Annotated in this window: 106 protein-coding genes, 3 tRNA genes and 6 pseudogenes; 48 read left to right on the top strand and 67 right to left on the bottom strand. The window is 40.7% G+C overall.

What is annotated here, in order from left to right:
- The first annotated feature begins 731 nt into the window (after positions 1 to 731).
- The 5 genes from rsmA (at position 732) to HWQ40_RS02030 (ending at position 4403) form a co-directional block, all read left to right on the top strand.
- On the top strand, positions 732 to 1589 hold the full coding sequence (rsmA, locus tag HWQ40_RS02050) for a 16S rRNA (adenine(1518)-N(6)/adenine(1519)-N(6))-dimethyltransferase RsmA (RefSeq protein ID WP_292774671.1): 858 nt from the start codon (positions 732 to 734) through the stop codon (positions 1587 to 1589).
- Positions 1590 to 1680: 91 nt separating this feature from the next.
- Positions 1681 to 2634, top strand: coding sequence for a 4-(cytidine 5'-diphospho)-2-C-methyl-D-erythritol kinase (gene ispE, locus HWQ40_RS02045; protein ID WP_292774686.1), 954 nt, complete (start codon positions 1681 to 1683; stop codon positions 2632 to 2634).
- Positions 2635 to 2805: 171 nt separating this feature from the next.
- A complete protein-coding gene (locus tag HWQ40_RS02040; protein ID WP_094353499.1) occupies positions 2806 to 3135 on the top strand; it encodes a DUF3082 domain-containing protein in 330 nt (109 codons plus the stop codon).
- Positions 3136 to 3554: 419 nt separating this feature from the next.
- The gene (locus HWQ40_RS02035; RefSeq protein ID WP_292774670.1) at positions 3555 to 4160 is read left to right on the top strand and encodes a GerMN domain-containing protein; all 606 of its coding nucleotides are present in this window, start codon (positions 3555 to 3557) and stop codon (positions 4158 to 4160) included.
- Between the two features lie 171 nt (positions 4161 to 4331).
- Positions 4332 to 4403 (top strand) — tRNA-Gly (locus HWQ40_RS02030).
- Positions 4404 to 4667: 264 nt separating this feature from the next.
- On the opposite strand, the gene HWQ40_RS02025 is transcribed toward HWQ40_RS02030, so the two are convergent.
- A complete protein-coding gene (locus tag HWQ40_RS02025) occupies positions 4668 to 6422 on the bottom strand; it encodes a hypothetical protein (RefSeq protein ID WP_292774669.1) in 1755 nt (584 codons plus the stop codon).
- Between the two features lie 649 nt (positions 6423 to 7071).
- On the opposite strand from HWQ40_RS02025, the gene HWQ40_RS02020 reads away from it, so the two are divergent.
- Complete coding sequence (locus tag HWQ40_RS02020) at positions 7072 to 8298, top strand: succinate--CoA ligase subunit beta (protein WP_292774668.1); 1227 nt, start codon at positions 7072 to 7074, stop codon at positions 8296 to 8298.
- 297 nt (positions 8299 to 8595) lie between these two features.
- On the top strand, positions 8596 to 9477 hold the full coding sequence (locus HWQ40_RS02015; protein ID WP_292774667.1) for a CoA-binding protein: 882 nt from the start codon (positions 8596 to 8598) through the stop codon (positions 9475 to 9477).
- A 291-nt stretch (positions 9478 to 9768) separates the two neighbouring features.
- Here HWQ40_RS02015 and HWQ40_RS02010 read toward each other — a convergent pair whose 3' ends face one another.
- The 4 genes from HWQ40_RS02010 to cysK all read right to left on the bottom strand — a co-directional run bounded on the left by HWQ40_RS02010 (position 9769) and on the right by cysK (position 13903).
- Positions 9769 to 10857 (bottom strand): HAMP domain-containing sensor histidine kinase, encoded by a 1089-nt coding sequence (locus tag HWQ40_RS02010; protein WP_292774666.1) that lies wholly within the window; start codon positions 10855 to 10857, stop codon positions 9769 to 9771.
- A 5-nt stretch (positions 10858 to 10862) separates the two neighbouring features.
- Positions 10863 to 11573: a response regulator transcription factor gene (locus tag HWQ40_RS02005; RefSeq protein WP_292774684.1), complete on the bottom strand. Its 711-nt coding sequence runs from the start codon at positions 11571 to 11573 to the stop codon at positions 10863 to 10865.
- A gap of 109 nt (positions 11574 to 11682) precedes the next feature.
- Positions 11683 to 12378, bottom strand: a complete 696-nt coding sequence (locus HWQ40_RS02000) for an NYN domain-containing protein (protein ID WP_292774665.1) — start codon at positions 12376 to 12378, stop codon at positions 11683 to 11685.
- A gap of 565 nt (positions 12379 to 12943) precedes the next feature.
- The gene (gene cysK / locus HWQ40_RS01995; RefSeq protein WP_292774664.1) at positions 12944 to 13903 is read right to left on the bottom strand and encodes a cysteine synthase A; all 960 of its coding nucleotides are present in this window, start codon (positions 13901 to 13903) and stop codon (positions 12944 to 12946) included.
- Positions 13904 to 15026: 1123 nt separating this feature from the next.
- On the opposite strand from cysK, the gene HWQ40_RS01990 reads away from it, so the two are divergent.
- The 6 genes from HWQ40_RS01990 to HWQ40_RS01965 all read left to right on the top strand — a co-directional run bounded on the left by HWQ40_RS01990 (position 15027) and on the right by HWQ40_RS01965 (position 18153).
- Complete coding sequence (locus HWQ40_RS01990) at positions 15027 to 15449, top strand: hypothetical protein (RefSeq protein ID WP_292774663.1); 423 nt, start codon at positions 15027 to 15029, stop codon at positions 15447 to 15449.
- 35 nt (positions 15450 to 15484) lie between these two features.
- Positions 15485 to 15766 (top strand): hypothetical protein, encoded by a 282-nt coding sequence (locus HWQ40_RS01985; protein ID WP_292774662.1) that lies wholly within the window; start codon positions 15485 to 15487, stop codon positions 15764 to 15766.
- Between the two features lie 2 nt (positions 15767 to 15768).
- Positions 15769 to 16080: a hypothetical protein gene (locus tag HWQ40_RS01980; protein ID WP_292774661.1), complete on the top strand. Its 312-nt coding sequence runs from the start codon at positions 15769 to 15771 to the stop codon at positions 16078 to 16080.
- Positions 16081 to 16270: 190 nt separating this feature from the next.
- Positions 16271 to 16633, top strand: coding sequence for a hypothetical protein (locus tag HWQ40_RS01975; protein ID WP_292774660.1), 363 nt, complete (start codon positions 16271 to 16273; stop codon positions 16631 to 16633).
- Positions 16634 to 16781: 148 nt separating this feature from the next.
- Entirely contained in the window at positions 16782 to 17789 is a 1008-nt protein-coding gene (locus tag HWQ40_RS01970; protein ID WP_292774659.1) for an LLM class flavin-dependent oxidoreductase, read from the top strand.
- Positions 17779 to 18153 carry a hypothetical protein gene (locus tag HWQ40_RS01965; RefSeq protein ID WP_292774658.1) on the top strand — a complete coding sequence of 125 codons (375 nt, stop codon included), beginning with the start codon at positions 17779 to 17781 and terminating at the stop codon, positions 18151 to 18153. The genes HWQ40_RS01970 and HWQ40_RS01965 overlap by 11 nt, the downstream gene beginning before the upstream one ends.
- Before the next feature lie 312 nt (positions 18154 to 18465).
- On the opposite strand, the gene hypB is transcribed toward HWQ40_RS01965, so the two are convergent.
- The 11 genes from hypB to HWQ40_RS01910 all read right to left on the bottom strand — a co-directional run bounded on the left by hypB (position 18466) and on the right by HWQ40_RS01910 (position 29278).
- Positions 18466 to 19296 carry a hydrogenase nickel incorporation protein HypB gene (gene hypB, locus HWQ40_RS01960; RefSeq protein ID WP_292774657.1) on the bottom strand — a complete coding sequence of 277 codons (831 nt, stop codon included), beginning with the start codon at positions 19294 to 19296 and terminating at the stop codon, positions 18466 to 18468.
- Entirely contained in the window at positions 19287 to 19628 is a 342-nt protein-coding gene (locus HWQ40_RS01955) for a hydrogenase maturation nickel metallochaperone HypA (protein WP_292774656.1), read from the bottom strand. The genes hypB and HWQ40_RS01955 overlap by 10 nt, the downstream gene beginning before the upstream one ends.
- A gap of 20 nt (positions 19629 to 19648) precedes the next feature.
- The gene (gene hypE, locus HWQ40_RS01950; protein WP_292774655.1) at positions 19649 to 20752 is read right to left on the bottom strand and encodes a hydrogenase expression/formation protein HypE; all 1104 of its coding nucleotides are present in this window, start codon (positions 20750 to 20752) and stop codon (positions 19649 to 19651) included.
- A gap of 157 nt (positions 20753 to 20909) precedes the next feature.
- Positions 20910 to 22088 carry a hydrogenase formation protein HypD gene (hypD, locus tag HWQ40_RS01945; protein WP_292774654.1) on the bottom strand — a complete coding sequence of 393 codons (1179 nt, stop codon included), beginning with the start codon at positions 22086 to 22088 and terminating at the stop codon, positions 20910 to 20912.
- A 168-nt stretch (positions 22089 to 22256) separates the two neighbouring features.
- Complete coding sequence (locus HWQ40_RS01940) at positions 22257 to 22517, bottom strand: HypC/HybG/HupF family hydrogenase formation chaperone (protein ID WP_292774653.1); 261 nt, start codon at positions 22515 to 22517, stop codon at positions 22257 to 22259.
- 80 nt (positions 22518 to 22597) lie between these two features.
- Positions 22598 to 25003, bottom strand: a complete 2406-nt coding sequence (hypF, locus tag HWQ40_RS01935) for a carbamoyltransferase HypF (protein WP_292774652.1) — start codon at positions 25001 to 25003, stop codon at positions 22598 to 22600.
- Positions 24993 to 26210: a hypothetical protein gene (locus tag HWQ40_RS01930; RefSeq protein ID WP_292774651.1), complete on the bottom strand. Its 1218-nt coding sequence runs from the start codon at positions 26208 to 26210 to the stop codon at positions 24993 to 24995. Before HWQ40_RS01930 ends, hypF begins: the two co-directional genes overlap by 11 nt.
- Before the next feature lie 507 nt (positions 26211 to 26717).
- The gene (locus tag HWQ40_RS01925; RefSeq protein ID WP_292774649.1) at positions 26718 to 27563 is read right to left on the bottom strand and encodes a NifU family protein; all 846 of its coding nucleotides are present in this window, start codon (positions 27561 to 27563) and stop codon (positions 26718 to 26720) included.
- Positions 27564 to 27724: 161 nt separating this feature from the next.
- Entirely contained in the window at positions 27725 to 27949 is a 225-nt protein-coding gene (locus HWQ40_RS01920; protein WP_292774648.1) for a hypothetical protein, read from the bottom strand.
- Between the two features lie 8 nt (positions 27950 to 27957).
- Positions 27958 to 28224: a hypothetical protein gene (locus tag HWQ40_RS01915; protein WP_292774646.1), complete on the bottom strand. Its 267-nt coding sequence runs from the start codon at positions 28222 to 28224 to the stop codon at positions 27958 to 27960.
- A 79-nt stretch (positions 28225 to 28303) separates the two neighbouring features.
- A complete protein-coding gene (locus HWQ40_RS01910) occupies positions 28304 to 29278 on the bottom strand; it encodes a hypothetical protein (protein WP_292774683.1) in 975 nt (324 codons plus the stop codon).
- Between the two features lie 466 nt (positions 29279 to 29744).
- On the opposite strand from HWQ40_RS01910, the gene HWQ40_RS01905 reads away from it, so the two are divergent.
- The 4 genes from HWQ40_RS01905 (at position 29745) to HWQ40_RS01890 (ending at position 34267) form a co-directional block, all read left to right on the top strand.
- A complete protein-coding gene (locus HWQ40_RS01905; RefSeq protein ID WP_292774644.1) occupies positions 29745 to 30560 on the top strand; it encodes an Rpn family recombination-promoting nuclease/putative transposase in 816 nt (271 codons plus the stop codon).
- A 215-nt stretch (positions 30561 to 30775) separates the two neighbouring features.
- Positions 30776 to 31081, top strand: a complete 306-nt coding sequence (locus tag HWQ40_RS01900; protein WP_334983988.1) for an Rpn family recombination-promoting nuclease/putative transposase — start codon at positions 30776 to 30778, stop codon at positions 31079 to 31081.
- A 440-nt stretch (positions 31082 to 31521) separates the two neighbouring features.
- The gene (locus HWQ40_RS01895) at positions 31522 to 32484 is read left to right on the top strand and encodes a hydrogenase small subunit (protein WP_292774642.1); all 963 of its coding nucleotides are present in this window, start codon (positions 31522 to 31524) and stop codon (positions 32482 to 32484) included.
- A gap of 187 nt (positions 32485 to 32671) precedes the next feature.
- The gene (locus HWQ40_RS01890) at positions 32672 to 34267 is read left to right on the top strand and encodes a nickel-dependent hydrogenase large subunit (RefSeq protein ID WP_292774641.1); all 1596 of its coding nucleotides are present in this window, start codon (positions 32672 to 32674) and stop codon (positions 34265 to 34267) included.
- Positions 34268 to 34394: 127 nt separating this feature from the next.
- Here the strand turns inward: HWQ40_RS01890 and HWQ40_RS01885 are convergent, their stop codons facing one another.
- Complete coding sequence (locus tag HWQ40_RS01885) at positions 34395 to 36920, bottom strand: TIR domain-containing protein (protein WP_292774639.1); 2526 nt, start codon at positions 36918 to 36920, stop codon at positions 34395 to 34397.
- A 522-nt stretch (positions 36921 to 37442) separates the two neighbouring features.
- Here HWQ40_RS01885 and HWQ40_RS01880 point away from each other — a divergent pair.
- Positions 37443 to 37592 (top strand): hypothetical protein, encoded by a 150-nt coding sequence (locus HWQ40_RS01880; RefSeq protein WP_292774638.1) that lies wholly within the window; start codon positions 37443 to 37445, stop codon positions 37590 to 37592.
- 24 nt (positions 37593 to 37616) lie between these two features.
- On the opposite strand, the pseudogene HWQ40_RS01875 reads toward HWQ40_RS01880, so the two are convergent.
- The 3 genes and pseudogenes from HWQ40_RS01875 to HWQ40_RS01865 form a co-directional block, all read right to left on the bottom strand.
- Positions 37617 to 37788: pseudogene (locus tag HWQ40_RS01875) on the bottom strand (type II toxin-antitoxin system HicB family antitoxin).
- A gap of 157 nt (positions 37789 to 37945) precedes the next feature.
- Positions 37946 to 38302, bottom strand: coding sequence for a hypothetical protein (locus HWQ40_RS01870; protein WP_334983982.1), 357 nt, complete (start codon positions 38300 to 38302; stop codon positions 37946 to 37948).
- Positions 38303 to 38357: 55 nt separating this feature from the next.
- On the bottom strand, positions 38358 to 38567 hold the full coding sequence (locus HWQ40_RS01865) for a hypothetical protein (RefSeq protein WP_292774636.1): 210 nt from the start codon (positions 38565 to 38567) through the stop codon (positions 38358 to 38360).
- 375 nt (positions 38568 to 38942) lie between these two features.
- Here HWQ40_RS01865 and HWQ40_RS01860 point away from each other — a divergent pair, with 375 nt between their 5' ends.
- A complete protein-coding gene (locus HWQ40_RS01860; RefSeq protein ID WP_292774634.1) occupies positions 38943 to 39365 on the top strand; it encodes a hypothetical protein in 423 nt (140 codons plus the stop codon).
- 69 nt (positions 39366 to 39434) lie between these two features.
- Here the strand turns inward: HWQ40_RS01860 and HWQ40_RS01855 are convergent, their stop codons facing one another.
- Both HWQ40_RS01855 and HWQ40_RS01850 read right to left on the bottom strand, forming a co-directional pair.
- Positions 39435 to 39848: a PIN domain-containing protein gene (locus tag HWQ40_RS01855; protein ID WP_292774633.1), complete on the bottom strand. Its 414-nt coding sequence runs from the start codon at positions 39846 to 39848 to the stop codon at positions 39435 to 39437.
- The gene (locus tag HWQ40_RS01850; RefSeq protein ID WP_292774632.1) at positions 39845 to 40120 is read right to left on the bottom strand and encodes a DUF2281 domain-containing protein; all 276 of its coding nucleotides are present in this window, start codon (positions 40118 to 40120) and stop codon (positions 39845 to 39847) included. Before HWQ40_RS01850 ends, HWQ40_RS01855 begins: the two co-directional genes overlap by 4 nt.
- Positions 40121 to 40281: 161 nt before the next feature.
- On the opposite strand from HWQ40_RS01850, the gene HWQ40_RS01845 reads away from it, so the two are divergent.
- Positions 40282 to 40752, top strand: a complete 471-nt coding sequence (locus HWQ40_RS01845; RefSeq protein WP_292774631.1) for a hydrogenase maturation protease — start codon at positions 40282 to 40284, stop codon at positions 40750 to 40752.
- 25 nt (positions 40753 to 40777) lie between these two features.
- On the opposite strand, the gene HWQ40_RS01840 is transcribed toward HWQ40_RS01845, so the two are convergent.
- The 4 genes from HWQ40_RS01840 to HWQ40_RS01825 form a co-directional block, all read right to left on the bottom strand.
- On the bottom strand, positions 40778 to 41152 hold the full coding sequence (locus HWQ40_RS01840) for a hypothetical protein (protein ID WP_292774630.1): 375 nt from the start codon (positions 41150 to 41152) through the stop codon (positions 40778 to 40780).
- A 17-nt stretch (positions 41153 to 41169) separates the two neighbouring features.
- Complete coding sequence (locus HWQ40_RS01835) at positions 41170 to 42456, bottom strand: nitroreductase family protein (protein ID WP_292774629.1); 1287 nt, start codon at positions 42454 to 42456, stop codon at positions 41170 to 41172.
- On the bottom strand, positions 42419 to 42907 hold the full coding sequence (locus tag HWQ40_RS01830) for an ankyrin repeat domain-containing protein (protein ID WP_292774628.1): 489 nt from the start codon (positions 42905 to 42907) through the stop codon (positions 42419 to 42421). The genes HWQ40_RS01835 and HWQ40_RS01830 overlap by 38 nt, the downstream gene beginning before the upstream one ends.
- A gap of 542 nt (positions 42908 to 43449) precedes the next feature.
- Positions 43450 to 44307: an AAA family ATPase gene (locus HWQ40_RS01825; RefSeq protein WP_292774627.1), complete on the bottom strand. Its 858-nt coding sequence runs from the start codon at positions 44305 to 44307 to the stop codon at positions 43450 to 43452.
- Between the two features lie 303 nt (positions 44308 to 44610).
- Here HWQ40_RS01825 and HWQ40_RS01820 point away from each other — a divergent pair, with 303 nt between their 5' ends.
- Positions 44611 to 44820: a molybdopterin-binding protein gene (locus tag HWQ40_RS01820; RefSeq protein WP_292774626.1), complete on the top strand. Its 210-nt coding sequence runs from the start codon at positions 44611 to 44613 to the stop codon at positions 44818 to 44820.
- Positions 44821 to 45032: 212 nt separating this feature from the next.
- Here the strand turns inward: HWQ40_RS01820 and HWQ40_RS01815 are convergent, their stop codons facing one another.
- The 13 genes from HWQ40_RS01815 to HWQ40_RS01755 all read right to left on the bottom strand — a co-directional run bounded on the left by HWQ40_RS01815 (position 45033) and on the right by HWQ40_RS01755 (position 54237).
- Complete coding sequence (locus HWQ40_RS01815) at positions 45033 to 45293, bottom strand: FeoA family protein (RefSeq protein WP_292774624.1); 261 nt, start codon at positions 45291 to 45293, stop codon at positions 45033 to 45035.
- A gap of 104 nt (positions 45294 to 45397) precedes the next feature.
- On the bottom strand, positions 45398 to 45697 hold the full coding sequence (locus tag HWQ40_RS01810) for a 2Fe-2S iron-sulfur cluster-binding protein (protein ID WP_069069799.1): 300 nt from the start codon (positions 45695 to 45697) through the stop codon (positions 45398 to 45400).
- A gap of 234 nt (positions 45698 to 45931) precedes the next feature.
- Positions 45932 to 46303 carry an iron-sulfur cluster assembly accessory protein gene (locus HWQ40_RS01805; RefSeq protein ID WP_094327427.1) on the bottom strand — a complete coding sequence of 124 codons (372 nt, stop codon included), beginning with the start codon at positions 46301 to 46303 and terminating at the stop codon, positions 45932 to 45934.
- Between the two features lie 100 nt (positions 46304 to 46403).
- The gene (locus HWQ40_RS01800) at positions 46404 to 47210 is read right to left on the bottom strand and encodes a HesA/MoeB/ThiF family protein (protein ID WP_292774623.1); all 807 of its coding nucleotides are present in this window, start codon (positions 47208 to 47210) and stop codon (positions 46404 to 46406) included.
- Between the two features lie 10 nt (positions 47211 to 47220).
- Positions 47221 to 47538, bottom strand: coding sequence for a nitrogenase-stabilizing/protective protein NifW (gene nifW / locus HWQ40_RS01795; RefSeq protein ID WP_292774621.1), 318 nt, complete (start codon positions 47536 to 47538; stop codon positions 47221 to 47223).
- Positions 47535 to 47750, bottom strand: coding sequence for a CCE_0567 family metalloprotein (locus HWQ40_RS01790; protein ID WP_292774619.1), 216 nt, complete (start codon positions 47748 to 47750; stop codon positions 47535 to 47537). Before HWQ40_RS01790 ends, nifW begins: the two co-directional genes overlap by 4 nt.
- A gap of 135 nt (positions 47751 to 47885) precedes the next feature.
- Positions 47886 to 48362, bottom strand: coding sequence for a NifX-associated nitrogen fixation protein (locus HWQ40_RS01785; RefSeq protein ID WP_292774618.1), 477 nt, complete (start codon positions 48360 to 48362; stop codon positions 47886 to 47888).
- Positions 48359 to 48772, bottom strand: a complete 414-nt coding sequence (gene nifX, locus HWQ40_RS01780; protein ID WP_292774616.1) for a nitrogen fixation protein NifX — start codon at positions 48770 to 48772, stop codon at positions 48359 to 48361. The genes HWQ40_RS01785 and nifX overlap by 4 nt, the downstream gene beginning before the upstream one ends.
- A gap of 51 nt (positions 48773 to 48823) precedes the next feature.
- A complete protein-coding gene (gene nifN / locus HWQ40_RS01775) occupies positions 48824 to 50152 on the bottom strand; it encodes a nitrogenase iron-molybdenum cofactor biosynthesis protein NifN (RefSeq protein WP_292774615.1) in 1329 nt (442 codons plus the stop codon).
- A gap of 151 nt (positions 50153 to 50303) precedes the next feature.
- Positions 50304 to 51683, bottom strand: coding sequence for a nitrogenase iron-molybdenum cofactor biosynthesis protein NifE (gene nifE / locus HWQ40_RS01770; RefSeq protein WP_292774614.1), 1380 nt, complete (start codon positions 51681 to 51683; stop codon positions 50304 to 50306).
- Between the two features lie 124 nt (positions 51684 to 51807).
- Positions 51808 to 52155: a Mo-dependent nitrogenase C-terminal domain-containing protein gene (locus tag HWQ40_RS01765; protein ID WP_292774613.1), complete on the bottom strand. Its 348-nt coding sequence runs from the start codon at positions 52153 to 52155 to the stop codon at positions 51808 to 51810.
- A 158-nt stretch (positions 52156 to 52313) separates the two neighbouring features.
- The gene (nifK, locus tag HWQ40_RS01760) at positions 52314 to 53849 is read right to left on the bottom strand and encodes a nitrogenase molybdenum-iron protein subunit beta (RefSeq protein WP_292774612.1); all 1536 of its coding nucleotides are present in this window, start codon (positions 53847 to 53849) and stop codon (positions 52314 to 52316) included.
- A gap of 205 nt (positions 53850 to 54054) precedes the next feature.
- Positions 54055 to 54237, bottom strand: coding sequence for a nitrogenase molybdenum-iron protein subunit alpha (locus tag HWQ40_RS01755; RefSeq protein WP_292774611.1), 183 nt, complete (start codon positions 54235 to 54237; stop codon positions 54055 to 54057).
- 94 nt (positions 54238 to 54331) lie between these two features.
- Between HWQ40_RS01755 and HWQ40_RS01745 the strand changes: the two are divergent.
- The 3 genes and pseudogenes from HWQ40_RS01745 (at position 54332) to HWQ40_RS01735 (ending at position 56414) form a co-directional block, all read left to right on the top strand.
- Positions 54332 to 55754: pseudogene (locus tag HWQ40_RS01745) on the top strand (site-specific integrase).
- 85 nt (positions 55755 to 55839) lie between these two features.
- Positions 55840 to 56124, top strand: a complete 285-nt coding sequence (locus HWQ40_RS01740; protein ID WP_292774608.1) for a DUF433 domain-containing protein — start codon at positions 55840 to 55842, stop codon at positions 56122 to 56124.
- Entirely contained in the window at positions 56121 to 56414 is a 294-nt protein-coding gene (locus tag HWQ40_RS01735) for a DUF5615 family PIN-like protein (protein WP_366933882.1), read from the top strand. The genes HWQ40_RS01740 and HWQ40_RS01735 overlap by 4 nt, the downstream gene beginning before the upstream one ends.
- Here the strand turns inward: HWQ40_RS01735 and HWQ40_RS01730 are convergent.
- From HWQ40_RS01730 to HWQ40_RS01720, 3 genes are all read right to left on the bottom strand, one after another.
- Positions 56359 to 56931 carry a Uma2 family endonuclease gene (locus tag HWQ40_RS01730; RefSeq protein ID WP_292774677.1) on the bottom strand — a complete coding sequence of 191 codons (573 nt, stop codon included), beginning with the start codon at positions 56929 to 56931 and terminating at the stop codon, positions 56359 to 56361. The two genes, HWQ40_RS01735 and HWQ40_RS01730, sit on opposite strands and share 56 nt — an antisense overlap.
- Before the next feature lie 239 nt (positions 56932 to 57170).
- Entirely contained in the window at positions 57171 to 57773 is a 603-nt protein-coding gene (locus tag HWQ40_RS01725; RefSeq protein WP_292774607.1) for a hypothetical protein, read from the bottom strand.
- A 253-nt stretch (positions 57774 to 58026) separates the two neighbouring features.
- Positions 58027 to 58566, bottom strand: coding sequence for a DUF2267 domain-containing protein (locus HWQ40_RS01720; RefSeq protein ID WP_292774606.1), 540 nt, complete (start codon positions 58564 to 58566; stop codon positions 58027 to 58029).
- A 391-nt stretch (positions 58567 to 58957) separates the two neighbouring features.
- On the opposite strand from HWQ40_RS01720, the gene HWQ40_RS01715 reads away from it, so the two are divergent.
- A complete protein-coding gene (locus tag HWQ40_RS01715; protein WP_292774605.1) occupies positions 58958 to 59755 on the top strand; it encodes a dienelactone hydrolase family protein in 798 nt (265 codons plus the stop codon).
- A 54-nt stretch (positions 59756 to 59809) separates the two neighbouring features.
- Here HWQ40_RS01715 and HWQ40_RS01710 read toward each other — a convergent pair whose 3' ends face one another.
- Positions 59810 to 60457: a methyltransferase domain-containing protein gene (locus HWQ40_RS01710; RefSeq protein ID WP_292774604.1), complete on the bottom strand. Its 648-nt coding sequence runs from the start codon at positions 60455 to 60457 to the stop codon at positions 59810 to 59812.
- A gap of 162 nt (positions 60458 to 60619) precedes the next feature.
- Between HWQ40_RS01710 and HWQ40_RS01705 the strand changes: the two genes are divergently transcribed.
- Positions 60620 to 60826, top strand: coding sequence for a hypothetical protein (locus HWQ40_RS01705; RefSeq protein WP_292774603.1), 207 nt, complete (start codon positions 60620 to 60622; stop codon positions 60824 to 60826).
- Positions 60827 to 60894: 68 nt separating this feature from the next.
- Here HWQ40_RS01705 and HWQ40_RS01700 read toward each other — a convergent pair whose 3' ends face one another.
- Entirely contained in the window at positions 60895 to 63081 is a 2187-nt protein-coding gene (locus HWQ40_RS01700; RefSeq protein ID WP_292774601.1) for an ATP-binding protein, read from the bottom strand.
- Between the two features lie 446 nt (positions 63082 to 63527).
- Here HWQ40_RS01700 and HWQ40_RS01695 point away from each other — a divergent pair, with 446 nt between their 5' ends.
- Positions 63528 to 64412 (top strand): glycoside hydrolase family 75 protein, encoded by an 885-nt coding sequence (locus tag HWQ40_RS01695; RefSeq protein ID WP_292774599.1) that lies wholly within the window; start codon positions 63528 to 63530, stop codon positions 64410 to 64412.
- A 139-nt stretch (positions 64413 to 64551) separates the two neighbouring features.
- Here the strand turns inward: HWQ40_RS01695 and HWQ40_RS01690 are convergent, their stop codons facing one another.
- Positions 64552 to 64977, bottom strand: coding sequence for a hypothetical protein (locus tag HWQ40_RS01690; RefSeq protein ID WP_292774598.1), 426 nt, complete (start codon positions 64975 to 64977; stop codon positions 64552 to 64554).
- Between the two features lie 547 nt (positions 64978 to 65524).
- On the opposite strand from HWQ40_RS01690, the gene HWQ40_RS01685 reads away from it, so the two are divergent.
- Positions 65525 to 65854, top strand: coding sequence for a CU044_2847 family protein (locus HWQ40_RS01685; RefSeq protein WP_292774597.1), 330 nt, complete (start codon positions 65525 to 65527; stop codon positions 65852 to 65854).
- A 5-nt stretch (positions 65855 to 65859) separates the two neighbouring features.
- The gene (locus HWQ40_RS01680) at positions 65860 to 67848 is read left to right on the top strand and encodes a trypsin-like peptidase domain-containing protein (protein WP_292774595.1); all 1989 of its coding nucleotides are present in this window, start codon (positions 65860 to 65862) and stop codon (positions 67846 to 67848) included.
- 178 nt (positions 67849 to 68026) lie between these two features.
- Here HWQ40_RS01680 and nifE (HWQ40_RS01675) read toward each other — a convergent pair whose 3' ends face one another.
- On the bottom strand, positions 68027 to 69418 hold the full coding sequence (nifE, locus tag HWQ40_RS01675; protein WP_292774594.1) for a nitrogenase iron-molybdenum cofactor biosynthesis protein NifE: 1392 nt from the start codon (positions 69416 to 69418) through the stop codon (positions 68027 to 68029).
- A gap of 877 nt (positions 69419 to 70295) precedes the next feature.
- Here nifE (HWQ40_RS01675) and HWQ40_RS01670 point away from each other — a divergent pair.
- Entirely contained in the window at positions 70296 to 71363 is a 1068-nt protein-coding gene (locus HWQ40_RS01670) for a DUF2891 domain-containing protein (RefSeq protein ID WP_292774593.1), read from the top strand.
- Here HWQ40_RS01670 and HWQ40_RS01665 read toward each other — a convergent pair.
- Positions 71338 to 71913, bottom strand: a complete 576-nt coding sequence (locus HWQ40_RS01665; protein ID WP_366933885.1) for a TraX family protein — start codon at positions 71911 to 71913, stop codon at positions 71338 to 71340. The genes HWQ40_RS01670 and HWQ40_RS01665 overlap by 26 nt on opposite strands.
- A 340-nt stretch (positions 71914 to 72253) precedes the next feature.
- On the opposite strand from HWQ40_RS01665, the gene HWQ40_RS01660 reads away from it, so the two are divergent.
- The 11 genes from HWQ40_RS01660 to HWQ40_RS01610 all read left to right on the top strand — a co-directional run bounded on the left by HWQ40_RS01660 (position 72254) and on the right by HWQ40_RS01610 (position 80542).
- Entirely contained in the window at positions 72254 to 72832 is a 579-nt protein-coding gene (locus HWQ40_RS01660) for a hypothetical protein (protein WP_292774590.1), read from the top strand.
- A 182-nt stretch (positions 72833 to 73014) separates the two neighbouring features.
- Positions 73015 to 73090, top strand: a tRNA-Met gene (locus HWQ40_RS01655).
- Positions 73090 to 73164 (top strand) — tRNA-Met (locus HWQ40_RS01650). Before HWQ40_RS01655 ends, HWQ40_RS01650 begins: the two co-directional genes overlap by 1 nt.
- A 396-nt stretch (positions 73165 to 73560) precedes the next feature.
- Positions 73561 to 73704, top strand: coding sequence for a hypothetical protein (locus tag HWQ40_RS01645; RefSeq protein ID WP_292774589.1), 144 nt, complete (start codon positions 73561 to 73563; stop codon positions 73702 to 73704).
- A gap of 337 nt (positions 73705 to 74041) precedes the next feature.
- Complete coding sequence (locus HWQ40_RS01640; RefSeq protein WP_292774676.1) at positions 74042 to 75568, top strand: slipin family protein; 1527 nt, start codon at positions 74042 to 74044, stop codon at positions 75566 to 75568.
- Between the two features lie 214 nt (positions 75569 to 75782).
- Positions 75783 to 76730 (top strand): DNA adenine methylase, encoded by a 948-nt coding sequence (locus HWQ40_RS01635; RefSeq protein WP_292774588.1) that lies wholly within the window; start codon positions 75783 to 75785, stop codon positions 76728 to 76730.
- Positions 76693 to 77436 (top strand): HNH endonuclease, encoded by a 744-nt coding sequence (locus tag HWQ40_RS01630; protein WP_292774587.1) that lies wholly within the window; start codon positions 76693 to 76695, stop codon positions 77434 to 77436. Before HWQ40_RS01635 ends, HWQ40_RS01630 begins: the two co-directional genes overlap by 38 nt.
- Before the next feature lie 138 nt (positions 77437 to 77574).
- The gene (ppk2, locus tag HWQ40_RS01625; RefSeq protein ID WP_292774586.1) at positions 77575 to 78492 is read left to right on the top strand and encodes a polyphosphate kinase 2; all 918 of its coding nucleotides are present in this window, start codon (positions 77575 to 77577) and stop codon (positions 78490 to 78492) included.
- 21 nt (positions 78493 to 78513) lie between these two features.
- Positions 78514 to 79113, top strand: coding sequence for a hypothetical protein (locus HWQ40_RS01620; RefSeq protein WP_292774585.1), 600 nt, complete (start codon positions 78514 to 78516; stop codon positions 79111 to 79113).
- Positions 79114 to 79598: 485 nt separating this feature from the next.
- Positions 79599 to 80141 (top strand): NYN domain-containing protein, encoded by a 543-nt coding sequence (locus HWQ40_RS01615; RefSeq protein WP_292774584.1) that lies wholly within the window; start codon positions 79599 to 79601, stop codon positions 80139 to 80141.
- A 182-nt stretch (positions 80142 to 80323) separates the two neighbouring features.
- Entirely contained in the window at positions 80324 to 80542 is a 219-nt protein-coding gene (locus HWQ40_RS01610) for a hypothetical protein (protein WP_292774583.1), read from the top strand.
- A gap of 253 nt (positions 80543 to 80795) precedes the next feature.
- Here the strand turns inward: HWQ40_RS01610 and nifD are convergent, their stop codons facing one another.
- From nifD to nifB, 7 genes are all read right to left on the bottom strand, one after another.
- The gene (nifD, locus tag HWQ40_RS01605; RefSeq protein ID WP_292774582.1) at positions 80796 to 82238 is read right to left on the bottom strand and encodes a nitrogenase molybdenum-iron protein alpha chain; all 1443 of its coding nucleotides are present in this window, start codon (positions 82236 to 82238) and stop codon (positions 80796 to 80798) included.
- A gap of 164 nt (positions 82239 to 82402) precedes the next feature.
- Complete coding sequence (gene nifH / locus HWQ40_RS01600) at positions 82403 to 83296, bottom strand: nitrogenase iron protein (RefSeq protein WP_292774581.1); 894 nt, start codon at positions 83294 to 83296, stop codon at positions 82403 to 82405.
- A 341-nt stretch (positions 83297 to 83637) separates the two neighbouring features.
- Entirely contained in the window at positions 83638 to 83994 is a 357-nt protein-coding gene (locus HWQ40_RS01595) for a group 1 truncated hemoglobin (protein ID WP_292774580.1), read from the bottom strand.
- Positions 83995 to 84310: 316 nt separating this feature from the next.
- Positions 84311 to 85210 carry a Fe-S cluster assembly protein NifU gene (gene nifU / locus HWQ40_RS01590; RefSeq protein WP_292774579.1) on the bottom strand — a complete coding sequence of 300 codons (900 nt, stop codon included), beginning with the start codon at positions 85208 to 85210 and terminating at the stop codon, positions 84311 to 84313.
- 112 nt (positions 85211 to 85322) lie between these two features.
- Entirely contained in the window at positions 85323 to 86531 is a 1209-nt protein-coding gene (nifS, locus tag HWQ40_RS01585; protein ID WP_292774578.1) for a cysteine desulfurase NifS, read from the bottom strand.
- A 30-nt stretch (positions 86532 to 86561) separates the two neighbouring features.
- On the bottom strand, positions 86562 to 86918 hold the full coding sequence (locus HWQ40_RS01580) for a 4Fe-4S binding protein (protein ID WP_292774577.1): 357 nt from the start codon (positions 86916 to 86918) through the stop codon (positions 86562 to 86564).
- A gap of 135 nt (positions 86919 to 87053) precedes the next feature.
- Positions 87054 to 88499 (bottom strand): nitrogenase cofactor biosynthesis protein NifB, encoded by a 1446-nt coding sequence (gene nifB / locus HWQ40_RS01575; RefSeq protein ID WP_292774576.1) that lies wholly within the window; start codon positions 88497 to 88499, stop codon positions 87054 to 87056.
- A 1140-nt stretch (positions 88500 to 89639) separates the two neighbouring features.
- On the opposite strand from nifB, the pseudogene HWQ40_RS01570 reads away from it, so the two are divergent.
- Positions 89640 to 90218 (top strand): annotated as a pseudogene (locus HWQ40_RS01570) (Uma2 family endonuclease).
- A gap of 61 nt (positions 90219 to 90279) precedes the next feature.
- Here HWQ40_RS01570 and HWQ40_RS01565 read toward each other — a convergent pair.
- Positions 90280 to 90621: a XisI protein gene (locus HWQ40_RS01565; protein ID WP_292774574.1), complete on the bottom strand. Its 342-nt coding sequence runs from the start codon at positions 90619 to 90621 to the stop codon at positions 90280 to 90282.
- A pseudogene (locus HWQ40_RS01560) lies at positions 90603 to 91025 on the bottom strand (element excision factor XisH family protein). The gene HWQ40_RS01565 and the pseudogene HWQ40_RS01560 overlap by 19 nt, the downstream one beginning before the upstream one ends.
- A 175-nt stretch (positions 91026 to 91200) precedes the next feature.
- Here HWQ40_RS01560 and HWQ40_RS01555 point away from each other — a divergent pair.
- On the top strand, positions 91201 to 92154 hold the full coding sequence (locus HWQ40_RS01555; RefSeq protein ID WP_292774573.1) for an NAD(P)-dependent alcohol dehydrogenase: 954 nt from the start codon (positions 91201 to 91203) through the stop codon (positions 92152 to 92154).
- Positions 92155 to 92244: 90 nt separating this feature from the next.
- Here the strand turns inward: HWQ40_RS01555 and HWQ40_RS01550 are convergent, their stop codons facing one another.
- The 3 genes from HWQ40_RS01550 to HWQ40_RS01540 form a co-directional block, all read right to left on the bottom strand.
- Positions 92245 to 93588, bottom strand: a complete 1344-nt coding sequence (locus HWQ40_RS01550) for a sorbosone dehydrogenase family protein (RefSeq protein ID WP_292774572.1) — start codon at positions 93586 to 93588, stop codon at positions 92245 to 92247.
- Positions 93589 to 94048: 460 nt separating this feature from the next.
- Complete coding sequence (locus HWQ40_RS01545; protein WP_292774675.1) at positions 94049 to 94240, bottom strand: PIN domain-containing protein; 192 nt, start codon at positions 94238 to 94240, stop codon at positions 94049 to 94051.
- Between the two features lie 216 nt (positions 94241 to 94456).
- A complete protein-coding gene (locus tag HWQ40_RS01540; protein WP_292774571.1) occupies positions 94457 to 94732 on the bottom strand; it encodes a prevent-host-death protein in 276 nt (91 codons plus the stop codon).
- 390 nt (positions 94733 to 95122) lie between these two features.
- Here HWQ40_RS01540 and HWQ40_RS01535 point away from each other — a divergent pair.
- Together HWQ40_RS01535 and HWQ40_RS01530 are read left to right on the top strand one after the other, a co-directional pair.
- Positions 95123 to 96487, top strand: a pseudogene (locus HWQ40_RS01535) (NACHT domain-containing protein); the annotation flags it as partial.
- A 119-nt stretch (positions 96488 to 96606) separates the two neighbouring features.
- Positions 96607 to 96831: a type II toxin-antitoxin system HicB family antitoxin gene (locus HWQ40_RS01530; protein WP_292774570.1), complete on the top strand. Its 225-nt coding sequence runs from the start codon at positions 96607 to 96609 to the stop codon at positions 96829 to 96831.
- A gap of 246 nt (positions 96832 to 97077) precedes the next feature.
- Here HWQ40_RS01530 and HWQ40_RS01525 read toward each other — a convergent pair whose 3' ends face one another.
- Together HWQ40_RS01525 and HWQ40_RS01520 are read right to left on the bottom strand one after the other, a co-directional pair.
- A complete protein-coding gene (locus HWQ40_RS01525) occupies positions 97078 to 97224 on the bottom strand; it encodes a type II toxin-antitoxin system RelE/ParE family toxin (protein WP_292774569.1) in 147 nt (48 codons plus the stop codon).
- Positions 97224 to 97331: an addiction module protein gene (locus HWQ40_RS01520; protein WP_292774674.1), complete on the bottom strand. Its 108-nt coding sequence runs from the start codon at positions 97329 to 97331 to the stop codon at positions 97224 to 97226. The genes HWQ40_RS01525 and HWQ40_RS01520 overlap by 1 nt, the downstream gene beginning before the upstream one ends.
- 190 nt (positions 97332 to 97521) lie before the next feature.
- On the opposite strand from HWQ40_RS01520, the gene HWQ40_RS01515 reads away from it, so the two are divergent.
- A complete protein-coding gene (locus HWQ40_RS01515; protein WP_292774673.1) occupies positions 97522 to 97740 on the top strand; it encodes a type II toxin-antitoxin system HicB family antitoxin in 219 nt (72 codons plus the stop codon).
- Here the strand turns inward: HWQ40_RS01515 and HWQ40_RS01510 are convergent.
- Positions 97641 to 98375, bottom strand: coding sequence for an Rpn family recombination-promoting nuclease/putative transposase (locus tag HWQ40_RS01510; protein ID WP_292774568.1), 735 nt, complete (start codon positions 98373 to 98375; stop codon positions 97641 to 97643). The genes HWQ40_RS01515 and HWQ40_RS01510 overlap by 100 nt on opposite strands.
- Positions 98376 to 98609: 234 nt before the next feature.
- Here HWQ40_RS01510 and HWQ40_RS01505 point away from each other — a divergent pair, with 234 nt between their 5' ends.
- Positions 98610 to 98852, top strand: coding sequence for a hypothetical protein (locus HWQ40_RS01505; protein ID WP_292774566.1), 243 nt, complete (start codon positions 98610 to 98612; stop codon positions 98850 to 98852).
- 29 nt (positions 98853 to 98881) lie between these two features.
- On the opposite strand, the gene HWQ40_RS01500 is transcribed toward HWQ40_RS01505, so the two are convergent.
- The 5 genes from HWQ40_RS01500 to HWQ40_RS01480 all read right to left on the bottom strand — a co-directional run bounded on the left by HWQ40_RS01500 (position 98882) and on the right by HWQ40_RS01480 (position 102729).
- Positions 98882 to 99172: a type II toxin-antitoxin system RelE/ParE family toxin gene (locus HWQ40_RS01500; protein ID WP_292774565.1), complete on the bottom strand. Its 291-nt coding sequence runs from the start codon at positions 99170 to 99172 to the stop codon at positions 98882 to 98884.
- A complete protein-coding gene (locus HWQ40_RS01495) occupies positions 99172 to 99402 on the bottom strand; it encodes an addiction module protein (RefSeq protein WP_292774564.1) in 231 nt (76 codons plus the stop codon). The genes HWQ40_RS01500 and HWQ40_RS01495 overlap by 1 nt, the downstream gene beginning before the upstream one ends.
- A 175-nt stretch (positions 99403 to 99577) precedes the next feature.
- Positions 99578 to 99907, bottom strand: coding sequence for an HNH endonuclease (locus tag HWQ40_RS01490; RefSeq protein ID WP_292774562.1), 330 nt, complete (start codon positions 99905 to 99907; stop codon positions 99578 to 99580).
- A gap of 306 nt (positions 99908 to 100213) precedes the next feature.
- The gene (locus HWQ40_RS01485) at positions 100214 to 100618 is read right to left on the bottom strand and encodes a hypothetical protein (RefSeq protein WP_292774560.1); all 405 of its coding nucleotides are present in this window, start codon (positions 100616 to 100618) and stop codon (positions 100214 to 100216) included.
- Between the two features lie 62 nt (positions 100619 to 100680).
- Entirely contained in the window at positions 100681 to 102729 is a 2049-nt protein-coding gene (locus HWQ40_RS01480; protein WP_292774559.1) for a protein kinase, read from the bottom strand.
- Positions 102730 to 102845: 116 nt separating this feature from the next.
- Between HWQ40_RS01480 and HWQ40_RS01475 the strand changes: the two are divergent.
- A pseudogene (locus HWQ40_RS01475) lies at positions 102846 to 103037 on the top strand (hypothetical protein); the annotation flags it as partial.
- Positions 103038 to 103426: the final 389 nt, after the last annotated feature.

Here is a 103426-nt window from a genome sequence, read left to right as displayed (position 1 = left end):
TGTTAAGCATACCGCCAGCGTTCATCCTGAGCCAGGATCAAACTCTCCGTTTTGTTGTGTTTCGAGTTTGTGGCTCCGAAAAAAAATATTTTCCGGAATCCTATTTACAATTTTGATTATTATCTTTTTGGGAAATCCCAAAAGTAAAATCTTTTGACGAGGATTGTTTTTTCTTAAGCTTTCAAAGTATTATATTTTTCAGGTTCAGCGGTGGTTGGCGTCTGTCGCCTTTCCACTTAACTAGAGTAACTAGTCATCCCCTAGTTTGTCAAGGGATAAATTTATTCTTTTTTCTGAAAAGGCAAATTGATTGACTGGCTTTACTTTCAGGTGAATGGGTTAAGCAACAGGCGGGAGGCAAGAACGAAGTGGCTAAACCTGAGTGTGTGAATAATGGACGTTGTTTGTCTTTAAATGGAATCTGATGCAGGTTGAGTGATTAATGATTATGGAAAAAGGCAGGAGGTAGTCTTGCTAGAGGGATTTATCCTCAATGCTTATGCCTGAACTAACTATATATAAGAGCATAGTTGTTGCGGAGTTTGCGGTTTAAGAATCCTATCCTACAGGTGACGCTTATATGGACATTTACGCGATCGCCACTGTTATAATCGCAGAGCGTTTGGAAGACAAGATAGGCGTTAGAGTGAGTTTAGCGCTGTAGAGGGACTTCAAAATTTATAATGAGTTTTTGAGAAAAAGCTAAAAACTAGACTAGGCAAAAAATACAGATGATCCGACCGCGTAAGGTCTTTGCTCAACATTGGCTCAAAAGTGAAAAAGCGCTCAACGCAATTATTCAAGCAGCAGAGTGTACAGAAAGCGATCGCTCCCCCAAAGGCGATCGCGTTCTGGAAATTGGGCCTGGAACTGGCATTCTGACTCGTCGTTTATTACCCTTAGTGCAATCTCTGGTTGCAGTTGAAATAGACCGCGACTTATGCCAACTGTTGTCAAAGCAGCTTGGTAAGACTGAAAATTTTTTACTGCTACAAGGGGATTTTCTCACTCTAGATTTACCATCTTATCTGGCAGCCTTTCCCAATTTCCAAAAGCCAAATAAGGTAGTAGCCAATATTCCCTACAACATTACAGGACCAATCATTGAGAAACTACTGGGTACGATCGCTAACCCTAACCCTGAACCATTTGACTCAATAGTTTTACTGGTACAAAAAGAAGTAGCAGAAAGGTTATATGCTAAACCAGAATCAAAAACTTTTGGGGCGTTGAGTGTACGGGTACAGTATTTGGCTGAGTGTGAGTTAATCTGCACAGTTCCAGCAGCCGCATTCCATCCACCGCCAAAAGTCGATTCAGCAGTGGTGCGATTGCGTCCCCGAAAAATAGAGATACCAGCACTTAATCCCCGACAGTTAGAAAATTTCTTAAAGTTGGGGTTTGGTGCCAAACGGAAAATGTTACGAAATAATTTGCAATCTGTTATGGAACGCGATCGCTTGAGCCACTTACTGGAACAATTAAAAATAAATCCCCAAGCCAGAGCTGAAGACCTCAGCGTTCAGCAATGGGTGATTCTAGCAAATGAATTGGGAGTGGGGAATTGGGAGTTGGGAGTTAGGAGTTAGAAGTTAGGAGTTAGGAGTTAGGAGAATTCCCATTCCCAATGCCCAATACCCAATGCCCAATGCCCAATGCCCAATTCCCCATTCCCAGAAAATGCGTTCTTACAGCCTAATTGCCCCTGCTAAAATCAACTTGTATCTGGAAATCATTGGCGCTCGCCTCGATGGCTATCACGAGTTAGCCATGATACTTCAAAGTATCGGGCTTGCAGACGAAATTGATGTGCGTTCCATTAGTACTGATACCATTAGGGTTTACTGCAACCACCCACAAGTACCGACAGATAAAAGTAATCTGGCATACCAAGCAGCAGAATTAATGGTGAGGCAATTTCCCGAAGCCTTTGCTAAATATGGAGGCGTAGAGATTACTATTAATAAGCAGATTCCTGTCGCTGCTGGGTTGGCTGGGGGTTCGACGAATGCAGCAGCTGTGTTGGTGGGGATAGATTTACTGTGGAAGTTGGGGTTAACTCAGTCAGAATTAGAGGAGTTGGGAGGCACACTCGGTTCAGATGTGCCCTTTTGTGTTGCGGGTGGAACTGCGATCGCAACAGGTAGAGGTGAGCAACTTTCTCCGCTGCCAAGTTTGGATAGTATCTATATAGTGTTAGCAAAATACCGCAGTTTGGAAGTTTCCACCGCTTGGGCATACAAAACCTATCGACAGCAGTTTGGTCATTCTTATATTAGAGATAGCGACAACTTGACAGCGCGTGCTAATGCAGTTCATTCAGGAGTAATAGTAAAAGCTGTTCTAGATAAAGATGCGCGAGAAATTGCCCGAAAACTGCACAATGATTTAGAACGAGTTGTATTGCCAGACTATCCCCAAGTCTTGCAACTGCGAGAAGTGTTTGCAAATCAAGAAGGTGTTTTAGGAACAATGATGTCTGGTTCTGGCCCAACAGTATTTGCTCTTTTTGAGTCTCAACAGCAAGCAGAACAAGTGAAGTTACAAGTTAGGAAAGCAATTCTTGATGAAGACTTAGAATTATTTGTGACTCGGACAATTACACATGGTATTCAGGTGGCATCTTCAATTTAAATTAATCTTTATCGTTAAATCGAGTATAAGAAATAAACTGATGAGTTTTTTAGTTGCATAGTTCAAATCGCTAAAAAAACGCAAAGACGCAGAGATGCAATTTGAATGGCGATTAGCTGAGGACAATAATTATTCCTAATGCTCCAATCTAACATCTAAAATCTAAATATTATGAATGACCAAAATCTAACACCGCAAACAGATGCTAAAGAACAGGTGACAGCTAGTCCGTTACGCTGTTTTACTGGGGCGGTGATTTCTGGAGGGATGGGATTTGCAGCGTATTCGCTGATGATTGCGATCGCGACAAATTTTGCTAGTAAACCGATCCATTCAATCAATCCATTGGTGGTGAAGATTTCTTCTGCTGTCCGGACTCTGGTTGTTGGTGTAGTTGCTTTAGGTAGTGGGATTTTTGCTATAGTGGCAATTGGCTTGTTGGCTTTGGGAGTGCAATTATTAGTACAGCAGTTGACGAAGCAAAAAAGTAGTGAAAACTAGTAATTTGCTTTTAATCAGTAACCTAAAAGCACAAGTTTTTCTAAAACAGCACGATTTCCCCCTACTCTGCAAGAAGTTGATTTTACTCTTGCCAAATTTATTTGACATGAGCAGCAAGTGCAGATGCAGTGCTACTGGTTGCAGCAATTCTCTGGTTTACTGCATTCCTACTTGTTTTAGTCAAGCTTTTTGGGATTAACGTAGACGCATTCGCAAAGCATCTCGTAGAGAAGCCGCTTGTCGTCAGACATCGCTCCTTGAATAGCAGATTTTGTAATTTTTACATGTAGTATAAAATTTGACTTTAATAGAGTTCGGTTTGACACTTTATAGACTGGCTCAATATTCACAAAATTATGCGGAATTGTTATCGGCGATACTGAAATCGATAACAGCAACATCATTTATAAGCAAAATTTATGAACACAATCAAGAGATATTTTTTACCCCTTATTTTTGTGACAATGGTTGTGAGTCTCGGTAGTTGTAGTTCTAACCCTACCGCGAGTAATATTGACAGCGCAACGTCATACCCTACTACAGCACCGACGAATAGCTTATCGTCTCAGACTCCCAGCCAAATTCCTAGCGTAGCTCAGTTGAGAGAAAAATCTCCTAATCAAGAATCTTCTAAGGAAAATACGCCTTCCTCATCAACTTCTAAAGTTGCCACTAGGAAAAATACTAGCGTAACACTATATACAAGTGATACCCAATGTCAAAAACTAATTCCAGAAAAGGTTTCAGTACCAGCCGATGAACCAGTGACAAATGTCGTGAGTAAAATCTTGGAAAAACGAGATACAAGCGACTTTAGCTTGTCTGGGTATCGTGTCAACATCAAAAATGGCATTGCTACAGTTGATTTACGAATATCTCCTGAGTCAAAGCGGCAAATAACTTCTCTTTCTAGTTGTGAACAGTTTGCTCTGTTTGGCAGTCTCCGCAAAACCCTAACGAGTAATGCTCAATGGAATATTAAAGAGGTTCGCTTCACTGAGCGAGGCGAGGACATTGTTCTTTAGTTAAATATTGTAGTAAGTGCCGTCATCAGCTAGCTAAAAAAATTTCCTAATCTGAACAGCCATAGGACTCATGCATCAGCAGTTGTCAAAATAGTGTATTTGCTAGCCAATTGAAAACAGCTGTAAATAGTGGTATGCTTAATTTTAGCCATAAGTTTATGGTAAGAATTCGCGGGTGTAATTCAGTGGTAGAATGTCACCTTCCCATGGTGAACGTCGTGGGTTCGAGTCCCATCTCCCGCTTTAAAATCTGTAATTTTTCACTATTAATTGGAATATCATCCAATTGTTGGGCAACTGCTTGGGTTGATTGTGAAGTCATTTTCTAAAATCTGTTATCTTCACCCACTGGTGCGATCGCTATTTTCTTTAAAGAGCAAAAACCCTGACATAATCCTTACTATGTCAGGGTTTTAGGTATTTGAAATGCTGTGACAATATTTTGTTAAATTGACAAATAATTAGTTAATGTACAATTCATCCTTTATACTTCACTGGGTATTCTACTTACCCGCCTAAAGTCCGCGTATAAATTACTTGACCTTGGGAATCATAAAGAAAAAGGGACAGATTGGCATTATCACCAATTACGGCTAGGGCTTCTCGCAAGATTTGCAAGTGATTGGTAACATCAACAGCAGTATCCGAATTCTTAGAATAAGGATTAGCCAAGTTATTTTGCCTTATTTGGTCATACTCAGGGGTTAGTCGGACAATAATTCCTGCATTGTCCATACTAAAGGTGCAAATCCGAATTCCATTAGTACAGGTCTTATCCAAGTCAGTGCGGGTTTGTTGCAAACTACTAACAACTTGTAGTTTTTCTTGTGCTTGTTTAAGCGCAGCTGAATAGGGTTCGATCAGAGACTGAGCTTGAGTGTAGTACAAGCTATCTTGGGGAACTTTTTTAGCAGTTTGCAAAGCCTGATCCCAATATATCGCCGCTGCTTGCCATTGGTTTTGTTGTTGATAAACTTTGGCTTGCTTGGCAGTGCTAAGTGCCTGTTGGTAGGTTTTAACAGCTAATTGTTCTTTAGTAGCGCGATCGCGTACTAATACTAACTTAGGTTTATAATCTACCAACAGCTTTTGGGCTTCTTGGTATCCTACGCTATTTCGGGGAATGGTATTCAAGGCATTAATTACCACCAGCCAAGTAGACTGCGCCTTTTGCCAGTCATTCAAAGATTTAGCAGTAGCTTCTTGCTTCTCGGCTGCAACGGCTACACCTTTTGCCACTGTTAGTTTTTTCAGCCATTTTTCCTCAATAAATATCTGTTGATTTACAGCGTGCAAACGGACACGATAATTCAGTAATTTACCCTGTACCAACCCATAGAGTTCACTACTGGAACTTATACTTTCTAGTGGTGCTATAGCCTGTCGCCATAAGTGTTGCCTAGTTTGTAATTCCTCTAAGCTAGATGCAGGAGTTTGAACTTTTTGTGTTGCCAAAGATGCCGTTTGCAAAGCTTTGACCACCTGATTGATTTTTTCTGCTCTCCCAGACAAATTTGCTTTTAGTTCCTGTGACAGCTGGTAACGAGGCGACCAACTAGGAATCACATTCAGGTCTGCACTGGCTGTTGCAAGTTGCTGTTGTACAGCTACTAATTCTTTTTCAGACTTGGCGCGGCGCATCAGTTGCGGAGATTTTGTTTTTAATTGCTTGGCATTTTGTATTTCTTTACACTCAGACATCACGCAAGGGCGAGTCAATAAGTAAGCACCACCGCCTAAAACTATAATTACCACCAACGCCGCAGCTAGTAGGATAGGTTTGACCTGGAATCCTGGCTTTGAAGCCGACAAATTCGGCACATCTGCAAACGGGTCAAACAGTTCTTCTTCTTCTTCTTCACTCTCATTGATTGATGGAGAATATGTCAGAGATGATGAGAGGGATATTACTTCCTCATCTCCTTGTGCTTCCTCATCCCCCCCTGCTACCCATCCCCCGGTCGGCTTCAACGCCAAGAAACATTTAGTATAAGGGAGTTGTTCGCCAAAAACTCTCAGGAAACATTGCACCCGCTGCTCTTTGTGGGGTGCTAGAGACTGAAGTACCTCCTCAATGACTGCAAAAACTAGTTGAGCGTCAACTATTACATCTGACGCGTGTTGCGTTAAAATCATTAGCTCGCCTTTATTGACGACGCACTTAACCTCGAAGACTTCAGCGGTTGAGACTTCTACAAGTAATTGTTCTTGCAAAGTTTTGGCTAAAAGCTGTAAATCTTCCTGCTGGACTGCTACTTTCATAGAGCTTTCCCGCTGAACTTCTATATTGTTTTGATTATCTTTAAGGGGATGAAATGAACTTTTTAGGTTTTTTGAATGCAAATGCACAGTTTAACCAACCACAGCCTGAGAATCTGAACGACCAACTTTCTAACACAAATTCTGACTTTTCACCAAAAATTAAAAAAGTAGTTATTGTTCGTGGTGATACATTTTTACAGCGCTAGATGCAAAATTAAATAATCTGTCTTCAGATATAAATTACAAATAAAAAATGGGAATAATAAAGGATTTGAGTATTTTCACTGCATTACTTTGCGATAATTAAATTCACAAAAGCTACTGCTTTGCGAAATTTTAGTTGCAGAGCAATTTTTACCAAATTATCTAAAGGTTAAGAAAACGATGCTATGTCAGAGGGTTTTGACAAAAATGCTAGTTATCTTCTATGCTGGGAAACTTGCTGAGGAGATTAATTATGTGTTGTGGCTCTGGCACAAACAAGTTGACTATCAAAATTAATATGCTTAATTTACTGAATTCGATAAAATTGATCCGTGAAAAATAAGTTTTTATAGCTGCAAAAAGGTTAATTCTGCAATAAAGGTGCTGCAAAATATCAAGACAGGACTAACCAAAATCTGGGAAAGTGTCAATACAAGGTGTATCAATGGATTTATTAGAGTACCAAGTTAAAGAATGGTTTGCGAAGATAGGCATTCCGGTATTGCCTTCCCAACGAATTGACCATCCTACAGATTTGAAACGGTTAAAAATTCGCTTTCCAATTGTACTGAAATCTCAAGTCCACGGAGCGGAACGGGCAAAAGCGGGTGGAGTCAGGTTTGCCCAAACGACTATCGATGCGATCGCAGCAGCTCAAAATATCTTTAGTTTACCAATATGGGGCGAATTGCCGGAAGTTGTACTGGCAGAATCTAAATACGACGCCAACCAAGAATTTTATCTAGCAGTAGTTTTGGATACTGCTGCCTGCCGACCGGTACTTTTAGGTTGCAAAGAAGCAGACATCGATTGGGAATCGGCTGGGGAAAGAATGCACTACGTTGTCGTGGAGCAGGAATTCTCGCCATTCTATGCTCGACGATTGGCTTTGAAAATGGGTTTGCAAGGGACGCTGATGCAGTCGGTAAGCAGCGTTGTGGAGAAGATGTACCACTTATTTGTCCAAAAAGACCTGGATTTAGTCGAAATTAATCCCTTGGCAGTCAGTACTACTAGTCAAGTTATGGCTCTTAATGGTAAAGTCAGGGTCAACGAACGGTCGATCAAGCGTCATCCCGATCTCGCCGAGATGGCAGCAAAAATTATCAGTCGTCATACCACTACTGAAATCAATGGTATTTTGGGCGACTGGGATGGTGTGCAAATGCATGGAAAAATCGGTATTTTAGGTAATGGTACTGGTTCAGTGATGGCAACTTTAGATTTAGTTGCGAATGCTGGTGGCAATCCAGGTGTTTGTTTGAATCTACGTCATGCTTTCCTTACAGATACTACACCAACTACCTTCCGCGATCGCCTAGAAACAGGTTTGAAAATGCTGGAGGCTGATAAAAGCATTCAAGTAATACTAATTAACTTTCTGGGTAGCATTCCGCAAACTGAGGAAGTGGCTGAAGTTATAGCTAGAGTTGTGCAGCAAGACGACAGCGAACTTCAATCACAGGTTGTACGTTCTAATGGTAGTAAAGTTCGGCGACAGCTTAATTTTCCATCCTTAGTTGTCCGCCTTGCTGGTTCTGAATTTAACACTGTGAGAAAATATTTGACAACACTAAAAACCCACACCGATGCCCTTGTCGTGGTAGAAAATTTAGATGAGGCGGTGGCAGCAGCAGTTCTCCTTGCTAAACCAACGGTTAATAAAAGATAGTGAATGTCATTGTGTTCCAATTCAAAAATCAAAAATTATTAATTTTTACCGTCGGGTATAAATTTTTGAATTTGATCCTCAAATCAAGTACAGCTTTGCTTTTTGGGACTAAATTATATAGTGCATTCAAACTGGATATTCTTAGCCAGAGGCGCGTTTTCTGACTTTTGGAATACTCAGCTTCCAGACTAATTTTTAGAATTTCAGTAAAAATTGAATTAATACGACACTGTAAATGTGTCGTTTCTATACCCAGTGGTTGAAGGCGCTGGGTTGTCAAACTTACGGTAATTTTTTATGAACCTAACGCCAGAAAGTAAAGTCTTAATTCAAGGCTTTTGTGAATTTATATCAAGCACTCATGTCGATCAAATGAAAGCTTATGGCACAAATTTAGTAGCTGGTGTCAATCCTGGATGCGGCGGACAGGAACTGCATGGACTGCCAGTATTGGATTTAGTAGAGGAGGTAACAGAACAATTTGGGGCAATTGACACAACAATTATTTGTGTAGATCCTTACGATGTGTTAGATGCAGCATTAGAAGCGATCGCATCTAATATTCGCCAGATCATTATTATTACTGCTGGTGTGCCGCCTTTGGATATGGTGCAATTACTCCGCAAAGCCGAAGCCTGTGAAACTTTGGTAATCGGGCCAAATAGTCCGGGGATCATTGTACCGGGAAAAATTCTCTTAGGAACTCAACCCAGCGAATTTTATACCCCTGGAACAGTGGGGATCGTTAGTCGTAGCAGTACCCTCACCTACGAAATTGCCTACGAATTAACAAAAGCAGGTTTAGGGCAGTCGATTAGTGTCAGTATTGGTAGTGATGCGATCGTCGGTTCCTCATTTTTGCAATGGCTGCAAATTCTCGATGAGGATGAAACCACACAAGCGATCGTTTTAGTAGGTCAACCTGGTGGTGGTAGTGAAGAAGCAGCAGCGCGGTACATTGCTGAGGCAATTGATAAACCAGTAATTGCCTACATTGCAGGTAGACTTGCACCACCAGGAAAAACTTGGCGCCAAACCGGGACTTTAGCAACAGTTATCGGACGCGATCCTAATTTTGGCACAGCCCAAAGTAAATTAGCTGCTTTAAAAGAAGCGGAAGTGACAGTAGCTGAACGCCCTTCTGAAATTCCAGAATTATTGAGAAAGGAAATTAACTAATTACTAATTCGTAATTCAATTTTTAACTACGAATTACGAATTATTTTAATTGGTCAGTCTTGGGAACGATTTTGAGGGAACAGGTAGGCGATCGCAGCATAACCCGAAGCACTGAGTAAACTAACCAAAAAAGTAGCCAAAATAAAAGTAGACATAATGTTACACTCTATGCATTTCTAAAATCCTGGCATTCATCAACAAACCAAGATTTTGGATACTTTCAAATTAGCAATTGGGTATGACACAGCCATGACTACCTTGTGTCAATCCCTCAGAACCCAAGGTTTTGTCTCAAGCCAAAGGCAGAAAAAAGCGAAACGTACTGCCAACTCCCAATTCGCTTTCTACCTGAATTTGACCGCCTTGTAGTTCAATCAAACGGCGGGAAATAGTTAAACCAATACCAGTACCTCCCGAATGGCGATCACGCGATTGGTCAGCTCGCCAAAAGCGCTCAAACACATGAGGCAAATTTTCTGGAGCGATACCAATACCTGTATCACTAACCGCAATCCAGAGTTGAGATGCTTCAGTCCCAGCACTAATGGTAATTGAACCTTCGTTAGTGTAACGTACTGCATTACCTAGCAAATTAACCAATACCTGTTCTGTGCGGTCAATATCTGCCAATACAGGAGGTAGCACAGACGGACATTGCAAGAGCAAAACTGGCCCATCTTCTAATAGTTGGTCGGTAAATTTCTCCACTAATGACTCTAACAACGGATACAAATTTACCCGTTGGATATTAATTGGTAGATAACCAGCTTCTGCCTTAGATAGTTCTTGTAAATCGTTCACTAACCGTTCTAAGCGTCGAGTTTCTTTGGCTAAACGCCGATAGATTTCAGGAGACGCTTCAATTTCCCCATCAGCCAGTTCTTCCAAGTAACCGCGCACTACAGTTAATGGTGTTCGGAGTTCATGGGTCATATCTCCAATCACTTCTCGCCGCCGCGCTTCTACCCCTTCTAAACTGGCTGCCATTCGGTTGAAACTAGTACTCAATCCACTAAGTTCTGGAATATCAGACACAGGTAATCTTGCATCCATCTGACCAGCAGCAAATTTTTGGGTGATTTGTTCCATCTCGGTCAATCGCTGCATAATCCGTCTGGATACCCAGTAACTCAATCCTCCGGCGGCGGTAGTGCCGACTAAGACTGACCAAAGAGTGCTACGCTGCCAAGCAAGTTCAAATCCTGTAACCAATTCAGTACGGACATCGATTAAGTCAAACCCCTGATTTTCTAATCGTTCCAAATGCAAGACAAACAAGCGGGGAGAAGAGATTTTGCTGATGCTTACCAGACTAGCTACCCCCACAATCATTACTACTAAGTGGGAGAAAAATAGCCGCCCTCTCAGCCCCATCTTCATAACATTTACGCTACCAGAGGATCTTCAAATTTATAGCCCACCCCAACAACAGTTTTAATAAAAGTGGGATTTGCCGGATCGGGTTCAATCTTTTTTCGCAACCGAGCTACATGAGTATCTACCACTCGTTCATCGCCAAAAAAATTATCTCCCCACAGTTTATCAATTAATTGAGTGCGGTTCCAAACTCGACCAGGATTGCTGACAAAGGTGGTTAGCAAGTTAAATTCTAGGGTAGTTAAGTCCAAAATTTCAACTTCTTGAGATTTCATCTGACGACTGGCAGTGCGCTGGTCTACATCAACAATAAAGTGTTGGGTACGATTGACTTGATGTTGTCCCCCTTGGCGGAGGCTACGCCGTAATAGTGCCCGCACCCTAGCTACCAACTCTCTGGGGCTAAAGGGTTTGACCATATAATCATCAGCACCAGTAGATAGACCAATGACGCGGTCAATTTCTTCACCCTTAGCGGTGAGCATTAGAATATAAGGATCTTTTGCACCTGGTTTCTGGCGAATTCGGGCACAAACTTCCAACCCATCCAAACCAGGAATCATTAAATCTAGAATGATTAAATCAGGTGGTTGCTCTTGAAACATCCGCAAAGCATTCATGCCATCGCGGCTAGTGCGACAAAAAAATCCTTCTTTTTCTAAAGAGAGTTCGATTAAACGAGCAATTTCTGGTTCATCTTCGACTATTAAAATATCCATCTGAAATATAGGGTCGAGCAAAATGGGCAGAGAGAAGACACGGAGACACAGAGACACAAAGATATCTTTAACCGTGTCCCCGTGTCTCCCACTCTCCGCTTCTTCTTAATTAGAGGTTTGAATTTGACACTGTGCGATAACTATAACCAAGATTAGAATCTTTTTGAATGTATGTTTTAATACTATCGAGGTCAATGAAGCAGTCGGCAACATCAATCAAACTTTCACTAGTCGTTGTTTGCAGACTGACTACTTCCACCCGAACCCCCATTCTGCTGACAGCGTTCACAGCATAAGCTAAATCTCCATCGCCACTGACTAAAACCGCTGTATCATAGTAAGGAGCTAAAGTTATCATATCTACAGCAATTTCTACGTTCAGATTTGATTTTTTGAAATTCTCGCTTGGTACAACGAGTTCCTTTGCCACTACGCGATAGCCATTACGACGCATCCACAATAGAAAACCCTGTTGCTTTTCATTACTGATATCAACCCCAGTATAGAAAAAAGCACGCAATAGTCTGGAACCGCTGGTTAAATGACAAAGCAATTTAACGTAGTCAATTTCTATGCCGAGTTGTAAGGCTGTATGGAACAGGCTTAAGCCATCAATAAAAATAGCAACTCGACCACGATTTAAGTTATTCAAAATCGAACTATCAGGTGCAGGATCTCGCATCTTGGTATCTTTACCTTTGACAGCAGTATCACTCAAATTTTGCCCTTGCCAATGTGGTTTCGCTTTGAGTACTTTAGATTCCTTAAATTCATTTGTTTGTTTGCTAAAATTAGTTATAATCATTGATACCTCTGATTTTAAAGCTGGAAAGAGTTTTGAGTAAATTGTCTATAGTATAGTCTGTACTGATTTATAACCTAGCAGGTAATGGTCTTAAGTCACTATATGCAGATAAGCTTAACTGGTGCTAAACAAGATTTAAGATAGACAGCCCAAGGTTTTCACTGGTGTTAGGTTGATTTAAGAAGATATTGGTTCTGCCCACAGATATGTTAATCTTTACCCACCCAGACAGCAAGAGTTTCGAGAAAATAAATCTTTTTGTAAGGGTAGGGACTGTTTTTTTAGGTCTGTATTGCACTCACTCAGAAGCGCTATATCTATAATTCGGTAGGTATGAACTATAAACCTGTAACAGAGGGCAATCCGACATAGGCAAGTTCCGCATAAGAATCCCACGGCTTTTAGGGGGGAATAAGCGTAGCAATATTTACGCAGCCGTGGGTGTGTCAAGGAGTTAGAAGCACTAATAATGTAATATTGTGATGCGATCGCACCTCAAAAGGTAAGTTGCCTTAATTAATGAGAAGGACAGGGAGATTTATTACTCTCTTGTCCCCCTGTCTTTTTAACGCACGCCAGCAGTTTCTAAAGACAAATCTTGAAACATGGGTGTGCTGAGATAACGTTCGCCAAAGGAAGGCTGAATCATGACAATTAAACGTCCGGCATTTTCTGGACGTTTACCGACTTGAATTGCGGCGCACAAAGCTGCACCAGAAGATATGCCAGATAATAAGCCTTCTTCTTTTGCCAAACGTCGCCCATAAGCGATCGCTTGTTCATCGCTGACTCTAATGACTTCATCAACTAATTCTAAGCGGAGAACATCTGGGATAAATCCGGCTCCAATACCTTGAATTTTATGTGGCCCGGCTTCACCACCTGAGAGTACTGGGCTGTTGCTGGGTTCAACTGCGATCGCCTTAAAAGTCGGCTTGCGCTGTTTGAGTACTTCGGCAATCCCAGTAATCGTTCCACCAGTACCTACCCCAGCAATGACAATATCTACTTCCCCGTCTGTATCTGCCCAAATTTCTTCGGCGGTGGTTTCTTGGTGAACTTTGGGATTAGCAGGGTTGCGGAACTGTTGCAGCATAAAGGCATTAGGAGTCTTAGCCACAATTTCTTCGGCTTTGCGAATTGCTCCCCGCATACCCTCAGCGCCTGGTGTCAACTCTAAAGCTGCACCATAAGCTCTAAGCATAGCGCGTCGTTCTTGGCTCATAGTCTCTGGCATCGTCAAAATCAAACGGTAGCCACGCGCTGCTGCTACCATTGCTAAAGCAATTCCTGTATTACCTGAAGTAGGCTCAACTAAAATGGTCTTTCCTGGGAAAATTGAGCCAGTGGCTTCCGCCGAGAGTACCATACTTAACCCAATGCGGTCTTTCACCGAAGCCGCTGGGTTCATGCCTTCTAATTTAACAACTATCCTTGCAACTACTCCCTCAGCTTGAGGAATCTTGTTCAGTTGAACTAAAGGAGTTCGTCCAATCAGTTCTGTTACATCTTGAGCAATCCGCATTATTTAACTCCTAAAATCCTAAATCTTAGTACAGAGTATTTACTTATAACAATAAGCGTTTGATGTATTTATGCCGTTTAATGTCAATGAGTGCATATAGTATGTATTCTAACTAAACCACACAATATGAAAGTTTAGAAAGAACTTTTATTAAATATTCCCATTGATTATCACTTTAGAAGAGGCTAGTACCGCAAGGCGGAATTCAAAATTCAAAATTCAAAATTCAAAATGAATACAGCGTAAGCGTTTCGTTAATTTGGAATGGGTGGTTTATTTACGCCGTGCTGTACTAGCTTACCATTCTTCTAGTTTACCATTTGAAATTGCTGACTATTGTCTCTTGGGTTGAGATTAAAGTTTTGTAATTCTGTATATATAAATAATTTTTCTATTATTTTCTATTTGTTATGAAAATATAATTTACTTTCAAAATATTTAATTGCTATTCCTAATTTATTAGTCTATCTTTATCAAGAGACATTGATATTTTTTTTTGAGTGCAGATTTTGTCAGTCCCAAATAGCATCTAAAACAGTCTTTAACCATTGCCTACATTGCTTTAGGATTGAGTGCAAAAACACCAGATCCCCACCTCGGAAATACTAGAACCCCGTCCGAAAAACACTAGCACCCATACCCCAATTAATTTTTAAAATACTTATTAGGTAAGGCTTATAGGCTTTGAGTACTATTCTAATGAATTTAATAATCTTAACAGGGCTGGGGTAAACTGTTTTGTGGAGAGCGGCTGATATAAATCGTATAGGATTTACGCAGAGATTCCCCTCTACCCCCCAACATTCCTGAGCGCAAGCTTAGTGAACTAGGGGGGACTTCTTAATCTCTCTTTTGAGAGTAAGATGAAACCAGATTACCGAATCTAAGTGCGTTACTTCTGACTTAATAATCCTACGTTTTGTGAAAAGGTTGGTAACTTTTTATTAGTCAGGGATCAGTGGTGATGAGAAAAATAACTGAAAACTAACGATTGTGAAAATTACCGATTACACATATTTTAATATCAAAACTGTTTGATAGGTAGAAATATACAACTACTTTAGATAAACAGCAAAAGATATTTTCTTACTGGGTGCATACTACCTAGCAAGGGAGAGCCAAGATGAAAGCCAAACTTTTAAACGTTCTTACAGTTTGCGTCGTTACTTTAGCAGTGCTTTCACCAGAACTAGTAGTATTTGGCATCGTTTGGGAGCGACATCTGGAGTTAGTAAAATCTCAGAATTTAGCTTGCCAAATTAACAACACGACTACAGATGCTCCCGCCTTGGCTCCCTACACAGAGGGTACACATTCCCCTCAGACTAACATTCAATCCTCCGATCGTAATGTGGTTCATCAAATGTTGACTGTTGCTGAACAATATAAATTTGCCACTATCCTACAATGGTTCTTCCTGTTAACCCCCATTTGTGTTGGGTTAGGAATTCTTTTTTACGACAGATATCTTGTTCATCGTGCTGCTGTCTTAAAAGAACAAGTTGAAATGTTGGAAAGACTGTGGCACCAAAGTATCGAGCAGTAACTTATTCACAATTTACTAAAATCAAGAAAATTACCATGACAGAACAACGTCAAAGCCTGTATTTTAATCTAATTGATGAGTTACTTAGATGTCCTAATGGTCAAGAACCAGAAATTTTGGAATCTAAGCCTGAATTGATTGATTCTGGTTTAGTAGAAACAATGTTACAAGTAGCAACTATGTTTGCCCATGAAGGCAATCAAGATGGTGCCCAATTTTTATTTTTTGTGGCGCGTGAACTAGCTAAAGAGTTAGGTTTATACCCGGAAGTTCCCAATACTGAAGTTGCAAATCCTGAAGTTGCAAATAAGGAGTAAAAATGTTGTTGACTTCAACGGATGCGGGACAAATAGCTTTAGAACTGCTCATGGCAGACTGGAATATTTCAGAAGAGAACAGAGAGTGGTTCACAATCTTTAACTCTCGTCTGATTGGCGAGAGTTGGTACACTGTGGAACTAGGTATAGAAGGATTTCCCGATAGGTGGTTTATTCAAGTATATGACAATGGAGTGTGCGATCCAAACTATACATTTATTTCACCAATCCGTGCTTCTGAAGGATTTACGGACTTTGTAAATGTCCCGGATATCATCGCAGAGGTTTTAGTTTGTGAACGCAATGCTCGGTAATACTAATTAAAAATTCAAAAGTTAGAATTACGAATTACGAATTTTTAATATAAAGATGCTTTACGCAAATCTGAGGTGATACCGAATGAGGTACACCTCTTTTTTTATGTCATATTTAAGATTTTATTCCAGCTTAGTACACTATTTTGTCATGTTTAACTGATAAAATTATGTTATATTAAATAGCGTGATGGACGCTACAGAAATATCAGTTCCAATGATTGCTGAAGATATCTTAGCCAAAGAATTCACAAGAGTCGTCAACCATTACTACCCGCAAGTTGGAGAATTGCTGGATGGGTGTTATGTCAAAGTCATCACCTGTTTTTGGGGACGACCTGCCAGACGTTTGCAATATATAGGAATTTATTGCTCTGACGAAATGATTTCCTGTGTGCAAGCTCAAAAAGAAATACTCAGGGAAGTAGCAAACAATATGGGTCTAATCCAGGTTGTTTGCATGAATGCCAAGCGATTGTTGCGCGATCCGATGTCGAAGGTCAAAGAGAACAACCCACGCCTATGGTTGGAGTTGCAGTGGGTTGCGACTTAGTGATTCATCGCATTAATTGAGAGGGGTAAATGCTTTTGTAGAGAGGACTTTATTCCTCAAATATTTAAGCACTTTAGTGCTTACTACAAACCTATCGACCACTAGAATAATCAGCACCTACGGTGAATATAAAGTATCAACGCAAGTAATGAAAACTGGAATTTTCTGCAATTACGATAATTTTCACCAAGATGCTCGTCGTGCCATCTTTGAGCAAGTTGCACTGGTAAAACAGGCAGAAAGCTTAGGTTTTGAGGAAGCGTGGGTGAGTGAACACCATTTTAGTGAATCTAATCTCAGCCCGTCTATGTTGGTGTTAATGGCACACTTGGCGGGATTGACTTCAACTATCCAATTAGGCACTGCGGCGGTGTTGCTGCCATTCCATAATCCGATTAGGGTGGCGGAAGATATTGCTACTTTGGATAACTTGTGCAATGGACGATTATTATTTGGAGTTGCCAAAGGCGGCCCCTTTCCTCAACAAAACAAGCATTTTGCGACACTACCAAGTGAATCCCGTCCTAAGATGTTAGAGGCGATCGCATTGATTCAAAAGCTTTTATATGAAACTGATGTATCATTTAATGGGCGATATTATCAATGCGATCGCTTGACAATTTACCCAAAACCATTGCAAAGTCAAATACCAGTGTATGTTGCTACTGGTGGTGATGACGGTATTGAGCTTGCTGCTAAACATTCCTTCAGCTTGATGGGTGGGCCGCCATTTTCCTTAGAGAGATTGAAGGATACTGTTACCAAATATCGAGCCTTAAATTCTAGTGGTGCGGAAAACTTCGTGCTGGCACGCTTCTTTTTTGTTGGCAAAACATTTGACGAGGCAGTGAGTGAAGCGTTACCTTTCGTTCGCAAATTTAGCCAGAAAATGAAAGCTAATTCGGCTGAAGTATTGCAAAATAGTGCGAATCCCAACCAAAAACCATTCGACCGCACAAATATTTGTTTCGATGAAGACTATTTGATTGAGAACTCAATTATCGGTGATGTGGAGACTTGTCGAGACAAAATTAAGAAATTTCAGGACGAATTAAATTTAGGTACGTTAGCACTCAAACCCTCGTCTGCGGATTTGCAAAAAAACCTGGACAGTTTGACGCGCTACAACCAAGAGGTGCGAAATTATGTCTTCTAAACTATACCTGCTTCCTCCTGATGATTTACCTCCCGCTGAGGTAACGAAACAGGATGGAATGCTGCAAATGGAGCTAGAACAGTCTGCTGGCAGATGCTTTTATCTCGCTTGCGATCGCATTACGCGAGTACTGTTATCTAATTGTCAGTGGTATCTCACAACAAATGCTAGCATCCTCACATTAATTATTGATTGCCCTGACTTAGTATCTTACTGGCATATTGTCAGCAATATTCCCCAGTTGGGTAACAGGTTAGAGCGGTTTGCTACCAATGGGAAAATCCGCGTTTATCCACCATTTGGCAAAGGAATGCCATTTGAAATCAGCGTAAATGAAATATCAGCTTACCGAGATTGGCTTTGAGGTAAATAGAAACTGGGAATCATCCTTATTGCTGTCTTCCACCCTGTACTTTTAAAGTGCAGGGTGTTGCAATTTTGATCAAAATTATCTCCTAGTTTACTGAATAAAATTCACTAAAAAGTACTTCTAGTTTTCATGAAACCATAGAAGAATTGATGATAGTTTTTATTTGAAACGCATAGGCGCTTCGCCTTCCCGCAGGGTAGGGGCGCAGAGTTTTTACTAGAATTTGGACTGTGTTTTTGTTAAATGGAAGTAAAGTGACGTAAGAGTATACTAGTTGATATTCTGTTTAATTAGGTTCTTGAGAAATCATTTTATCACCTTTTCAGTTAGCCATTTATACCAATTATCTAATCCTATATCAGTAGTTGCAGAAACCTGAAAAATCTGAATTTGAGGATTTACTTCTTTAGCATAAGCTATGCACTTTTGCAAATCAAATTGTACATAAGGTAGCAAATCAATTTTAGTGAGAATCATAATGTCACTAGCACGGAATATATGCGGGTATTTTAGTGGCTTATCTTCTCCCTCCGTAACCGAGAGAATCACGACTTTTGCATTTTCTCCCAAATCAAATAAGGCTGGACAAACCAAATTTCCGACATTTTCAATCATCACAACTGAATTAAGTGGCGGATTCAGTTGTTGTAAACCCCTGTCTATCATGGATGCATCTAGATGACAGCCTGTTCCGGTATTGATTTGGATGACTTTAGAACCTGTTTCTTTAATTTTTTTGGCATCGTTAGCAGTTTCTTGGTCACCTTCAATGACACTAATAGATAATTGATGCTTTAAATCATTGATTGTTCGCGTCAAAAGAGTTGTTTTACCAGCACCGGGAGAACTCATCAAATTTAAGGCGAGAATATTTCGACCCTTGAACCAGCCCCGATTTTGGGCTGCTATTAAATTATTCTTTGCCAAGATATCTTTTTCTAAGGATATCGTTGTATTGTGTATTTTGGCATGAATTTGAGACGCTTCTATATGAGTGTCATGACTGTGAGAATGAGTAATGATACTCCCATCTGGTAAAGTGTGAGTATGATGATGATGGTTATATTGGGCTTCATCTATTCCTAGATTGGTAATTTTAGTTTCACCATCATCAGAACAACCGCAGGTTACACACATAATTCCTCTATTTCTATTTCTTTAATTTTAAGTTCTTCACCAGTAATTAAATCTAATTGCACGCTACCGCAGTTACAGATACCAAATGGTTTATCTAAAGAGATTTCTGCACCGCATTGGCGACATCGCCCTAATCCAGGAATTTCCAAAATTTCTAATGTCGCGCCTTCTAAAACTGTGCATTGAGTGCAAATATCAAAACAAAATCGGATAGCATCGGGCATAATTGCTGAAAGTTTGCCGATTTCTAATAAAACTCGCTGCACTTTTGCGCCTTTGGCGTGTTCAGTCACAATTGCCACAATATTTTGGGTAATTCCAAATTCATGCATACTATAAAATCTATTAAAGATTAACAAATTCGTGGCAATTGGTCGCCTACTAACATATCAACAATCCTTTCAGCACCAAAAACTGTTTTTAAAAGTACAATACCTGGTGGTGAAGAAATAACTTCGCCAATAATACAAGCGTCTTTGCCTGCGGGGTGGGATTTCATGGTAGATACAACAGTTTCTGCATATTTAGCTGCCACTACTACAACTAACTTACCTTCATTAGCTAAATATAATGGATCTAAACCGAGAATTTCACAAACTCCGTTGACTTCTTCACGCACTGGGATAGATTCTTCAAAGAGACGAATTCCCACATCGGAACTGAGGGCAAATTCATTTAGCACTGTGGCTAAACCACCGCGTGTGGCATCTCGCATAGCATGAATTTGAGGACATACATGGAGAATAGTTTCTACTAAACTATGTAATGGTTGACAGTCACTTTCAATATTAGTTTCTAAAGCTAATTCGCCACGGGCAATTAAAATTGATGCTCCATGATTGCCTATTTCACCATTAATTATTATTGCATCTCCAGGTTTAATGTTATGAGCAGAAATGTTAACTCCTCGCGGGATGATACCAATACCAGCAGTATTAATAAAGAGTTTATCGGCAGCACCTCGATGTACAACTTTTGTATCACCAGTGACAATTTGAATACCTGCTTCTTTTGCGGCTGCTTTCATACTGGCTGCGACACGCCGTAATGTTTCTACTGGTAATCCTTCTTCTAAAATAACGCTACAAGTTAGATATAAAGGTTTAGCACCACTGACAGCTAAATCGTTAACTGTGCCGTTTATAGCTAATTCTCCTATATCACTACCGGGAAAAAATAAGGGGTCTACAACATAAGAATCTGTTGTAAATGCGAGTCTATCTCCTTGTTGGAGGAGAGGGGCTAAGTTGAAGCTGGCTTGGTCTTCTAGTTGTGAGAGAATTGGGTTGTCAAAATTGCTGACAAAGATATCATCTATTAAATCACGCATGGCTTTACCACCGCTGCCATGTGCGAGAGTTATATGAGTGTCTTGCACTTTAGTTTGGCGACGGCGAATTTTTTCTATTTTTTGGAATAGGGGATTTTGTATTGAGTTTGTGGGGGAAATATTCATATTAAACTTTTTTTAAACGCAAAGGAGAGGCAGCGCGGTCTTCTCCCTTGGCGTTAGCCTCTCCCTTTGGGAGAAGGGGAGACGCCAAGGGCGATGGGGGTCTCCCCCATGAGCGACTGCCGTCGCAGAGGGAAGCGCAGAGGTACGCGGAGTATTATTAGTCTGAGGAGAAGCCGCAGGCGGGGAGGGGTTCTTGAGTTATTTTTGGTTTTTGGGCGATTGTTCTTTTGGCAATTGTGGAGAGTCGCCCGTATTTGTAATAAGCTGCACAAGCACCTTCGGAAGATACCATACAAGTACCGATTGGCGTTTCTGGTGTGCAAGCTGTACCGAATACTTTGCACTCCCAAGGCTTTAAGACTCCTTTGAGAATTTCTCCACATTTACAAGCTTTATGGTCGGCTACTTTGAGGTTAGGAATGGTAAATTTTAGTTCGGCATCAAATTGGGCATATTCAGGTTTAATTTTTAATCCTGAATAGGGAATGTCACCTAAGCCACGCCAATCAAAACTATCTCGGATGGCAAAGACTTTGTTTATGGCTTGTAGGGCTACTGTGTTCCCGCTTTTTTGGACAATTCGGTTATATTGGTTTTCGACTTCACAACGATTTTCTACTAGCTGTTGCAATAGCATCCAAATCGATTGGAAAATATCTAAGGGTTCAAATCCTGAGACGACTATTGGCTTATTATATTGTTGGGAAATAAATTGATATGGGTCAGTGCCAATTACCATGCTGACATGTCCAGGCCCAACAAATCCATCTAGTTGTAAGTCGGGATTATCTAGTAGTGCTTTGAGGGCAGGAATCACAAGGACGTGATTGGAAAACATACTAAAGTTAGGAATTTCTTCGGCTGCTGCTTGCAGGATGGTGAAGGCGGTGCTGGGGGCTGTGGTTTCAAAGCCTAATGCGAAGAAGACTACTTCTTTGTCGGGGTTATCTTTGGCAATTTGTAGGCTGTCTATGGGAGAGTACACCATACGGATGTCTGCACCTTGTGCCCTGGCTTGCAGTAAACTGGTTTTGGAACCAGGAACTCGCATTGCGTCGCCAAAGGTGGCAAAAATGACGTTATGATTTTGAGAGATTGCGATCGCATCATCTAATCTCCCTTTTGGCATAACGCATACTGGACAACCAGGCCCGTGAATTAGTTCAATGGCTTGGGGTAATATTTCTTCGATACCGTATTTAAATATGGAATGGGTATGTCCGCCACATACTTCCATGATTTTGATGGGTTTTTCTAGCTGGTGGCATAATTTGGCGATTTCGCGGCGTATCGCTTCAGCTTTTTCCGGTTCGCGGAATTCATCAACATATTTCATGGGGAGTGAGGAGTAGTTTTTGGATATCAGTTAATTTTGCTTTCTTTACGGGGTATTTTTTAACGAACCGCAAAGGACGCAAAGGGCGCGAAGAAAGAAAGAAAGAAAGAAAGAAAGAAATTAGACTCTTTCTCTGCGCCTCTACGTGAGGAAATAAAAGTCTATTGTTTAAGTATTAATTCCTGCTTGTGCTGCTGCTAATTCTTGGAATAGTTCTAATGTTTCTGCCGCTTCTTGTTCGTTAATTCGATTCATCGCAAAGCCAACATGTACTAGCACCCAATCACCAATACAAGCTTCGGGGGGATGTTGTTCATCTACGATACAAGCAATATTTACTTGGCGCTTAACACCACCAATGTTAACTATAGCTAATTTATGGTTAACGTTAGTAATTTCTATAATTTGTCCGGGGATTCCTAAACACATTGTTTTATTTTTTAAGATAAACTAACCGTAGAGGCGCAGGGAACACAGAGAGTTATTTGTGAGAAAAAGATTGTTAAATATCAACATTGATGTATTAATTGTGCGGCTGCAATAACTGCTTGTCCTAAAGATAAACCGCCGTCGTTAGCTGGAACTAAGCTGTGAGTAAGTACTTTTATTCCTAATGTTTGTAATCGTTTGGTAACTTGCTCTAACAATATACAATTTTGAAATACTCCTCCTGTTAATGCTACCTGATAAATCAGATTTTCTTGAGAAAGATGTTTAACCATCTCCACAATCGCATTAGCTAAACCTTTGTGAAATTTGGCAGCCATAACTGGTTGTGGAATCTGCTGCTGTAAGTCATCGAGCAAGGCTTGCCACATTGGACGTGGGTCTATACAATAAATACTATCTAAAAAGCTAAAACTAAAAGGATATATTAGCGTTTCTTTATTATTATTTAAGCTGCTAACATCTACTATAGCTTCCATTGCGATCGCAGCTTGTCCTTCATAGCTACATTCATCTCTATAAATACCGATAGCCGCCGCCACTGCATCGAACAATCGCCCCACTGAAGAAGCTGGAGGAGAGTTAATCCCTTTATCTATAAGTTGATTGAGTAACTTAATCGGCTTGTTTTTCAAAAACTTAAATATTTCTAAATCAGCATATTTTGGTTCGCAATCATCCCAAAGATTAGCAGCTACTAATTGAGCATAAGTATTACGCCAAGGCTGATAAATTGCTTGTTCACCACCAATCATTGCTACTGGTTTAAATGTTGCTAGTCGTTTAAATTTTCGGTAATCTGCTAAAAGAAATTCTCCACCCCAAAGTGTGCCATCGTCGCCGTAACCTAAACCATCTAAAGCAATACCTAATATTGGAGGTGAATCTAAAGGAATACCATTTTCTGCCATGCAAGCGGCGATATGAGCGTGATGATGTTGAATTGGATAAATTTTGATTTGATTTGTGTCTGCAAGTTTTTTACCAAGTTTGCTTGAGAGATATTCAGGATGTTTATCAATGGCGATTACTTCTGGTTGATGCTCAAATAAATTTAAGTATAAATTTAAATTTTCTTGGTAAGCGTTGAAAGTGGCAGCATTTTCTAAATCTCCTAGATGTTGAGAGAGAATTGCTTCTCCTTCACGCAATAGGCAAAAGGTATTTTTTAACTCACTGCCCATTGCTAAAATTTGCGGTACTTTGTGAAATCCCAGTGGTAAACTAATTGATGCTGGTGCATATCCTCTAGCACGGCGAATTGTTTGAGCTTTATCACCCCTAACACGCACAACCGAATCATCTACCCGATTAATAATCTCTCGATTGTGCAAGAGAAAATAATCAGCGATTGTCCCTAATTTCTCCCTTGCTTCGTCATTATCAATACATTGTGGTTCATCAGCGAGATTACCACTTGTTAAAACAATTGGCCGATTCATCCGCCGCAGAATTAAATGATGCAAGGGCGTATAAGGTAGCATGAAACCAAGAGTATTTTGCCCTGACGCAACTGACGATGCAATATGAAAAGAATTAGGAGTTAAGAGTGAGGAGTTAGAAGTAAATAAACTCTCGCCATATTCGTCTCTCTCTTTCAGCTGTAATAAAACAATTGGTGCAGCAGAACTTGTTAATAATTCTTTTTCTTTGGCGTTGACAATACAATATTGTTCAATTATTTCAATATCCCGCGCCATTAAAGCAAAGGGTTTATGATGGCGCTTTTTTCGCTGGCGCAGTTTTTGTACAACAGTTTCCTGTGTTGCATCGCAAGCTAGATGAATACCACCTAACCCCTTAATTGCCACAATCTCACCTTTTTGCAACAAGGTACAAACAGCATCGACATCATCCAACATCGAAAACATCGAAGCAGTAACCGATTTCCCATCGGCGCGTTCTAACCAAGCTGCGGGGCCACAAACATGACAAGCTACAGGTTGGGCGTGAAAACGGCGGTTTTCGACATCGTGGTATTCCTTTCCACATTCTGAACACATCGCAAACGCAGACATACTGGTATTGCATCTGTCATAAGGAATGGCACGAATAATACTCAGGCGGGGGCCGCAATGAGTACAGTTAGTAAAGGGGTAGCGATAAAAGCGGCTAAAGGGGTCGAATATTTCTTGTTGACATTGCAAACAAGTGGCTGCATCAGGGGTAATTTCTGTTTTAATGGCATTATTGACACTACTAGAAATCACAAAATTATCAAATTTCAATTCACCTTCATAAGGAGTTCTAGTTAGTTGATTAATTCTTGCCAACGGTGGACATTCTATTTGCAATCTGGCAACAAATTCTGTTATTGCTTTCTCAGCACCACATACCCTAATTAATACGCCTTGTCCATCATTACAAACATCTCCACGTAAGCCACAGGCTTTAGCAAGACGATATACAGTAGGACGAAATCCTACTCCTTGAACAGTACCATAAACTCTAATTTCTTCAGTCGGCATAGTTAAAGTGCCACAGCAAAATTCGGTTATTTCCAGAATCAGCTATCACTGCTGTATTACCGCAAATTTTTATCCCATAACACCAATTTAAGCTATCTCGTTTAGGTAGTCCGAAATTACGATTTTCACCTTTACTTTGAAAATTTATTTGTCCTCCTAACCCATCTGCCACTACACCTTGCAGTGATAAAATTGATTTAGGCTTTCTCCATCCTAACAACCGAGAATTAGCAGTATCTGCAACTACTAACCAATCTCCAACCACCCCGACACCATAAGGCATACTCAAACTACTAGCACTAGGATAATAAACTCCTTGATTCATTTCCACAAAATCAAAGCTTTTTTGTCCTAAAACCACTGCACAAGGGGCATTATTTTCTGTTGGTATTCCTTGCCAAATCATCACTCGGTGATTACCTGCATCACTGACAACCAAATTTTCTCCCCAAAGGGTGATATCGTGACACCAACGCATACTCGCTGCGGTTGGAGAAGCACCGCCGTTTTCATTGCGAGATATCATATCTGGTTGTCCCAAAACTAAATCAGCTGGTTGACCATTTTCTGTTGGTAATTGATGCCAAATTAATACCCTTCGATTACCTGTATCAGCAATAAATAGCCGTCCTTGATAATAGAAAATACCATAAGGCCAGTGCATTGTACTGGCAGATGCTTGTTGACTTCCCCGATTTGGTTCATTATCGATAAAATTAGCTTGTCCTAACACAAAATCTGCTGGAACATTGTTATCTTGTGGTAAGTTTTTCCAAATTAACACTCGATGATTCCAAGCATCTGCGATAGCTAACCCTTCACCACAAGCACAAATTCCAGTTGGTACACTTAAGGTTGCGCTTCCCGGTGTACTTTTAGCATTTTGTCCTTCATTATAAAAGTCAGGTTGTCCAATTACCCAATCAGCAGGTTGACTATCTATTGTGGGTAATTTTTTCCATCCTAATAATCGATGATGTCCTGTATCTGATACCCATAAAGGGCCGGTTTTTGATAACAAACAAGCACCACGAGGCCCAAACATTGTTGTGGGGCTGGGTGCTACAGGTATCACTAATTGTTGTGGTTCAATAATGTTACCTAAAATTACCTCTGCACCTTGAGGCGATAGAGGTAAATCTTGAGAAATTTCTCTTGCTTCTAGCGGTAATTGTGATCTGGGATTAATTTTGATTGGGATATCCATGAACCGCAGATAGACGCTGATAATTATTTAAAAACATTAATGTTAATCGGCGTGTAACAACAGTAACAATTTTCCATGATATTTTTATTTCAAATTAAGTTAAAACTTTTAAACAACTTTTGTCTTAATCAATTTTAAAAACCTATTACTAACCTAAAGTAGCTTTTTCTACATAGCGATATTTGTAATGAGTGCGCAATGTACTGAAATGAGAAAGCAATCAAGCATTTTGAGAAAGCATTTGGGTATTTTGCTTGCTGAATCTACCGAAATGCTTGCTAAATTTACTGAAATGAGAAAGCATTTAGGCATTTTGCTTTCTCAAAACACTAAAATGAATCACTAAATTGCATAAATGAGAAACGATTCAGGTATATTGAGAAAACATTCAGGCATTTTGCTTCCACAAAACACTAAAATGAATGCGCGAACTACTGAAATGAAAAACAAATTAGCCGTGATTTTCTAATCGTCAAGTATATTTGCTGAGATGTTACTTTAACACAATCATTTTTGCAGTTTCACAAAAACCTTATCATTTTTAATTTTTACTGGATACGACTGAAGTGAAACATCAGGTGCTGTTAAGCATTCACCCGTCTCTAAATTGTACTGAAATCCGTGAGAAGGACAAGTAATAATACCATTTTCAACTTTACCCTTATCTAGGGCAGATCCTAGATGAGTGCAAGCATTACGGTAACATTTTACTATAATACCTTGACGGTGTAAAATCAGGGAATTACCAGCAAGTTGTACTGCCAATACACTAAATTCAGGAACTTGCTCAATAGTCGCTACTTTGATCCAAGTAGAAGTTATTTTTGAAGAAAATGGACTAATTAAACCAAAACTTGCGTTGTTAACAACAGTGTTATTATTGACCGCAACCACTCTGGTAATTTCGGGACAATGGTTTTTGATTGCTTGTTCTACTCCTTGAGATAAAGTCAAAGTAGAAGCCAGACAACTGCTGCAAGTTCCTATTAATCTGACTTCTACTGTATCTGGAGGCTTAATTGCTACTAGTTCTACATCCCCATTATAGCTTTTTAAACCTGGGCGAACTTCTTCAAGGGCTGTTTGAATTCGCTGTGCTAATGGTGGTTTTGGTGGTTTTACTAGTTCGTGATAAAGCAGTACTGCGTACACTACTTCATCAGTCACAGCATGACGCAAACCTGACATTGATTCTTGTTTGAGGCTTTTAATTAAATTAGTCAATGCTGCTTTATGCAAAGCTTCAATTGCTCTTTTTAGACCAACTGCTACACACCGTTGGCTTTCATCCCATTCGGATATAATTGCCTCAAAGCGGTTAATTTCCCGAACTAATTCTTCAAGGTTTGTCATTAGTCATTAGTCATTGGGCAAAACAGTTCAGAGTTCCGTTAGGGGTAACAGGGCGTTTAGCCCGTTCCCAGTTCTGAGTAAACAAGTGAGATTTCCCACTCAGCACTCATTACTCAGCACTCTTTAGGGGCATTGGTTATTCATAAATGACCAATGACAAATTATTTCATTTTGAAGTCTTTGAGGAGAAATGGCATAATCAAACCTGTCACTAGGCTAGATAATGTTATTGGTAAGTAGAAGGGAATGTCGATTTGTGCAAATAACACTAGCAGTAACGAACCTACAGCAGTAGCAATAGCAGTTCGTTGAACAAAATACATTGGATCGCGCAGTAATTTTCCTTTGAAAAATAACTTGGCAGAAAACCAGCCAATTTCTAACATGTTTACTCCTAATAATTTGTCAATAAATTTAAGATTGCAAACCCTAAGAGAATAGCAGGAATTACACCAGCAGGGGCAAATAATGCACCAAGCATTGCTGAAAACTGATAGCCGATATCTTTTCCAGCTAACAGCATTCCACCAATAGCACCGCCGACCATAGACAAGGCTGTTGCTATGACTATCCACACTAATCCTGTTACTATGTTTAAGTCACCATCTGCTAAACTTGTGAGAAAATCTCTCACAGAAGGGTTTGTTAAAATATCTCTCATGCTGTTTTGTTTTCCTGATAGTGAGGGGAGTAGACAGTAAGGAGTGGGGGATGAAGGAGAAGAACGAATGCCCAATGCCCTATTCCCTATTAATTATTTCTGCTTCAATATCTTGTAGGGCTTGAGCTACTATCTCTGCTTGTCCTATTTGTTGGTTTTGGGTAAAGATTTCAAAAGCTTGTTGATAGTAAATACGTGCTTGTGAGAGATTTTTAGGATTGCCAGCTTCTGGTTTTTCTGAGTCGTCGGGTAAGTTGAATAAGGCGTTGGCTTTGTTTGAAATTGTGTTAGCGTACTCTAGAGGTGTATCTTGAAGATTACGCACTTTTAGCGCCTCATCATAAGCTGCGATCGCTCGCAAGTTATTTTCTACAGGATGAGAACTCACTAAATATTGTAAAGCGTTACCTAAGTTGTTTTGCAACATCGCATATTCTCTAGGATGATCGATCAGATTAATATGCTTTAGTGCTACCTCAAATGATTGCACAGCTAACCCTTGACGCAAGTATTCCCGTTCTGATGCTAGAGGCATAGAAAGGTAAGCGATCGCAATATTGTTATATAAAATCGCGTATTCCTGAGGGTAATCTTCCCAAATAAACACCCGCAAAGCCTCATGATAAGCCTGAATGCTGTCAGTTATCCGCGCCAAATTGAATGGCACAAGCGACTGCAACACCAGCCCAAAATTCATCTGCGTCTCTGCTACTTCCTGAGGCGTTGCTAATTGTTGTAAGATCGGTAACGCCTCTTCATAACCGACTTTCGCTTGCAGTAGCAGTTGGTACTCAACATCCGGTATTGCCTGTAACGTCCCTGCCATCCCCACTTGCGCCCTGGCTTTTAGTAGGGGATATTCCTCACCACACATTTCATAGGCCCGGTAATATAACCCAACTGCATTTCGCAAGTCTTGGGCAGTTTTGGGCTTTTTTTGAAAACCCTGTGCGATCTCAATCAGCATTTGGATTTTTTCCTCTGCTGAGGCTGACTCCGATGCAACAGCTGCTAACGCAGCCTTCACCGCTGAATCTGTAATGCTGGGGGTCATAACTCTGCCGTACTCTAGCCAATTGGGAATTGAGTCTGTTAACACCCATGAATTATCGAAACACGCGATCGCATCTCATCATGGGCCATACTGATTTACGCAGGCTTCGAGTCCTTTAGGCGGAATTCCCCTTTTTTGTCTGAGACTAAGGCTAAGGATTAAGGACTACGGAAAGAGTTGATCCCATGCCCAATATCCAATACCCCATGCCCAATCATTTTTTTTACTATAAAACACCCTATTTCTAAAATTCTAGGGGGAAATTGCTAATATTAATGTCAGCTTTAAACACCTAATTTTTTTAAAATACTTTTTGTATCATCACTTGACACAATTCAAATATTCTTTATTGAATTGTTGACATACCATATATGCACTATCTTACCAGCTAATTTGTATACTCCCAAGAGTCACCACGGGATCGTCCAAGTGTAAAATATATTAATCAACTGTAAAACAAGCTACCTTGAAAACAGACAGTATCTTCTATCGGATTTTTCAGAGTATCCCCACTACTTTCTTTGAGTTGATTAACCAACCGCCCCAACTAGCTAATGTTTATCAATTTTCTTCAGTAGAAGTCAAGCAACTGGCGTTTAGAATTGATGGCGTTTTCCTCCCAAATGCAGCAGAACTACCCATTTATTTTGCCGAAGTGCAATTTCAACCAGATAAAAAGTTGTACTCACGTTTATTTACCGAAATCTTTAACTATCTCGACAAAACCGAATTAACCAACAATTGGCGTGGTGTTGTCATCTACCCCAACCGCAGCGTTGATACTGGAGATACTGAAAGATATACAGAATTACTCAACTCACAACGAGTAACTCGCGTCTATCTTGACGAATTAAGCTCAATTGAAGCATCATCAATCGGCATAGAAACAGTTAAACTCATCATCGAACCCGAATCAACTGCGACAACAAGAGCTATCGAAATAGTCAACAGCGTCCGACAGCAAATTCCAGATGTCGCTACTATTAGGGAAATAATACAATTAATAGAGACGATATTAATTTACAAGTTGCCACGATTGAGCCAGGAGGAGATCGGAAAAATGTTTGGATCAAATGAGTTAAAGCAAACTAGATTTTACCAAGATGTTTTTGCAGAAGGTGAGCAAAAGGGGAAACAAGAAGGTAGGCAAGAAGGTAAGTTAGAAGCTAAGTTAGAAACCATACCCCAGTTATTAGTGCTGGGGTTAAGTATTGAGCAGATAGCTCAAGCGTTAGGTTTGGACGAACAAGTTGTTAGGCAAGCTGCACAACCGAAATCCTAAAACAGCAGAAGAGCGGAAAAATGTTTGGAGCAAATGAGTTAAAGCAAACTAGATTTTACCAAGATATTTTTGCAGAAGGCAAACAAGAAGGTAAGTTAGAAACGATACCCCAGTGATTAGTGCTCGGGTTGAGTATTGAGCAGATAGCTCAAGCGTTAGGTTTGGACGAACAACTTGTCAGGCAAGCTGCACAACCAAAATCCTAAAATAATAGGGTGCGCGAAGGCTTAACAGTGCGTTTAATAGAGACGATATTAATCTACGAGTTGCCGCGATTGAGCCAGGAGGAGATCGGAAAAATGTTTGAATTAAATGACTTCAGGCAAACTAGATTTTTCCAAGATGTTTTTGAAGAAGGTAAAAAAGAAGGTAAGCAAGAAGTTTTTGAAGAAGCTAAACAAGAAGTTAAGTTAGAAGTGATACCGCACTTATTAGCGTTGGGTTTCAGTATTGAGCAGATAGCTCAAGCGTTAGGTTTGGACGAACAACTTGTCAGGCAAGCTGCACAACCAAAATCTTAAAACAACTGATATATAGCTGACGGGGTGCAAAGTCTTGTACCCCAATATTTTGCTGAATTTTACTTGGTTATCACATTAAAATATGACTGCTTAAAATACTCATACTTTCGTAAAAATTAACAACTAGCAGTAATTATTACAGAGTTTTAACAGTAATAAATTCAGTAGACAAGATTATTTAACGTCAGTAACTAAAAAACAATAATTCTGTTTTTACTGTTTTTTATTTGTTAAATCTGTTACGAGTATAACAAACATAATAATTTAAAAGAATCTCGTAAAACCTTTAGCTATTGTTAATGATTAATTCTTTTTTAATGAAAGAGAATTCAATAAAAAAATATCTTAGTATTGAAAAATAAATATTGATAACCAGGTGAGACTTTACAAGCATTATCACCTACATCATGCATGGGAAACAATAGAAAAACACATAGCCGATGACTAACGTACTATGGCTACAAGGTGGTGCTTGTTCGGGTAACACCATGTCATTTCTCAACGCTGAAGAACCGACAGTCTGCGATTTAATTGCCGACTTTGGCATCAAGGTACTTTGGCATCCTTCCTTGGGATTGGAACTAGGGAACAACTTGCAAACACTGCTGCGAGATTGCATTTCTGGCACAATTCCCTTAGATATCTTGGTATTTGAAGGCAGTGTTGTTAACGCCCCCAATGGCACTGGCGAATGGAATCGGTTTGCCGATCGCGCCATGAAAGATTGGTTAGCAGACCTCGCCAAAGTTGCTAAATTTATTGTCGCCGTGGGAGACTGTGCCACATGGGGAGGAATTCCCGCCATGTCACCCAACCCTAGCGAATCAGAAGGTTTGCAATTTCTCAAGCGTCAAGAAGGCGGCTTTTTAGGGAAAGATTTTCTCTCTCAAGCCGGATTACCTGTAATTAATATACCTGGATGTCCTGCCCATCCCGATTGGATTACGCAGATATTAGTTGCGATCGCTACTGGACGCATAGCAGACATTGCTTTTGATGAACTAAATCGTCCCCAAACCTTCTTCAACACCTATACCCAAACAGGTTGTACCCGCAACGTCCACTTTGCCTACAAAGCTTCAACCGCCGAATTTGGTCAGCGCAAAGGCTGCCTATTTTATGACTTGGGTTGCCGCGGCCCCATGACCCATTCTTCCTGCAACCGCATCTTATGGAACCGTGTCTCTTCCAAAACTCGCGCCGGAATGCCTTGTTTAGGTTGCACCGAACCAGAATTTCCCTTCTTTGACCTTAAACCAGGAACCGTATTTAAAACCCAAACAGTCATGGGAGTTCCCAAAGAATTACCACCAGGGGTGAACAAAAAAGACTACGCCTTACTCACAATGGTCGCCAAAGACGCAGCACCACCTTGGGCAGAAGAAGACTTTTTTACAGTTTAGTCATTGCGGCATTGGGCATTGGGCATGGGGCATGGAGAAGAGGACAAGGGGACAAGGAGAATTGGAGACAAGGGGAAAAACTTGTTGCAAGTTCTCACCTCTTGTCCCCTTGTCTCCTCTGCCCCTGCCCCCCTGCCCCCCTGCTCCCCTGCTCCCCTACTCCCGTTAACAATTAAAGGATAAGAAAATGGGAATTCAATCATTAGACATTTCGCCCGTCGGTAGAGTTGAAGGCGATTTAGATGTCCGAGTCGATATTGAACATGGACGTGTAGTCAACGCTTGGACACACGCCGAACTATTTCGCGGATTTGAAGTTATCCTCCGCGGTAAAGATCCCCAAGCCGGATTAATCGTCACACCTCGCATTTGCGGCATTTGCGGCGGTTCTCACCTAACCTGTGCATCTTGGGCATTAGATACAGCTTGGGAAACAGAAGTTCCCCGCAATGCAATTTTGGCAAGAAATCTCGGTCAAATTGTCGAAACCATTCAAAGCATCCCCCGCTATTTTTATGGTTTGTTTGCCATTGATTTAACCAATAAAAAATATCGCCATAGTCGCTATTATGACGAAGCTGTGAGACGTTTTGCTGCTTTCACAGGCAAATCTTATGAACTAGGCATAACAATTTCTGCTAAACCTGTAGAAATTTATGCACTATTAGGCGGACAATGGCCTCATTCTAGCTACATGGTTCCTGGTGGTGTAATGTGCGCCCCCACCCTTACAGATATTACCCGTGCTTGGGCGCTTCTTGAATATTTCCGCACCAATTGGTTAGAACCAGTGTGGTTAGGTTGTTCTTTAGAACGCTATGAACAAATCCAAACTTATGATGACTTTAGGGAATGGTTAGATGAAGACCGCAATCATCGAGATTCCGATTTAGGTTTCTATTGGCGGATGGGTTTAGATATTGGTCTAGATAGATATGGCGCTGGTGTTGGGAAATATGTCACTTGGGGATATTTAGCCCATGAAGATAAATATCAAAAGCCGACTATTGAAGGACGAAATGCGGCGATGATTATGAAAAGTGGAGTGTACGACAGCTTCGCAGACACTCACGTTTTAATGGATCAGTCATTTACCCGCGAGAATACAACTCGCTCTTGGTACGATGAAGGGACAGCAGATATTCACCCTAGCGATCGCACCACTAAACCCACAGCAAATAATACCAAAGACTTCGATAACGCCTACTCTTGGGCGAGTGCAGTCCTTCACAAAGACTTCGGACGTTTGGAAGCTGGCCCTTTAGCCCGTCAATTAGTAGCTGGTGGCAAACATGGCGAATCTTGGCAACACTACGACGGCTTCATCCTCGATGTCTTCAAGGAGATGGGTGGTGCTAGTATTCATGTGCGTCAGTTAGCACGAGTTCACGAACTTGTCAAGTTATATCGACAAGCTGAACACTGTTTACGCGAATTCAAATTAAACGACCCTTGGTATATCAAACCTACAGAAAAAGATGGACGCGGCTGGGGTGCAACGGAAGCAGCACGCGGTTCTTTATCTCACTGGGTAGAAGTAGAGGGCGGTAAAATTAAGAACTATCAGGTAATTGCTCCAGGTACTTGGAATATCGGCCCTCGTGATGGTGAAGGAATCCGCGGCCCTATTGAAGAAGCTTTAATTGGCACACCCATTTACGATTCTAGCGACCCTGTGGAAGTTGGTCATGTGGCGCGATCGTTTGATTCGTGTTTGGTATGTACAGTTCACGCCCATGATGCTAAGACTGGTGAAGAGTTGGCGCGTTTTCGGACTGCTTAGAAAATACTAATAGCTAATTATTATCCAGTTAGCTATTAGTATTTTCCTCTACAAAATTCCGACTATTCTTTGATATCAAAATATCTCATAATCAAGCAGAGTAAGCATAACCATCTTACTAGCCCAATTACTTAATTGGAAATGATTCACTTGGCTGACAATCAGTTAAGCTATTGGTATTAGCTCCTACTCTCGATAAACAGATAACATTGCCACGTTCAACATAGCCTTCTTTTCCAAAATGAATTTCCCCTAAAGCTCCAGGTACACTGAAAGCTCCACTTATAAACACGGCATTAATTTTTTCGCGCATTGCTTTAAGCTCATCATCATTCTTTGGAGGGGGAGATTGTGATTTTTTAATTGCTTCAGTCAAAGCCATAGTTGCATTGTAAGCCATTAAGGTGAACCAATTCACTTGTCTTGTACCAAAAAGCTCAAGGTTAAGAGCTAGGAACTGATCATTCTTTTTTATAAGATCAAATGATAAGTTTCCAGATAAATTAGGCTCCCAAGGGCCAACTCTGACTATACTGACCTTTCCAGTCCTAGCCTTATTTATCAAGGTCTGGTCAGAGAAAGCATTTGCAGCAAATAGCTCCATCTTGTTTTGAGAATTCGCATTGAATTCAGATACAGCTTTAATAATATTAGAAGCTCTATTTTTATTATCTTCACTCTTATTTGCATTAAATGCAATTACTAGGGCTGTTGAGCCGTCAGCAATTGCTTTTTTAACACGCTCGGTATTAACTACTGGTGTTTCATTAAAATTCCAAGGTTTACAAGTAACAACAACTGCTTTACAAACTTCAGTGCCGAATGACTTACTAAACTCTTCTTCAGAATCGTAGAAAACAATAACTCGCTGCTTATCTATTTTTTGATTCAAACTCTTAGCCATTTGACGAGTGCTAGGAGCTACTAGATGCACATAACTAAATTTTCCAAAAAGTTCTGTAGAAGTTGCCGAAGGGGAAATGACTGGTAACTTTGCTTCTTGATAGATTTTTCCTAATTCCAAAGTCAAATCACTGGTTTGATGACCAATTAATCCTAGTATCTTTAAATCTTTATTTATATTTGATACATTAAGACTCAAGCCGCTTAAAAACCGAGCCAACTTTACATTTGAAGTGTTTTGATCATCTACAAGTACAACTCTTAAGGGCATCTTGTTACCGTTAGCATATTCAATTCCTCCTTCTTCATTAATCTTCTGCTGGGCTAGGGCGACACCGCGCAGAACACCTAGTCCATAGTTATCCGATTGACTAATGGGTGCAGCAACTGCAATAGTATAGGCTAACTTATCTCCAATATAAGCATTATTGAGGTTGATTAATGTCTCAGGTGCATTCTTATAAAATTCTCGTGCAGAGCTTTGCCTTGTAAGCGTTAGAGCATCAATTGCAGCCTGATAATTACCACCAATAATTGCATTTTTCCCCTTCTCTTTCGCGGCTTGAAAAGCATCGGGATAGTTAGCATCGTTTTTTTCAGATATTGCTAGAACGTTTTCTCCAACACTAATTTGTTCTTGAAGATTTTCAATGTCATCAGAAGTAAGAGGTTCAACAGGAGGTGTAGAAACTACAGTTGCTTCTGGAGAAGGAGTTGGAGAGTTCTCTGAAAAAGATAGCCTTAGAGAATTTGAGCATTGAGGTATCAAAAAGAGAAAGCCGATCCCAGCAGGGATGAAAAGTAGAAAATAATTCCATTTATTAATAAATTCCCACACTTTCTTGATGTTTAACTTACCTGGCTTAGGTTCTTCTTGTCTCAAGCGTTCCTTTACCCGTTTTGCCTCCAGTTTCTCCTGATATTTCACCTCTGCTTCTTCCAAAATCGGCTTTTTGATTCGCTCTACATCCTTCGACTTCAGCCCTAAATCTCTCTGGCGAACTTCTAAGTCGTTCTGGGTGTTCTCATTGAAGGGGTAATAGCCCCCCTCAATATACCTAGTAAGGGTTTGCTTGTATTTATTTAGGTTCTCCTCATATCTTTTGTATGGCTCATACCAATGGGCTTCTATCTGTTCAGCTTCTTCAGGAGATAAACCTAATTCATCTCGAAAATCGTTTAGTATGTCACGCTTTGCAATAGTGATATTACCATCTGATAAAACTCCCTCGACCTTTTGAAGATATCTTGCTTTGACAGTCTCTTTTTGCTGTTGCTGTGCTTGTTGTATCCGGTAGTCGTGTAGTAGTTTAGCTGCTGTTCGGATGCCCTGAGTAACACTGACAAAGGCTTCATCTTGATTAACCCAGCTTGTTACAGGTTTAGCATTCTGTGGATAAGCCTGTAGCTTCGCAAAAGGAGCATCCAACCAATAAAATGGGCGCAAAATCACTGGAATTATGTAAGCTTCTCTAGTTTCATGTCGTTGCATTGCCTGCGGAATTTCGACCTCACGGCAGTAACTTGAGGCAATGAAATCTGGGCTAATCAAAAGGAGAATAATATCGGCCGAGTCAAGTTGAAATCTAATTTCACTATCCCACGTAGTTCCAGCAACAATCTTACGATCGTGCCAACTAGTAATAACTTTTTGCCACTCTAGATTACTTAAATGTGTTGCTAATGAATCTCGTAGTGCTTCATCTTTATGAGAGTATGAGAAAAAGACCTTGATTGAGGTTTCCGTCATATTTATCTAAATCTATAATTGCTCTTATAAAGCTTTAGTAATACCTAGAACAGAAAACAAAAATCTAAATTGATTATCCCCTATAAGTCATTAAAGCATTATCTCGTAGATAACTCTCAGCAGTTTGGCTTTGAACTCCAATAACTAATTTTGTGTAGCCCCCACAAATAACCTAAGCAGGCTAACTATTTATTCAACCGCACTTGTGCGGACTAGTACTCTTTTAATGGAGCTTTTACCGCAAAAATACAGTTTAATCACGGATGTAGCGTAATTATATTGCACTTTTGCGGTTTAATACCTGAATTTTTGTATCATTTACTGCAAAAGTATGGACTAGCAATCATATTTGTATACTTTACCCGATGAGTGCAGTCTAATACATCAAAACTTGGCAATAATACTGCTTAGGTAGTTTTTACCCTCAACTAACACTCTCTTCCCGTTTTGATGATGAATGAACTATAAAAACCACCTTTACTTGACCAGATACGCCAATGTATCCGTTTCAAATACACGAGTATGAAAGGAAAAATCCTATGTTTAGTACATGTTGTGCAATCGCTCTACCCAAGACTGTCCATACCACCAAAGAAGCGATCGCCCCTAATTTATACTGAACTAAAATGCGATCGCCCAAAAGACAAATTTACAACTAAGTATGACATCTGACGACTTACGGAATAAGAGTCGTGTTTAGCGGTGATCCTCGTCCTCTAGAAGCATTTCGATAACTTCACTCACGCAAATTTTCCTGCAATTCATCCAAGGTTTCACCTTGAGAATGCGCTCCAGGAAAGCCAGGGACATAGCCGACATAGAACTTAGTATCAGGATCTCTTTCAACGATCGCAGTAAAAGTTTTCATATCATAATCATCGACAACGCTCACTTTACAGCTTACTGGATTGGCCATCTACCTGAGCGTAGGCGTAGCCTGTCATAGACATCTAAAATGCGTAGGCATAGCCAGCCGTAAGCATCGCGTAGCGTGTCGGAGCGCCCAAAAGACAAATTCATATTTCTTACTCAGATTTTGGTTCAATCTCAAATTCAAGTTTGGAACGGTAGAAACACACATCAAACTCTAGAAAAAAGTTTGTCTGTCCAAGAATTAAGGCTACATTCGCTCTTCTCACCCAAGCAAATACCAGTTGAACTGGCGCAAAGTTACCGATTTCAACGTTCGCAAAGAATGGTATTGCTGGCATATTGCTCAGGTTGCCTGCTAATTGAATAATCGCCCTGCTATCATCCCAAACCCCACCTAACTCAATACCAATTTCATAGGGTAAGACATTTACAGTTGCACCGCTGTCCACCAGTCCAAGAGCTTCAACCGCTCTATCACCTAGACAAAGACGCAGTGGAATCCTTGGCAAACTGTCAAACTCATTTTGAGAAGTATTAATAGTGGAGTATTTGAATCGCATCCGGTCACATTTGATCTGTCTGTTTCAATGCCTGCATAAGAACTTCACCTGCACCAAACGAATTGTAGGGAGTGGGCAAATCATAGGTTTTAAACGGTTCTAGAGGCGAAATATCTTCGTTAGTATCCAATTCTTGTGCCAAAATGCGGATTAGCTTAAGTTTTTCTGATACAGACAGTTTGCGGACAGCAGGAAGTAGCTCAGTGAGTGTCATGTTTCGCGCTCCATTTATCCAACTAGGCTCACTTACAGCTTACTAGATCGGTCATCCACCTGAGCGAGCGATCGCCTTTGCACTACTATGACAACCAGATTAGACTTAGTTGAATCTTATGGAAACCTTCATCATCTTAAAACTTACTAGGCAAAAATGCGTAGGCGTAGCCCGTCGGAGACATCGCCCCACCAACTATTTTAACTGGGGAAGTGAAGAGTAGGGAAAATGAGGGAGAAATAACCTATTCCCAATGCCCTATTCCCAATGCCTCATATTCAAAACTCGTAGCGTAACACACTAAAACTTATAGAAATAGTGGGTTAGGCTTGCGTTAATTCACTTCAACAAAACAGAAATTTACAAGGTAAGCTTGTGTCTGATTTAGCGCTACACGAATATCTCCCTCGCGTTCCTGATGCAGCATTGCAAGAATACATAGAATGGTGTGTTTTAGAACAGGCAAAAGCCGCAGAATGTAACTTTACTCCTGATAGAAGTAAGTTAGATAATTTGCCACTAGAAGACTACGTTCCTAAACTTGTCGAGCAGTTCATGAAAGTTAAACCAGACCCAATTAAAGCCGGTTTGGTAGCTGCGATCGCTGGCAAGGAAGCTGACAAACATGATTTATCTGGTTTAGCGATCGCTGCTGATTTTGTATCTCTTTATGTCAAGTATTTAATTCCTAAAGAGGGAAGTACTAAAGAACAGGCTGAAGAGATATTAACTCAAGCATCACAACATCAGTATGAGAAACTCACTGAAATTGCTAAGAAGCATGGTGTAGAGTTATAGTTTCTTACTGATAAATTATTTTTCAGAGGCTTTGTCTGTCCCATCAGTCAGAGCCTCGTATTTTGCAGATTATGGCAATAACTCGAAATAATCACAGTGTCTCGGACGAACAAAACCAAAGTCACAACAGTCAAGCGTCAAGATGCGAGTGATGTTATCTCTTTCTGCAAGTGCAATAATCGTTGCATCTGTAAAGTCAAGCTTACTATCAGCATACTGTTCCAGAATTTCATTAACTCGCTCTAAATCTTCAAAGTGAATTGATTCCAGTCGAATATCGCTAGCAGCAAGTTCAATCAAAAAATGACGCATCACAGAATGCCCAAGTCTAGACGAAATTAGATAGCAAACTTCGGGAAGGACAGAGGTTGGTAAAATTAATGGTTCACTCGACGTCTTTGCGACATTAAAAACACGAGAGTGATTGCAATCGCTCTTATCGGTAAGTGCAAATAAGAAACTTGTATCTAGGATTGCTGTCATGTACAATCGTCTACTTTTAGACCCCAACCACGTACAAAATCAATCTCGTTTTTTAATATATCTTCATCTTGTTCTGAGACATCAGTTTCCGCAGAAGCTCCTAATCCTGCAATAGACATTAGAAAAGAAGACCCATGATTGTTTACTTCTTTTTGCCTTATCGATTTATATTGAAGATATTCAACAAAGTTTGCCAGTTCAATTAGTTTTTCATCTGGGAGAGCATTAATTGCCTCAATTAATGTCTGCCTATCTGTAGTCAAAGTATCCATATAATTGACAAAAGGAAGAATTACTTTGACTTATTCTACTTCATGCAATCACTCTAGTGGCAGATCGAGACACTAACGTAAAAAATTTTGAATATCAAGCTGCGCGAGATGATTTTTGGGCGCATTGAGATACTGGGTTCTTATAAAAAATTAATTAACAAATGCTAACTATTATTGGTTGCGGCAATCTCAATCGCAATGACGACGCAGTAGGCGTAATCATTGCTCAACGCTTACAAAAATATCTAGCTGAAAACCCTCACCCTAACGTGCAAGTTTATGACTGTGGCACCGCAGGGATGGAAGTAATGTTTCAAGCTAGAGGTAGTAAGCAATTAGTAATTATTGATGCAAGTTCAACTGGTTCTGAACCGGGTGCTGTGTTTAAAGTTCCAGGAAAAGAACTGGAAGCTTTGCCAGAACCTAGTTATAACTTGCACGATTTTCGTTGGGATAATGCTTTAGCCGCTGGACGGAAAATCTTTCAAAATGATTTTCCCGAAGATGTCACAGTTTATTTAATTGAGGCGGCAAATCTTAGTTTGGGACTAGAGTTAAGTCCTGTTGTCAAAGATTCTGCTGATTTGGTTTTTGAAGAGGTAGCTGCACTTATCAGTCAGAAGAATAAGTAAAAAATTTTAACTCCTAACTTTTCTCTTATGCCCAATCCCGATAAACAGAAAGTTCATCTACCCTCATTTCAAAAGGTACGCCTTGACTTTCTGGCGGACAAACACGGATTTTCGCACTGTCAACAATTCCATGTAGCAATGTCCCCATCGGCACAATTTTTTGTAAAACACGCCAATTAATAACTTGATCGGGACATTCAATTACCAATGTCAGAGCATTAGCATGGGTTGTGACATACCACCGACAATCAGACAGAAGATTTTGAATGGTGCGATCGCACGCATCATAAAAGTATCTGCTAATAGAATCCTCTAGTTGTTGCCGCAGTATAATATCCGCAGATGTCGGTTGTATTGGATGTGAGTCATCACCATTGAAGTAATACATCTTTCTAGCCATCTCGTTGAGCTTCCTGCTTATATTCCAATCACCATTCCATAAAGTACATCTTTATTTGTATCTAATAATTCTTGGGTTTCGTCATCATAATAAGCACCAATCCCACTACATTGAATTCCCAAATAATTACTAGTTAAATAAAGTCTTTGTCCGAGAAAACCAGCTATTTGCATAGCAGTTTGATAATTTAAATAATCTGACACAAAAAATAAAGTTACAGTGCTATCTTTTGCAATAGCCTGATTAATACATAAGTAACCTGTCTTTTCACTAAAATTACCCGTTTTAACCAGATGTGTACCTCTATATAACCCAGGTATCATTCCTTCTACCCGATGCACCACTGAATAAATTTCTATTTCCTCATAATTTTCTGTCGGTATTGACTGCTGAAGTTGTTGCATTACATATAAATAATCTTCTTGAGAAATAGCCTCTTTCCGGAAACGTCTAATAGAACGTCTATCCCAAACAGTTTGATAAAATTTATCCCGATCAAAATCAAATTGAGGATACTCTAATTTTTGCTGGCGACTCTTTTGTAGAGCAGTTGCTTGATAGGCATCTTCGATAAATTGATTAGCTTCAAAATAATCAGTACCACAGACAAAAGGAACTTTCAGCCTTAAGCGCCTGATTTTCTTGTCTTGTATTTCTCCTGACACCGCACAACCAGTAATAAACTCCTTATTCTCAAAACCCAAATCAGAATTGAGCGCAAGTTTATCAAAGTCAAAAACTAGTTGTATATCTTTCTTATGGAGATAAGCTGAAGCTGCGAACGCACCTAAATGGTGTCCGCTATCTAAGAAGCAATATCTTATGCTCCTATTTTGATATTTCCAGCTAGACCTATAATAAACACAACTAATTAAAAAGATGAATCCGTTGATACTTTTACCAGGTATAATATAATTTTCTAACCCATCATCAATTAATTCATAGATGAGAGTTAGACAATTATTCTCAACTTCTAGATGGTATATACCATCTATTATTCCCTCAATACCGCGAACCTGTACGTAAACTTCTGTAGGATACAGAGCGCCTGCTGATGGATTCACCCGTAATTTTAATGGACCATCTTTATATACTTTTTCTAGGGTTATCGCACTGGTTAATGAGATAAAAGCATGAACAGGATTATTGAGATTTAATTTCACTCTCCGATAAAACTTGGGATAAACTTTAAATGAAGATGGCTGTGTTGAAGCATCTACATAATTTGGATCAATTTGTACCGATAAGTAAGAATGCTTGGTAGCGTCATGATAGGCTTTGCTCGATATCTGACTTGATGGCATTTTTAATTATCCTTAATACTTCTACATTGCTAGCAAAATCTATCGCTTTATAATCGTCTAAGTTTTTTAAATATAAATTAGGATAATGTTGTAAAAGTAACTTGACGACTTCTGTCTTTCCGGCTGATGCTGCGTACATTAAAACAGTTGCACCGTTCTCATTTTGGTTGTTAATGTTAATGTTGTGAGCCAGCAGTAAATCAATTAAATCATAGTGATTACCAAAACAAGCAAACCACAAAGCATTGTTGCGATCGCTATTTTGAGCATTGATATCCGCACCTGCATCAATTAGTTCTTTGACGACTGTATAAACTCCTTCTCTTGTCGCTTTCATTAAAGCTGTATCGCCATTTTCACCTAGCTGATTTAAATTGCTAGGATTATAGCCTTTTGTTATTAGCCATTGGGTTGTTCCTTCACTCAAATTTTGACTATTGGTTCGATTCATCAGTATTCCTTAGTTAACTTTATTTGTGCCAATTTACTAATATAAATTTGCTTGGCAAACAGAATGGTGAGCAATACCTACCATTATTTAAAAAATATTATCTAAATTATTTAAACTTACATATATGCTACCAGCTTGATAAGTTTAAATTATGAATCATTTATAAAGATCACCAGATATTTTTCTTAAAAAAGTTTGAAAAGTCATCTAAAAGCAGTAATTATTACAGTTTTGCTTGATAAAATATATTAATGATAAAAAGGTGAATTTAAATCCCTGATTTCTTCAAGAAGTCGGAAATCTAAATTTACTGGCAATGATAAGAAGATAAAATATTGTCTACATCTTTGAGAGTAAGACTTTGTTTATCAGCTAAAGTTTTCAACATATTGGTAATATCTTTAAGCTGGGATAAATTAAATGAAAGTCCTAATTCATTAGCTCGGTGATTAACCGCCTGTTTTCCAGCCAATTTATGATTGATTAAAATTGAGCGCGTTACACCAAAACTCCGGGGATTAATAGCTTCATAAGTCTCAGAGTTATTTGCATAATTGAGAAATAATTGCTTTAGCTGATTCTTGGGGACTGACTATAGTATCAATTATAAGAGAGCGATCGCTTGTATCCATCGCCTCTAAAATCTGTTTCGTAGGAACTGAATCATAGTTTTGACTCTCTTCGACAAATATTTTTAGTTTGTCCCGCAATTCTACACCTGTGACAACTTGTTTGCTTACAAGTTCTAAGATTTCTTGTTCTTCTTGAGGAGTAAAATAAGCAGAAGCCTCTGGTACGCCCAAACTAGCAAAATTCGTCAGTGCTTCTGGGATAGTTTGCTTATTATCATCTAACTCTTGACTAGCAATCCAATCAAAAGAATCATGACGTTTCAAAAGTCTTTCTAAACGTACTGTATTTGGTGCAGTCAACATTACGAATTTAGCATTTTTTAAAGCCTTAGCTGCATAGCTAACCTCATTTTCACCACGCAAACTATCAAAAACTAACATAGAGTTGACTTGTTGTCGATTGATGTGTAGCGAAGCTAAAATGTGACCCATTCCACCAGGGAAGTATTCTCGATAAAGACGAGTATAAGTTAGGCGTTTAATCCGGCAATGAGGCTGCATGAGTTTCTCTTGCATTTTTAACATTGGTGCAATTATTACACGTTCGGTTAAAACACGACGATTAGGTAAAAGTGTAAAATCCAAGCCTTCTTCAGCCAAAGCTTTTGTGATTGTGCTTTTTCCCACGCCAGTCATACCTACTATAATTAGTAAGGGAAAACTTGTGATTGGCAACCAGTCTTTAGGAATAGGAAATCCTACGCCTACACCTGGATTTAAGTGTTCAAAAAATAGATTTTGCCTTGTTGTATTAACTCGATGCTGCACAATAATAACCTCTTTTTATTCTAGTTATTATAAATACTAAAATACGTTATAACCTCAGTATTTATACATAATAATTAGCTATGTTAAATTGATGGATATTACCATCAATATTAGTTTTTTGAAATTGTCTTATCCTGCTTTTTGTAGCAAATGGCCGCGCATTTTTGTAATGCTCATCAAGCAGATGTACCACCGTTAAGTAAATGAGAATTATTTCAAAATCATTAAGATATCTTAAAAAAAACTAGTTTTAAAATCAAAACTTACTAAAGTATAAATAGTTAAAGTTGGCAAAGTAAAAACATGGAAATTAGCGCTCGTAATTCTCTTAAGGGTACTGTCAAAAAAGTTGTACATGGTTCAGTTAATACCGAGGTAATTTTAGAACTAGCACCAGGAGTAGAGCTAGTGTCAATCATCACAAAATCATCAGCAGAAAAACTAGGACTTGTAGAAGGTAAGCACGCTCATGCCGTGATTAAATCATCAGATGTGATAGTTGCTGTTGATTGAAAAATAGAGTTGGCCTCCTTTGCAAGCCACTCTATTTTTCATATCAAATTGCATTTATATAATTTAGTGACCAAAAGAGTGCAATAGCATAGTCCAGCGTAATTACAGCAATCATATTAGATTTTTAAGAATTGAAAATCTAATACCCGACTTATTTAAAAAGTCGGGTATTTGATTTTTCATAAATAATTAAGTAAGGCTATATATAAATGCTAATTAATGGAATTATCAATAACGCGAACATAAATGGCTCGGGCACTTGCTAAATCTAGTACAAAATCTATGTTCTCAATATTGATAATTAAAGAGGGAAAGTGTTGTTTTAAAGTGATATAAGTTCCTGTTACTATTCTTATTGATATAAGTTTTTTCAAGATTTTTTCATCCTGACTTTTACAGAAAGCTACGATTCCTCGCTCTCCTGTTCTCAATAATTCTAATGAACAGCCAGTAACACTAAAGCGGGTAAACATTTTAATTATAAATTAGGAATTGTGAAAGGAAGAAGGAAGTATATTTCCATCCTTCATCCTTTATCTTATATTTGGTTGCTAAAGGCAGCAACCAAAGTAGTAATTTAGACTAGATATGCTTCTTGATGTGTCTTAATTGTGCAATTAGAACGAGGATAAGTTACACAAAGTAGAGCGTATCCTTTAGAAACCTGATCGTCATCTAAAAAGTTTTGATCGTCTTGATTAACTTCACCTTCGACAACTTTACCAACACAGCTAGAACAAGAGCCTGCATGACATGAAAAGGGCAACTCAATACCATTTTCTTCTGCTGCTTCTAAGATGGTGGTCTCTTCGTCAACTTCAATTGTGGTGTCGATGTCTTCTTTTTTGTTGATTAATCTAACTTGGTAGGAAGCCATTTTCCGATTCTCCTCAAACGTTATACAGTTGGTGTAATTTCTGAAGTTTCTGAGCAACCTATCCTACTTTTTGCTTCCCTTCTTTTTACAGAGATGCTAAGTTTAGTCAGCTTCTTTATAGAGATAAGGGATGCAACGCGAACTAGAAGCTATTTCAAGGGCATTGAAACTCTGCGGAGTGTGTCTATGGAAAATCTCTACAATTGACTTAGCACTAACGAAATGATGTTAGCTTTAGCTGCAAGGTACACCAGTAGGCGTACCATCGTCTGTTTTAAAAGACTTTCCACAACCGCAGGTATCAGTTGCATTGGGGTTGATGAATTTAAAACCGCTTTCCATTACTCCCTCAACGAAGTCAACGATAACTCCGTCTAATAAGGGTGCACTTTTGGCATCAACGTAAACCAGTACTTTGCCTTGCTGACTTACTAAATCATCTGGTTGGGGCTTGCTGGTGATGTCGATCGCATATTCATAGCCACTGCAACCACCATCTTTTACCGAGATGCGAACACCTTTAGTTGCGCCATTAGCGTCGGGTGCGGAACCTTTGAGGAATGCTCGTAAATGAAATTCTGCTTTTTCTGATAAAATTACGGCCATCAGTTCTCCTGATTTGTAGCGATTAGTTGTTCTGATTTCAGATGTGGATTGTCCTTTGTCAGTTGTCCTTTGTCAGTTGTTATTTACTAATGACCAATGACTAATGACTATTCTGTGTAATACCTGTGGCTTCCATCGAATTGGATTGCGCATGTCTCCAAGGCGCACTATTACCGCATACTGGACAAGAGCGATCGCGGTGAGAACGGCGTTTAGCAAATTCCATCCGATTTAGGTCAATTGTCAGCAATTGCGATAATAAAGGCTGACTAAACCCGGTGATCAGCTTGATAGCTTCCAGTGCTGTTAGACAAGCTAGTGTCCCAGAAACAGCGCCTAGAACTGAAAAGCCGCGCTGATCCCAATCAGGCTTTTCTGGAAACAGACAAGATAAACAAGGAGTCACACCAGGAATAATCGTCGTTAGGTAAGCCTCCATCCCATTCATTGCGGCTTCCACCATTGGCTTACGCCAGCGCACACAGGCTTCATTTAACAAATTGCGCTCTGTAAAGTTGTGGGCGCAATCAAGAGCCATATCGGCGGACTGCACTAACGAGTCTACATTTTCCGGGGTGATGTAATCATGAACAGCTTCCACTTGCACATCAGGATTAATCGCATCCAGAGTTTCTTTAGCTTTGAATACCCTTGGCTTACCTACCCAATCATCAGTCATGAGAACTTGACGATTCATATCATCTAGCCGTAAGTCACCACCCCGGACTAGGATTAGCCGCCCAACGCCTGCTACTGCTAAGTAAAGCGCCGCCGTACCGCCTAATCCCCCCACACCTGTCACCAGAACCGTCGCTGACTTCAAGCGTTTCTGTGCTGTTTCGCCAAAATTCGGAACCATCATTTGGCGACGATAGCGTTCTAATTCGGTAGGCGTTAGGTTAACCAATTTATACCTCCTAATCAGAAGTGATTTCTGTCAGTGTGACTACATTTTTCGGCTTGTCGTTAAACACTTTGAACAGCTTTTGTTCGTGGGGTGTTGATTCGATAAATACCTGATAAGCTTTTTGCAAAGCCAAAGAATATTGATTTAATTTCTCTTCTTGACTCAAGTCAGGAGAATTATTATCAATTTTGTGCATGTATTGAGAAAACTTTTTCAGAATATGTAGACGATTTACATTCACAACTTCTAAATCGTAGGACATATTAAAGAATTGAAAAAATTCTTCGGCATCTACGAGCTTCTTAAATTGATCAATAGTTCCAGTCATTTGGCATTCTCCAATTTCTTCAGATGTTGCTTAAGTTCATCTAACTGGCGATAGATTTCATAAGTTGCAGCCGCAACATCCATAAGTTGTTTATAATCTGTTGGTAGACCTTCAGCTAAATCATGCAGATCCATTTTCATTTGACCCGCTTTGCTGTTGAGGCGTCTGATTTGTCCTTGTAGTTCCTCAATACTCGTTTCTTCTGCTTGCACAATCAGCCACTCCTTTTCTACAAGTTAGGAGTTATGAGTTATGAGTTATGAGTTATAAATTAGAAACTGTAAATTATAAATTATAAGTTAAGAGTTAACTTAACTACTCCCTCCTAACTCCTCACTCCTAACTCCTTAAATTTTGCCAACTTCAGGAAAGCGCTTCGCCAAATCAAGACCTTTTTTGACGTAGTTTTCTCCCTCTTCTGCTAATTTCTCTAACGAGTCAAAGCCAAAGCGATGAGCATCTCGCAGGGTTTTGACAGCTAACAAAAGACGACCAGAAAAAACTAGCGCCCAGCCAAATCCTTCATGGCTCAAATCAACCACAACCTGGGATATCAAACCTGTTTCTTGTTCAATCCCAGCAGCTACAGCTCGAAAAAATGCCATAATCCGGGCTTGAGTGATCGGATCAACTTCGCCCTCAACGGAAATTTCCCGTTTCTTTTGTTTGGTGACAATAAAGGGTTTGAGAATCAACTCATCCGACCAAGTACGATAAACTCCATAACTGTCTTGACCACGGATTTGTTTGATTAATACCTTCAGGAAAGGTGAGTTCAAGACTTCAGTTGTAGCAGTTCCATTAACACTATTATTTGTGGTCATACCTTTGCTTCATTTTCAACTTCATCGGCAAAGTTTGAGGGTTTTTGCTGTAAAGCTTTACGCAACCAAGGTGGGGGATTACCTTTGAGGGTTTTCACTAGCTTAGTTAGCACTTTACTAATTTCTTCTTCTGGCGATCGCGCCTTCACTGGCGTCACACCTTTCTTGATTAAACGAGCGGCGGCGCTACCACCAATTGCCATAACATAAATAATTGTGCAGTCTTCTAGAGCCGCAAGTTTTGGTGCGAGTCTACTCTCATTACTATCTTCTTGGAGGTCGTCATCAAAGTTACGAGTCTCTAGGAATTTATATCCTTCATCCGAGATTTCATAAACATCAATTTCATCTGCTGCTCCGAAGTGAGCATTAATATGAACTCGGTCACTCGTCGTGAAGCCAATTTTCATCGTAATTTGTCCTTTGTCATTTGTCCTTTGTCATTTGTCGTTGAGCATTTGTCATTTGTTACTTACTAATGACGAATGACTAATGACTAATGACTCTTCTGCTTCTAAAAACAGGTTGCCGATGCCAAACACAATTTCCATCGTGCCTCGATAGCCAACTTTGGTAAATTGACCATTACCTAAGCGGTCATAAATGGGCAATCCTAGACGATAAAGAGGAATCGAGAGCCGTTTAGCGATCGCACTGACATTCGAGTTACCAATTAGCAAATCAGAGCCGTCTGCTAAACTCTCAAAGTCTTCCAAATCGCCGATGGTGACGCTTTTTACCGGGAGTTTTTCTAGTAGTGGCGATCGCGTGGTTGTCACCGCTGCATGAATCTGCGCTCCCATCGATTGCAGGAAATGCACGGTTAACCACAACAAATCTGGTTCTAGCGCTAAGGAAACTCGTTTTGCACCAAAGTAAAAGTGGGTGTCCAGCATCGCATCTTGCAACTGACGACGTTGGCGGCGGTATTTTTCGGGTACGCTGTTACCGCTCAGAATCGCCAATGCTTGGATAAATTCATCTACTGGTTCTAATCCTGTCAGTTCGCCAAACACCTCGTAAGGTGTGCCAAAGCGTTCTTCCAGAATCTTGGCAGCCCCCCGCATACTTTCACCCAATGCCAAGGTAAAAGCAGAACTACCTACTTCTCGTAGCTGTTTTAAGGTAGTCCCACTGACTGTAATTGCACTATAACCATCCTCTAAGTGTCCATCTAGAGAAGCACCAAGGTCAGGTACAAAGATAGGCACTAAGCCAAAGTTTGTAACTATCTCTTTGATTTCCTGTACATCCCCTGGTGTGAAGGCAGAACCCGCCAAAATCGTCACTTGTTCAGTTCTGATTTCACCTGCGCGAGGAATTTCCTGAACGATGCTTTCCACAGCAGCAGCAAAGCCATCTTGCAACGCACCTTTAAAATCTGGGGTAGGCGCAAAAACGATCGCTAAATCATTCAATTCAGGATGGCGATCGCGGATTTCCTTCAGAAAACCCTCGATGTCATCGCCTCTAGTTTCAGTCAACCCAGTACTACATAAACCAATAATTTCTGGGTTAGCCTTCTCCACCAAGGTGAGAATTGCTTCTTCCACATTCTCTTCACCACCCAAGATAGTGGTGACTTCCGTCATCGCCGTCGTAGCTAGGGGAATCGCTTCCCGGAAATGCCGCACTAGGACAACTTTGGCGAAAGCAGTACAACCTTGAGAACCGTGGAATAAGGGCATCGTCCCTTTCAATCCCAAAAAGGCTAAGGTTGCACCCAAAGCTTGACTTTGCTTGAGGGGGTTAACTGTCAGTGCTTTGTTAGAAACAGTAACGATCGCCATTAAACTACCTCCTCCAGGGCGGACTTTCTTGTTCCCTGGCTCCGCCGGGGAATGCTGACAATGAGGCTCTGCCTCATCTGCTCTACAAAGAAGGCAGAGCCTTCAGGAATGCGTTCCCAGACTCCGGCTGGGAACGAGGATACAGCCGCCATTAAACTTCCTCCTCATCCCAAGGAGCGGGTTTGCGTATTTGTTCCCAAATCGGGCTATACAGAGCTTCGTACAGTTCCCGCGCCATTTCAATCATTCCCACATAACCTGCATAAGGATGATGGCGTTCTTGGTTGATATCAAGGAAAGGAATTCGAGCTTTTAAAGCAGTGTATTGGTTACGTCCGCCAGCAATCAGCATATCTGCGCGAGTGTCTTTAACCACTTGTAGCAATTCCTTAGCGTTGCCCTTCTCCAACATGATGCCATCGTTGCCGAGCAACTTCTTGATTTTGGCTTTGTCTTCCTCAGTGCTTTTGCGAGTACTGGTAGCAACAACTTCAATGCCTAAGTCTCTAGCAGCGGAAATAATCGACCAACTCTTAACACCGCCAGTATATAAAACAACTCGCTTACCTTTGAGTCGAGTGCGATAGGGAGCCAGTGCCAAATCTAAAGCAGCCGTTTCTTCTGCAATAAGCTTTTCTGTCCGCTCCTGTAAATCAGCGTCGCCTAATTTAGCAGCGATATTTCGCAGACAGCGATTCATATCATCGATGCCGTAGAAAGACTCTTCAATGTAGGGGATGTTGTAACGCTCCTCCATCTTTCTCGCCATATTCAGCAACGCTCGTGAGCAGATCATGACGTTGAGCTTGGCGCGGTGGGCGTAGCGAATTTCATCGTAGCGAGCATCGCCCGTAATTTTAGACAAAATACGGATGCCTAATTTTTCTAACAGTGGTGTTACTCCCCACATTTCCCCGGCGATATTGTATTCACCGATTAAGTTAATATCATAAGGCGTTGTATGTTCCGGTTCTGCTGTTCCGACAACATATTCTAATAAAGCTTCACCGCCAAAACGGTTGCCCAGATTTTTACTGCCAATGAATCCTGGGGCAATGACGGGAACAACAGGAATACCGATTTTCTCAGCCGCCGCTTTGCAGACAGCATCCATATCATCACCAATTAAGGCTGTAACGCAAGTGGCGTAGACGAATACTGCTGCTGGTTGGTAACGCTCTTTGAGTTCCAGAATCGCTTTGTAGAGTTTCTTTTCGCCACCGAAGATGACATCATTTTCACCCAAGTCAGTGGTAAAGCCCATTTTGTAGAGTTGCGGGCCAGACGACAGACTACCACGACTGCCCCAAGAATTACCAGCACAGGCGATCGGCCCGTGGACTAAATGAGCAGCATCTGCGATCGGTACTAAAGAAATCATTGCACCATCAAAAGCGCAGCCCCCTTGAGCCGCGCCAGGTTGTGCCTGTTGGGTGCAAGACTTATTTTTCTTTTCCGCTTGTTTGTGCTGATTATGCTCACATCCTGTCTCAGTCAGCAGCTCGTTGATTTTACCTTGGGTGCTTTTCATCTCTCTTCTCGTACTGAACTATGCCAATTTTGGATTTTGGATTGAAAGAAAAATCTAGAATTGGCAATCTAAAATCCAAAATTGATTGACCAATGCCCAATCCCCAATGCCCAATGCCCAATAATTAGCAAATGTATTTTGTGACATCCTCTCCACATACATCGGTGAGGTAAGATAGAGCGCGAAAACGCAATCCTACAAATTCGTCATATAAAGGATTGAGTTTACATAGTGGTGGGATATCAATAGACTTCCCAAATAATTTAATTTGTCGCTCAAAGGGACAACAACAAGGAATTGTTTGGCAAATTAGATGAGCGAAGCGATTATTTTTAACCTGAATTCCATCCACTACACGCCGCAACGGATTAAGAAGATTGTGAAACCATCCTGGTTTTTTCTGGTTAGGTGGATGGTAATTAGGATGAGGATGAGTGTGAGTGTGTTCGTGAGTGTGATTGATGGTTTCCATTTATAAATTCCTTGGGTAAATGCTAGAAAGAAAAAGGGGAGTTGGGGATTGGGAATTGGGGATTGGGGATTGGGATTGGATATTTCCCTATTCCCTATTCCCTATTCCCTACTCCCCTTCTTTACCCTTAATTAACACGTTGTGTTTCTACGCAATTTCTAACGAATCAAGTCGTAAGAAATATCTGTCTTAGAAGGAATGTTGGTGTTGCGATCGATTTCTTCAAACAGGGTATTTACAGTCCAGTTGAGGAGGTTGATCACACCTTGATAACCAATGGTGGCGTAGCGGTGTAAGTGGTGACGATCCATGATGGGGTAGCCGATTCTGACGAGGGGAATCTTGGTGTCACGCCACAGGTACTTACCGTAGGTGTTACCAACCAGGAAGTCTACTGGTTCGGTGAACAACAAAGAACGCATGTGCCACAGGTCTTTACCACCCCAAACAGTTGCATGTTGACCAAAGGGGCTAGAAGCAAGCAGTTCTTTCATTTCTGCTTCAAATACTTCGTTGCTGTTGTTAACCAAGATATGCACAGGTTCAGCACCCATTTCCAGCATAAAGCCAACTACGCTGTATACTAAATCTGGTTCGCCGTAGATAGCGAAGCGCTTGCCGTGAATCCATGAGTGGGAGTCAGTCATGGCATCAACTGCACGACCGCGTTCGATTTCCAATTCTTCAGGAATGGGGATACCACTCAATTCGCTGAGTTTCATCAACAACTCATCAGTACCCTTAATACCCCAAGGACGGCAAACTGTGGTTGGTTGCTTCCATTCTTTTTCGATGTACTCGCGGGTTTTGAGGGTGGAGTGTGATTGCAGAGCAATTGTAGCTTTAGCATTAATTGAATCTGCGGCATCTTCCAGCTTTGTACCACCTGGATACATATCGAACTCACCTGTGTTTGGTGAATCGAGGTAGTCGCTGTTGTCAGCTAGAATGGTGTAGTCAAAGCCGAACAAGGAAGCAATCCGCTTGATTTCGCGGTTGTTACCTACGTAGGTGTCAAAACCTGGGATGAAGTTGATTTTACCATTGCTGGTTTCTTTCTTATGACCTGCGGTCAAGTTAGAAAGAATTCCCTTCATCATGTTGTCGTAACCAGTGATGTGGGAACCAACAAAGCTAGGAGTGTGAGCGTAGGGTACTGGGAAATCTTGAGGAACTGAACCAGCTTCCTTGGCGTTGTTGATGAAAGACTGTAAGTCATCACCAATTACTTCTGCCATACAGGTGGTGCAGACAGCGATCATCTTAGGCTTGTAGAGTTGGTAAGAGTTCGCCAAGCCATCAATCATGTTTTGCAGACCACCAAACACGGCTGCATCTTCAGTCATTGAAGAAGATACACCAGAGAATGGTTCTTTGTAGTGACGGGTTAAGTGGGTGCGGAAATAAGCAACGCAACCTTGAGAACCTTGAACAAAAGGTAGAGTACCTTCAAAACCAACAGCAGCAAAGATTGCTCCTAATGGTTGACAACCTTTAGCAGGGTTAACGGTTAAAGCTTCACGAGCGAAGTTCTTTTCACGATAATCCCAACCCTTTGTCCACTCTGCAACCCGTTGTACTTCTTCGGCTTCGTGACCGTTTTCAAACTGCTTTTTGTTTTCAAATAGCTGTTGGTACTCTGGTTGGTGGAATAACTCTACGTGGTCTTGAATTTTTTCTGGATTCTGAGGCATTTCTGGATCTCCAAGCTTACTGAATTCTTTTACTGATTGAGGAATAAGGATTTGAGGCGGGGGTGGGAGATGGGAATATGATTCAAAATTCAAAATGCAAAAATCAAAAGAAATTTTAATTTTTCAGTTTTGAATTTTGGATTCCCAACTCCCCCCTGGGGTTTTAGCCCCAGGTTATCCTTACTTATTGCTCTCTCCCATTTCCCTAGACGGCAGCCTTAGCCTTTGCTTCAGCCTTCTTAGCCTGAGCTTTTTCATTCCAAGGAGCGCCAATTAATGACCAGGTTGGGCTGTTGAGTGCCAAGTCCATGTCGCGAGCGAAGATGGCAAAACCATCGTAACCGTGATAAGGACCGGAGTAATCCTTTTTGTGGTTTAATTTTTTCAACAGCCTAATGTTTGCAGCAAACAGTGTCTGTGCTAAACATTGTTCGCTGATAACACATTTATTTTTAGGCTAAATATAGGCTAAAAACACAGCGATGCATAATCAGGGTAAAGACAAGTATCAACAAGCTTTTGCAGACTTGGAGCCAGTTTCATCTACCGATGGCAGTTTTCTTGGCTCAAGTCTGCAAGCACAGCAGCAAAAAGAACATATACATGAGAACGAAAGTATTACTGGATTTAGAAAAAGTTAATCTGCGTTTGAAGTCTGCAAAGGCAAAGGTGACAATTAGGGAATCGAATGGAAGTCTGCAATTACGGGCGACGTTACCAATTAAACCGGGAGACAAAGATAGTAACGGTACTGGGAGAAAGCAATATAATCTCAGTTTGAATATTCCCGCTAACTTGGATGGACTCAAGACGGCTGAGGAAGAAGCTTATGAATTAGGGAAGTTAATTGCTCGTAAAACGTTTGAATGGAACGATAAATATTTAGGAAATGAGACAATTAGAAAAGATTTTCAAACTATAGGAGAATTACTCGAAGAATTTGAAAATGAGTATTTTAAAACTCATAAACGAACTACCAAAAGCGAACATACTTTTTTTTATTACTTTTCTCGAACCAAGAGATTTACGAATCCTAAAGATTTGGCAACTGCTGAAAATCTGATCGGTTCAATTGAACAAATCGATAAGGAATGGGCTAAGTATAATGCAGCGAGAGCTATCTCTGCATTTTGTGTGACATTCAACATCGAAATTGATTTATCTAAATATTCTAAAATGCCGGAGAATAATTCCCGCAATATACCGACCGATGCGGAAATATCTGAGGGAATTCTCAAGTTTGAAGACTACCAACATAATAGAGGCAATCAAGTTAATCAAAATGTGCAAGATAGCTGGCAACTTTGGCGCTGGACGTATGGAATGTTAGCAGTTTTTGGTTTACGTCCACGGGAACTTTTTATTAATCCTGATATTGCTTGGTGGTTGAATACAGAAAATACAGATTTGACATGGAAAGTGCATAAGGATTGTAAGACTGGTGAGAGACAAGCATTACCATTATATAGGCAATGGATTTCGGATTTTGATTTGAGAAATTCTAAATATTTGGAGATGTTGGTGAGTGCGATCGCAAAAAAAGATAACACTAATCATGCTGAGATAACGGCGTTAACACAGCGAGTTAGTTGGTGGTTTCGTAAAATCGGATTAGATTTTAAACCGTATGATTTACGCCACGCTTGGGCAATTAGGGCGCATATTCTGGGGATACCAATTAAAGCGGCGGCGGATAATTTGGGGCATAGTGTCCAAGTTCATACACAAACCTATCAGCGTTGGTTTTCGCTAGATATGCGAAAGTTGGCAATTAATCAGGCGTTGAACAAGAGGAATGAAGTTGAGTTGATTAGAGAGGAGAATGCAAAGTTGAGGATGGAGAATGACAAATTGAGATTGGAGATTGAGAAGTTGAAAATGGAAATGGTTTATAAACAAAGTTAAATTTACTGATAAATCATATCAATTTTAGAGAATTTGCTATGATTTATGGGTGAAAAATCATCAAACTCAACTCATTGAGATATTTATGTCGGCTACTGACATTGGAACACTGATTGTTAAGTCACCTGAAACTCTAGGGGGTCGTCCCCGCATTGCTGGTACTAGAGTTTCTGTTCAACGCATAACAGCTTGGTACAAACTTGGGCTGAATGCAGAAGAAATTGCTGAACGGATGGGAAATATAAATCTTGCACAGGTTTATGCTGCTCTAACTTATTATCACGCTAATCGAGAAGAAATTGAGGGATATATTTCTGCTGAAAGAGCAGATTACAAGCGATTAGCTATAGAAATGGGGCAAGCAATATGAGTCAAATTCGATTATTTATTGATGAAGACTCAATGGATCAGCGATTTATCAAAGCATTGAGAGCGAGGGGGGTAGATGTTACAAGTGTTGGTGAGGTTGAAACGATCAGCTCTAGCGATAAGGAACAACTAACTTTAGCAACTGAACTGCAAAGAGTTTTATACACATTCAATGTTGGTGATTTTTGCCACTTACACAGCATATACATACAAGATAAACGTAGTCACACAGGGATTATAATTTCATCGCAAGATTACTCGATTGATGAACAAATGCGAATTCAATATTAACTGAATCCAAAGAAATAGATAGCTCTAAGCCGCTAAATTCACTGAGCAACCAACCTTGAGGCTGTTTACTATAGCGTTCCACAAAAGGTTCATCCTGTTCTACTAATAAATATTCGCTAAAACTCCCAATTGAGCGATACATCCGAAATTTACTGAGTCGGTCGTAATCTGCGGTGGAAGGAGATAGAACTTCAACAATTAGCGTGGGATTTAAAACTTCATCTAAACGTTCAGCATTTAGTTGTGGTTCGCCGTCAAAAATCATCACGTCTGGATATACCCCACGTCGATGTTCAGGAATCCACAGCCGTAAATCGCTGTTAATTGGCTCGAATTGAGTATCACGCAGCAAAAATTTGAGAAAGGCAAAAATATTGCCCCTGATGCGGCTGTGTTTGAGTGTTCCTCCAGGCATGGGTACAATTTCTCCATCACGATATTCGCTGCGTCCTTCGGCTTTTTCTTCGATCGCGCGATATTCATCCAAGCTGTAGCGGCGCGAGATGGTAGAAATCATAGGTCGTAAGCGTTGGCGTAGCCCGCCAGAGGCATCGCATTGGCTATAAGACAACAATATTATTTTGTCACAGATTTGCTTGTGAGGTCATATCGTGCTGCAATGCCTCAGACGGGCTAGTACCGCAAGGCGGAAGTCAAAAGTCAAAAGTCAAAAGTATTATGGAATGGGCTTTTTAGGGATTTTAAATGGTTGCTCTATTTACGCCGTGACGTACTAGGTTAATGCCTACGTATCTATCAACTGTTTTGAACCATCCAAACTAAAAATCCGAGAATTTGTTCTACAGGCGGGAGAGGATAATCCATCAAGTCGATGGTGACAAGATTATCCTCCAGCTTCAAAAATCGCCATTGTGTACCACTGCTAATAGAACCATATATTACGGCAACTGGACGATTTTTTGCGGCGTTGAATCTTTGTGCTGCAACCATTTCTGCAATACATTGTCCAAACCCAGTTCTTAAATCAGCTTTTTTTGCTTCCACAATGACAATTACAGGCGCTTCAATTTCTAGTACTTCCGGCGAACGACTCAAAAGAAAATCACACATTCCATTAAGTCCAACTGACTCATCGACTGTAAAATCTTCTCCCGAAAATAAGCTAATTTGGCGATTTAATATCCGTCTAACTTCTAATAATACAGGGTAAATAATTCCTTCAGAACGAGCTTTTTCGCTTGATGAAGAAGCTAGTGGCAGGCTTTCTTCAAGATATGCCGTCAGTGTAGCAGATGCTTCAATGGGTTCGGTGGCAGCAATAAATCGCCCACCCTCCTGTGTTTTTAACCCAAAAGCGTCTTTAACTTTACTGATAGTTGTAAACTGACTATAAGGCATAATTTCTAGAAATCATAAGTCGTAACCATTGGCATAGCCCGCCGTCAGCATAACACTGGCTATAAGACAACAATATTATTTTGTCACAGATTAGGTTGTAAATTAATAAATAGACATTTCAAAAAATTAAATATGTCTTATTCAAAACCCTTGTAGAGATGTAGCACTGCTACGTCTCTTTTCACTTTTTATATGAAAAGTCTGTTTGTGATCTTTACTCGCAAACAGACTTGACTTTGTTTTAGCCTTCTAATTAAGCTTGTTCCCAAAGCTGACGTACATAATCAGGTAGCCAGCTAGCAATTTCCTGAATCCGTTCTTGGGAAAGTTCGTCTTTGGTGGCAGAAAACACTGCTTTAACCGCTTGCTCTCGTTCGACCGATCGCGGCATTCCACTTTCATTAGCAACTCGGAACAGGAAGCGATCGGAATCGATATTGAAGATACCTGGGCCTTTCCAGGGTGGACGAACCCGGCTCAAAAATCCCACAATGGGATTGGTGTCTTTCCAGAGATCAGACACTTCAAACTGGAGCGCTTTCTCATCAGTAGGTATAGCCTCTGTATGCAATTCTGCCTCGACGCGATCGCTAGCTTCTGTGGTCATTAAGTCGCGCATCACACGAAACACAACTTCGGTAAAGTCTCTTGCATCATAGGGATCTGCAAATCCGGCTTTGACCTGGACTTTTTCTAGAAACGAGCGATGTTCGTCAGCGATCGCAGTTCGATTATCTTCAATCTCCGTTGGGTCAATTTCTGGGATGTTTGTTCTAAAACTTTGATCGGGCATTGTTTTTTCTTGTGGTTCTTAATTTTGAGTCTTTATGCTTACCTTATGTAAGGTCGCACAAATCAAAAACCCTTAGTATCATCCAGAAGTTTGAGATACCATCTATTCAAAAGTTAGAAATTCATCCGCTCTGCCCCCAACACCCAAGTCATACCAATTCGCAATTCGCTTTTTCGCCCATTCGCAATTGAGAAATTTAGATGCAGCAAGGCAATCCCTGCTTACATCTGTTGCCTTATTTTAGAGAATTGGTATCATGCTTGAGAGTAAGCAATTTCCCTTTATTGAGCAGAGCAATACTTTTAGTGTTTTTGCCCATAGTAGACATCGCCCATTGGTGTCAAAAAACAGTCAGAATAGATGAATTGGTATAAATTTCGTTAAAACAAAGATGCTAGAAACAACAAACATCGAAACTAACACTTGCTATGTCAAAGTACCTAACAATGACTTAAAAATCGATGCTTACTTAGCTCAACCATCACAAAATGGAACCTTTGGCGCAGTTATAGTTTTTCCAGAAATTTTTGGAATCAATAGTAATATTCGAGATATCACCGAACTAATCGCTAAACAAGGTTATGTAGCGATCGCCCCGGCGATGTATCAACGTATTGCTCCCGGTTTTAAGGCTGACTTTAGCGCTGAAGATATTGGCTATAGCCCAGAAGCCTATCGGCTGGGCTTGGAATACTATCAACAAGTAAAATATCAAGAGATATTCAGTGATATTCAAGCTACCATTACTTACCTCAAAACTTTACCCAATGTCAAAGATGATGTGCTCGGTGTCATTGGTTTCTGTTTTGGTGGTCATGTTGCTTATATGGCTGCAACTTTACCGGATATCAAAGCCACAGCTTCGTTTTATGGTGGCGGAATTACCACTGCTAGTTATGGTGAAGACACTCCAACCATTAATCGCACCTCAGAAATTCAAGGTACGATTTATGCATTTTTTGGTATAAGAGATACATTAGTTTCTCAGGAAGAAAACGAGCAAATTGAAGCAGAATTCAAGAAACATCAAATAAATCATCGTGTATTTCGATACGACGCCGGACACGGATTCTTTGCTGGATTCTTTAAAGATCAATACCCATTTTTAGCCCAGCACCCAAGTTATAACCCAAAAGCTGCTCCTGATGCTTGGCAACATGTTCTAGAACTGTTTGAAAACAACTTGTGATCCGGCTTGTCGTAAATATCGCACTCATTGGGCAAGAGTGCGATACTGTCGCCTTTAAGCTTTTGAGTTTTTAAGCAGTAATTGACAACCACATAAAAACGGGTTTTGACTTTCTATGCGATCGTCTGCAAGCACTTCAATGGGAAGCTTGCTGTTGTAAATCAATTTGTCATAATCCATCAAAGCATCCCACTTGATCTTGCCAGTCGGGAAGCCTAGCTGTGAAGCTGCATCAGATATCAACTCTTGCCATTTCTGAATCTCTGGATCTTGTGATTTGCAGTAATCGAGAATGGCAATTAAGGCACCAGGTTTGGTAACTCGCAGAATCTCTGCAAGGGCACGGACTGGATCGTTAACGACACAGAGTGTATATCCCGATGATGCTGCATCAAAGGTATTATCAGGAAAATCAAGATTGCAAAGATCCGATACCGTGAAGGTGATGTCTGCGGACACGGGTTTTTTACGTGCTTCATCCATCATCTTCTCAGAAAGATCGACACCGACGACACGTACACCTTCAGGATAGGCTGGAAGATTAAGACCAGTTCCTACCGCAGCATCCAGGGCAGTTTGTCCTGGCTTCAGCTGCAAGGAAGCAATTAGGGGTTCGCGATCAATGTGCCAGTAACGCTTTAGAATTGCGTCATAATCCACAGATCCCTGATCGTAGGTTTCAATCACCTGATGTATCTGCATAGATTTTTTAACAAACAGGACTACTGATTTTAACTATCTGTTCAACTGTATAACCTGTCAGCGCCCAAAATTTGTATATTATATTATCAACAAAATAACTTCACAATAGACATCTCCAGAAATTAGTTATGCGTTGCCCGAAATCCTTGGTAGGGACAATTCATGAATTGTCCCTACGTCATTGTCACCAGATGTCTAATAGGCATATTCTCTATCATCAAAAATAGTGATCGCAACAGTGCCATTGGTGCGATAATACAGAGCGATCGCCCTAAACAGCAAATCATTGTTCAAGCTTTGGAAATTAGCAAAGGTATTGTTACTTACACCACTTTACAAGTCAATGAAGTACACCCCTCCTCAACTTGAAATCTGCTGTATAATCCAAAACTCTCTACATCTTCCTGTTCCCCCAAGCCTCAGCCATAATTCATAGTTCAACCATTCCTTAGCCGCAGAGGAATCTGAATGATAAACTCGGTTCCTTTTTCAGGAGTTGAAAAGCACTCCAGTTTCCCATTATGTTTTTCTGTGATGATTTGGTAGCTGATGGACATACCCATTCCGGTTCCTTTACCAATGGGTTTAGTGGTGAAAAAGGGATCGAATATTCGTTGCTGAAATTCTTTAGAAATACCAACTCCGTTATCAGCGATCGCCACTTCTAACCACGTTGAATTAACTACCGATGTGCGAATCTTAATTCTACTAGGATTGTTCTCAATATCCTGATAGGTACGCTTAATATTATTTTCTTCTAACGCATCAATCGCATTTACTAAAATATTCATAAACACCTGATTGAGTTGTCCGGCATAACATTCTACTGGGGGTACATTGTCGTAGTCTTTAATCACCTCAATTTCAGGTTGTTCTGGTTTAGCTTTGAGGCGGTGCTGTAAAATCATCAAAGTACTGTCGATGCCTTCATGAATATCGACACGTTTAAATTCCGCTTCGTCAATGCGAGAGAAATTCCGCAGCGACAGTACAATTTGGCGAATGCGATCGGTGCCTACTCTCATCGAAGACAACATTTTTGGCAAGTCTGACTGCAAGAACTCTAGATCGATGTCTTCAACAACGGTTTGAATTTCAGCAGCAGGGTAGGGATTATATTGCTGATACAACTGCATCAGTGCTAATAAATCCTGAGTATATTCCTGCACATGGGCGAGGTTGCCATGAATAAAGTTAACTGGATTATTAATTTCGTGTGCGACTCCAGCCACTAGTTGTCCCAGGCTAGACATTTTTTCACTTTGAATAACTTGAGATTGAGTACGCTGCAATTCTCCTAATGCATTTTTAAGTTCAGTAGTGCGTTCTTCTACCCGTTCTTCTAGTTCTTCTTTGCTTTTCTCTAAAGCAGTAAAGGATTCATGCAATTGCCCTGCCATGTGGTTAAAAGAGTTAGATAGGGTATTAAGTTCTCGAATGCCGCTAGTTTCTACTGTCTGATTTAAATTGCCAGATGCCATTACCTCACTTGCCCAATTCAAGCGCAGAATCGGGCGTACAATCCAATGGGAGGTAAACACGCCCATCACAGAGGCAACGACTAATGCGCCCAAACAAAGAGCGATCGTGGTACGTGTATTGGCGTTGATTTGCTCCATGAATGTGTTTTCTGGCACACTCACCACCATCAGCCAATTCAAACCATATTTGTCACGCCAAGGTACAACATTGACAAAATTCCGTTTTCCTTCCACCTCAAGTTGAAAATCTGTATCTTGGGTAATAGAGTCAAACCCGGAGGTTTGGAGGTGTCTGGCAACGTTCTGGATGATTGGGTCAGAACTGTCGATCGCCTGCAATCGCCGGATCTCTTGATTAACCACGACAAAAGGCTTCTCTGTACCGGAACTGGCAATTAATGTGCCATCCCGCTCCAAAAGGAACACCCGCCCAGACTGACTAATATTCAAACTGCGTAAAAAATCGCTGAGTTTCAACAGATGGATATCAGAGCCAATCATTCCTAGTAAGTGATTTTGCGAATCATAGATGGGACGACTGGCAGAAGCAGCAATGTAGGGGCCGGTGGGATAATTTCCAGTTAAAATCTTTGCCCAAATAGGTTTACCTGCGGCGATGGGTTGAGTATACCAAGGTTCACTATAATTTTGCCAATTCCACCGAGCATTGATCTGAGTTCGATTACCTTGATTATCGGTAGCGTAGGTGTAGACATTATTGGGAAGCTTGGCAGTCCAATCATCAATAGTGATCGTCTTGGCATCATAACGAGCGGCTCCCAGCCCCTCACCCGTTGTTAGTCCAATACCAATATAAGTCAGGTCATAAGCCTGCATCTGATCCCAGAAATATTTACCAAGGGTTTTGCGATCGCCCACATCCAATAGTCCCCTGCGAATAGCATCTGCATTGATCTGATTAAGGGTTTGCGGAATGGAAAGATAAGACTTCAGGTGTTCATCCACTACATCGCTGGTGCGATCTATCAACTGTTCGGCTAGGTCGTTAACTGCTCTTTGTCCATTTTTAAAGGACAAATAACCCACTAAGCTGACCGCTGCAAAAATTTGGATAAGGAAGGGAACAATAAGAACAATCTGTAATGGGAACGCCTTAGCTTTGCTGAGATAGTGAGTCTTCATTACTGGAAGCTGAAAGTTCTGCTAATTTGATTTGCTTCTATAGTTCCCAAGATGTTCGCATACTCACGCTTGTTTAAATTTTTTTGTCAAGTCAAAGGTGGCTTTAGGGTGGAATGGTACTTTCTTAAGCAAAAATTGCTGCCCAGATCCCCAACTTCTACCCTTCGGGTATTTGTAAGAAGTCGGGGATCGAAATCCAGCGATTTAGTAAGTGACATTTAGATTTAGGGTGCGTTGCGGGGGTTCCTTCTCCTGTATTCGCCTTGCTTAAGAACAGGGAAATCAGGTATTGCCCGCCCAACTGACTGACTCCTCGTTGTAGCAGCTAGCGCGACACAAAAAAATCAGAGCTTGAGATGTTCTAGATATTAGCAATAGCATCAGCACAAAATTTGGTTTTTTTTAATGTAGTTTCATGAGTTCAATTTTTAAATTTGGAGTAATTTATGCAGCAATTTCAAGTAATCTCAGATAGTTTGAATATACGTTCAGCACCGATTGTTGACGAAGCTAATCAACTAGCAACTCTTCCAAAAGGATATATTGTATCTAAAATTAAAAATTCGGATAATGACAAGTGGTGGAAGGTTGCAACTATTTTTGAAGGAAAAACTTTAGAAGGTTTTGTCGCTCAAAAATTCCTGAGTCCAGTCACAAAATTTTCTATCAAGACTGTTCTTAAAATTGGTGAAATTCCTATTCTCCAGGCAAATGGAGAATCTGCATTTTTCTATGAAGCAGGTATGAGCATTAATGCTGATGGTGCGCCTAATGCTTATCACCCCGCAGATAAAGGGATTGATTTTTTGGCAAATGCTGGGTATTCAGATAACTGGTGGGCACTAGCTGTAGATAAAAACGGCAATCCATTTATTCAAGGCGGTACCGATCCATATCCTGGATACTATATTTCTACGACTGCATTATTCGACTCTGGATTTGTTAAACAAGATCCACGTCGCTATGTTGATTCGACAAAGATTCCGTATATTGTTCTTCCGGGAAATGGTGATTTTAGAAAGGCTACAGGCGTTAAATTAGGAGATTTTGCAGTTGTTTACAACACTAATAATGAAAAACTTGCTTTTGCAATTTATGCTGATGTTGGGCCTAAAAACCAGATTGGAGAGGGTTCAATAGCTTTGTCTCAGGCTGTTGGAAACGATCCATTAGTACAATCAAGAGTCAGGCGAGGAATTCCCAAGGATATCGTTTATATTGTTTTTCCGGGTTCTGGGAATGGACAGCCAAGAACAATTTCAGAAATAGAAGCTGAAACTAAACGGTTCTTTGAAATATGGGGTGGCGTAGAACGGATAAAGTCTTTATAAAAGTGTATGCAAATTTAGTTGCAGTAGAGACGTAGCAGTGCTACGTCTCTTTTTCGGAGAGTGATGTCTACGGGACGCTTTGCGAATGCGTCTACGCAATCATTTTTGCTTGAAAAAATTTTGAGTAGAATAGCATATTCTAAGTTGTTGCTACTGGTTTCTTTCCATTCTTGCTCTCCATACTGGCAACGAATGACGGTTGCTCATCATTGAGAGTTGGCGACTCCCCTCGCAGTCCCTTACGACGCTGATTTTTAGGAACTCCTCCCGCCATCCCGTACTCCACACTGCTTTTGCCATATCGAGTCCCCACTGCCATTAGCATGTGTTCTGTCATATCTCCCAACTCGCCTTCTGTTTCCAGCATTTCACGATACAATTTATCCAAGCTGGAAAGGGCACTGTTATATGCATTTTCTCTAGTTCGCATCGTTTCGATTAGGGTAGAAAAGGCAGGTAAAGTAAGTCCATTGCCTAAATCTAAACTTGGATCAATTGAGTTGATGCTAGCTGCACGACGCACTGCTTTTTCTAACACTAGAGAAGTTCTTTTTCTCCGAGCCATGATCTACACCTTCTAATAGAGTACGGTTAATATTCTTTACCTTAAAAGGCTTACGTATAGTTCAGCCTGAGAGAATTCTGGCAAATCTGCAATGGTTTTTGCTACAAGCGCGATATTTGTCATGAATGCGCGAAATACTTAAATGAGAAAGCAAACTGGGGTTTGAGAAAGTAAAAGCTGCTTTTGCTTGCGGAAAACACCAAAATGAGAAAGTAAAAGCTGCTTTTGCTTGCGGAAAACACCAAAATGAGAAAGCAAAAGCTGCTTTTGAGTAAGTAAAAGCTCATTTGACTTGCGGAAAACACCAAAATGATTAAGTAAAAGCTTATTTTGAGTAAGTCAAATGCCATTTTGCTTACTAAATTTGACTTTATCTATATTTTTGCGCTGCAATGACTAGTTTTGATCGTTGTGATGGTAGTGCTTAGGCGTAGCCTATAGTAGACATCGCAATGAAGATAAGTTCGATGGATGATTGCGGTTAAATAGCAATATCTGTAAACTGCCAGATTATGATAAATTATAGATACTTGTTAAATCAAAATAAATGTCTACAAAACTTATTCGGCTAGATGATGGAACTCTTGTAGAAGTTGAAGTACCGGAAGAACAGGCTCGGCAAATTTCGGGAGGATTTGCTGATAAGGTTGACGCAACTTTCGATAAAATCAGACCAATTTTAGTTAAAACTTGTAAGCCTATTGCTGCTGCTTGGAAAGAGATCAATCAGGAAATGAATATTGATCAAGCTGAAGTTCAAATCGGATTGAGCTTTGAAGGAGAAGGAAATCTATATATTACAAAGTCTAAAGCAAGTGCTAATTTAACAATTAAGTTAGTTCTTAAACCAAGCAAGGATAGAAACCTACAGGGTTAAGATAAATGAGTTTTAATCCAGACGAATCAATTTTTTTATTAACAAGTAAGAACCCAGAAAATGAGAGTTTTGGTACTGGATTTGTAATTAAACAAGATTCACGGTCAACCTATATATTAACCTGCGCTCATGTAATAAGAGATGTAGGCGGAATCGATCAAGTAGAGGTTGATAGCTATTCAGTTACCATCGTCGCTCAAAGTCAAGATGGTTATGCTGATGATCTAGCTGTACTCAAAATCGAATCAATCTTAGGTAACTCCATCCTCCCATTGGGAATATTTGGTAAAACTGGTTCAAGCTTTATGATATTTGGTTGCTGGTTGTATGACAAACGCAGCAAACAGTATAGGCTAGAACAAATCAAGGGATTTTTAGGAAAGTCAGTAAAGCTGAAATCAAGGCATCAAGCAGGTTTTATTGATGCTTGGCAGCTAAAGATTGATGATGAGTCTAGTTTACAGCCAGGTTTTAGTGGCTCACCCGTAATAGATAGCAAAAGTTATACTGTCATAGGGATTGTTAGTCATCTAGAAGGACAAGGACGTTCTGGTCAAGCAATATCCTTAGCTAGTTTGAAGAGGATTTGGGCAGAACTGCCGCCCGATTTTTTTAGGGAAAAGTTATACGATTTATTAGCAGTTAGTGAGCTAATCAAAGCTGTATTTATCGATGAAAATCAATTTTCATTATTTCTTAATAAGAATTTTGCATCTATTTCAAGAGAAACAATACCTTTTTTATTAAAGGTTCAACTTTTGATTGATTATTGCCATCATCATAATCAGATAAGCGAATTATTGAACCATATAAAAATTATTTCTCCCAGCAAATATCGTAAATACATATCTTCAATCAATCAAGAATCTAATAGTTTTAGCTCCTACAATCATTCATCGAATATTTGCAAGTGCTTTCGTGGATTTATATTTAAAAGCAAGCAAACAAAAGCTACAATACAAGTTAGAAGCCAATGTGAAATTGAACTTGTATTTGAAGACCTTTCTAAGTTTAAACCTGAAGTTAGAGAAGCAGCAATTGGAGCCTTAGCTGGTGTATTAAATATTTCTCGTGAAGAAATCAAGATTATAGAAATAAGAAAAGGTAGCGTAAAGCTTCGGATTGAAATACCTTCGAGTGCCCTAGATCGTCTTATAGAACTCTACGAAACGAATCGAGCAATGATGCGCGATCTTGGAATTGTCTACTTAACTGAAATACTTGATGAGCATTTTGATCTCAGCAATATTCGATCACTCCTTAATGGCGGGTTCACTCGTGAGGAATTGCTTACTATTTGCTATGACAACTTCAGAGCAGTCTCCGAACAAATTGACTCAAATACCGGAAAAGCTGAAATTATTGAGCAACTTTTAGAGTACATACGCCAGCAAATGCTGGTCTCTGATCTTTTAGATTTAGCTAGAGAGAGCAAGCCTGAAGCATATAACAAGTTTGGCTCATACTATAAAGTGCCTAGAAGACCATCTAGACAACGAGAACAACGCTTACCTTCACATCAGTTAACAAGATGGGAAATTATATTAGCTGTTTTTTTTGGAGCGGGCATAACGATTCTTGGAATTCTAGCACTTTTATTTGTAGATTATATTGTGAGTACTTTTGATTCGACAGGCATCCTATCGTCAATTGTTTGGTTAGGTTTTTTACCTCTAGGTGATTTTGTAGGAAGTGTAGTTCTAAGAGTCTTAAGGGGTAGACGTGGAGAGCAAACTGGTCGTCTAGCTGTAATTTCTTATCTGATTGGTTGTTTTGCATTACCAGTTGGATTGTTCTCGATTATATTCTTGTTCATACTTGTACTAGCAATCATGAATGCCTCTAGAGATCCAATTGGATCTTTGCAATTGATAGGACAGTTAATCATTACTACTTTAAAAATTATTTCAAGCTTTCTAAATCCTTTGAATAACTTATCTACGCCTATTGGAATTGCTGGAGGTGGCTATCTTGCATACCAACGTGCTAGGTAAGCAATCGCGGCATTCCTTTTGTAATGTGCGTTGTGCTGCACGAGAACACACTTATTACTAGCAATTTGATCCGATTAGCAAAGAGAGCGATCGCTTACGACTCAAATATAAGCGATCGCAAAAGCAACTTAGACTTTTTTCAGTTGATTAATTGTTCTCATTTTTCTAAGTTCTCTATTCAAAGAGAATATGAAGTTTCCAAGAGTTCCCAAGGAGCAGGTTTTCTCACTTGTTTCCACACAGGACTATACAAAGCTTCATACAATTCCCGTGCCATTTCCACTAACCCCGCATAACCAGCGTAAGCATGATGACGTTCATGGTTAATATCCAAAAAAGGAATTTGTGCTTTCAACGCTGTATATTGATTGCCAGCCCCAGCAATCAACACATCAGCTTTTGTATTCTTGAGTACCTTTAGTAATGCCGGGGAAGTTCCATCAGCCAAAACAATGCCATCTTCACCAAGCAATTGCTTAATTTTGGCTTTCTCTTCTTCTGTACTCTTTTTGTCAGTAGTCGCAATAACTTCCATTCCCAAGTCTTTAGCTGCTAAAATAAGTGACCAACTTTTGACACCACCACTAGCAAGAATAATCCGCTTACCTTTTAATTGAGAACGGTAGGGAGCTAAGGCAATATCTAGGGCTGCGGTTTCTTCTGCAATCAACCATTCTGTACGTTCTTGAAGATATTTGTCGCCTAATCTTGCTGCAACATTTCGCAAGCAATGATTTAGGTTTTCCACACCATAGAAAGATTCTTCAATATAAGGAATCTCATAATCTTCTTGCATTGAGAGTGCCATTTGCACTGCTACATTCGAGCAAATTACTACATTCAACTTGGCACGATGAGCATAGCAAACTTCTTCATAGCGAGCATCACCTGTAATTTTGGAGAGAACGCGTATACCCAATCTCTTGAACAGTGGTAAAACATTCCACAATTCACCAGCAACGTTGTATTCACCAACAATATTGATATCGAATGGTGTGGTAAATTCTGGTTCAGCCGTTCCGATTACATATTGCAATAAAGTTTCATTGCCGATGCGGTTCCCGAAATTTTTACTACCTAAAAATCCAGGTGCATCTACATATATAACCGGAATACCAACTTTCTTTACAGCCATCTTACAGACACTATCCACATCATCACCAATCAAAGCAGTGACACAGGTAGCGTAGACAAAAACAGCCGCAGGATTGTAGCGTTCAACAACTTCGATAATAGCTTTGTACAGCTTCTTTTCACCACCAAAAACAACATTATTCTCACCAAAGTTAGTAGTAAAACCAATTTGGTGTAATTGAGAACCTGATGAGAGGCTACCATGAGTTGCCCAAGGATTATGAGTGCAAGCAACAGGGCCATGCACTAAATGAGCCACATCAGTAATTGCTCCCACAGAAACCATTGCCCCATCAAAAGGACAATTACCTTGAGTTGCACCTGGTTGTGCTGCTTTATTGCAAGACAGTTTTTTGTTGCCATGCAATTTTTTTTGGTTATGTACACAGGGTGTCTCGTTGAGTAGTTCGTTGATTGTTCCTTGGGTATTTTTCATGTCTTTACCTCGCGCTGAAGATTAATGGAAAAGGAGTAAGCACTATAACCGCACAATAAAGCTGTTTTATAGAGTGTTTATCCCACATTTGCTACACCAAAAGTTTTCAGGTATGTCAAAAGCTGCCACAAACTAAGTTTCAAACCCCTACGAAATAAAGGCAGTTGACAACATATCTTGTGAGAAAGCTGAGTTGCAAAGCGACACACCACACAAACTTTAACAGGTGTAAATAAATCCCTATCTAGACATTTTTTGCTTTTTGCTGTCTTCAAATGGGCTACAAAAAATCGTAACTGAAGCACTAGCATTTTCAGGTAAAATAGCCAACTGCTCTCACATATCTTGCTTCCGTAGGAAATAAGACCTGTTAACACTTTTGCTATTCTTAGCTTATCTAAATGTTAGCCTAACATAACTTTAAAAAAATGATTTAATTTTTGATTTTTTGCTGTAAAAATACTCAATCCACTTGGATAATGTATAGCGATGGTGAATCTGCGGTTTGCAATTATCACAAATCAACCTTTTAAGTTCCGCTTAAGTATAAAAGATACTGCACAGTTTACAATAGCTTGCATGTAACATAAGCTTTTTGGTATTGATGCGATCAACAGAAGGGGGAGCGATCGCAATTGAAAAATTATTGCAGACATCAGGCAATACTGCTTACGCAGAAGCAGGGCAACATTTTTAGTGACATTTCGTAAATTTGCCAGTGATGGGCTAATGGATTCCCTGATGCGATTTATGATTAAGCAAGCTGCATCATGACAGTAGTCCCATAATCATCTCAATGCACCCGACCCCAGTTGTGCTTTAGGATATTTTCTCTATAATGCTAAAAAGACAATTGTAAGACTACTGCTGAGAAACCATGCAACTCCAAGCAATAGAGATTGACGTAGCGATCGCAGCTAAGTTTGTTCAATTAGTGCTGAACTGCGTCAACCAAGAGTATCCGCACAACAATATTTTTTGGTTTGAAAGCGATGAGGACATTAAACCGCCACGCGAATTAATGCCAGCTTTTTATGGTTGTTTGGATTGGCATTCTGCCGTACATGGGCATTGGTTACTTGCAAGGCTAGCTCGTTATTTTCCTGATGCTGAATTTCAGCCGACAGCAAGGGAAGCACTAACCCAAACCCTGACTCCAGAGAAAATTCAAGGAGAAATTAACCATTTTAATCGATGTCCCTTCTTTGAGTGTCCTTATGGATTTTCATGGCTGTTGCAACTCGCGACGGAATTGCATGAATGGAATGATTCTCAAGCTAAAGAATGGCTAGCTGCATTAGAACCCCTAGAAACCTTAATTGCCAACAACTTTTATCGCTGGCTTGAAAAACTCGAACTTCCCAATCGCACTGGAGCGCACTTTCAAACCGCGTTTCCACTTGGTTTAGCACTCGATTGGGCACGGAGTAAGAAGAATAAGGACTTTGCCGATCTGATCGAAGAGAAAGCCCAAAAATTTTATCGGAGCGATCGCAACTATCCATTGCATTTTGAACCATTGGGTTATGATTTTGTCTCTCCCTGTCTTGCGGAAGCGGATTTAATGCGACGCATTCTTTCACCAACAGATTTTGCAAATTGGCTTACCGATTTTCTTCCACATTTAGTCACAGAAGATCCAGTAAACTGGTTGCAACCGGTACAAACAACTAAACCCAACGACTATTTACAATCTCATTTTCGAGGTCTAAATCTCAGTCGAGCTTGGATGCTTGAGGGAATAATCTCTCGATTACCCGATAACGATTCTCGACTCGATACCCTGCGTTCTGTTACTGTTTTACATCGCCAGTGCGGGTTGGTAGATGTTGCAAGTGACCATTATTCTAGTAGTCATTGGTTGGGAACGTTTGTAGTTTATCTTGTAACCGCAGGTGGATTAGATAGATATAGAAATCCTATCTGGACTGGATTAAATAATTGATTATACCTAAAATTATTAAATGAGTCGGGTAAAATACATAGAACCATCTAGCTCGTGAACCTTGTTTACCATTAAATTGAAAAACAATTAATCCTGCAAGAATTGCCCAACCTTGAAATATATTAAGCATGGATAGGATTACTAAAATAAAAAAGTGAAAAATGCACCAGTAGAGCAACCATACTTTGGGTTTGAGTTTGTCTATTAAGGACATCAAGAAAATTACTCCAATCCCATAAGTTCCATATTCAACGCCCAAGCCCTCGGCAACTACTGCACACAAGCCGATAATTATTAATTGCTGCCATAATTGTGAGTAACGCTTTACTAAGCGCAACATCACAAGTCCCAGAAGAAGCGTGAACAGAATATTAAGTGATAAGCTCTGGAAAACAATACTATAGATTGGCTGAGATATTATTGCTGTAATTAATAGTCTCCTCCCATAGCGGTGTACATTATGGGTATGTTTTTCGCCTTCAGCCAGAAGCCATGCAAAGAGGGGAAAGCTCAATCGCCCCAATAAGTGCAAGATTACCAACTCTGGCATTAGCAAATAGCACACATGATCCATAACCATGAATACTGCTGCTAAGATTTTAATGCTAAAAGCTGAAACTTTAATCACAACGTTACAGTTACCTTGGATTCCTTGATATAGAATCCCGAAAATTTTATTTATTTAATATAAGAGTTATTCAAAATCCTAGCAATTTGATAACATTAACAAAAAGGGCAATGTCTACGATGGGCTGTTACCCTCCTGGGTCGCTCTAAGCATACTCCTACGGAGAAGCAAGCTACGCGTAGCGTCTCGTAGAGAAGCTATGCCAAAGGCTTTACGCTACGCTATCGGTGACGCCCTCTTCAGCAGAAAATGCAGAAACACTATGGCAAAGCGTAAAAAAAGCAATCTTCAGTGGATAAAAGAAACACTTGAACTAAAACCCGATCATCGTTGGGAATCTCCATCAGGTTACAAAATTTTTGTCGCAGATCGAGGCGCTGTTCGTTTCAATGTTCCTCAGAATTGGGTTTTTGAGCCACAAGAGAAATCCTTCAAGTTCATGGATAAAAAACCGCCCAACGATGATTGCTGTCTGGAAGTATCTTTTAATCGCCTGCCACCCAACGACTGGAGCCAGTTTCCGCTAAAATCCACCTTGAAGAAAGTCCTGGAAGACGACAGCCGCAACATCATTGCCAAGGGAGAAATTATTACCGTTAAGCGTCAAACTGCCAGAATTGTCTGGACAGAGATGAAGTTCATTGACACTCAAGAAGAACCACGGGAAGCTTTTTCGCGGACTTGCATTGGTTTGGGGTCGAATGTTCAATGCTTAATTACATTCGATTATTGGGCAGATCAAGCAGAACAATTAATACCCGTTTGGGATGAAGCAATACGTAGTCTGACATTAGGGTTGTATATTCGTGACCCCATGACTGGTTTAGCTTTTCCAGATTGAATCCTTACAATAATTGCTCAAACTTCCTTGGCAAACCTGCCATCATTTAATTTCCAATATGCTAAATTTGGAGCGGGATAGTAACAAAGTTACAAAGCTATGGTTTAGGTTCTATAAGCCTAACTGGTGCGCCAAGCTTTTGCATAAGCGTATACCGCCGAGTACTTTTAAACTATACCATCGTTTGATTAGCTCAGTTGGTAGAGCGATCGACTCATAATCGATGCGTCACAGGTTCGACTCCTGTATCAAACTCCAGGAAGTTAGCTCACTGGTAGAGCAATCGACTCATAATCGATGTGTTGTAGGTTCGATTCCTATACTTTCACCCAACCCTGTCCGGGTTAAAAGACAATACCCTTCCAAGGTAGCCAATATGGTACGAATCTTAACAGATTCGAGACCCCTCATTTTCTCAACTCTGCGGTGCAAGTGTTCTGCTGTCGGTCATCACTCATAAGGGTAATGTTCGTAGCCACAGTCAAGGAGCAAGCGCAACTGCATTTCTCCCTAACTTGAGTATGTCCCTTTGTTTTCTACATCTAGTTTTCCTTTAGGATTCTAGATTGGTAAATTGAACGGTATATTTGAGCGCTGTTCTTTTTTCTAGATTGCCATTGAGTAGTCGAAGAAAAGTAACAGCAATCTTAGTCCAGCTTTGGAGAAGCTTTTGCCCACACCTGAACTGTAAACACTTGCACTTGCAGAGTAAAAAAATCTTTTGTATTATGTACAGTAAAAACATAACTACTACTCCATTAGCGACTGAAAGTAATCTAGAAAAGTTGCAAACTGATAATTTAGCACTTTTGCGATCGCATGGTTTAGCTGAATATAATACTGCCGAAAAAATCGCCTTTGCGATAACGTGAAAGCCAGCCTAGAACAAGCTTTTAGATATCGTCTCGTTCCCAGTCTCCGACTGGGAATGCCGTCCTAGGGGCTGCCGCCTCCTTTGCTGGCAGGAGCAGCATTTCTAGCAAGAGGCTGGAAACGAGGTTTTAAAGGAGTTTCAGCTTAAGTTGACACTAATGAGCAATGCTGTGCCCCTACTGCGTGGTCTATTGACCTGAAAATAGCTGTAAGCTGTGAGACACAGGTGGTATTTGAGTTCAAGCAAGGTTATAAATGTGTTGATCAAATCTTCTTAGCTAGTTGCAATTGCCTAGCTTGCTTAAGCTATCACACAAATTATTTATGCAAATCACTATGTGGGAAACGTTTTATATCAAACCTAACGAAATCGGCATCTTATATCACCGCAGTGACTTTAAGAAAATTTTGCAACCCGGTACACATACATATTTAGGTCGGCATTGGCAAGTAAAAATTTATGACCTCAATCAGCCACTAGCTCAGATTGAAAACCTAGAACTGTTGTTGCGAAATCACCAAGCCGAACTACAAGAACATTTATTGATTATCAGAACCGCATTCAATCAAGTTGCATTAGTCCGCTACGGTCAGAATTGGGTAAGCGTTGCACCAAATAAATTAATTGCTTTTTGGCGTGGTTTTATTGAAGTAGAGTCTTATATATTCAACTTAGAAGAAAGCTGGGAATTGCCTAGTTCCTTTGTACAGCAATTACGCTCAGTCGCGTTGAATGGAGTGAAGAAGTTCCAAATTTCAGAGTCTGAGATTGGTTTACTATATCTGCAAAACAATTTTGTGCGACCTCTAGAACCAGGAGAGTATGCTTTTTGGTCGGTAGATAGAGATGTTACAGTCCGAACTCTCAGCCGGATTATCCCTAACCCAGACTTTCCCCTGGAAGATGTACTCATTGAAAAACATCCCGACTTTATTGCTGCCTACTGTGAACCAGTGCAATTACTGGCTTCACAAGTTGCAATTGTGCGATACCGAGGAAAAGTAATTTCTATTTTGCCGCCCACCAGCCGCAAGTTATTTTGGCAGGGTGTTGCAGTGGAAATTACCGATATTAGCGCTGATGCTCAGTTACAGCCAAACTTAGTGGCTGAGTTGGTTGAGGGTTCAACAGAAGTTAAATTGCTCAGTCGCAACTGTTTGCATATTTGCCAAGTGCCTGCACAACACGTTGGACTAGTATACATTAATCAAGAGTTTCAAGGACAGCGATCGCCAGGGGTACACGCTTGGTGGTTATTTGGACGCTCTTTTCAAACCGAAACCATTGACCTGCGACTACAAAATATGGAAGTATCCGGTCAAGACATCTTGTCTAAAGATAAAGTACCTCTGCGGTTGAATTTGACGGCTGGCTTCCGCATCCAAGACCCATTGAGGGCAAAAAACGGGTTATCAGATATTTCCGGTTTCTTATACAAAGAATTACAGTTTGCTTTGCGTGGTGCAGTCGGCGAACGCAACTTAGATGCTTTATTAGAAGATAAAGGTGCAATTGATAGAAGCATCTCTGAATACATTCGCCAGAAAGCCGCAGACTATGGAATTGAAGTAGATTCTGTAGGTGTCAAAGATATTATTTTACCTGGTGAGATTAAGACAATCTTGAGTAAGGTAGTGGAGGCAGAAAAAGCCGCTCAAGCAAACGTAGTCAGACGTAGAGAAGAAACTGCTGCTACTCGCAGTATGCTAAACACTGCTAAAGTGATGGAGGATAACCCCGTTGCATTGCGTTTGAAAGAACTCGAAGTATTAGAGCGGATTGCAGAGAAGATTGATCGGATTCAAGTTAACGGTAGTTTGGATAGTATTTTAACAGACTTGATTCGGATGAATCCGCAATGATTTAGTTATTAAAAGCGATCGCGTAAACCAAGTGTTGAGTTATCTAGCGTTAATTACCGCGTTTGTTAGATGTGGCGATTTATTATTTGTGATCGTCTTTCTCTATTGGCTATTTCAAACACAATGAAAACGCAGCTTTTGTTAACATAATAATTTCGCTTCAATCGTTCTATTCCCGTGATAAAGTTATTAGATAATTTGTTCTTTATTTGAGATGACTAGTCTCCCGCATCCAATTCAATATCAAGGTAGTAAGAGAAATCTAGCTTCAGACATTCTCAGATTTCTACCCAATACAGTGGAAAGGCTGGTAGAGCCATTTTCAGGAACTGCTGCAATTAGTATCGCAGCATCTTCTAAAGGGATTTCTCAAAAATTTTGGATTAACGATCTAAATAAACCTCTAGTTGAACTAGTGGAGTTGATTGTAGAGAAACCAGACGAAATAGCAAATACGTATGCAGAAATATGGAATGAACAGCATGAGGATTCTGTAAAACATTTTTATGAAGCTAGAGATAAATTTAATAAAAGTAACAATCCAAAAATTTTTCTATATTTGTTGGCTAGATGTGTAAAAGGCGCTGTACGGTATAACTCTGAAGGGTTGTTTAATCAAAGTCCTGATAAAAGGCGAAAGGGAACCCAACCTGAGAAAATGAGGAAAAATATAGAAGGAGTTTCTAGGCTTCTTAAAGGTAAATGTAGATTTACATACTTGGATTATAGAGATGTTCTGGCTGAAGTTAGAAATAGTGATTTTGTCTATATAGATCCCCCATATCAAGGTGTATGCGGTAATAAAGATTCAAGATATTATTCTGGTATTAATTTTGATAATTTCGTTTTAGCTCTCAAAGAGTTAAATCAAAAAGGAACCTCGTTTGTAGTTAGTTATGATGGCAAACGAGGAAATAAAACCTTCGGTAACGAATTACCTGAAGAATTGGGACTAAAAAAAATTGAAATTGAAGTCGGGCGATCGTCCCAAGCAACATTATTAGGTAGAAAAGAAATTACAGTAGAGTCTTTGTACTTATCTCCAAGTTTACTGCGCGATCGCAATTTAGATTTGGAGAGCTATATTAGCAAGGCACATAAACAAATTACTCTTTTGAAATGGCATGGACAGTTCTCAACAGCAGCCTCTTTTACCCGATGATTTCATACAACTTTGTCAATTAGTAACCGCCAAAAGACCAAAAGCTGTGATCGATCATATCTTGGAATATGGTTTTGTCACAACAGAAGAGTTGAAACAAAGGTACGGCTACAATCATCCTCCTAGAGCAGCTAGAGATGTTCAAGAACATGGAATTCCTTTAGAAACATTCCGCGTTACAGGAAGTGATGGCAGAAGAATAGCTGCTTATAGATTTGGAGATATCAGCAAGACTAGATTTTCTAGGCTATCGGGTAGAACGGGCTTGTCCAAGCAGTTGAAAGATGAATTGATCGATAAATATGGCTGTAAATGCTTCATCTATTTGGAGAAAGTTGATAAGCGCGAATTGCAAATTGATCACCGCGTTCCTTTTGAAGTTGACGGAGAGCCAGAACTAGAGGCTGAAAGCTTTATGTTACTTTGTGGTTCTGCTAATCGAGCAAAATCTTGGTCATGTGAGCATTGTGAAAATTGGAAAAGTATAAAAGACAAATCTATTTGCTTATCATGCTACTGGGCGTATCCAGAAAGTTACACGCATGTTGCGATCCAACAAGTTAGGAGGATAGACCTTATGTGGCAAGGGGATAATATTGAAATTTATGAAAAATTAAAACAACAAGCAGTAAGATTAAACAAAGAAATACCTGAATTTATTAAAGAGATTATTGAACGAGAAATTAGGCAAAGCAATGACAGCTAATACCATTTTTATTTCAAACCCTCACTAATAGATAGCAGGTGAAATAGGAGCAGAATGGAAAGAGAAAAATGCTTATCTAAGCTATACTTCATAGATAAACTCTAATTTCTGCCGATTCAATGGTATGGAGTCACTGCAATGTCAATTGATGAAATTAAAAACCAGCAAAATAATGAATTAGTTCAACCCACTTTAATAGAAAACCTAGTAAAGGCAAAAGACAAGAAAAAATCTAAAAAATCCAAACGGATTTTTGATGGTAGTACTGAAGTTTTTGCCAAGAAAATTCCCAAAAAGACTTTTGAAACTGAACTAAAGCAACTTCAGATTGAGCTAGTCAAAATGCAATACTGGATTAAGCACGTTGGCTATCGAGTTGTCGTCATATTTGAAGGGCGAGATGCTGCCGGCAAAGGAGGAGTAATTAAACGCATTGCCGATCCACTCAATCCTCGTGGCTGTCGTGTGGTTGCTCTGGGAACCCCCTCCGATCGCGAGAAAACTCAGTGGTATTTTCAGCGTTACGTGCAACATCTTCCGACAGCAGGCGAAATTGTCCTCTTCGATCGCAGTTGGTACAACCGAGCCGGAGTTGAACGGGTGATGGGTTTTTGTACCGAAGCAGAATATCAAGAATTCATGCAATCTTGCCCGGAATTTGAACGAATGCTGGTGCGATCGGGCATTGTTTTAATCAAGTACTGGTTCTCCGTCAGCGATGAAGAACAAGAGCAACGCTTTCTTTCTCGCAGTCACGATCCAGCAAGGCGTTGGAAACTCAGCCCAATGGATTTGGAATCACGCGATCGCTGGGTAGAATACTCTAAAGCAAAAGATACCATGTTTACTTACACGAATATTCCAGAAGCCCCCTGGTTTACGATTGAAGCAGATGATAAAAGACGTGCGCGGCTCAACTGCATTCATCATTTGTTGAGCAAAGTTCCTTACGAAGATATGACACCTCCTCCCTTAGAACTTCCGTCTAGACCCGTGGCTGAGGATTATGTTCGCGCTCCCCGCAATGAGCAGTTTTTTGTCCCTCAAGTCTATTAAGAAGATTCCTGAGTCAAAACTATGGCGTACAGCGACTTTACTCTAGAAAAAGTTTCGGCTGTTTTGGGAATCACCACCCAAGAAGCCGATCTTTTTCCCAAGCTTGTACCTCTTTCTATTCCTTCGTGGTTAGATGAAACTTTAGGAAAGCGAACCCAATTAGCTCTAATTAGTGAAAAAGCTCGGAGCGAATTTATTATTGTACCGATTTTACTAGCATGTCGCGATCTCAGCCAAGATAGCTTGGCTATTTTCTCTGGACAAAGACTTGACGTTGATCCTGCACAAGGATTGATTGGGGAATGTGATTTTATTTTAGCAATGGCTCCACCTTTACCACCTTTGCGTAGCCCAATTATCACTGTTGTAGAAGCGAAGAAAAATGATGTTGAAGCTGGGTTAGGACAGTGCATCGCGCAAATGGTGGCGGCGGATTTATTCAATCGTTCATCTGGACAAGCAGAAATACCCGTGTATGGATGTGTGACAACAGGAGAAGTATGGCAGTTTCTTCAACTTTCGCAAAAAGTGGCTTTGCTTGATAAGCAAAGATATTACTTGGATAATGTAGGAGCTATTTTGGCAATTATACAGACAATTGTTCAGCAATTCAGTAGTTAATTTGTGTAATACTACTGCATAACATCTTTCTAAGTCTAAAACAGCTTCACATCGTGCTGCAACGAGGCGATCGCAACAACGGTCTACTTCTTTTACTGCGATGTCTACGATAGGCTATTCGGCGTCGCACTATCTCGTAAATTAGTTTTATTAACACGCAATCATCGATATTTCAGGAAGATACCCGGATTGTTAATTGAGGATTGAATGGTTTAATGCGATCGCCTAGTTTATTGCCGAGTGAGGGCGATCGCCACAACGGTCTACTTCTTGTGCATCTCACACACAATCTCTAAATATACAGTGGCGTGTTGTCGATTGGGGCGATGTTATATGCTCTCTTCAATTTTGTACAAACTTATCACCTCTGATGATGGTACGGAAAACCAGACAAGACACTTTTAAGTCGAATTGGTTAGGATTGGCGAGTTGTAAGCGCATCAAACCATAAAGCGCTTAATTATAAAAATTAAAAAGATATTAATATGTCTAACTTTGTTTATGTAGATAATTCCAATGTTTTCATCGAAAGCAAACGTGTTAGCGCTGTTCGGAGAGCTTTGGTATCGAATATTTATGATGCGATGAATAAGAAGATTATCGACAACAGCTATCGCCTTGATTTTGGTAAACTCCATAGCTTTACAGCAGGAAGCGACCCCACCAAAATTAAGAGAGCAGTTTTGTTTGGTTCACGTCCTCCTGCTAATGATTCACTCTGGGGAATTGCTGAGAGGGCAGGGTTTGAAACTATAATTGTTGACCGAAATGCTGCAAATAGAGAGAAAAAAGTCGATACAGGTATTGTGACGGCGATGATGCGAGATGCTTATACAAAAATGGATAAGAGTGAGGATGTGATTACTTTGGTGGCAGGTGATGGTGATTTTATACCTGCTATTGAAACCTTGCGTGATGATGGTTTTACCGTTGAGCTATTTTTCTGGAATCATGCTGCACAAGAGCTAAAGGATGCATGTGATCGTTTTGTTGCACTTGATCCACACCTTGATCATTTAGCTTTCTAAACTTAGTACGATAACAGAACTGCACCAGAACAGTGTTTAATGATGCAAAGGTTGTTTGCATCCTGTGAGCGGAAACGTTAAGCTGAATTTAGGTTTGACATACCACAGATGGATTTTTCGTGTTTTTGAAGATCGCGTTTGCCCAAAAAAAGTAATTTCTATTCTTAAAACAGGACACTTATATGGGTTTTTTATATACAGATATTACTGGTCAAGGCACTGACAGCAATAAATATGGAGTTTCAATCAGGGGAATTTCAGTAGGTAGTGTTATGAAACAAGGTAATCTTTGGTTTGCGTTTAGACCCGGAAGCAATATATACGAAGCTAAAACATTTCTGGATAAAGTTGATGCTGCTAAACATCTAGCAGAAATAGCGAAAGTAGATTGGCGAAATTAAGTATTATAGGTATATTACTCCTGTTTTTAGTGATAGTCTTTACTGTCACACAATCGCATTTCAGGTAATGGTTTGTTGCCGAGTAAAGCCGATCGCACCATTTAATCTAAAAAATCGTCATTTAAAATAGTTTTCTATTCTACAGTTTTTCTTTGAGCAAAATGCTTTTCAAATCTAAAAACCAGACTCCATAAGAGTTATACTGTCTGAAGCATCAAAACAGATTGTTCCTAAATAACCCTGCAAGTTGCATTTAGGCTAGAAATAGGCTCTTTTTTCTGCCACAGCGAAAAAACCTTGCATTATATGATGTTGAGGAGCGATCGCTAGGTTCGGAGTAATCCCAAGAGTGCATTTGACGGAAAGGAAGACCCATCTTTTGGAAGACGTACTTCTCTTTCACACCAGAGGCTACAAGGTCAGGCTTCAGGGCTTTGATAAATTCCTCGAATTCGTAAGCGGTAACGTCGTCATAAACGATGGTGCCGTTTTCGATGAAGGGAGCAGTACGTTTGTAGTCATCGTTATGAGCGAACTCATAACCCGTACCAATCATCTTCATCCCCAAGTCTTGGAAAGCTGGAACAACGTGGCGAGGACGTAGACCACCAACCATGATGGCTACAGTCTTACCTTCCAAACGGGGGCGATACTTCCCAAGAATTGCATCCATTGTGGGCTGATACTTGGCGATAATCTTCTCAGCGTTTGCTTGGATTGTCTCGTCAAACTTAGAAGCGATTTCCCGTAAAGATTCAGCAATCTTGGTGGGACCGAAGAAATTATACTCAAGCCAGGGTATACCATAAGCTTCTTCCATGTGACGGCTGATGTAGTTCATCGACCGATAACAGTGGATGAGGTTCATCTTCACATTGGGGGTCATCAACATTTCGTTGATGGTGCCATCACCTGACCACTGAGCGACTACGCGCAAGCCGAGTTCTTCTAACAGGATGCGGCTAGCCCAAGCATCACCACCGATGTTGTAGTCACCAATGATGGCTACATCATAAGGAGTGCCTTCAAACTGAAGTGTTCCGTCTTTCTTAGCTTGGTCTGATCTGGTGAACACCCAGTCACGAACCATGTCGTTAGCAATGTGGTGTCCCAAAGATTGCGAAACACCCCGGAAGCCTTCGCAACGCACAGGTACAACTGGCTTGCCAATTTCTTTCGATGTCTTCCGAGCAACAGCTTCGATGTCATCCCCAATTAGACCGATGGGACATTCAGATTGAATGGAAACACCACGGTTGAGGGGGAAAAGTACATCAAGTTCTTGGATGAGCTTGGTAAGTTTCTTGTCACCACCGAAAACGATATCTCTTTCTTGGAAGTCAGAGGTGAAGTGCATGGTACCAAAGGTATCAATACCTGTGGTGCCGATGTAGTAGTTACGACGACCAGACCAAGACCAGTAACCGCAACCTACAGGCCCGTGGCTGATGTGGATCATATCCTTAATAGGACCCCAAACCACACCTTTAGAACCAGCGTAAGCACAACCACGAGCGGTCATTACCCCAGGCAGGGATTTAATGTTAGACTTAACGCCGCAATCGGACTTACCTTCTTCGTATACGTTTAAATGCTTTTCGCGCTTTTTAGCAGCTTTTTCAGGATAAGCACTGAGAACTTCTTTAATTAGCTCTTTTCTTTCTTCGATGATGTTTTTGTTTTCTGGAGGAGTCATACTTAGTCTCTGTGAGTCGTAAGGATGGGGGTATTGGGGGTATAGGGGGACTAGGAGTCCCCTCTAAGGTTAGGGGGGATGTAAGGGGGAGAGTAAAAGGTAAAAGGAAAGATATGAAACTCTTCCTTTTTCCTTGTACTAAAGCATTATTTCTTAGCAGCGACTTATACTACAGGAGCTTCAGCAGCAGTCTTGCCAACCAACATTGCAGCATTTTCCTCGCTTTCGAGAATACCGAATTCAATCAACAAGTCTTCTAGTTCTTCCATTTCGATAGGTGTAGGAATAGCTAGGTTTGTGTTGTTGATGATCTTGGTAGCCAATGTCCGATATTCGTTAGCTTGGTTGCTGTCGGGTGCGTACTCGTTAACAGTCATGCGGCGTAATTCTGCGTGTTGAACGATGTTGTCACGGGGTACGAAGTGAATCATTTGGGTGTTCAACCGTTTTGCCAAGGTTTCGATGAGTTCGTGTTCCCGGTCAGTTTTACGGCTGTTACAAATCAGACCACCCAAACGCACGCCACCAGTGTGAGCATACTTAAGAACACCACGAGCGATGTTGTTAGCAGCATACATCGCCATCATTTCACCTGATGTGACGATGTAGATTTCTTGTGCCTTACCTTCACGGATAGGCATAGCGAAACCACCGCATACAACGTCACCTAATACGTCGTAAGATACGAAGTCTAGGTCTTGGTAAGCACCGTTTTCTTCTAAGAAGTTGATGGCGGTGATGATACCACGACCTGCACAACCTACTCCGGGTTCTGGACCACCAGATTCTACGCAACGAACGTCACGGTAACCCTTGAGCATTACTTCTTCGAGTTCGATATCTTCTACTGCACCACGTTCTGCGGCGAGGTGAAGAACGGTTGTTTGAGCTTTGCTGTGCAGCATCAAACGGGTGGAGTCAGCTTTAGGGTCGCAACCGACGATGAGGATGCGTTGACCCATTTCTGCCATAGCTGCCAAGGTGTTTTGGGAGGTGGTAGATTTACCGATACCGCCTTTACCGTAGAAAGCTATCTGTCTAATGTTTTCTTCTGTCATTGTTCGTGTTTCCCTGCAATTGGTTGGTTGGTGGGTCTTTGCGTTTGTCAGTTGCGTTCACGCCAGTTGAGCGACAGTAGTGAGCGCGTGTAGAGCATCGTTAGTAGCGTTGGCATAAGTGCCTGCTGGGGGCGATCGCTCCACAGCTAAAATGATTGAAAGCAAGTACATATATTTCCTGGTTAAATTTCTTTTCTTTTTGTCCTTTGTCCTTTGTCATTTGTTTTGACAAAGAACAAAGAAAGCTACGCAATTTACAAATACGTCGTAATGTGTTTCAGTTGGAAAGACCAAATAGGATTTGACTTTGCTATTTGTCAACAATCAATGCGTAAGTCCTATTACTTGTTTAAAATAGCGCCTTTCACATTTGTGACACGCTCTAGTGCAGCTTTGGTGTCTTCTGCTGACTCTCCACGCACAGCCATTGATTCACCTAGGAGCTTGGCAATCTCATCAAAGTGTTGTTGCTGTAAATTCATTCCAGCGTGTGTTTTGTCCATTGGACGACCGCCGTATTGCTTTGGTCCCTCAAAAATCTGAGATAAGAAAGCAACTAGATGATTACGCTGCTTGGGCATATCTGTACCAGCAAAAAATGGGTTGAGGATGCTGTCTGTGGCAATGCGTTTGTGGAGTTCATCTACTATTTGTTCAATAGCTGGTTGTCCGCCAAGTTTGTCGTACAATGTGCTCATATCCTGTTCCTTTGAAGCGAGTTAGATAATGAAATTCGCAAGTAGGCGCTTAATCTATGAAGCCTATATGCTGTTAGCCGTAATAGTGGTAGGGCTGATACCAATTCGTAATTCGTAATACCTTGGGGGAAGCAATCCTTTGGGTGTCTACGTAATTAGTAATAAGAAAGTTTGATTTCAATCTGTATCTTTCTTTTGGCGAATTGGTATGAAGCATCGAGTGGAGACAATGATTCAATTCAAATCCTACTTTCTGTTCCTGGCTGAATGCATATTAGGGCGTATTTGTAGAGTACGATAAGTCCTACAGCAATTCCTAAACTGCTTCGACTACAAGGCTCTTGCTGACACGATCTTGTAATCTGGCTTCGATCGCAATTTTCAGAGTTGCTGTACTACTAGAACAGGAACCGCAAGCACCTTGCAGTACAACTTTAACGCGATCGCCTTCTACATCATATAGTTCTACATCTCCCCCGTCTGCAATGAGTACGGGTCTGACTTCTTCATCGAGAACCTTTTGAATTAGAGCAATCTTTTGCACGTTTGTTAGTGATCGCTCTTTAGACGTAACAATTTCTGTGGCAACTTTTACGCCGTAATTGTTGAGAGCAGGTGAGGCGTATTCCTGTTGAACTGATCTAATAATATCATCGATATTAGCCAGACAGGAACCGCATCCGCCACCAGCTTTCACATAATTTGTTACTTGTTCGGCATCCGTGAGATGATTTTCTAGAATCACGCGACGAATCTTAGACTCGCTGATTCCAAAGCAACTGCAAACTAATGCACCTTCATCATCATCATCGTGGGTAGCTAGAGGTATGCCACGATAATTATAGATAGCGGCTTCTAGCGCTTCTTGTCCCATAACAGAGCAATGCATCTTTGCTTCTGGCAAACCACCAAGGTAATCTGCAATGTCTCTATTGGACACTTTCAGGGCTTCATCTAAGGTTAAACCTTTGATCATTTCGGTTAATGCACTAGAAGATGCGATCGCACTAGTACAGCCAAAGGTTTGAAAACGAGCATCTAGAATCTTATCAGATTCTACTTCCACTTTCAGGTGCAATCTCAGAGCATCACCGCAAGCAATGCTACCGATTTCTCCCGTTGCAACCTTAACTCCAGCTTCGCTTGTTTCTTCAATTTCTCCCTGATTTTTGGGATCGTAAAACAGTTCTAATACTTTATCGGTGTAGTCCCACATAATGAATTTTAGATTTTAGATTTTGGATTTTAGATTGGGGTATGGGGCATCGGGCATGGGGCATTGGGCATTGGTTCCATTCTCAATGCACTATGCCCCTAGTCCCTAATCCTTAGCGATGCGCCAATGCTTGCTCTTGTTCTTGCAGCCAACCTGCATCATCATTTTTGAAGGGTGAGAGGGCGCGTAAACGTTCCACAATAGTGGGCATTACCTCTATCACTTGATCGATTTCGGCAACTGTTGTGTAGCGACAAAGACTGAAGCGGATGGAACCATGCAAAGTTGTGTAGGGTAAACCCATTGCCCGCAGGACGTGGGAAGGTTCCAATGAGCCGGAGGTGCAAGCAGAACCGGATGATGCACAGATACCGTATTTATTCAAGGATAGTAAGATAGCTTCACCTTCAATATACTTGAAGCCGATATTGGTGGTGTTGGGCAATCTCTGCGTAACGTCACCATTGACTACACAATCGGGAATTGTAGCGAGTAAAGTTTGTTCCAGGCGATCGCGCAGCCTTCTTTCTCTTGTGGTCGCTTCTTCTAAGTTTAACAGTTCTAGTTCCGCAGCTTTGCCCAAGGCGATAATTGCTGGAACATTCTCTGTTCCCGCCCTACGTCCGCGTTCTTGGTGTCCCCCAATCATGAAGGGACGGAAGCGAACCCCGCGCCGAATATATAAAGCACCAATGCCTTTAGGCCCGTGCAGCTTGTGACCAGACAGGGTTAACATATCAACGGTGCTAGTCTTCATATTCAAGGGGATTTTTCCCACTGCTTGCACCGCATCTACATGGAAGATAGCGCCATATTCTTTCACCCGCAACCCAATTTGCTCAATCGGGAAAATCGTGCCGGTTTCGTTATTAGCATACATAATTGTCACCAAGGCGGTGTTACCCGTCAAGGAAGCTTCTAGTTCATCTAGATCTAACTGCCCTTGATGATTTACTGAAAGATAGGTAACAGTGTAACCTTGGGTTTCTAATTGTTTGCAGACATTGAGTACTGCTGGATGTTCAACTTGGGTGGTGATGATGTGTCGCTTTTCTGGTTGCGCCAACAGTGCGGCTCGAATCGCGGCGTTATCTCCCTCAGTACCGCAACTTGTGTAGACAATTTCTGACTCATCGGCTCCCAGGATGGCTGCAAGTTGTTCTCTTGCTGTTCTCACTGCTTTACCGACTTGCCCACCAAAGGTATGCATACTGGAGGGATTGCCGTAATAATCTGTGAGGTAAGGTAGCATTACCTCTATAACTTCTGGGTCTACCTTAGTGGTAGCATTATTATCAAGATAGATGCAGTTTTTTTGCATTGTTGTCTTCAATTAAGAATTACGAATTATTTAAGCTTCAGATCCCACTGATTGGGATTGACGCTTTTGCAACTGTTCGGAGTATTTCTGGGAATAGCAGTTAAACCAACGTTCCCAATAATCTTGTTTATTTGTTAATTTAGCAACTACGCGGTCGTAATTGGTAAACCAGCCTTCCCAGTAATCGCTAGGCTGCTGAATGCAACCGTCGCAGGTGGGACAACCAGCTTTACACTGAGGCACGGTATGAATGCTACCAACGCAGTTTGTACAAAGTTCAGGGTCAATCCAGTGCTGTCCGTCAACCACTTTAACTGCATTTGTAGGACATACCGTTAGACAGAGATTGCAGGAAATACACTGGCTAGTAATAATTTTGTAAGCCATGATTTATTCTCCTTTTTTGGGCAAGGGGCATTGGGCAAACAGGGCATTGGGCATCGGGGAGACAGTTCCGTAGGAGGCGACTGGCGGCATTGGGGATAATTCTTCTTCTATTCTCCATGCCCCATGCCCTATTCCCTAATTCCCTAATTCCTTAACGTATTGCTCGTAAAATTCCAAAGCAACCTTTTCAATCACGTCGTAAGCTTCAACAGTCTGTATTCCAGCTTTTTGCAATTTTTCTTGAGGACTGTTACCAATCTTGGAGGTTAAAACTGCTTTGCAATCTGCGATCGCTTTCATAATATGCTCAAAAGAAGCTTCTTCGCCGTATCCACCTTGGCAGTATTGGTCAATTTTGCGATGGCTGACAAAGCGAACTTCGTCCCCACCCACTTCGTAAATTTGGAATTCTTTCGCATGACCGAAGTGTTGGTTAACCAATCCGCCGCCTTTGGTTGCTACTGCAACTAAGATTTTAGGACTGTTGGCAAATTTCTTGCCGGCTAGCGCTTTGTCTTTGGCTACTTTAAGTTCTTCTTTAAACTTCTCAATACCTTCGTGAACGGTAGCGCGTTGTTCCATGTCGTATTCTGGAGCCATTTCCAAGAATTTCTCTTTGGAAAATTCCTGGCTGCGGTCTTCTCCCAACAATCCGACTGCATCGGCACGGCACTGGCGACAGTGACGCATCATTTTCATGTTACCAGAGCAATTGTCTTGAACTTCTTTGAGTTCTTTGGGTGTAGGGCCGCGTTGACCGGTTAAACCGAAGTGTGTGCCATGTTCTGGTGCAGAAATCAATGGCATGATGTTGTGCAAGAATGCACCTTTTTCACGGATGACTCGATTCACTTCGACTAAGTGATGGTCATTAATTCCGGGAATCATCACGGAGTTGACTTTGCACAAGATGTCAGCATCTTTGAGGGCTTGCAATCCTTCCATCTGTCTTTCGTGGAGAATTGTCGCACCTTCAAGACCTCTGTAACGCTTGCGCTTATAGTGAACCCAAGGATAAATCTGAGCACCGATCTCTGGATCTACCATGTTAATGGTGATCGTAACGTGATCTATATTTAATTGTTTAATGCGATCGATGTAGTCAGGCAGCATTAAACCATTGGTTGATAGGCACAGCTTGATGTCTGGTGCTTGCGCTGCAATCAACTCAAATGTGCGGAAGGTCTTTTCTGGGTTCGCCAGTGGGTCGCCAGGGCCAGCAATTCCCACAACTGTCATTTGAGGAATCTTGCCGCCAATAACCAAAGCTTTGTGTGCTGCTTCTTCTGGCGTTAGCAATTCGCTAACTACTCCCGGACGGCTTTCGTTAGCGCAATCATATTTGCGGTTGCAATAGTTGCATTGAATGTTGCAAGCTGGAGCAACTGCAACGTGCATCCGGGCGTAGTGGTGATGAGCGTCTTCGCTGTAGCAGGGATGTTTAGCAATGCGTTCTTCCAGTTTTTCATCCCTTTCTACAGTGGCGCTGCTGGGGCTGTCGCAGCCGCAACCACCTGATTTTGCTTGGGTTGGCGATTCCGTAGCGTTGGAGTTGAGGAGTCGTGTAGACGGTGATGTCATTGAGTTTCGCAAAAGGTCGGTGGACTTGGCTGCCACTGTGGGAGATGCTGTTGCTACTTTTTCATGCCCAGAATTGAAGTCGCGTCTTTCACACTGCCTGCAAACCCTTGGGTTCGGGCAACTTGTTTTCAAGTCAGGCAGGCAATAGATATCTGATGTTCGGCTGGTGTGTGTCAACGTTCGGTTCTTGGGTAGAATTTGTGCTTACAGCCGCGACTTCTATTCACTTCAGGCATGGTGCTATGTCATCTCTCCACTCACTTTTCGCTTTGTTTTGTTTCAGAGCGTTAGGTGATTGGCGATATAAGATTTATAGCAGCCGTCTCCCAGCCAGATGTTGCGTCTCTCTAGGATAGAATTTATTGGATTTATTACATTTGTACTCAAATACTAAAAACCCTAATTCTTCAAGCATTACAAGAATTAAAAAAGTTTTTTTCAGGTAGGGGTTCTAGTCTTTTTTGGTTGGGGTTCTAGTGTTTATAGATGGGGGCTCAGGATTTATTTGTACTCAGCTAAAACCCAATCCCAGCAATAACTTTAACTAACTTGAAACTAGGTTTGGGTTATTTAAATGTGTACTCAGATTGCCCTCAAGTTCCGTCAAAAGCAATAAATGCCAAGGGTTTGAGGGTGAAAAACTGGAGTAGTCTACATCGTTCTACTCCAGAAACGTGCGAAATTCAATTCTGTATCTAACATATCATTTTTTTGAGGGTAAAAATGCAATTCATATTTATTTAATTTTTGCTTTGACAATGATATTCAATTGTGATTGAAAGTCTTATCTGATAAGCGATATGAGGTAATGAAAATAGGTGTATTGCTGCATATCATTTTCAAAAAACTTAACTTTTAACTCCTTTTTTTGATTCCCACAATGAGGAGATGGGTAGGAAACTGTCGGATTTTGTGTTTAAGAGAAACAACAAACTATAATCTAACATGATTGAGCGATCGCAATGAATTTTCTTAATTGCTCATTACAAACCTTAGCAAAAACCTCAACCACCTTCCTGTGCTAGGAAAGGGGAAAGTTTAAAATCTTTCTTCTTTTAGGAGAGAGGTTTTCCAGATATCGCTCTTTGTTACTGATACTATTTAGCTACAATCAAATCAAGCGTGAAAAAATCTTAAGTTATGATCGCTATCCCCCAACAGCCGCTAAAAATGACCGTTGAGGAATATCTCGAATGGGAACCTCAGCAAGACGTTCGCTACGAATATGCCAATGGCGAAGTGTTTGCCATGACAGGCGGTACAATTCCCCATAACGACATTGCACTAAATCTCTAGAGAGCTTTGTATCCTCATTTGCGTTCCAGGGGTTGTCGAGTGAATGTGTCAGATGTGAAAATGCAACTCACTGCCCAGAGCCGCTACTATTATCCTGATGTTATTGTCAGTTGCGACCCTGAAGACCTGAATGCCTGCAACTTTATTCAACATCCGAAGTTGATTACCGAAGTTCTTTCCCCTGCTACAAGCGCTAAAGATCGGGGTGAAAAATTCACTTATTATCTGACAATCCCCAGTTTGCAAGAATATATCTTGATTGACTCGGAACAAATCTCCGTTGAGCGTTACTGTCGGGGTGAGGGTAGGATGTGGCTTTACTATCCCTACACGGCTGGAGATATCGTCACTCTATCGAGCATTAAATTTGAGTGTCCAATTGAATTGCTGTATGAAGGTGTTGTATTTACCACTGAAGAATAAAGAGAATGTTCCGTGTTAACTTTTAAAGAGCGATGTCTACGACGGGCTGCACCTACGCACTTTAAGCAACTGCATAGCCAGTGTAGGGTCTTAACTCCGGTGGACGAAACCCCAGAACAATATCTTCTTTAGGAATTCCAGCCCGTTCTAAATCGGCGGCAATGCCTTCTTCTGTGCCATCCCGTTGAATCCAGATTTTGCCATCAATTAGGTCAATATGAACCAGACAGCCATGAATGCGGCGATCGCCATCCCAACCAATATCCATCCACAAATAGCGATCGTGGGTTCGATCAAACACCACTTCTGATTGAATATTGGCATAAGAATAGGGTAGTGAAGCATATTCACTGAGGATAGTTTCAATCACTTGGCGATAGTCGTCTAACTTGGTATAATCCATTGTTTAATAACCTCCTGTTTTGGATCAAAGGTAATCAGCTTTAAACGATGATTTCTCAGTAACAGTTTGCCGATAGGTTCTTCAAATAAATCATCAAAAACACTGTTAGGTACTGCAAGATATAGTACTCGTTCTGGCTCCAATTCAATCAAGATATCCTGATATAAAATATACCGACCCAATGCTTTTTCTAAATCATCAACATCCGATCTGCCGATAAAACTTTTAATCTCAACTGCAATTTTGGATTCTGCTTTTTCTGCTGCTAACAGTTATCTAGCACCTAAATCAACATACAAATCTTTTTTACCAAACTTCAGAGTCAGTGGGTCATGAGTAATTGTCCATTTGTCTTTAATCAAAGCATTTTTAACATTGTTGTGATAAAGGTCTCTAGCTGGCATACAGGTGTAGTTTTAGACTGATATTTCTATTTTAGGGAATCTCTGATTGTGCCTTGCATCTTCGTTAAATATCATACGTAGGCGTAGCTCATCGTAGACATCGCTACACTAGATTTATCAGAAAAAACAGGCTGTCTGAGTTAATTCAGCAAAATAGGGTAGCAGGAGGAATGTAATGAAAGCAGTCCTTATCCGTCGATATGGCGCGGTTGAGGTGTTGGAGTACGAAGACGTGGAGCAGCCGAAAATTGATTCAACGCAGTTACTTGTGAAAGTTCGTGCTAGTAGCATTAATCCCATTGATTGGAAAATTCGTCAGGGGATGTTGAGTTTGATTGCCGGCAGCAAATTTCCGAAGATTCTGGGGTTTGATGTGGCGGGAGATGTCGTAGCAGTTGGTTCTGGTGTCACCCGTTTTAAACCAGGAGATGCTATTTATGGCAGTACTAGCTTCCCTGGAGGAGGGTATGCCGAATTTGCAGCTGTTCCAGAAAACTTGGTGGCGCTCAAACCAACGAACTTATCTTATGAAGAAGCTGCGGCTGTGCCGTTAGCAGCGCTCACGGCTCTCCAAGCGCTGCGAGATCAGGGAAATATTCAAACAGGACAAGCTGTGTTGATTAATGGGGCTGCGGGAGGTGTAGGCAGTTTTGCAGTGCAAATTGCTCAGGCTTTAGGGGCAGTGGTGACGGGAGTTAGTAGTACCAAAAATTTGGATTTGGTGAAATCTCTAGGAGCAGACCGCGTGATTGATTATACGCAGCAAGATTTCACCGAAGATATAGCGCAGTATGACATTATCTTTGATGCAGTGGGTAAGCGATCGCTCTCTCAAACCAAAAGAGTCCTCAAACCCAATGGAATTTATATCACCACACTACCCAGCCCCGAATTCTTCTTAGAGAGCGTCTTAACGGCGTTCCTTGCCGGTCAAAAAGCAAAATTTATTTTGCAAAAACCCAACACTCAAGATTTGGTTTATCTGAAAGAATTGATTGAATGGGGTAAAATTCGTGTGGTGATCGATCGCACATATCCCTTACAAGAACTAGCGGCGGCTCATAGTTATAGTGAAACTGGGCGTGCAGTGGGAAAAATTGCGATCGCAGTTATTACCAACAATATTTAAGTCACCTCGGTTGGCTTTGTATACTCCTGGAGCCGTAAGAAAAGACTGGGAAATTCCGCCAAAGTTAGGGTCTTTGTAGACCTTAACCAGTTATGACGGCGTGTAGGAGAGCTTATAGATAGTGCCGCTGTAGTCATCCGAAATTAACAAATTACCTTGTCGGTCTACTACCATATCCACAGGTCGCCCCCAGGTTTCTTGCGTTGCTGGAACTACCCAACCGGTGACTAAATCTATCTCCTGCCCTGGGGTCTTTGTCTTACTGTTCCAGGGAAAGTAAGCTATTTTGTAGCCCGTTTTCTTCTGCCGATTCCATGAACCATGCAGCCCTGCCACTGCACCATTTGAGTATAGGCTGGGAAAGTTGGTATTTTGTAAGAATGTTAATCCCAAGGGAGCTGAATGGGCTTGGATACCTTTGCTAATCCTGTCCATTGCATTGCAATTAACCTTTCCATCAGCATTGAACTGATAGTCGCGGTCAAATGGCATATTGTTGAGGCCGTTTGACGTGTCAGGATTGGGATTGCAGAATGGCCAACCGTAGTTACCGCCATCTCGGACTTTCGTGAACTCCTCTGGTGGGTGGTTGTCTACGTAGGAGGGGATAATCTTACCGTAATTGCCACTGCTATCTTTGAAGGGATAGGTGATGTTATCTCGATTATTAACGACTACCCAAAGGTCATTTGTGCCAGGTAAGAATGCTAACCCTTCAGCATTACGTAAACCTTGGGCAAAAAGTCGCTGATTGGTTCCATTAGCGTTGTACTGGTAAATTGCACCACGTTTTGGAGTACTGACAGTATCTTCCTTACAGGCATTGCATGTAGAGGCGATCGACACGTACAGTTTGTGGTTGGCATCAAGTGCGATATTTTTCAGTTCGTGACCATAAGCGCCTTTGAGTTCCTGTGTGCTGCTGTCTGGTAAGCCAACTACAACGATTTGACGATTTTTTGCGATTAAGTCTCCAGAGTTGTAGATGAAGCGGTTAATTTGATGACTCTCAGAGATATAAATGTATGTGGTGTTGTCAATCTTATGAAACACAATGTCGTGTGGTTTGCGTAGACCCGTCACGAAGTCAGAAATAATTGGGTCTTTGCTGCCATTTGACCGGACAATTAACACTTTACCTGAACTGGGCTGTGATACTAGAAGATCCCCATTGGGAGTAACTGCCATAAAGCGAGCTTTGTTAATGCGAGCATAAACTGAGACGGAGAAATTGGGCGGCACTTTCAAGTAACGGTTAGTATTAAAGGGCCAAGAGGTCATTGTACTAGGCACTTTCAGCTTGGTTTCGACAGACGCAGGGGGCGGTTGGCCGATCGCTGCGATGGTAAGAACCTCTAAAGACATCAAACTAATTAGTGATGTGGATAGTATGCGTCCAAGTATCTGTGTTGGTTTTAGAGTAAATGCAACCATTTTTAATTTTCCTCTAGCTTGGTAGCGATCTATGTTACACATAATTCTCGGCTAGCCGATTTGACCGAGAGTCTGAACAAAGCTAACTCAGGGGTATTATTTTTTTTAAACACTTAAAATATCTTTATCTACTGCTATTTTTTCTAACTCATCAAAAAATTCATCAACCGAGAGTTAGAAAAAAGTCAGAGCGATCGCTCTTTCCAATTAAAATAGCCCTCAAGCTACTTAGTCTCAAAACCATTATGTAGAAGGTCTTAACAGCGTTACTTCCCAGTCAAAAAGCCAAGTTTTTGTTTGCAAAACCTAACGCTGAGGACTTGGTTTTTCTCAAATAGTGGTGATTGATTGCACATATCCCTTGGTATAATTAGCGGCGGCTCATGGTTGTAGCGAGAGCGATCGCACTGTGGGGGAAATTGCGTTGGCGCAGCCCGTCGTAGACATCGCATCTCAAAACTTAAGTAAATGGATTAAGTATGGCAATACCGCATCCCTCGAAGTCCTTTGTATTTCTTGTTACTAATGTGATTTGGTGAATTTCGGCGGTTGCGGCAATGATTATGTCCGCTTGAGTGCGAGGTTTTCCTTGAGTTTGTAAGTATCCTTTTAATTCACCCGCACGTTTAGCAATTTCTGGGCTGACAGGGATTACCTAACAGTAAGTTACCAAAAAATTATCAAGCCAAGTTTGAATTCTGTGATTGGGTTTTGCTGATAAGCCATAGCAAATTTCTTTCAATGTAATAGCACTCAGAAAAATTGATGAGATGCTTTTACTCCAGGCAATGACTCCAGGATTGGGTAGTGGACGAGCTAATTCACTGATAATTCACTGAGAATGTTAGTATCGCAGAGAAAGCTCATACTATTCCTCAGCAAATGGGATATGGCGATCGCCACATCGTGGAGGAGTTTCTAAAATGTAATTTTCTTCAGCACAGAGTTGACGTAGTTCGACAAAAGCATCTGTGAGGGAAGAGACTTTTTGTTGTTGATGCCAAGCAAGGAAATCTTGGAAAGGTTTAGGTTCTACGATCGCAGCAACTAATTTGTCCTGCTTGAAGATTAATTGAGGTTCTGATGCAATCGCATCAATTACCTCTGGGAGTTTTTGTTGTGCTTCGTCAAGTTTCCAGTTCATTGGTTTTAAAAGTTTGACTGCTAATTATAACCTAACGTAACTTATACCAATTCCCTATTTCGGTGTAACCAGAGAATGGCTTTATTGGTACGATCGGTCAGAAAAACGCTATCCTACACCGCAAGAGAAAATTCAACGTTTCGCAGAAAAATTGGGTAGGCGCAGCCCATCGTAGACATCGCACTTAGCAATCGATCTAAAAAACTAACGCGAAACCTAACCGCTAACTGTCTTCCCGGGTTGGGAAGGGGAAAAATTCAAAGTCTCTCTCCTTTTAGGAGAGAGGTTCTTCAGATACCTGTGATGTTTCTGCAATCACCCTGAAAGTCGGAGACATTACTCAAGCTAGTGTATATACTCGTAATCAAAATCTCAACAGAAGCGAGTATTATGCTGGACTGGTTAGCTATTTGGGGTGTAACTCAGGCCGCCGGGTTAATTTTTAAACCCATTCTGGAAGACTTAACCAAGGATGCTGCTAAAGATTGGGCTAAAGATTTATTAAAAGGCATCCCTGGCAAGATTTTCCAGAAACTTAAGAAGGAAGACATAGAAATTGCTGCGGGGAAAGCCTTAAAGGAATTTTTACAACTTATGCAGCAGCAGTTAAAGGTTCGTTGCAAACTGGCTGAAACTGAGATTAAAGAGTACACCAAAGACATCCATAAATTTATCAGCGATAAGTCGGTTACAGAAGTTCTTGGTCAGGCTTTTGATATTAATTGTGAATCTCTAGACGCTAAAACCCTAGAAGATAGTTGGAACAGGCTGCAATTAAAACCTCTGCCATCTAAGTTTAACTGGCAATCACTTACAGAGCAGTATTTTACACAAGTCCAAGAACTTCTTTTAGATTCAAAAGAATTACACCATATCCTAGAATTAAAAAAATTATCTGATATTGAAATAAATACCAAAGAAATTGCTGGGTTTATTGTAGATTTTAATTTAGTTAAATATCAAAAAGGAATCCACGAACACTATGGCAATCTCAAGTTAGATAGCTTAGATACTAGCGTTTATGCCTATAACGAACTTAAATTATGGCGGATTTTTACTGCTCAAAATGTCCGGGAAACTCATCAAGTTTTAGCACAAGTTCACGAACTGCCTAAAGAACATCTTAGACGGTTGCGAGAAAGCGACCAAGTAGAAGCAGAAGTGGAATTAGAAGAATTAGAACGCCACAAACGGGTTTATTTTGAACAGCCGATCCATTCAGTATTAGATGTTGTCAATAAAAAGCAAGATTATAAATATATTGTGATTTTGGGCGATCCTGGTTCAGGTAAGTCTACATTGTTGCAATTTCTGGCTTTGAATTGGGCTGAGTCACCACTGGATAATGTTATCTCATTACCAATTCCCTTGTTAATTGAGTTACGCACTTATATGCGGCGACGGGAAGATAAAGAGTGCAATAATTTTCTAGAATTTTTTCATCAATGTAGTGGTGCAATTCATCATCTCAATCAGCTTGAACTAGATAAACAATTAAAAGCTGGTAATGCCTTAGTGATGTTTGATGGTTTGGATGAGGTCTTTGACCCTGGTAAGCGAGAGGATGTAATTACTGATATTCATCGCTTTACTAACGACTATCCTGATGTGCAGGTAATTGTCACTTCTCGGATTATTGGCTATAAACCGCAACGATTGCTTAATGCTGAGTTCCGCCACTTTATATTACAAGATTTAGACTCAGAGCAAATTCAGGATTTTATCAACCGTTGGCATGAGTTAACTTTTACCGATGCAAAAGCTATCATCATTGCTGGTAAAGATAGTAGCGATGCCAAACCTTATTTAGAAAAGCAAGTCAATGAAGCACTAGAAGAACTAAATAAAATTAAACAAGATCAGGAGACAGAAGAATGAAATATACAATCGTGATTCAATGGTCAGAAGAAGACCAATGTTATGTGGTTTTGCTGCCTGAGTTTACCCATTTAATGCAGCCTTGCACTCACGGAGAGACTTACGAAGACGCTCTTAAAAATGCTCAGGAAGTTTTAGAAATGCTGATTGAGTCATCTTTGGTTGATGGTGAACCTCTACCGGAGCCTAAAATGCTAGGAAAATCCTTGGAAGTTGCATAGATAAGCAAAGAAAGTAATTGTGCGATCGCTATTGGGAGGTTTTTAAATGCAACCGAATTTTGAAGCAATGACTGGTAAAAAACTGGAGAACAATTCGGCATATCAGATTCTATTAGCCCAGTAATTTGGTTGACGTTGAAGGTGCATGACTGCAACTATTAAAATTTGCTGCTCTCTGATGGCATAAATGATTCCATAAGGAAAACTAGCTACGCGGCAGCATCTTGTATTCTTTGATAATTGAGTTCATGCTTCTGAAAACTGTTCAATACGACTGATAGCGCGTTCAACTTCGGCAAGAAATGCGTCCCCCATCTCGCAGCTAATATTGTCATAGTAACCAACAGCATCATCTAATTCTTGTTTGGCATCAGGATGAAAATCATAAGCCATTACTTACTCCTGGAACGCAGCTCTCGCAACACCTGTTCACTAGAAATTAGAGTAACTTCGCCTTGTTCAACAGCTTGAAATCTTTTCTCTGCTTCCTCCGCCCACAGAGTATCAATTTCTAGTTAATTTTCAGCATCCAGACTTTTAAACAAATGTTCAGCAAGCATTGCTCTTAATCCTGGAGGTAATGACAATGCAGCATCGAAGATTTCATCATAGGTGTTAACCATACTTTTTCAGATTTAGTAGCAGGTTATTTTCATTTTAGTTTAGGTTACTTTTTCTGTTTCTAGCTAAATATTCACGATAATTATTCAATGGTCTGATGAAAATGAGTGTTTTGTTGTCAGTTTTACTGAATGGGGAGAATTTTGCCACACTCACCGGGAGACTTACAAAGGCGCTCTAAAAAATGCTCAACAAGTGCTAGAGATGCTGATTGAATCGTCTTTGGCTGACGATGAAATTCTACCAGAGCCTAAAACATTAGCAAAGTCATTAAAAGTGGCGTTGTAAATCAGTAAAATTAAATAAAAAGAGGTAATCTCATGACTACATCTGTAAATACTACCAAAGTCTACGACGAAATTATAAACTAAGATTGTTTCTATCAATTCTAATAATTGTTTTTGTGGAAGTTGCAAATTTACTGCTTGCTGGGTGCGGTTGATTAATTCCTTGGCGCTGTTAATGGCTGTATCTTCGTCTTCAATTACTAATTTTATCGTAGCAATGCCTATTGGTAAGGATGCAGCTGAGCCTAATTCATCTAAGTAAATTCTACTGATACGCTGGCTGTGGAAGAATTCTATGAAATCTTCTTTCTCACCTATATCTATATCTCTGCTGGGATAAATCACCACTCCTCGCCAAGGATTTTTGCGTCTATTTTGGCGTAAGTATAAAGAAATTTCTGATACTAAGCGTAAGTAAATCTCTGTGTCTGGTTGAAACTGAACCTCGACAAAATAAATCGGGCTTTCTTCATCTTGGATGGGAAGAAACACACCATCAATTCTAAAAGCTGTTTGTTTGATTTCAACTGAAGCAAATTGATAGGTGTTGGCGGTTTCGGGAGGGTTGCCAATTAGTTCAAAGAAGATGCTGGGGAATTCTTGAAATAGGCGATAAAATATGCTGTCGGTTTTCACTCTGGATGTTGTGACACTATAAGACTTATATTATTTATGTCACAATTGAGGAAAACACCATATATCCCAATGCACAGCAAGCTATAACTTGTTTAATAGTTTGTCAGATGTTGTCTAACTGCTATCGTGACATCCGGTTGTTCAGATTTGATGACAAAACTGGAAATGTATATATTTTGGCAGGCGAGGACATACAAATCATCGTACCCTCTCATGAACCTTGGAGGTTTGTAGATGAAACTGAACTTTGAAGAGATGAGTGTACCTGAGTTAAGAAAATATGTATTAGAACACCGTGATGATATGGAAGCTATGCGTGCGCTGTTTCATCATCCTAGTTTGAAATGGAAAACTATGCCTCCACTCGCTACAGCAGATGGAACACAACTAGAGGAAAATATTCGCATAGCTGAGGAAGCGATTAGACAGAGAATTGACGCAGAAAATAGCCGCAAGAGCAATGAATCTTCAGAATAATTAAATTGACAAAAACAAATGGTGTACTTTCAGATTCTATTAGTCCAGTAATTTGGCTGACGCTGGAGGTGCATGACTGCAACTATTAAAATTTGCTGCTCTGTGATGGCATAAATTATCCCATAGGGAAAACTAGCTATGCGGCAGCGTCTTGTATTTTTTGATAATTGAGTCCATGCTTGTGGGAACTGTTCAATGCGATTGAGAGCGCGTTCAACTTCGGTAACAAATGCGTCTCCCATCTCGCGGCTGATATTGTCATAGTAAGCAACAGCATTATCTAATTCCTGTTTAGCATCAGGATGAAAATCATAGTCCATTACTTACTCCTAGAACGTAGCTCTCGCAATACCTGTTCGCCAGGAATTAGAGTAACTTCGCCTTGTTCAACGGCTTGAAACCTTTTCTCTGCTTCTTCTGCCCACAGAGTATCAATTTCTAATTGATTTTCTGCATCTAGGCTTTTAAATAAATGTTCAGCCAGCATTGCTCTTAACCCTGGAGGTAAAGACAATGCAGCATCAAATATTTCGTCATAGGTGTTAACCATAATTTTTCCCAGAGTAAATAATCTTAATTTTAGTTTAATTCTAGAGTAGAGAGGCGAAATATCGCGTCTCTACAAAGCGTGAAATACTTGCTATTACGTTGTTTTTCATAATTCACATCATACGTAAATTATAATTTATTCAGCGTAACTTTGGCTTATTGAACTGCTTGAAACTTTAAAATACATCATCTGGAGGATGCCAACTACTAATTGTCCAACGTCGTCGCGCAACAACTATAACTGGATTATTCATTCGCAAGCAAACAATTGTAGCCCTACCAGTAGTAGTTAAACCTTCAACCCTTGTAGCATCAGCATTCCAAGCAAAATGTTCAGACCATCTTTGTTGACGTGGATTAAATAGAGGCGTTTTTTCCCCACTTAAAGGGTCTATAGCTTCGGTTGAATCGGCTTTAAATTCATTGCAAGAGCGACAAGCTAAACAAAGATTTGCAAAGATAGTTTCTCCACCTTTTGAGCGGGGGTGAATATGGTCATAGGTCAAGTCGCTTCGCTCCAATTAAAAATTAAAAATTATTAATTAAAAATTGCAATCAGTGGGGGCTTGAACCCACCACTGATTGTAGACCACTGAAATCTTTGATTTCAGTGGGGGCTTGTACCCAAAATTAATTAATTAAAAATTATTCTTATTCTTAATTTTTAACTTTTAATTTTTAATTTTTAATTCAAAAAAGGTCATGGGAATACCGCTATTTGCTTCAGTTGTTAAGCAATAACAGCAACGTCTTTTATCACTATCAGCTATTTGAGTTTTTAAGCTTTCAGGAATGTATTTAGACACAACAGTTTAAGGAGTTGGCACATGATGTCCTCGCCAACGGAGTAAAACAGCAGCTTGGGCTTTACACAGCATAAAACGGTCAGCTTCGTGACGCAGTTTTATTAGTTCTAATTGTTCTGCATCTGTAATGTTACCACTAGAATTACGCTCCAGCAGCAAGTTATATCGCTCCATTTGCTCTGCTGTTTTGCGACTGCGGACAATTTGCCACAAACTATTATCATCTAGTTTATCTAAAGCCGCGAGGTCAGCTTGGAATTCCTCTGGGACATCATCCCATTCGGGAGGACTACCTACCTGCAAAGCATGAACTATTACTTCGTCAATGGGGCGACGTTGAGCTTGGGCAGTGTTGAGTAAACGCTGATAGAGTATTTCTGGAATTTGCAGAGTAATTGTTTCTGTTGCCATTGTTCAATTCCTTACTCATGCCTTGGTTAAACCGTTTTAATTTTAGCTTAGGTCAGTCCTAGCTACCGTAGCCGCCAAATTTTGATGGTTTTGTCATTACTACCACTGGCAAGGGTTTTGCCATCTGGGCTGAAGGCGATGGAATTAACGTCGTTGGAATGCTCAGTGAGGGTGCGGATTTGCTCTCCGGTTGCCAGATTCCACAGTTTGATGGTGTTGTCAACACTACCACTGGCAAAGGTTTTGCCATCTGGGCTAAAGGCGACAGAATTAACCTCCTCAGAATGCCCTGTGAGGGTGCGGATTTGTTCTCCGGTTGCCAGATTCCATAGTTTGATGGTGTTGTCAAGACTACCACTGGCAAGGGTTTTGCCATCTCGGCTAATGGCGATAGACCAAACTTTATCGGAATGCCCTGTGAGAGTGCGAATTTCTTCTCCGGTTGCCAGATTCCACAGTTTGATGGTGTTGTGATCATTACCACTGGCAAGGGTTTTGCCATCTGGGCTGATGGCGACGGAATTAACGTCGTTGGAACGCTCAGTGAGGGTGCAGATTTGCTCTCCGGTTGCCAGATTCCACAGTTTGATGGTGTCAGCACTACCACTGGCAAGGGTTTTGCCATCTGGGCTAAAGGCGACGGAAGCAACCACGTTAGAATGCTCAGTGAGGGTGCGAATTTGCTCTCCGGTTGCCAGATTCCACAGTTTAATGGTGCTGTCACCACCACCACTGGCAAGGGTTTTGCGATCTGGGCTAAAGGCGACGGAAAAAGCCTGGAAAGAATGCCCAGTGAGGGTGCGAATTTGCTCTCCGGTTGCGAGATTCCACAGTTTGATCGTACCGCCACGATCACCACTGGCAAGGGTGTTGCCATCTGGGCTGATGGCGACGGAATTAAGCACGTAAGAATGCCCTGTGAGGGTTCTTTCTAAGAAAACATCGCTATCTTTGCTAGCAATTACAGATATGGGACTAGTTGGAAATAAGACATCACGAACATAGCCATATATTTGAGTTCCAACTATTGTAATAGCAGCACCCACCAGGAATCTTTTTCTCAAATTAATATTTTGTCTGGATAGCTTTTGTAGCAATCCTTGTGGTATTCTTAGTGGCTTTGCTGGTGCTACTAGCGTTGATGCTGGCGGCTGAGAAATTACTGTAGACGGTGGCGGTGATACTGGAGTTGCAATTACTGGCTGGGTTGGAAGTATTGAAGGCGATAGCGGGGGATTTAAATCTTGTAAAACTTCCTCTGCTGACTGATAACGCTGCTGGTATTCTTCTTGCAACAATTTATCTAGCATTCGCCCCAATTCTTGACTCACTGGTTGCTGTAAATGCTGTCGCCAACTCGCAACCCAACCATAACCTTGTCGTTTCCAAAGTTCCCAAGGGTAAATTCCACTCAACAGGTGAAAGCAGGTTGCACCGATACTATATAAATCACTCGTTGGGTAAGCTTCACCTCCTTCCATCTGTTCCAGTGGCGCATAACCAAAGGAACCAATGGTTGTTCCTACTTGCTTCATCACCGTTGCTGTCAGTCGCTTGGATGCACCAAAGTCAATGAGTACCAACTTCCCATCACTGCGACGAATGATATTCTCTGGCTTGATATCGCGGTGAATGACTTTGTATTGATGAACTGTTTTGAGAATATCTAACAAATCAAGCAATAATTCTCTGACTTTTTGCTCGTTGAAAATTCCTTGCTGTTGTAATTCCGCTAATAAATTCTGCCCTTCGATAAACTCCTGTACCAAATACAGGCGATTATCTTGCTCAAAATATGCCAACAGTGTGGGAATTTTGAGATGTTTTCCTAACTGTTGCAGTTGCTTTGCTTCTTGCTCAAATAGTTCCGTGGCTTTGTTTAGTGCGCCTGTTCCCTGTACTTGCGGTGCAAATTGCTTGATGACACAATGCTCATTTAGTTTGTCGATATCTTCTGCCAAATAAGTTTTACCAAATCCCCCAGCATCTAATGATTTAATCGGGCGATAGCGGTTTCTCAGCACTACCAATCCTACACCGCAGTTTGAGCAAAACATTGTGCGATCGGGATTGGGCGGATTGTGGCAAGTTGGATTGAGGCAGCAGATCATAACTGTGCATCTATAAGCAAATGTATTTATTATCGCTTAAGCACGACCTACTTCTCGTAGAAACTGCAAAATACTGTATAAATTACGTTTTTCTGCTCGACAGGGTTGCTGATGAGCAACTCACCAAACAGGTAGATGATACCCTAATGGCTGTCGGTAGTGAAGCGATGATTAGCAGTTTGACTGTTTATGATTACATCAAGACTGCATCGAAAAAGACTCCCGGTTTAAAGACTGTCGCTGAACAGTTAGGCGATCGCTTTAAGAGGATGTTTGAAAAGTCGCATTGTCGGTATAAAAAGTTCTAGATCCCCCTAAATCCCTCTTATAAAGGGGGACTTTGATTCCGGTTCCCACCTTTTTAAGGGGGGTTAGGGGGGATCTAAAAGTGCCTAAAATCACAGTGAAATACTTTTCAAACAACCTCTAAGGCTATCAAAGGTAGACCTACTAAAGCTGCGTCTGGTTCTTGAGTCTTTGATACTCATTAATCAGCCTTTGAACTCCATTAATGAGTCTTTGATACTCATTAATCAGCCTCTGAACTCCATTAATGAGCCTTTGATACTCGTTAATCAGCCTCTGAACTCCATTAATTAGCCTTTGAACTCCGTTAAAGAGTATTTGAACTCCATTAAAGAGTAGACATCTCCGAAAACAGTCAAAACTGCTTTGTGACTAGCTTACAAGGCGCATT

The organism is Nostoc sp. NMS9, from assembly GCF_017114995.1.
Lineage (GTDB): Bacteria > Cyanobacteriota > Cyanobacteriia > Cyanobacteriales > Nostocaceae > Nostoc.
This window is presented reverse-complemented; position numbering and strand designations above follow the sequence as displayed.

Coding starts and splice junctions, on each gene's coding strand:
- rsmA (WP_292774671.1), top strand. CDS start 732: ATGATCCGACCGCGTAAGGTCTTTGCTCAACATTGGCTCAAAAGTGAA.
- ispE (WP_292774686.1), top strand. CDS start 1,681: ATGCGTTCTTACAGCCTAATTGCCCCTGCTAAAATCAACTTGTATCTG.
- HWQ40_RS02040 (WP_094353499.1), top strand. CDS start 2,806: ATGAATGACCAAAATCTAACACCGCAAACAGATGCTAAAGAACAGGTG.
- HWQ40_RS02035 (WP_292774670.1), top strand. CDS start 3,555: ATGAACACAATCAAGAGATATTTTTTACCCCTTATTTTTGTGACAATG.
- HWQ40_RS02025 (WP_292774669.1), bottom strand. CDS start 6,422: ATGAAAGTAGCAGTCCAGCAGGAAGATTTACAGCTTTTAGCCAAAACT.
- HWQ40_RS02020 (WP_292774668.1), top strand. CDS start 7,072: ATGGATTTATTAGAGTACCAAGTTAAAGAATGGTTTGCGAAGATAGGC.
- HWQ40_RS02015 (WP_292774667.1), top strand. CDS start 8,596: ATGAACCTAACGCCAGAAAGTAAAGTCTTAATTCAAGGCTTTTGTGAA.
- HWQ40_RS02010 (WP_292774666.1), bottom strand. CDS start 10,857: ATGAAGATGGGGCTGAGAGGGCGGCTATTTTTCTCCCACTTAGTAGTA.
- HWQ40_RS02005 (WP_292774684.1), bottom strand. CDS start 11,573: ATGGATATTTTAATAGTCGAAGATGAACCAGAAATTGCTCGTTTAATC.
- HWQ40_RS02000 (WP_292774665.1), bottom strand. CDS start 12,378: ATGATTATAACTAATTTTAGCAAACAAACAAATGAATTTAAGGAATCT.
- cysK (WP_292774664.1), bottom strand. CDS start 13,903: ATGCGGATTGCTCAAGATGTAACAGAACTGATTGGACGAACTCCTTTA.
- HWQ40_RS01990 (WP_292774663.1), top strand. CDS start 15,027: ATGAAAGCCAAACTTTTAAACGTTCTTACAGTTTGCGTCGTTACTTTA.
- HWQ40_RS01985 (WP_292774662.1), top strand. CDS start 15,485: ATGACAGAACAACGTCAAAGCCTGTATTTTAATCTAATTGATGAGTTA.
- HWQ40_RS01980 (WP_292774661.1), top strand. CDS start 15,769: ATGTTGTTGACTTCAACGGATGCGGGACAAATAGCTTTAGAACTGCTC.
- HWQ40_RS01975 (WP_292774660.1), top strand. CDS start 16,271: ATGGACGCTACAGAAATATCAGTTCCAATGATTGCTGAAGATATCTTA.
- HWQ40_RS01970 (WP_292774659.1), top strand. CDS start 16,782: ATGAAAACTGGAATTTTCTGCAATTACGATAATTTTCACCAAGATGCT.
- HWQ40_RS01965 (WP_292774658.1), top strand. CDS start 17,779: ATGTCTTCTAAACTATACCTGCTTCCTCCTGATGATTTACCTCCCGCT.
- hypB (WP_292774657.1), bottom strand. CDS start 19,296: ATGTGTGTAACCTGCGGTTGTTCTGATGATGGTGAAACTAAAATTACC.
- HWQ40_RS01955 (WP_292774656.1), bottom strand. CDS start 19,628: ATGCATGAATTTGGAATTACCCAAAATATTGTGGCAATTGTGACTGAA.
- hypE (WP_292774655.1), bottom strand. CDS start 20,752: ATGAATATTTCCCCCACAAACTCAATACAAAATCCCCTATTCCAAAAA.
- hypD (WP_292774654.1), bottom strand. CDS start 22,088: ATGAAATATGTTGATGAATTCCGCGAACCGGAAAAAGCTGAAGCGATA.
- HWQ40_RS01940 (WP_292774653.1), bottom strand. CDS start 22,517: ATGTGTTTAGGAATCCCCGGACAAATTATAGAAATTACTAACGTTAAC.
- hypF (WP_292774652.1), bottom strand. CDS start 25,003: ATGCCGACTGAAGAAATTAGAGTTTATGGTACTGTTCAAGGAGTAGGA.
- HWQ40_RS01930 (WP_292774651.1), bottom strand. CDS start 26,210: ATGGATATCCCAATCAAAATTAATCCCAGATCACAATTACCGCTAGAA.
- HWQ40_RS01925 (WP_292774649.1), bottom strand. CDS start 27,563: ATGACAAACCTTGAAGAATTAGTTCGGGAAATTAACCGCTTTGAGGCA.
- HWQ40_RS01920 (WP_292774648.1), bottom strand. CDS start 27,949: ATGTTAGAAATTGGCTGGTTTTCTGCCAAGTTATTTTTCAAAGGAAAA.
- HWQ40_RS01915 (WP_292774646.1), bottom strand. CDS start 28,224: ATGAGAGATATTTTAACAAACCCTTCTGTGAGAGATTTTCTCACAAGT.
- HWQ40_RS01910 (WP_292774683.1), bottom strand. CDS start 29,278: ATGACCCCCAGCATTACAGATTCAGCGGTGAAGGCTGCGTTAGCAGCT.
- HWQ40_RS01895 (WP_292774642.1), top strand. CDS start 31,522: ATGACTAACGTACTATGGCTACAAGGTGGTGCTTGTTCGGGTAACACC.
- HWQ40_RS01890 (WP_292774641.1), top strand. CDS start 32,672: ATGGGAATTCAATCATTAGACATTTCGCCCGTCGGTAGAGTTGAAGGC.
- HWQ40_RS01885 (WP_292774639.1), bottom strand. CDS start 36,920: ATGACGGAAACCTCAATCAAGGTCTTTTTCTCATACTCTCATAAAGAT.
- HWQ40_RS01880 (WP_292774638.1), top strand. CDS start 37,443: ATGAAAGGAAAAATCCTATGTTTAGTACATGTTGTGCAATCGCTCTAC.
- HWQ40_RS01865 (WP_292774636.1), bottom strand. CDS start 38,567: ATGACACTCACTGAGCTACTTCCTGCTGTCCGCAAACTGTCTGTATCA.
- HWQ40_RS01855 (WP_292774633.1), bottom strand. CDS start 39,848: ATGACAGCAATCCTAGATACAAGTTTCTTATTTGCACTTACCGATAAG.
- HWQ40_RS01850 (WP_292774632.1), bottom strand. CDS start 40,120: ATGGATACTTTGACTACAGATAGGCAGACATTAATTGAGGCAATTAAT.
- HWQ40_RS01845 (WP_292774631.1), top strand. CDS start 40,282: ATGCTAACTATTATTGGTTGCGGCAATCTCAATCGCAATGACGACGCA.
- HWQ40_RS01840 (WP_292774630.1), bottom strand. CDS start 41,152: ATGGCTAGAAAGATGTATTACTTCAATGGTGATGACTCACATCCAATA.
- HWQ40_RS01835 (WP_292774629.1), bottom strand. CDS start 42,456: ATGCCATCAAGTCAGATATCGAGCAAAGCCTATCATGACGCTACCAAG.
- HWQ40_RS01830 (WP_292774628.1), bottom strand. CDS start 42,907: ATGAATCGAACCAATAGTCAAAATTTGAGTGAAGGAACAACCCAATGG.
- HWQ40_RS01820 (WP_292774626.1), top strand. CDS start 44,611: ATGGAAATTAGCGCTCGTAATTCTCTTAAGGGTACTGTCAAAAAAGTT.
- HWQ40_RS01815 (WP_292774624.1), bottom strand. CDS start 45,293: ATGTTTACCCGCTTTAGTGTTACTGGCTGTTCATTAGAATTATTGAGA.
- HWQ40_RS01810 (WP_069069799.1), bottom strand. CDS start 45,697: ATGGCTTCCTACCAAGTTAGATTAATCAACAAAAAAGAAGACATCGAC.
- HWQ40_RS01805 (WP_094327427.1), bottom strand. CDS start 46,303: ATGGCCGTAATTTTATCAGAAAAAGCAGAATTTCATTTACGAGCATTC.
- nifW (WP_292774621.1), bottom strand. CDS start 47,538: ATGACTGGAACTATTGATCAATTTAAGAAGCTCGTAGATGCCGAAGAA.
- HWQ40_RS01785 (WP_292774618.1), bottom strand. CDS start 48,362: ATGACCACAAATAATAGTGTTAATGGAACTGCTACAACTGAAGTCTTG.
- nifX (WP_292774616.1), bottom strand. CDS start 48,772: ATGAAAATTGGCTTCACGACGAGTGACCGAGTTCATATTAATGCTCAC.
- nifN (WP_292774615.1), bottom strand. CDS start 50,152: ATGGCGATCGTTACTGTTTCTAACAAAGCACTGACAGTTAACCCCCTC.
- nifE (WP_292774614.1), bottom strand. CDS start 51,683: ATGAAAAGCACCCAAGGTAAAATCAACGAGCTGCTGACTGAGACAGGA.
- HWQ40_RS01765 (WP_292774613.1), bottom strand. CDS start 52,155: ATGGAAACCATCAATCACACTCACGAACACACTCACACTCATCCTCAT.
- nifK (WP_292774612.1), bottom strand. CDS start 53,849: ATGCCTCAGAATCCAGAAAAAATTCAAGACCACGTAGAGTTATTCCAC.
- HWQ40_RS01740 (WP_292774608.1), top strand. CDS start 55,840: ATGTCGGCTACTGACATTGGAACACTGATTGTTAAGTCACCTGAAACT.
- HWQ40_RS01735 (WP_366933882.1), top strand. CDS start 56,121: ATGAGTCAAATTCGATTATTTATTGATGAAGACTCAATGGATCAGCGA.
- HWQ40_RS01730 (WP_292774677.1), bottom strand. CDS start 56,931: ATGATTTCTACCATCTCGCGCCGCTACAGCTTGGATGAATATCGCGCG.
- HWQ40_RS01725 (WP_292774607.1), bottom strand. CDS start 57,773: ATGCCTTATAGTCAGTTTACAACTATCAGTAAAGTTAAAGACGCTTTT.
- HWQ40_RS01720 (WP_292774606.1), bottom strand. CDS start 58,566: ATGCCCGATCAAAGTTTTAGAACAAACATCCCAGAAATTGACCCAACG.
- HWQ40_RS01715 (WP_292774605.1), top strand. CDS start 58,958: ATGCTAGAAACAACAAACATCGAAACTAACACTTGCTATGTCAAAGTA.
- HWQ40_RS01710 (WP_292774604.1), bottom strand. CDS start 60,457: ATGCAGATACATCAGGTGATTGAAACCTACGATCAGGGATCTGTGGAT.
- HWQ40_RS01705 (WP_292774603.1), top strand. CDS start 60,620: ATGAATTGTCCCTACGTCATTGTCACCAGATGTCTAATAGGCATATTC.
- HWQ40_RS01700 (WP_292774601.1), bottom strand. CDS start 63,081: ATGAAGACTCACTATCTCAGCAAAGCTAAGGCGTTCCCATTACAGATT.
- HWQ40_RS01695 (WP_292774599.1), top strand. CDS start 63,528: ATGCAGCAATTTCAAGTAATCTCAGATAGTTTGAATATACGTTCAGCA.
- HWQ40_RS01690 (WP_292774598.1), bottom strand. CDS start 64,977: ATGGCTCGGAGAAAAAGAACTTCTCTAGTGTTAGAAAAAGCAGTGCGT.
- HWQ40_RS01685 (WP_292774597.1), top strand. CDS start 65,525: ATGTCTACAAAACTTATTCGGCTAGATGATGGAACTCTTGTAGAAGTT.
- HWQ40_RS01680 (WP_292774595.1), top strand. CDS start 65,860: ATGAGTTTTAATCCAGACGAATCAATTTTTTTATTAACAAGTAAGAAC.
- nifE (WP_292774594.1), bottom strand. CDS start 69,418: ATGAAAAATACCCAAGGAACAATCAACGAACTACTCAACGAGACACCC.
- HWQ40_RS01670 (WP_292774593.1), top strand. CDS start 70,296: ATGCAACTCCAAGCAATAGAGATTGACGTAGCGATCGCAGCTAAGTTT.
- HWQ40_RS01665 (WP_366933885.1), bottom strand. CDS start 71,913: ATGCCAGAGTTGGTAATCTTGCACTTATTGGGGCGATTGAGCTTTCCC.
- HWQ40_RS01660 (WP_292774590.1), top strand. CDS start 72,254: ATGGCAAAGCGTAAAAAAAGCAATCTTCAGTGGATAAAAGAAACACTT.
- HWQ40_RS01645 (WP_292774589.1), top strand. CDS start 73,561: ATGTACAGTAAAAACATAACTACTACTCCATTAGCGACTGAAAGTAAT.
- HWQ40_RS01640 (WP_292774676.1), top strand. CDS start 74,042: ATGTGGGAAACGTTTTATATCAAACCTAACGAAATCGGCATCTTATAT.
- HWQ40_RS01635 (WP_292774588.1), top strand. CDS start 75,783: ATGACTAGTCTCCCGCATCCAATTCAATATCAAGGTAGTAAGAGAAAT.
- HWQ40_RS01630 (WP_292774587.1), top strand. CDS start 76,693: ATGGACAGTTCTCAACAGCAGCCTCTTTTACCCGATGATTTCATACAA.
- ppk2 (WP_292774586.1), top strand. CDS start 77,575: ATGTCAATTGATGAAATTAAAAACCAGCAAAATAATGAATTAGTTCAA.
- HWQ40_RS01620 (WP_292774585.1), top strand. CDS start 78,514: ATGGCGTACAGCGACTTTACTCTAGAAAAAGTTTCGGCTGTTTTGGGA.
- HWQ40_RS01615 (WP_292774584.1), top strand. CDS start 79,599: ATGTCTAACTTTGTTTATGTAGATAATTCCAATGTTTTCATCGAAAGC.
- HWQ40_RS01610 (WP_292774583.1), top strand. CDS start 80,324: ATGGGTTTTTTATATACAGATATTACTGGTCAAGGCACTGACAGCAAT.
- nifD (WP_292774582.1), bottom strand. CDS start 82,238: ATGACTCCTCCAGAAAACAAAAACATCATCGAAGAAAGAAAAGAGCTA.
- nifH (WP_292774581.1), bottom strand. CDS start 83,296: ATGACAGAAGAAAACATTAGACAGATAGCTTTCTACGGTAAAGGCGGT.
- HWQ40_RS01595 (WP_292774580.1), bottom strand. CDS start 83,994: ATGAGCACATTGTACGACAAACTTGGCGGACAACCAGCTATTGAACAA.
- nifU (WP_292774579.1), bottom strand. CDS start 85,210: ATGTGGGACTACACCGATAAAGTATTAGAACTGTTTTACGATCCCAAA.
- nifS (WP_292774578.1), bottom strand. CDS start 86,531: ATGCAAAAAAACTGCATCTATCTTGATAATAATGCTACCACTAAGGTA.
- HWQ40_RS01580 (WP_292774577.1), bottom strand. CDS start 86,918: ATGGCTTACAAAATTATTACTAGCCAGTGTATTTCCTGCAATCTCTGT.
- nifB (WP_292774576.1), bottom strand. CDS start 88,499: ATGACATCACCGTCTACACGACTCCTCAACTCCAACGCTACGGAATCG.
- HWQ40_RS01565 (WP_292774574.1), bottom strand. CDS start 90,621: ATGGATTATACCAAGTTAGACGACTATCGCCAAGTGATTGAAACTATC.
- HWQ40_RS01555 (WP_292774573.1), top strand. CDS start 91,201: ATGAAAGCAGTCCTTATCCGTCGATATGGCGCGGTTGAGGTGTTGGAG.
- HWQ40_RS01550 (WP_292774572.1), bottom strand. CDS start 93,588: ATGGTTGCATTTACTCTAAAACCAACACAGATACTTGGACGCATACTA.
- HWQ40_RS01540 (WP_292774571.1), bottom strand. CDS start 94,732: ATGAACTGGAAACTTGACGAAGCACAACAAAAACTCCCAGAGGTAATT.
- HWQ40_RS01530 (WP_292774570.1), top strand. CDS start 96,607: ATGAAATATACAATCGTGATTCAATGGTCAGAAGAAGACCAATGTTAT.
- HWQ40_RS01525 (WP_292774569.1), bottom strand. CDS start 97,224: ATGGCTTATGATTTTCATCCTGATGCCAAACAAGAATTAGATGATGCT.
- HWQ40_RS01505 (WP_292774566.1), top strand. CDS start 98,610: ATGAAACTGAACTTTGAAGAGATGAGTGTACCTGAGTTAAGAAAATAT.
- HWQ40_RS01500 (WP_292774565.1), bottom strand. CDS start 99,172: ATGGACTATGATTTTCATCCTGATGCTAAACAGGAATTAGATAATGCT.
- HWQ40_RS01495 (WP_292774564.1), bottom strand. CDS start 99,402: ATGGTTAACACCTATGACGAAATATTTGATGCTGCATTGTCTTTACCT.
- HWQ40_RS01485 (WP_292774560.1), bottom strand. CDS start 100,618: ATGGCAACAGAAACAATTACTCTGCAAATTCCAGAAATACTCTATCAG.
- HWQ40_RS01480 (WP_292774559.1), bottom strand. CDS start 102,729: ATGATCTGCTGCCTCAATCCAACTTGCCACAATCCGCCCAATCCCGAT.